Below are 112648 nucleotides of genomic sequence, written 5' to 3' on the forward strand. Positions count from 1 at the left end.
CCTGCCGCTTCGAGCGCCTGACGGGCGACCTTCACCATCTCCCACACCGCCCAGCGGAACACCGTCGGACCCTCCTGGCGGAGCGTCGGCCACGGTGCGGCCCCGTCGCGGAACTCGTTGAGCGTGTGGTTCATGCCCACCGCGTCGGCCTTCGATCCGTCCGAGCCCCACACGGTGGGTCCGATGCCGGGGGTGTCGCTCGGACCGATGACCGCCGCGCCCGCCCCGTCGCCGAGGAGGAACGAGATGCTGCGATCGGTGGGGTCGACGATGTCGCTGAGCTTCTCGGTGCCGATCACGAGGGCGTAGTTCGCAGCGCCGGCCCGGATGAGGGCGTCCGCCTGCGCGACGCCGTAGGCGAAGCCGGCGCACGCGGCGTTGACGTCGTACGCGGCTGCCGGGTTGGACCCCACGCGATCGGCCACGATCGCCGACACCGACGGCGTCTGCTTGGGGTTGCTGATGGTCGCCACGATCACCGCGTCGATCTTGGACGCGTCGACCCCGGACTTCTCGATCGCCTCGCGCGCGGCATCCGTCGCGAGGTCGATGGCATCGGTCTCGGCGACCGCGCGGGTGCGCGTCACGATGCCCGTGCGCTGACGGATCCACTCGTCGCTCGAGTCGATGGGGCCGACGAGGTCGTCGTTGGGCACGGCGATCTCGCCGCGGGCGGCGCCGTACGCGTAGATGCGCGTGTGGGCGGCACCGGTGGGCTGAACGAGTGTGCGGGTCATGCGGGATTCTCCGGTCAGGCGTCGGCGGAGCCGAGGAGGTCGGCGGCCGCCGGGAGGTCGTCGGGCGTCTTGACGGCCACGGCGGGGACGCCGCGCAGAGCCCGCTTCGCGAGTCCCGTGAGCGTACCGGCCGGTGACAGCTCAACGATGCCCGACACACCTGCGGAAGAGAAGGCCCCCATGCACAGGTCCCAGCGCACGGGGGAGGCGACCTGGTCGACGAGCAGCTCGACGAAGTGGTCGCCCGTGTCCACCGCGGAGCCGTCCCGGTTGGTCCACACCGTCACACGGGGGTCCGATGCCGACACCTCCGAGGCGGCGGCGCGCAGCGCGTCGACGGCGGGAGCCATGTAGCTCGTGTGGAAGGCTCCGGCCACCTGCAGCGGGATCACGCGCGTGCCGGCGAGCGGTTCCGCGGCCAGTCGGGCGAGCGCGTCGAGCGCACCCGCGGCGACGAGCTGCCCACCCCCGTTGTAGTTGGCGGGTGTGAGTCCGAGCTCTTCGAGACGCGAGACGACGGATGCCTCGTCCCCGCCGATCACGGCGCTCATCCCGGTCTCCGCCGCCGCGGCGGCCTCGGCCATGGCGCGGCCCCGGATGCCGACGAGGCGCAGTGCGTCCTCTTCGCTCAGGATCCCCGCCGCTGCGGCGGCTGCGAACTCACCCACCGAGTGGCCTGCGACGCCGTCCACAGACTCCCGGCCGGGCAGCGCGTTCCAGGACAGCAGGCTGGCCGCGACGATGAGCGGCTGTGCGACCCGGGTATCGCGGATCTGGTCGGCGTCCCACTCGGTGCCGGCGGTGACGAGATCCACACCCGCCCATTCCGAGTACTGCGAAAGCCGGTCGGCGGCGCCGTCGAGGGCGAGCCAGGGGGAGAGGAATCCGGGGGACTGGGAGCCCTGCCCGGGGAAGACCGCGATTCTCACTCGTCCATCCTGCCAAGGATCATCGGGCACCCTCTGGCGATCCTGACACAAGAATGCCGGGATCGTTTGTGAGAGGTGTACAGATCAAGAGGTCGACCGGCGAGCCTGCGGAGCACGGCGGCGAGTGGCATCGGTCCCGATGGACCCCAGGATCAGTGCGGTCTGCAGGATCAGAGCCTCCCGCGGACCCGTCGCATCCCAGCCGATCACCTCGGAGACCCGCTTGAGGCGGTACCGCACCGTGTTGGGGTGCACGAAGAGCTCACGAGCCGTCGCCTCGAGCGAACGGCCGTTGTCGAGATAGCTCCACAGCGTCGCGACGAGGTCGGTGCTGTGCGCCTGGAGGGGACGGTAGATGCGATCCACGAGGGTCTGCTTCGCCAGCGGGTCTCCGGCGAGGGCGCGCTCGGGAAGGAGGTCGTCGGCCTCCACCGGGCGTGGAGCATGCCGCCACGCACGCGCCACCGCGAAACCGGCCAGGGAAGCGCGCGCGCTCTGGCCGGCGTCGACGAGCGCGGGGACGGTGGGGCCGAGCACGAGGAATCCGGGCCCGAAGCCGGGCTCCAGTCGCGCGGCGATCTCGGTGAAGGGCAGGTCGGTCGGGATGTCGTCGGGGCGCGTCGGCGGGTCGGCGCGACCGAGCACGAGCACGAGGCGCGAGCCCTGCACGCCGATCAGCACATCGACGCCGAGCTTCCGCGCCGTGCGGCGGAGCTGGTCGATGTCGAACTGCGGTGGCGTGGTGCCCACGAGGACGGCGACTTCTCCGTGACCATGCCAGCCGAGGGCGGCGATCCGACTCGGCAGCTCCTCGTCGGCCTCGCCGGTGAGGATCGAGTCGACGACGAGCGCCTCGAGGCGCGCATCCCACAGGCCGCGTGCCTCCGCGGCCCGCGCGTACACGTCGGCCGCGGCGAAGGCGACGTCGCGCGAGTACAGCAGGATTGCCTCGCGCAGGTGCTCCCCCTTGCCGGCGACCCGCTCCTCGGTGATCTCGACCGTCACCCGGATGAGCTGGAGCGTCTGCTGGAGGCTCACGCTGCGCAGCAGCTCCCGCGGCGCGACGGCGAAGATGTCGGCAGCGATCCACGGGGTCGAGGTGGGGTCCTCGTACCACGAGATGAACGACGTGATGCCCGCCTGCGCGACGAGGCCGACGGCCGACCGCCGCGCGGGCGGCATGTCGGCGTACCAGGGGAGAGTGTCCTCCAGCCGCTTGATCGTCGCCGTCGCCAGGTCTCCCGAGATGCGCCGCAGCCACGCGAGCGTCTCGGTCTTGTCCATCGAGGCGGAGGCGGGCATCGTGTCGGTCAGCTCTCGCCGCCCGCGTTCCCGCTCGTTCCGGCCGTCACGTCATGGAGCCGGTACTTCTCGATCGCCTGCGCGGCCAGGCTGCGGTCCACCACGCCGTCGGCCGCGAGGGCCTGGAGCGTGCGGACCACGACCGAGGGGCCGTCGATCTTGAAGTAGCGGCGGGCGGCGGCGCGCGTGTCGGAGAACCCGAAGCCGTCGGCGCCGAGCGTGACGAAGCGGTTCGGAACCCACGGACGGATCTGGTCCTGGACGGCGTGCATGAAGTCGCTGACGGCGACCACGGGCCCCGCGGCATCCTTCAGCTTCTCGGTCACGTAGGCCGTGCGCGGCTGGGCGTCCGGATGCAGGAAGTTGTGCTCGTCGGCCGCGAGACCGTCGCGCCGGAGCTCGTTCCACGACGTCACCGACCACACGTCGGCCTGCACGCCCCAGTCGTCGCGCAGCAGCTGCTGCGCCTCGAGGGCCCACGGCACGCCGACGCCCGACGCGAGGAGCTGCGCGCGAGGTCCGTCGCCCTCGGGCGAGGAGATGCGGTGGATGCCGCGAACGATGCCGTCCACGTCCACGTCCTCCGGCTCGGCCGGCTGGACGAGGGGCTCGTTGTAGACCGTCAGGTAGTACATGACGTTCGGGTCGGGGTGGTTCCCGCCGTACATGCGCTCGATGCCCGAACGCACGATGTGCGCGATCTCGTAGCCGTACGCCGGGTCGTACGAGATGGTCGCGGGGTTGGTGGACGCGAGCAGCTGCGAGTGCCCGTCGGCGTGCTGAAGGCCTTCGCCCGTCAGCGTTGTGCGGCCGGCCGTGGCGCCGATGATGAAGCCGCGCGCCATCTGGTCGCCGGCGGCCCACTGGGCGTCGCCTGTGCGCTGGAACCCGAACATCGAGTAGAAGACGTACACCGGGATGAGCGGCTCGCCGTGGGTCGAGTAGGCGGTTCCCGCCGCAGTGAAGGCGGCGACGGCCCCCGCCTCGTTGATGCCGACGTGCACGATCTGCCCCTGCGGGCTCTCCTTGTAGGCGAGGAGCAGTTCGCGGTCGACCGAGGTGTAGTTCTGGCCGTGCGGGTTGTAGATCTTCGCCGTCGGGAAGTACGCGTCCATGCCGAACGTGCGTGCCTCGTCGGGGATGATCGGGACGATGCGGTGCCCGAAGTCCTTCGCGCGCAGCAGGTCCTTCAGAAGCCGGACGAACGCCATCGTGGTGGCGATCTCCTGGGTTCCCGAGCCCTTCTTGGGAAGGGCGTAGGCGTCGTCCCCGGGGAGCTGGAGGCCGACGTGGTGGGTTCGGCGCTCGGGGAGGAACCCGCCGAGGGTGCGGCGGCGCTCCAGCATGTACTGGATCGTCTCGTCGTTCGGGCCGGGATTGTAGTACGGCGGCAGGTACGGGTTCTCGTCGAGCTGCTCGTCCGAGATCGGGATGCGCATCGAGTCGCGGAAGTACTTGAGGTCCTGCAGCGTCATCTTCTTCATCTGGTGGGTCGCGTTGCGGCCCTCGAAGTGATGACCCAGGCCATAGCCCTTGATCGTCTTGGCCAGGATGACCGTCGGCTGGCCCTTGTGCTCGGTCGCGGCCTTGTAGGCGGCGTAGACCTTGCGGTAGTCGAGACCGCCGCGGCGCAGCTTGCCCCAGATGTCCTCGTCGGACCAGTCCTTCACGAGGGCGGCCGTGCGCTCGTCGCGGCCGAAGAAGTGCTCGCGGATGAACGCGCCGTCCTCCGCGCGATAGGTCTGGAAGTCGCCGTCCGGAGTCGTGTTCATGAGATGGACGAGAGCGCCGTCGGTGTCGTTGGCGAGCAGCTCGTCCCACCCGCTGCCCCACACGACCTTGATGACGTTCCAGCCGGCGCCGCGGAAGAAGCTCTCGAGCTCCTGGATGATCTTGCCGTTCCCGCGGACGGGCCCGTCCAGGCGCTGGAGGTTGCAGTTGACGACGAAGGTCAGGTTGTCCAGGCCCTCGTTCGCGGCGACCTGCAGCTGACCGCGGCTCTCGACCTCGTCCATCTCGCCGTCGCCGAGGAACGCCCACACGCGCGAGTTCGAGAGGTCCTTGATGCCGCGGTTGGTGATGTACTTGTTCGACATCGCCTGGTAGATCGCGTTGATGGGGCCGAGACCCATCGAGACCGTCGGGAACTGCCAGTACTCCGGCATGAGACGCGGATGCGGGTAGGACGGGATGCCGTCGGGCGCCTGGGACTTCTCCTGGCGGAAGCCGTCGAGCTGCGACTCGCTGAGCCGGCCCTCGAGGAACGACCGTGCGTAGATGCCCGGCGACGCGTGACCCTGGATGAAGACCTGGTCGCCACCGCTCGGGTCGTCGAGCCCGCGGAAGAAGTGGTTGAAGCCGACCTCGTACAGCGAGGCGGACGAGGCGTAGGTCGAGATGTGCCCGCCCACGCCGATCCCCGGACGCTGAGCCCGGTGCACGGTGATCGCGGCGTTCCAGCGAAGCCAGCGGCGGTAGCGGCGCTCGAGCTCTTCGTCGCCGGGGAACTCCGGCTCGTTGTCGGGAGCGATGGTGTTGATGTAGTCCGTCGTGGGGACCTGCGGAACGTTCAGCTGCAGTTCGTGCGAGGTCTGCAGCAGGCTGAGCATGATCTCGCGGCCGCGGCCGTGGCCCTTTGCCTGAACGAGCTGCTGCAGGGATTCCTGCCACTCGGAGGTCTCATCGGGATCGCTGTCGAGGGGGTCCTGCGAGTACGGATCCTGATCGTTGACAGTCACAGATGACCTTTCGTCGTCTGGCAGATCATGCCAGGTGATCGCTGCCGGAGCGGCGCAGGCTTTGTCCGCTCTGCACAACGCACCATCTCTCAGCCTACCGAGTCGGAGGACGAGAAGACGCACCTCCTAGACTGTGCTGCGAGGGCCTTTAGCTCAGCTGGTAGAGCGCCACGTTTACACCGTGGATGTCGTCGGTTCGATCCCGGCAGGGCCCACCGACGGCGTCGGCGGCCGCGGTAGGTTTGTCTCGTGAACGCCAGCCCCGCAGACCAGCTCCGCCTCGTGGAGGTCGCCGAGCTCGACGCCCGCATCCGCCAGGCCGATCATGCTCGCAAGAATCCGCCGCAGGCCGCACGTGTGCAGGAGCTGCTGGGCCGGCGTCAAACGCTGTCGCAGGAGCTCACCACTCGACTCGGGGTGCGCGACGACCTTCGTGCCGAACTCGGCCGGATCGAGTCCGACGTCGCCGTGGTCGACGCGCGGAGTGCGCGCGACGCCGAGCGCCTCGCCTCCTCGAGCAACTCGAAGGAGGCCCAGGGGCTCGAGAGCGAGCTGGCCTCCCTCGCGCGCCGCAAATCGGACCTTGAGGATGCCGAGCTCGAGGTGATGGAGCGCTTGGAGCAGGCCGAGGCTGCCGTCGCGGAGCAGGAGCAGCTCATCGCCGACACGAACGCGCAGGGCGCTGAACTCAGCGCGGAGGCCAAGCGCGCCATCGCGGAGGCGACCGCCGCCCACGACGCCGCCACGCGGGATCGAGCAGCGATCGCGGCCACCCTTCCGGCGGATCTCCTCGCGGCGTACGAGAAGCTCGCCACGCGCAGCGCCGGCGCTGCGATTCTGCGGGCGCGGACCTGCGAGGGCTGCCATATGGTGCTCTCGGGCACCGACCTCAACGCCCTCAGGCAAGCCCCCGAGGACGCCGTCGTCCATTGCCCGGAGTGCGGGAGCATCCTCGTGCGCACCTACGACTCGGGACTGTGAGCGCCTGCCCCGCACGTCGGAGGTGACTCCGCCGCCGGAACACCGCCGCGCGCCGGCAGCGGTTGTCCTCGGTCGCACCGCGGACGCGATCGCTGCGGCGACCCTGGACGAGGAGGGTGCCGAGCTCGCGCGCACGGAGGTGGCGGCATCCGAGCTTTCTGCGTGGGTGGCCGGTGTCGAGCAGATGTCGTCGCCGCGCTGGGTCTGGAACGACGCGCCCCGCTGGTACGGCACGCTGCTGGCGGATGGCGTCCGCGTCGCCCGGTGTCACGATCTGCGGCTGTGCCACGCGATCCTGCGCGACTCGGCGCTGGTCGCCGAGTCGGCCGCCGTGCGGAGGGATGCGCGGTGGGATGCCGCACCCCACGCCGCGGAGGAGTCCTCCGCGCCCGCCCTGTTCGAGCTCGACGACACGCAGTCGTCGGTCGGGCCGCCCGGTGACCTGGACGAGGCCCTCGCGGAGCTGACCCGCCAGCGTGAGGCGATCGCGGGGTCCGCCGACCCGGCGCGGCTGCGGCTGCTGCTCGCGGCCGAGTCCGCCGGCGCCCTCCTCGCCGAGGAGCTGCGCGCCGCAGGGGTGCCCTGGGATGCGCGGGAGCACGACCGCATCCTCGCCGAGACGCTGGGGGAGCGTCCGCCTTCGGGCGGCAAGCCCGCGAAGCTGGTCGCGGCGGGCGACCGGGTCCGCGCCGCCCTCGGAGACCCGGGCGCGAGCCTCGATTCGCAGCCGAAGCTCCTGCGGTCTCTGCACCGCGTGGGGGTGATGGTGGAGTCCACCAGCCGGTGGGAGCTCGCCGAGCAGGAGCATCCCGTCGTCGCCCCCCTGCTCGAGTACAAGAGGCTCTCACGCCTGCTGTCGGCGAACGGCTGGACCTGGCTGGACGAGTGGGTCTCGGAGGGTCGCTTCCGGCCGGTGTACGTCCCGGGCGGGGTCGTCACGGGGCGGTGGGCCTCATCCGGTGGCGGCGCGCTCCAGCTGCCTCGGCAGCTGCGGGAGGCGGTGCGCGCCGATCCGGGGTGGAAGCTCGTGGTCGCCGACGTCGCGCAGCTGGAGCCGCGGGTGCTCGCGGCCATGTCGAGCGATGCGGCACTGGCGGCGGCCGCGCGAGGGCGCGATCTCTACGCGGGAATCGTCGACAGCGGTGCGGTCGGCACGCGGCAGGACGCGAAGATCGCGATCCTGGGCGCCATGTACGGGGCCACGACCGGCCAGTCGGGCCGGCTCGTTCCGCGCCTGCGCCGCGCCTATCCGCGGGCGATGGGACTCGTGGATGACGCGGCCCGCACGGGCGAGGACGGCGGTGTCGTGTCGACCTGGCTCGGACGCACCTCGCCGCCGCCTTCCGGCGCCTGGAGCGCGGCCCAGTCCCACGCCACGGAGGCCGAGGCATCCGGAGCGGACGAGACCCGCGCACGGCGCTGGGCGCGCGATCGCGGCAGATTCACCCGCAACTTCGTCGTCCAGGGCACCGCCGCGGAATGGGCGCTCGCCTGGTTGGCCGACCTCCGTGGCAGGCTCTGGGCGCTCCCGACGGTGGATGCGGATCACGCGGCGCCGCGGTCGGGTCCGGTGTTCGGATCTCGAGCGCATCTGGCGTTCTACCTCCACGACGAGGTGATCGTGCATACCCCCGCTGAGCTCGCCGACGCCGCCGCACGGGCGGTGACGGATGCCGCGGCCGCCGCCGGCCGGCTGCTCTTCGGCGACTTCCCGGTCGACTTCCGGCTCGACGTCCGCGTGTCCGACACGGCGCTGAAGGACTAGCCGCAGTCGACCCGCGTCTGCGAGAGCGGGATGTCGTCGATGGTCGGGGTGTGCATAACGACCGGCTCGATCGGATCGGTGTCGCCCGCGATGAAGCGGAACTCCAGGGTCCGGGACTCGCCGGGAGCGAGATCGACCCGCGCGGAGCTGACAGGCAGGCCGTTCTCCTCGACGTTCACCGAGGGGATGGTGCCGCCGGCCAGGCTCACGCCGCCGAAGAACATGCCCTCCGGTGCCGACACGGAGACGTTCGTGGCGATGTCGCCGCTTCGCGCGCCGTACAGACCGCCGCCCGTCATCGCGACGGGGAGGTCGGCGGCACCAGACTCGGCAGTGCTCGTCAGAGCGACGGACACCAGAACCTCCTGACGCCCATCCGCCCGGCACGACGCGCTTCCCACGGCGATGGAGGCGTCGAGCATCGTGTCCATCTTTCCGCCGGTCGCATCGTTGAAGTACACCGCGAACGCGTCCGGTCCGGCCGCGCGCTGGCGGGCCGCGGGACCAGCGAGCAGGGTCTGGGCGAGAACGGCCTGCTCCTGGGCGTGAGCGCTCCAGACGTTGACGCGTCCGTCTGCGATCGGGCCGGCGAGCGCGGAGGCGAACGCGACCGGGTCGAGGTCGAAGTCGGCGACCTCCGCGAAGACGGCGGACGCGGTCGTGCGGAACATCGCGGTCTGCGTCGACGAGTCGAGGGACATGTAGGGGTCGACGAGGAGCTGACGGACGAGATCGTCGGCGGTGAGCGTGCCGTACTCCGTTGCGACGGGACCGGTGACGTCCAGCAGTGCGCGCAGCACGAGGGGGTCGACGGACAGGACGGTATCGGGCGCCGTCCCGGTGCGGCCCTCCCACCAGTGCGAGACGAGTCGGGCGGTCAGATCGAAGTCCGCGGGCATGGTCGCGTTCTGCACGAACCTGCCGACCTGTTCTCCGTAGAGCGCCAGCGTCGACTCGGGGATGGGCAGCACCGGTGAGGGCGCGCGTTCGAACTCGGACGAATCGGCCTGGGAGACGAGGGAGAGCTTGCCGGCATCGGCCCGCAGTTCCACGAAGGAGCCCGTGATGCCGCCGCTCGTGCGAAGTTCGGCGTTGTTCTGGAGCATGATCAGGATCGTGCGGGGGCCGGATCCCCCGAGCGTCGCCGGAAGCACCGCGGCCGTATCGCCGAGCGCGGTGACGACGGGGCGAATCTCGTCGACGGCGTCGACCACCTCTCGCACCGCCGACCTGACGGGCGGGAGCAGCGCGGCACCGTCGATGTCGGCGAGATCGGCCGCGGTATCGGTGAGCGTCGCCTCGGCATCCTCGAGCGCGGGGAGCTGCTCGGCGAGCAGGCTCGTGTCGATGCCGCCCTCGGGCAGTCGAAGGTCGGCGGTGAGCGCCTCCACGCCGTCCATCAGCGGGATCGCGGCGCCCGAGAGCGCCCCTGCCACCTCCGCCGACACGACGCGCACCGCCGCGAGGTTCGGACCGACGAAGGGAATCCCCTCGGCGGCGCGCCAGAGCGGGTCCGAGGTGAGAGCGGACGCCGCTTCGGCATGGGCGAGCATCTGCTCCGCGTCGGCGGAAGCGGCGTCGAGCTGTCCGGCCTGCAGCGCTTCACCGACGTCGGAGACGAGCGCCTTCGCGCTGTCGAGCTCCGTCTTCGCGAGCCATCCGCGCACCCCGACCCACGCCACCCACGCGACGGCCGCCACCAGGGCGACGGCCGTCGCGGCGAGCGCGATTCTCGAAAGGCGCGTTCGCGTCCGCATCTCCTACGAGCGTGCGGAGCGGCGACGGAGGAGGACCGCGGCCACGCCGAGGCCCACGAGGCCGAGACCCGTGCCGGCAACCGCGTACGGCAGCGCGCCGCCGGTGGCGGCCAGAGCCGCACCGTCCACCGATGCCGTCTCGGGCGAGTCGGGCGAAAGCGCGGTCGGCGGCTGCGCGGCGCAGTTCGGCGTCGCCGGCGGGTACGAGAGCGGCACCGCGAGGTCGGGGTTGACCTGGAGCACGGCCGAGATGCTTCCTCGGGTCCAGGCGAAGTTGCCGGTCGTCTCGACCCACTCGCCGTCGACGAAGGCCCAGCCCGGCCAGCCGGTCGGGTTGCCCGCGCCGTCGACCGAGGCGCCGGGCCACAGGACCTTGCCCGCGAGCTGGCCGTTCACGAGGGTCCCGAGCGGGATCGTCACGGAGTTGGCGCCGCTCGAGAGCACGAGCGATGCGTCGTTGCCCGTGGACTGGCCGTCGGGGTCGGTGAGCGTGACGGTGTATGAGATGTAGGGCACGTCGCCCTCGCACTCGCTCGCGGCGACCGATCCGGCAAGCGTCGGTTCGGTCGGGTCGATGGGCGTGTACGGGTCTTCTTCGACGGCGAGCGCCGCGGTCGGCCCCGATACCGCGATGATCGCTGCGACCGCGAGAACGGAAAGAGTCTTGCGCAACATGATTCAGCCTCCCCAGTGGCTGTATGCGACGCGCAGCAGAGCGCGTCGAGAAATGAACGGCTCGTTCCCATACGAGCCACTCGCATCCCCAGATACGAGTGTGGTCAGCTTACATGAGGTTCCACTCCGTGACGAGATACATTCCGGGCGGCGCGCCGCGTCTCGCCCGTGCGAGAATCGGAATCGCGAATGGGTCGGCTGGACGGTCGCGTCGCGGGCTCGCCCGCGCCGAGGAACGTCCGGGCACCGCAGGGCAGGGCGGTGGGCAACACCCACCCGGAGTGATCCGCGAGAAAGTGCCACAGAGAGCAGACCGCCCCGGTTCCGACCGGGGTAAGGGTGAAAGGGTGGTGTAAGAGACCACCGGGGTCGCGGTGACGCGACTCGCACGGTAAACCTCGCCCGGTGCAAGGCCAGACAGGGGATGACGACGCGGCCCGCCGAGTCCCCGGGTAGGCCGCTGGAGCGGCACGGCAACGTGTCGCCGAGAGAGATGACCGTCCACGGGGCTCACGCCCCCGGACAGAACCCGGCGTACAGGCCGGCCCATTCGTCCCCTGAGGGGGTCAGCCGAGCGCCAGCGCGGCGGCCCCGATGATGCCGGCGTTGTTCCGGTGCACGGCGGGCACGATCGGGGTGCGCAGGTCGAGCAGGCCCAGGAACTGGTCGCTGTGCTTGGACACCCCGCCCCCGACGATGAAGAGGTCGGGGCTGAACAGGAACTCGATGTAGCTGTAGTACCACTGCAGCCGCTCGGCCCACTGTTCCCACGACAAGTCGTCGCGCTCCTTGGCCGAATACGCGGCGTAGGCCTCGGCATCCTTCCCGTGCTTCGCTCGCTGCACATGGCCGAGCTCCGAGTTCGGCACCAGGACGCCGTTGTAGAGCAGCGCGGAGCCGATGCCCGTGCCGAGGGTCGTGAGGATCGTGAGGCCCGGGACGCCCTTCGCGGCGCCGTAGCGCACTTCGGCGACGCCGGCGACGTCCGCGTCGTTGGCGAAGTGGATGTCGCGACCGAGGCCCTTCTCGAAGAACTTCTCGGCTTCGAAGCCGATCCAGCGGTCCGACACGTTCGCGGCGGACAGCGTGCGGCCGCTCTTGACGATGGCGGGGAACGCGACGCCCAGCGGAATGGCGTCGTGCGCGACGTCGAGCGTGGCCAGCACCTCGGTGACGGCGTCCAGCACGTCCTCGGGCTCGGCGCCTTCGGGCGTCGAGACCTTGATCCGATCGCTGATCAGCTCGCCCTTCTCGAGGTCGACCAGACCCGCCTTGATGCCGGTGCCGCCGATGTCCACGCCTACGGCGCGCGTCGCCTGAGATGCCATGCCCTCAGCCTATCCAGCCCGCCCGCGCGTGTCGGGACGAGGCGGTCAGTAGGATCGTGCGAGAGGCCGAAGGCGGCTCGATGCGACCGAGGAGAGCACCGTGACGAGCGACAGCGAGAAGTACTGGTACAACCTCAAGACGGGCGAGGTCGAGAAGGGCTACGAGTCGCCCGCGATCGATCGCGCCGGCCCCTTCGACACCCCCGAAGAGGCGGCCAAGGCGCCCGAGATCATGCGCGAGCGATCCCGCGCGTGGGCGGACGAGGAGGCCCGGGACGACGCCTGGGGACCGCGGTCCGAACCGGCCGACGACGAGCAGTAGTCTGGCAACGGCCCGTCGGGGCGCCCGGAGAGGATGCGATGGACAAGCAGCGTGACTTCGTTCTGAGGACGATCGAGGAGCGGGGCGTCAAGTTCGTCCGGCTGTGGTTCACCGATGTGATCGGCACGCTGAAGTCGGTCGCGATCGCCCCCGCCGAGGTCGAGGGAGCCTTCAGCGAGGGGCTCGGATTCGACGGCTCCGCCATCGAGGGCCTCACCCGCTCGTACGAGTCCGATCTGCTGGCCCATCCCGATCCGACGACGTTCCAGATCCTTCCGTGGCGCGGTGAGATCGATCCGACCGCGCGCATGTTCTGCGATATCACGACGCCCGACGGGCAGCCCGCCGTCGCGGACCCGCGTCACGTGCTCAAGCGCACGCTCGCGAAGGCGGCAGACGCCGGCTTCACGTTCTACACGCACCCCGAGATCGAGTTCTACCTGCTCAAGTCCTCGTCGTTCGGCGCCGAAGGCCCGGAGCCGGTGGATTCGGCGGGCTACTTCGACAACGTTCCCGGAGGCACGGCGCACGACTTCCGCCGTCGTTCGGTCCGCATGCTGGAAGATCTCGGGATCTCGGTCGAATTCAGCCACCACGAGGGCGGACCGGGCCAGAACGAGATCGACCTCCGGTACGCCGACGCGCTCGCGACGGCGGACAACATCATGACGTTCCGCACCGTCGTCAAGGAGGTGGCGATCGAGCAGGGCGTCTACGCGACGTTTATGCCCAAGCCGCTCAGCGGCAAGCCGGGAAGCGGCATGCACACGCACATGTCGCTGTTCGAGGGCGATGTCAACGCCTTCTACGAGGAAGGCGCGCAGTATCAGCTGTCGCGCGTCGGCCGTCAGTTCATCGCAGGACTGCTTCGACACGCCAACGAGATCTCGGCCGTGACGAATCAGTTCGTGAACTCGTACAAGCGGCTGTGGGGCGGCGACGAGGCGCCGAGCTTCATCTGCTGGGGCCACAACAACCGCTCGGCGCTCGTGCGCGTGCCGCTCTACAAGCCGAACAAGGGGCAGTCGTCCCGCGTGGAGTACCGCGCGCTCGACTCGGCCGCCAACCCCTATCTCGCATACGCCCTCATGCTCGCCGCGGGACTCAAGGGCATCGAGGAGGAGTACGAGCTGCCCTCGGAGGCCGAGGACAACGTGTGGTCGCTCACCGACGCCGAACGACGGGCTCTCGGCTACGCGCCCCTGCCGGCCAGCCTCGACCATGCCCTCGAGTACATGGAGGAGTCCGAGCTGGTGGCCGAGACGCTCGGCGAGCAGGTCTTCAACTACGTGCTGCTCAACAAGCGCCGCGAGTGGCAGGAGTACCGCTCGCAGGTGACGCCGTTCGAGCTCAAGAGCAACCTCGAGATGCTCTGATCCCGCGGACGACGGATGTCGGCGAGCGAAAGATCCAGCTCTCTCACTCATCTCGCGCGCCTCGGGTTCAGCGGTCTCGCCGAGGCCGACGCCCTGCTCGGCGAGCTCGAGCTCGCCGGCATCCCGCGTGAGTCGGCGATGTCCGCCGCCGCCGTCGCCGCCGACCCCGACGAGGCGATCGGCGCCGTAGCGCGCCTTGCACGACGCGATGAGAAGGCGCTCCGCGCTCTCCGCGAGGACGGACAGGCATGGCGGGCGCTGTGGGCGCTGCTCGGAGCATCCACGGGATTCGCGGACTTCTTCTTGCGCAATCCGGGTGAGCTCGCTCACCTGAAGGATGCCGGCCACAGCCTCCCGTCGGGGGAGGAGATGCGCGGGTCGCTCCTGGAGGCGGTGGGCGCCGAAGGAGGGTTCGCCGCTGACGGCGGCGAGACGGCGTGGGTGGCGTTGCGCGTGCGATATCGGCGCATGCTCGCGCGCATCGCGGCGTTCGACCTGCTGAGCGACGCGCCGGTCGACCACGTCCCTGAAGTGGCCGCACGGCTGGCGGATGCCGCGGGCGCGGCGCTCGAGGCATCCCTCGCGGTCGCGCGCACCCGCGTCTCGGGCGGTGCTGCGGGTGCCGGCCTCTTCCCCCGGGAACAGGTGGCACAGGCCCAGCTCGCCATCATCGGGATGGGCAAGACCGGAGCCCGCGAGCTGAACTACGTCAGCGACGTGGATGTGATCTTCGTCGCCGGTGCCGAGGAGGATGCGCTCGCAGAGCTCGGAGAGAGCCGCATCGTCGACATCGCGACCCGCCTCGCCGTGCAGACCATGCGCGGGATCTCGGGCATCGAGATCGAGCCGCCGCTGTGGGAGGTCGACGCCAACCTGCGCCCCGAGGGCAAACAGGGAGCCCTCGTCCGCACGCTCGACTCGCACCTCGCGTACTACGACCGCTGGGCCAAGAGCTGGGAGTTCCAAGCGCTCCTCAAGGCGCGGCCCATCGCCGGAGATATCGGACTCGGGGATGCCTACGTCGCGGCCGTGCAGCCGAAGGTGTGGACGAGCGCGGCACGCGAGAACTTCGTCGACAGCGTGCAGCGGATGCGCGAGCGGGTCACCGAGCACATCCCGGCGGGGGAGGTCTCCTTCCAGATCAAGCTCGGGCCCGGCGGCATCCGCGACATCGAGTTCACGGTCCAGCTGCTGCAGCTCGTCCACGGGCTCTCGGACGACCGGATCCGCCAGCGCGGCACCCTCGAGGCCCTCGACGCCCTCGTGGCGGAGGGTTACATCGGCCGGTCCGAGGCATCCGCGTTCTCCCGCGACTATCGGGTGCTGCGCCTGCTCGAGCATCGCGTGCAGCTGCGGCATCTGCGTCGCACGCACCTCATGCCCGCCCGCCCCGAGGACCTGCGCGTGCTGGCGCGAGCCACCGGGCTGTCCGATTCGGGGCCCGGCGTGTGGGAGCTGTGGGAGTCCGTGAAGCGGGAGGTGCGCGACATCCACGTGCGCCTCTTCTATCGTCCGCTGCTGTCGGCCGTCGCGGCGCTTCCCGAGGACGAACGCGTTCTGTCGGCCGCGCAGGCGCACGATCGACTCGCGGCGATCGGATTCGCCGATCCCGCCGGGGCCCTGCGGCACATCGCGGCGCTCACGAGTGGACTGAGCCGCAAGGCGACCATCCAGCGCCACCTCATGCCCGTGATGATCCGGTGGTTCGCGGACGGCGTCGATCCCGACTACGGCCTGCTCGCGTTCCGCCGGCTGAGCGAGCGACTGGGAGACACGCCGTGGTTCCTTCGCATGCTGCGCGACTCGTCCGCCGCCGCCGAGAGCCTCACGCGGGTGCTCTCCGGTTCGAGGTATGTCGGCGAGCTGATGGAGTGGATCCCGGAGTCCGCCGCGTGGCTCGATGACGACGAGCTGCTCCGCCCTCGGTCGGGAGTCGCGCTGCAGCAGGAGGCTCGCGCGATTCAGGCCCGCCACGGGTCCGTCGATGAGGCCATGCGCTCGGTGCGCGCACTGCGCCGCCGCGAGCTGCTGCGCACGGCGATGGGCGCCATTCTCGGTTCGGTGACGATCGAGGAGGTCGCCGACGCACTCACCACCGTCACCGAGGTGACGATCCAGGCGACGCTGCGGGCGGTACGGCCGACCGTCGTGCCGCCCGAGCACGACGCGCTCGACTTCTCGGTCATCGCGATGGGCCGCTTCGGCGGGCGGGAGCTCGGTTTCGGGTCGGATGCCGATGTCATGTACGTATATCGGCCGAACGGGGTCGACCCGCAGCGCGCGCACGAATTGTCGCTGAAGCTGGTGGCGGCGCTGCGGCAGCAGTCCGAGGATCACCGCGTTCCGCTCGATCTGGATGCCGGACTCCGGCCCGAGGGTCGCAACGGCCCGTTGGCGCGATCGATCGACGCGTACGAGGAGTACTACCGTCGGTGGTCGCTGTCGTGGGAGGCGCAGGCGCTGCTGCGGGCACGCGGTGTGGCGGGGAGCGTCAAGCTGATCGAAGCGTTCACGCAGCTCGCCGACCGGGTGCGATACCCCGAGCGTGTCGATGAACAGGGCCTCCGCGAGATCAAGCGCATCAAGGCGCGCGTCGAGAGTGAGCGGCTGCCGCAGGGCGTGGACCCGGCGAGGCATCTCAAGCTGGGTCCCGGCTCGCTGAGCGACGTCGAATGGCTCGTGCAGCTGCTCCAGCTTGCTCACGCGCACGACGTGCCCGGGATGCGCACGACGTCGACTCTGGATGCGCTGGCTGCCGCGCGCGAGGCGGGACTCGTTCCGGCGGTCGGCGCTGAGCGTCTCGCCGAGGCATGGCGGCTGGCGAGCCGGCTGCGTTCGGCGAACACGCTGCTGTCCGGGCAGACGAGCGATGTGCTGCCGGTGGATCGCAAGAAGCTCGATGGGATCGGGCGACTGCTCGAGTATCCGCCGCGATCGGCGACGCAGGTGGAGGAGGACTACCTGGGCACGACGCGTCGTGCCCGCCGGGTGTTCGAGAAGCTCTTCTACGGCTGAGGCTCGGACGGATCGCCGGCCCGCACCGGTTGTGGGGTCAGGCTTCGCAGCGCGGGATGCCGTCGAGGCTGTCGCCTTCGACGGGTTGCGCGTTGAGTGCGGCGACGACCCGGACGGCCCGGGGCCAGTAGCGGGCGTAGTGGTTCGGGTCGGCGTTGACCTGGGTGCGGTGCGCGACCATCGTCGGTTCCATGCCTGCCCGCTCGGGGACGCGGACGGTCATCGCACGGTAGAAGATGGTCGCCGCGGTGTAGGGATCGAGCCGCTGTTCGCGGGAGCCCCAGCCGTCCTGCTGCTGGAAGAGTCCGATCGACGTCGTCCGGGATCCGTCGGGGTTGGTGACGCCGCTGGTCTCCCAGTCGCCGTACGTCAGGTTGCGCAGCGACGATTCGCCCATCGCTGTCATGACCGCGATGGTCTGGTCGCGCTCCGTCAGGCCGAGATCGCGGCCCGCGGTCATGATCGTGCAGGCGTGTGCGAGCTGATCGATGCCGTACCCCGCGATGCCCGGGCGGGCGGCCGGACCCACGAGTGCGGGGGAGACGGCGCGGTCGTCGACGGCTCTGCCGAGGGAGTGGGCGGCCATCGCAACGGTTAGCAGGAGCCCCGCGAACAGGACGACCGCCGTCAGGGCGCCGCCGATGGCGAGTCCGCGAACGACGCTGGAGCGCTTCGTCGCTCTTGCGCGTGCAGGTTGTCGCCGGTGCGCGGTCCGTCGCACGGCTGGGCGGCTCCCGGTCCGCGCGCTCTCTCGCCGTGTCGAGGCGGCAGGGCGGGCAGGCATCGATGGATCGCTTCCGGTCGGATGGTGACGTCGGGCTGGTTCAGCGTAGGCCGGATGTCTGTGGATGCGCCCAGCGGACCCGCGGGCTCAGCAACCGGGACCGAGGGGGTCTTCGATGCATGTGCGGTCGACGAGGGCGGTCCGCACTTCGACGACCTGCACGCGGTAGCCGCCGCTCGTGGCCGTGATGTACCCGGGCACGGGTCGCCACGTCCCGGAGCCGAAGTCGACGGCCGCTGTATAGCGCACAGACACGTTCACGGAGTGGATGCCGCGTTCCCGGTAGACGTGACTGGTCCCGGTGGGCGTGAACTGCGCCCGCCCGAGCTGCTGCCACGTCGCGCCGCCCGTGGGGTGGACCGCCGAGGTGCCGTCGCCGTGCGAGAACTCGAAGGCCACCGGCGTGAAGCGCACCACCACGTCCCAGCCGAGCACCGTTCCCGGAATCTCCTCGACGGATGCCGCGGCCACGAGATTCGCGGGCATCCCGGCGATCGCGAACCCGCCGGGCTCGCCCGCGAGGCGGGGTGTGGCGGGGCGGAACGAAGCCAGATCAGCCATGGTCACATCGGGGACCGTGACGACCGTGTAGTTGCCGCGGCACCCGAGCGGCCCGCACTCCTCAGGCTCGGGCGCGGACTCTGGGCTTGCCGGGGGAGCGGCGGTGTCGCGCGGCGGGCTCCAACCCGTGTCAGGGCTGCTCGGGGCGGAGCCGGTCCCGCCTTCGCCAGCGGAGATGTCTACCGACGTGCCGGAGTTAGATATTCCGCAGTTCGATGACCACGTTCCCACATCATCGCAGCGCTGCGAGTGGAACGCAGCAATGGTGGTTATTGCGAGGGCGAGCACCGTAGTCACGACTACCTTCTGCATTCCGGCTTCCCTTCGCGAGGGCCGATACCAGTGAGCAGCAGTCCTGTAGGAGACGTCGAGGAACGTGAGAAAGTCGCCTCTAGCGTTTGGACGTCGCCGCGGTCTGGATCTACCAGCGACTCGCCAGCCGAATTCACGAGTTCGACGTCTGATACGTCGAGGCACACCGCGATTGCAACACCGGCGCTGACATCATCCCTGATGGGCGCCGTCACCAGAACCTCAGAAGCGCCAGACTTGACCACGCCTTCTGCGTGATACTCGCTCAATCCTCGTCGATCAGAGGCGTTCAGTTCCCCTGTGGTCCACGCGTACACACCCTCGAACGTCTCCGGGTCGCTCAGATCAACGGCGTTGAGCGCCTTCACGTACTCCCGGTAGGTGGCCTCGGCGGCGGCGAACGCCTCGGCTTCGTTCGAGAAGCTGGGTGTGGGCGCTGCGGCCGGATCCGCGGGAACGCACCCCGCGAGGGACACCGCAAGGATGAGCAGGACGACCCCCACGGGTGCGCGAACAGCATGGCGGAGAGGGGTCGTGCGCGAGGTCATCGCCCCACGCTAACGAGACTCCCGAGATGGCTGCGGGAGTTATCCACATGCGGGACTCCGTGCGAGCGCTCTGTCGAGCGACCCGCACGGCGTCCCCGAAACTGCTGCGCGGCCCCGCCGCTAGGAGTTGATCTGCTCGATCACGTCGTCCGCGGACTCGTCGATGGCCTTCTGAAGCCGCTCATAGTCGTCGGAGTCGATCGCCTTGCTGATCCGCTTCTCCGCGCGTTCGAGGGCCTTCTCGACTCGATCCGCCCACTTGTCGTCCACCACCGCGACGACGGCAGAAGTGCCCGGCGCGAGGTACTCGTCGACATCCACGCCGAACTGCTTCTCCTCGTGGCTCTTCTTGATCTTCCCGAGGATCGCGCCGACTCCCGCGCCTACCGCCGTCGCTGCGAGCAGCGGCGGTGCGAACAGACCCAGAACCGCACCCGCTCCCGCGCCCCACGCCGCGCCGTGGCCGACGGACTTGTCGCCGTGTTCCTTGACCTGCACCTTGCCGTCCTTGCCGCGGGTCAGGACGACCGCTCCGACGATCTCGTAGCCGCCGGAGTCCTGTCCGCTCCGCAGTGCCTGATAGTCCTCCGATGCTGCGTTCTCGTCGTCGTATGACCCGACCACCAGCGCGAGATTCTTCGTGCCCATCAGCTATCTCCTTCGATAATTGCGGAGGCGAAGTGCCGCCGCGTGAATCCGATAGGTCACCGGCGTCCGGGACCCGGTGATCCCGGACGAGGGTGGCCCGAATCTACCCATCGGTCGAACGGCGGAACAAGAGACCCGAGATGAAGAACACGTGACCGTGGATTTCGCCGGCCGCCGGAGACCGAACGTGCTCGCTCCGTGCTGGCGGTCACAGCCCCAAACACCAGCGCGTGAGCCGCAACTGCGACTGTAGGTGGTGCGTGCGAGGATGCCCGGATGGGTCTTGTCGAGCGCCTGGTCTACCGTCGAAAGAGTGCGATCGCACGCCAGCTCCTGCAGCTCGCGTTCGGTGTCGAGGTTCACCCGCGCACGGAAGTCGGTCCCGACCTCCTCATGCAGCATCGAGGTCAGGGAGTCATCATCACGCCGCGCACGAGGATCGGGTCCGGGGTGACGGTCTTCCAGCAAGTCACGATCGGCCGTCAGGCGGTCGACGGCACAGACGACGAGGTCGGATTCGAGGCGATCGAGATCGGTGACCAAGCCGTGTTGTGCGCGGGGGCGCGGGTGCTCGGAGGACAGGGGATCACTCGTGTCGGTGCCGGCACGATCGTCGCCGCGAACGCAGTCCTCACGCAGTCCACGGGTGACTGGGAGGTGTGGGGAGGCGTTCCCGCACGAAAGATCGGAGAACGCCCGCGCCGCCCGTTCTGAACGCCCCGGCAAGGCACTTGGGTGACGGCCCACAGCGGGCACGCGAAGAGCCCGCCAGCACTGCGCTGACGGGCTCTCCGTGACCTCGAACTCTGGTTACACCCCGAAGTACAGCTCGTACTCGAAGGGGTGCGGACGCGCCGCGAGGGGCTTGATCTCGTTCTCGAGCTTGTACTCGATCCAGGTCTCGATCAGCTCGGGCGTGAACACGCCACCCGCGAGCAGGAACTCGTGGTCGGCCGCGAGGGCGTCGAGCGAGTCCTGCAGCGAATTGGGCACCTGCGGGATGTTCTTGGCCTCCTCGGGCGGGAGCTCGTAGAGGTCCTTGTCGACCGGCTCGTGGGGCTCGATGCGGTTCTTGATGCCGTCGAGGCCAGCCATGAGCTGCGCCGCGAAGGCGAGGTACGGGTTGCCCGAGGCATCCGGAGCACGGAACTCGATGCGCTTGGCCTTGGGGTTCGATCCCGTGATCGGGATGCGGATCGCCGCGGAGCGGTTGCCAGCCGAGTAGACCAGGTTGACCGGAGCCTCGTAGCCCTTCACCAGGCGGTGGTAGCTGTTGAGGGTCGGGTTCGTGAACGCGAGCACCGAGGGAGCATGGGCGAGGATGCCGCCGATGTACCAGCGAGCGATGTCGGACAGGCCGCCGTAGCCCTTCTCGTCGTAGAAGAGCGGCTCGTTGCCATTCCACAGGGACTGGTGCGTGTGCATCCCCGAGCCGTTGTCGCCGAAGAGCGGCTTGGGCATGAAGGTCGCGACCTTGCCCCACTCGAGCGCGGTGTTCTTGACGATGTACTTGAACTTCAGGATGTCGTCGGCCGCGTGGACCATCGTGTCGAAGCGGTAGTTGATCTCCGCCTGGCCGCCCGTGCCCACTTCGTGGTGCGCGCGCTCGAGGACGAGGCCGGCCTCGATGAGCTTGAGACTGATGTCGTCGCGCAGGTCGGCCTGCTTGTCGACGGGGGAGACGGGGAAGTAGCCGCCCTTGTACGGGGTCTTGTTCGCGAGGTTGCCGCCCTCTTCGACGCGGCCTGTGTTCCACGCGCCCTCTTCGGAGTCGACGGAGTAGAAGCTGGAGTTCTGCTTCACCTCGTAGCGGACGTCGTCGAAGATGTAGAACTCGGCCTCCGGGGCGAAGAACGCGGTGTCGGCGATGCCGGTCGACGCGAGGTACTTCTCGGCCTTCTTGGCGACCTGACGCGGGTCCTTGCCGTAGATCTCGCCGTTGCGCGGGTTGTAGATGTCGAAGATCATGATCAGCGTCTTCGCCTCGCGGAACGGGTCGAGGTACGCGGTCGACACATCCGGGATCAGCTGCATGTCGGACTCGTGGATGTTCGCGAAGCCACGGATCGAAGAGCCGTCGAACAGCTGGCCGACCGTGAAGAACTCCTCGTCGACGGTCGAGGCCGGGATGTTGAAGTGCTGCTGCACACCAGGGAGATCCGTGAATCGGATGTCGAGGAACTTGACGTCCTCGTCCTTGATGAACTTGAGCACCTCGGATGAATCTTTGAACATGAAGGCTCCAGAGATAGGGCATCGGGAACTGCCGCACGCGTACGCGCTTGAGTGGCACGGTACCCGGAGGGCGTTGCCCGGCAGTGACACCTTTGTTTCCGGCATGTTACGACGCCGTCGTTACGCTTGAGCAGTGACCGAAAGCGCCCCCAGCTACCCCGGCGAACGCCTCGGACTTCCTCGAGAGGGATCCGGCTCGATCGGTCGGCTGGGGCGACGGGTCGGCGCACTCTTCGTCGACTACGGTGCCGCCTACCTGATCTCCGGCTTCTTCGGCTGGGACGCGCTGGCCATCCTCGCGATCTTCGCGGCGATCCAGCTGGTGTTCATCCCCACCCTGCAGGGGAGTCCAGGACACCGGATCTTCGGGCTCCGTGTCGTCCGGGTGGACGGGGCATGGGTGGGCCTGTGGCGCCCGATGGTGCGTACGCTCCTGCTGATCCTCGTCATTCCGGCCGCGATCTGGGACGCCGATCAGCGCGGCCTTCACGACAAGGCGGCCGGAACCGTCCTGCTGCGCGCCTGACCGGCCCGCGAGCCGTGGGCCGAGCCTGCCGCCGGGAGTGGATGCCGCGGCTCAGCGCGGGCGCGGAGCGCGGACCTTCGTCGGGTCGATGCCCTTCGGGATCGGCATCGAGGCCAGCGACTGCGACACCGACTCGATCCGCTTTATCACCGCCGCCATGGTGGCCCGATCGATCTTCTTCGGAAGGGACTTGATGGTGGGGGCGAGCTTCGAGATCGGGACCTCGCCCTCTCCGTGGCCGATGTAGATGACGGTGACGGGAACACCCGACGCCACGCGCTGGGCTTTCGAACGCTCGTCGTTCACGAGTCGGGTGAGGCGCCCACGCGCTCCCTCGCCCACGATCACGATGCCCCCTCGGCCCACCGCCCGGTAGACCGCCTCCTGCGTCTTGGGGTTGACGCCCACCGGCATGTCGGCGGCCTGCCACTTGCGGCCGAGGGACGTCGACAGGACGTGGCCGGCGGCTCCCGGCATCCCGTCGATCTTCTTGTACATCGCGTTCGTCGACAGGCGGGTCATGAGCATGAGGGCACCGAGGATGCCGAGCATGAGGCCCGTGACGCCCCACAGGATGACGCTCCAGATCGCCACCGGCGGAATGAGGAATCCGATGCCGACGCCCACGCCGATGCCGAGCAGCACGACGCCGACGAGCATCAACGGGAGCCAGCGGAAGGACTGCTGCGTGAACGTGTAGAGGGAGCGGATCTGCGAGAAGAACCCAGGGCGCTTCTCGGGTGCGGAACTGCGGGCGGCCATGAGGTCCAGCCTACCTTTCCGCGCGTGCGTCTTCGGCTCCTCCCCATCCCGTTCCCAGCGGCCGATCTCCCCGGATCCGGTCGATCCGCTCCGAGCACCCGTGAGAAACCTCGAAGGTGGGGGGATGCCTCGTCCCGACGAAAGCCTGACCTCGCCCTACCGCGCCGTGCGGCCCATCACGGCCCCGACCGACGGACCGTGGCCGGGGATGCTCGTCTGTCTTCCCTCGGGCGATCGCGGAGTGCTCGTGGACGCCGAGCTTCTCGGTGCCGAATGGGGCGGGTGGGATGTCGCGCCCGACGGACACATCCTCGGCGCCATCGACGTCGTGCGCCGCGCAGGCGGTCACGATGCTCTCCTTCCGGTCTGCCCCGAGCACCTCGAGTCCTACCTCGCGCGGCGCGGTGCGCACGCGCCCCTCTCCCCGGGGGAGGCGGTCACGATCGGAGTGAGCCTGCTCCGCGGGTGCACCGAGGCCCGCGAAGGACACCACGATCGCGGGTCGTGGTGGCTCACCGAGGCAGGTCGGCCCGTGTTCGCCCCCGATCGCGCCGGCGCGGGGTTCCGCGAGACCACGCTCGCGGTGATGGACCTGCTCACTCAGGCGGCGGCATCCCATCCTGCCGCGTGGGATGCCGCAGCCGCCGCGGTCTCGGCGGCACGGCGCTCGGCCGCCGAGCTCGACCGCGCCGAGCTGGGTCTGTTCCAGATCGCGACGCCCGTGCCGCTCGATCTCCGGCCCCTCGCGAGCCGCGCGCACGACCTCGCCCCGCGCATCTCCCGCGATCTGCCCGAGGACGATGAGCTGCCGCGGGGGCTCTGGGGCTCGCTCGCACGGCACGCCGATGCCGACGTCGCCGACCTGGTCTCGCGTGCGACCACATCGGTCTGGCGGAGGCTGCGGATCGAGCCCACCCGCGCCGGCCGTCGGGCCCCACTCGTGGTCGGTGCGGCGGTCGCAGCCGTCATCATCGGAGGAGGGCTGCTCTGGCCCGCGGGTGACGACGCGACCGCGGAAGGGTCGGCGACGAATACTTCTCCGACGCCGACAGCGGTCGGGGAAACGAGGGAAGCCAGGGAGTCGGCGGGAGCGGAAGCGCCCGAACCTGAAGAGTCGACGGGGCCGATGCCGACACCTCAGCCCGAAGACGCTGCCGCCGCGCACGCGGAAAGCGACCTCGGTGTCGTCGCCGGCGACCTGCTCGCGCGGCTCGATGCGTGCGGCGAGGACGCCGCATGTCGGGCGGCGTTGACTCTGGAGGGAGCCGCGGCGGAGGTCGTACCCTCGTCGATTCCTCCCGCGCGGCGAAGCGCCGTACTCCTCGACGACTACGGCGGAGTCGCGGCATTGCGTCTCGACGACACGTCGGGCGAGATGCCGTCGCAGTTCATCGTCATCGCACGGCAGAACGGTGAATGGCTGCTGCGCGACGTCCGCGACGCCACGCAGCAGCCATGAAGACCGCGGAGGTCAGATGCCGAGCTGCCCCTCGAAGTCCGCCGCCTCGAGACGCGACTTGACCGCTCCGAGGAACCGGGCTGCGTCGGCGCCGTCGATGATGCGGTGGTCGTACGACAGCGCGAGGTAGACGTAGGAACGGATCGAGATCGCGTCCTTGCCGTCCACCGCCACGATCCCCGGTCGCTTGACGACGACACCCGTGCCGAGGATCGCCGACTGCGGCAGGAACACCACCGGGGTGTCGAAGAGCGCACCGCGCGAGCCGGTGTTCGTCAGGGTGAACGTGCCGCCGGCGAGCTCGTCGGGCTTGAGCTTGTTGTCGCGCGTCCGAGCGGCGAGGTCGGCGATCTCGTGGGCGATCTGTGCGAGGTTCTTCGACGCGGCATCGCGGAGAACGGGTGTGAGGAGCCCGCGCTCGGTGTCGACGGCGATCGAGAGGTTCTCGGTCGGGGGATAGACGATGTCGGTGCCGTCGACCGTCGAGTTGATGACGGGGTAGGCCTGCAGCGCCTCGGCTGCGGCGAGCGCGAAGAACGGCAGGAAGGACAGCTTGTCGCCCGTCTTCGACTGGAAGTCCGCCTTCACCTGGTCGCGGAACGCCGCCAGCTTCGTGACGTCGACCTCGACGACCGAGGTCAGCTGCGCTGTGGCCTGCATCGACGCGACAGCGCGCTCCGCGAGAACCTTCCGCAGGCGCGACATCGGCTGGGTCGTGCCGCGCAGCGGCGAGACCTCGAGCTTCGGCTTGGCTGCGGAAGCCGCCGCCGGGGCCTCCTGGGCGGGAGTGGATGCCGCCTCCGCCGCCTTGAGCACGTCTTCCTTGCGGATGCGACCACCGACGCCGGTGCCCTTGACCTTCGTCAGGTCGACACCCTGCTGCTGGGCCAGGCGGCGGACGAGCGGCGTGACGTAGGTCACACCGTCCGAGTCGTCGGCGGCTGCGGGACCTGTGGCGGGCGCGGGCGACGGCGAAGACTGCGCGGGCTCGGCGGGCGCGGACGCCTGGGCCGGTGCGGGCGCAGGGCTCTCAGCAGGCGCGGGAGCCTCGGCAGGAGCGGGAGCCTCGGCAGGTGCCGGGGCCTCGGCCTCCGGAGCGGGAGCCTCGGCCTCCGGTGCGGGGGCTTCGGCCTGCGGCGCCGGCGCCTCATCGGCGGGCGCCGCACCGGCCTCGCCGATACGCGCCAGGGGGGACCCGACCGCGACGGTCTCGTCCTCCTGGACGAGGATCTCCTGGAGCTTACCGGCGAACGGCGAGGGAATCTCGGTGTCGACCTTGTCGGTCGAGATCTCGAGGAGCGGCTCGTCGACGGCCACGTCATCGCCGACCTGCTTCAGCCAGCGGGTGACGGTGCCTTCGGTGACGCTCTCGCCGAGTTCCGGCAGGACGACCTCCTTGCCGCCGCCGGCGGCGGGCGCCGCGGCCTCGGGCGCGGGCTCGGGGGTCGCGGACTCAGCCTGGGCGGGCGCGGGTTCTTCGGCCGGCGCGGGGGCCGGTGCTTCGGCCGGTGCTGCCTCAGCGGGAGCGGCCTCCGATGCCTCAGGTGCGGGCGCCTCGGCGGGGGCGCTGGATCCGTCTCCGATCTTGGCGAGCACGGCGCCCACCTCGACCGTCTCGTCCTCCTGCACCAGGATCTCTTCGATGACACCGCTCACGGGCGACGGGATCTCGGTGTCGACCTTGTCCGTGGAGATCTCGAGCAGGCCCTCGTCCGCCTCGACCGTGTCGCCGACCTGCTTGAGCCAGCGGGTGACCGTACCCTCTGTGACGCTCTCGCCGAGAGCGGGGAGGACCACGGAAGTGCTCATGTCGATGTCTCCTTAGGAATGGAATCGGATCTAGCTTAGTGATGCCGTGGCGCCGGAGCGTCAGAGCGCGTGGAGCGGTTTGCCCGCCAGCGCCAGGAACGCCTCACCCAGCGCCTCGCTCTGTGTCGGGTGAGCGTGGACGAAAGGGGCGATGTCTTCCGGATGGGCCTCCCAGCCGACCGCGAGCTGACCTTCGGTGATGAGCTCGCCGACGCGATCTCCGACGAGGTGCACGCCGACGACCGGACCGTCCTTGACGCGGACGACCTTCACGATCCCGGCTGTGCCGAGGATCTCGCTCTTGCCGTTGCCCGCCAGGTTGTACTCGTACGAGGCGACGCCGTCGGCGCCGTGCGCGTCGACCGCCTGGGCTTCGGTGAGCCCGACCGATGCGACCTCGGGGTGGCTGTAGGTGACCTTGGGGATGTGGGAGTCGGGAACGACCACGGGCGAGAGGCCCGCGATCTCCTCCGCGACGAAGATCCCCTGCTGGAACCCGCGGTGGGCGAGCTGCAGGCCGGGAACGATGTCGCCCACCGCCCACACGTGGGGGACGCCCGTACGGAGGCGGTCGTCCGTCACGACGAACCCGCGGTCGAGCGTGACGCCAGCCTCTTCGAATCCGAGGTCGGCCGTGGCCGGGCCGCGGCCCACCGCCACCAGGAGGTAGTCCGCCTCGAACGTCTTGCCGTCCTCGAGGGTGACGGTCACCGACTCCGACGTCTGCGTGACGCCCTGGAACCGCACACCGAGCGAGGACGCGATACCGCGGCGCCGGAACGCGCGCTCGAGCGCCTTGCTGAGCGCGACGTCCTCGTTGGGCACCAGATGGTCCAGCGCCTCGACGACGGTCACGTCCACGCCGAACGATCGCCACACGCTCGCGAACTCCACGCCGATGACGCCGCCTCCGAGGATCACCACACGTGCAGGAATCTCGTCGAGCTCGAGGGCGTGCTCGCTCGTCAGCACGCGTCCGCCGATCTCGAGCCCCGGAAGGGTGCGGCTGTACGAGCCCGTCGCGAGCACGACGTCGGTACCGCGGTAGAGGTCATCGCCGACTCGGACGGCCGGCCCCGCCTCCAGGCGACCCTCGCCGGCGACCACGGTGATGCCGCGCGCCTTCACGAGCCCCTCGAGGCCCTTGAACTTCTTCGCGACGATGCCCTCGCGGTACGCCCGGACACCGGCGGGGTCGACGCCGTCGAACGAAGCGCGGATGCCGATGGCCGAGGCATCCCGTGCCGTGTCGGCGACTTCCGCCGCATGCAGGAGCGCCTTGGTGGGGATGCAGCCGCGGTGCAGGCACGTGCCGCCCACCTTGTCCTTCTCGACCAGGGCGACGGACTTGCCCAGCTCGGCGGCGCGGAGCGCCGCGGCATAGCCGCCGCTGCCGCCGCCGAGCACGACGAGATCGAAGGTGTGGTCGGTCATCAGGACTCCTCTGTCGTGACGAAGCGGATCAGGCTGCGCACCGTCGCGGCGGTGGGCCCCTTGTCGGTGAATCCGTACCCGCCGCCCTTGTTCATGCCGACTCCGGCGATGTCGAGGTGCACCCACGGGATGCGTGGAGCATCAGCGTCGTCGGACGTGCGCCCGACGAAGTGGCGGAGGAAGAGCCCGGCGAACAGCGATCCGCCTGCGGGGTCTCCGACCTTGGCGTTCTGGAGGTCGGCGATGGGCGAGTCGAGTTCGTCGACCATGTGCGCGGGGAGAGGCAGCTGCCATGCGGGCTCCGCCTCGGCGGCTGCGGCCGCCAGGTACGCCGCCACCGCGGCGTCGTCGCCCATGACCCCGGCGTGCCGGGTGCCCAGCGCGATCGTGATCGCGCCGGTCAGGGTGGCGACGTCGACGATGACATCGGGATGCTCGCGGCTGGCCGCCACCAGTCCGTCGGCGAGGACGAGTCGGCCCTCGGCATCGGTGTTGAGCACTTCGACCGTGGTCCCGTCGAGCATGCGCAGCACGTCGCCGGGGCGCGTGGCACGACCGGACGGCATGTTGTCCGCGACGCAGAGCCACGCCGTGACGGCGACGGGCGCGCCCATTGCAGCCACGGCGCGCAGAACGGCGAGAACCGTCGCGGCCCCGCACATGTCGTACTTCATGCCGACCATCGAGGCCGGCGGCTTGAGCGAGAGGCCACCGGTGTCGAAGGTGATGCCCTTGCCCACGAGCGCGACGTGGCGCGATGCGCCTTCCGGCGCGTAGGACAGGCGAACGAGTCGGGGCGGCCGGTCCGAACCCTGACCGACTCCGAGGATCCCGCCGTAGCCGCCTTCCCGCAGGGCGACCTCATCGAGCACATCGACGGTCACGTCGAGACCTTCGACGGAGGCACGGGCGCGGTCGGCGAAATCGGCAGGTCCGAGCCATTCGGCCGGGATCGAGACGAGGTCCTTCACCAGCGCCACGGCGTCGGCTGCGGCGATCACCGCGGCGAGCGCACCCGGATCCTCCGCACCCTCGCCGTGGACGACCACGCGGGACGCGCGGGGTTTCGGCGCCTCCGACTTGTAGCCGTCGAAGCGGTATCCGCCGAGCGCCGCGCCCTCGGCGATCGCGGTCCACAGCTGCGGGTCGGCGAACGGGGCGCCGACCGCGATGGTCTCGAAACCGGTCAGGGTTCGGATCGCTGCACCCACCGCCTCGCGGAGCGCCGCGGCATCCGGTGCGGCTCCGGTGCCGACGACGGCGAGCGGCTTCGAGACCGCGTCGGGGGCGTAGACCCGGTGCAGTGACCCCGCCCCGCCCGTGAAGCCGATGGCGACGAGGGCATCGCGCAGCCCGGGCCAATCGCTCAGGTCGGGGACAGCGTCGCCGTCGACAGGGGGCAGAGCGAGAAGGATCGCGTCGGCGTCGGACTCTCGGATCGGTGCATCGCTGTACGCGAGGTCGGGAAACGACATGGCCTCCATCCTATGTAGGTGGCTGTTCGCTCTGAGCGGGACGCCGCCGACCCGGCGCGTCCGCCGTGCCTCGTACCATGGGGTCATGCCCGTCTCCGGCCCGCTGTTCGAGAGATCCGCGTCGGCACCCCCGGTGCCCCGCGGGCTCCCGCTGGTGATCGCCCTGACGGGATTCACCGACGCGGGGAGCGCCGTGAGCCGGGTCGTGGATTTCATGCGCGACGAGCTCGCGCCCACTCCGCTCGTGGTGTTCACGAACGACGTCCTGCTCGATTACCGCGCCCGCCGCCCGCTCATCTCATTCGATCAGGACCACCTCACCGACTACCGGCCGCCCCGGCTCGAGCTTTCCTTCGCCCACGACGCGCTCGGCCAGCCGTTCCTCGTGCTGTCCGGCTACGAGCCGGACTTCGGGTGGGACGCCTTCGCGGCGGCGGTGCTCGCCTTCGTCGATGAGTACGGCGTCTCCACGGTCACCTGGGTCCATGCGATCCCGATGCCGGTGCCGCATACCAGGCCCCTGGGAACGACCGTCAGCGGGACGCGGACCGAGCTGACCGCTGCCCATTCGGTGTGGCAGCCTCGCACGCAGGTGCCGGCCACGGCCGGTCACCTCCTGGAGTACCGTCTCGCCGATGCGGGCATCCGCGTGGCGGGTTTCGTGATCCTCGTTCCCCACTATCTCGCCGACACCGAATACCCCGCGGCCGCGCTGGCCGCGCTCGACAGCGTCACCGTGGCAACCTCGCTCGTGTTCACCGGTGAGGAACTCCGCGAGGAGAATCGCGAGTACCTCGCGAAGGTCGAGGACCAGGTGAGCGGCAGCGACGAGCTCTCGCGCATGGTGCAGGGACTCGAAGAGCGGTACGACGCATACATGGCCGGTTCGACGCTCGCGACGCCGATGATCCACACCGGAGACCTCCCGAGCGCCGAAGAGCTGGCGGCGGAGCTGGAGCGATTCCTCGCGTCGCGGCCGAGCGGCGACGACGACAAGCGCGGCGCCTGACGAGGAATTCCCGCGGCTGCCATCGCGTTGAAGCTTGGAGGGCGAGGGACGCGACGGAAGGCCGTGCTGGCGGCCCATCGCAAGTATGAGATACTGGATGCTCTGACCCGTTGTCAACTGGTTCCGTGAGGTCACTCGACGGAGCAAGGACTTGACAAGGGTCTTACTAGTGTCCGAAATCGACCGGGGACGTTCGGCACATGCCCCCGGTGAAAGGCGAAACGTGACCTCAGGCACGAACACCAAGGCCCGCTCGGCCGCGAAGGACACCGAGACGGACGAGACCACCGCCGAGAAGACTGCTGCGAAGGCGGCACCCAAGGCTTCCGCGAAGAGCACCAAGACCACCGCGACCACCGCCGCGAAGAAGACGCGCGCGAAGGCGGCGCCGAAGACGTCGTCGAAGAAGGCCTCGAAGGACGAGGACGAGCTCGAGGAGGACGTCGAGCTCGATGACGTCGAACTCGACGCTGAGGCCCTGGTCGAGGACGGCGACGACGCCGACGCCTCGGAGCCCGCGGGTGACGAGTCAGCCGCAACGCGCCGCGCGCGGCGCGGTGCGAAGACGCCCGAGGAGGGCGAGGCGCCGGCGTCCGAGGAGACCGAGGACGAGGACGAGGAGAGCACCAAGCCGGCGTTCACGGAGCCTCTGCCGACCGGCGCGATCGTCATCTCGTCGAGCGACGAGGACGACGTCCCGGTGTACTCCACGCAGATCACCGGCGCCACCGCCGATCCGGTCAAGGACTATCTGAAGCAGATCGGAAAGGTCCCGCTCCTCAATGCGGCCGAAGAGGTCGAACTGGCGATGCGCATCGAGGCGGGTCTGTTCGCCGAGGAGAAGCTGTCGCACATGTCGGCGGCGGAGAAATCTTCGCAGCTCGGTCTCGACCTGCAGTGGGTCGCACGCGACGGCCAGCGCGCCAAGTCGCACCTGTTGGGTGCGAACCTGCGCCTCGTCGTGTCGCTCGCCAAGCGCTACACGGGTCGGGGCATGCAGTTCCTCGACCTGATCCAGGAGGGCAACCTCGGCCTCATCCGCGCGGTCGAGAAGTTCGACTACACCAAGGGCTTCAAGTTCTCGACCTACGCGACGTGGTGGATCCGCCAGGCGATCACCCGCGCGATGGCCGACCAGGCACGCACGATCCGCATCCCCGTGCACATGGTCGAGGTCATCAACAAGCTCGCGCGTGTGCAGCGCCAGATGCTGCAGGACCTGGGCCGCGAGCCCACGCCGGAAGAGCTCTCGCGCGAACTCGACATGACCCCCGAGAAGGTCATCGAGGTGCAGAAGTACGGGCGTGAGCCCATCTCGCTGCACACTCCGCTCGGTGAAGACGGCGACAGCGAGTTCGGTGACCTGATCGAGGACACCGAAGCCGTCGTCCCCGCCGACGCCGTGGGCTTCACGATGCTGCAGCGTCAGCTCGAGTCGCTCCTCGACTCGCTCTCGGAGCGCGAGGCGGGCGTCATCCGCATGCGCTTCGGCCTCGGCGACGGTCAGCCGAAGACCCTCGACCAGATCGGCGACACGTTCGGGGTGACCCGCGAGCGGATCCGCCAGATCGAGTCCAAGACGATGGCCAAGCTGCGGCATCCGTCGCGTTCGCAGTCCCTCCGGGACTACCTCGAGTGAGCGAGGCGAACGCCGGCAAGGCGCTCACCGTCAAGGTCGAAGGATCGTCGTACGCCCGCATCCCGATCCGCACGCGGGTCGTGATGCCGGGTGACGATCTCGACGCGTTCATCCGCGAGTACGCCCTCGACGTCGTGCGCGACGGTGACCTGCTGTTCGTGACGGAGAAGATCGTCGCAATCACGCAGGGGCGCTCGTACCAGCTCGAGGAGATCCATCCCCGCCGGTTGGCGCGGTTCCTCTCGAAGTACGTCACGCGCACGAGCTACGGCATCGGCCTGGGCATGCCCGAGACGATGGAGATGGCGCTCCGCGAGTGCGGGACGCCCCGGATCCTGCTGGCGGCCGCCGTATCTGCGGTGACCAAGCTGTTCGGGCGTAGCGGTGACTTCTACCGCGTCGCGGGGTACAAGGCGCGTTCCATCGACGGGCCGACCGCCCACACGATCCCCCCGTACAACACCGCCGTCGTCCTCGGGCCGGCCAAGCCGACGCAGGTCGCCCGCCACGTGCAGTCGCTGCTCGGCGTGCGCGCCGAGGTGGCGGTCGTCGACATCAACGACGTCGGCGGCAACATCCTGGGGTCGACGCTCGACAGCGCCGGCGAGAAGCGGCTCGTGGCGATCCTGAAGGACAATCCCCTCGGCCAGGGCCATGAGTCCACGCCGCTCGGCATCGTTCGCGCGGTCTGAACCCCCGACGAACGCCGGAAGGGCGGGCTCACAGATGTGAGCCCGCCCTTCCTCTTCGTTCAGGGGCGAGGGTGCCGGTGTCAGACCGAATCGGCCAGACGCGCGGTCTCGTCGTGCCACGAGGTGGCGACGGCGCGCAGCTTCTCTTCGTACTTGCGTCCGTGGTGGGCGCAGAACAGCAGCTCGCTGCCGTTTACCTCGGCGGCGATGTACGCCTGTGCGCCGCACGAATCGCAGCGGTCGGCCGCCGTGAGGCGGTGGTCGAGGACGACGCCGGGCTCGGTAGGTGTCGAAAGCGTGGTCATGTCGGTGCCTCCTCGTTCAGATAGAACTCCGTTGCGGGTCATGAAATACAACCACGCCATTGTTTCGAGAATGCCTCGAAGCGATGACATTTCGCTGTGCGCGTACCGCCGACCTCCCGGGAGCGTGTCGGGAGGGGCCGTGAGCGCGCCGCGGATACGCTTGGAGATTGTGACAGCCGAGTACTCCGCCCATCACCTTCAGGTGCTCGAAGGGCTCGAGGCCGTCCGCAAGCGACCGGGCATGTACATCGGCTCGACGGACTCGCGCGGACTCATGCACTGCCTGTGGGAGATCATCGACAACTCGGTCGACGAGGCGCTGGGCGGTCACGGCAGCCGCATCGACATCGTCCTCCATGCCGACGGCAGCGTCGAGGTGCGCGACCGCGCCCGCGGCATCCCGGTCGACATCGAGCCTCGTACCGGACTCTCGGGTGTGGAGGTCGTCTTCACCAAGCTGCACGCGGGCGGCAAGTTCGGCGGCGGGTCGTACGCCGCCTCCGGTGGACTGCACGGTGTCGGGGCATCCGTCGTGAACGCGCTGTCCGAGCGGCTCGACGTCGAAGTCGACCGCGGCGGCAAGACGTGGGCGATGTCGTTCCATCGAGGCGAGCCGGGAGTGTTCTCGAACGGATCGCCCGACTCCGCGTTCCGCCCGTTCGAGGAGCGCAGCGAACTCCGCGTCGTCGGCAAGGCGCCGCGTGGTGCCACCGGCACGCGCATCCGCTACTGGGCCGACCGACAGATCTTCACGAAGGATGCCGCGTTCAACCTCGAGGAGCTCGAGCAGCGGGCGCGGCAGACCGCCTTCCTCGTGCCCGGACTCGAGATCGTCATCCGCGACGAGCGCGGCGACGAGCCTGTCGAGACCGGGTACCGCTTCGACGGCGGCATCTCCGAGTTCGCCGACTACCTGGCTCCCGACGCTCCGCTGACCGACACGTGGCGGCTCACCGGTGAGGGGACCTTCACCGAGACGGTGCCCGTGCTGCAGTCGTCCGGGGCGATGGTGCCGACCGAGGTCGAGCGCACGTGCGAGGTCGACATCGCGGTCCGCTGGGGCACCGGTTACGAGACGACGACGCGTTCGTTCGTCAACATCATCGCCACGCCGAAGGGCGGAACGCACCAGACAGGGTTCGAGCTGGGCCTCATGAAGGTGCTGCGCACTCAGGTCGAGCAGAACGCGCGCAAGCTCAAGTTCGGCGCGTCCGACAAGCTCGAGAAGGACGACATCCTCGCAGGCCTCTCGGCCGTGCTCACGGTGCGCCTGCCCGAGCCGCAGTTCGAGGGGCAGACCAAGGAGGTGCTCGGCACGCCCGCGGTCCGTCAGATCGTCGCGAACGTCGTCACGCGCGAACTCACCGCCCGCTTCACCTCGTCCAAGCGCGACGACAAGGCGCAGACCGCACTCCTTCTCGAGAAGGTCGTCTCCGAGATGAAGGCGCGCATCTCGGCGCGCGCGCACAAGGAGACCCAGCGTCGCAAGAATGCGCTGGAATCGTCGTCTCTCCCCGCCAAGCTCGCCGACTGCCGCAGCAACGACGTGGCCGCATCGGAGCTGTTCATCGTCGAGGGAGACTCGGCGCTCGGGACGGCGAAGCTCGCGCGCAACAGCGAGTACCAGGCACTGCTCCCGATTCGCGGCAAGATCCTCAACGTGCAGAAGGCGTCGATCAGCGACATGCTGTCCAACGCCGAATGCGCCGCCATCATCCAGGTCATCGGCGCCGGCTCGGGACGCTCGTTCGACCTCGAGGCGGCGCGCTACGGCAAGATCATCCTGATGAGCGACGCCGACGTCGACGGCGCGCACATCCGCACGCTGCTGCTCACCCTCTTCTTCCGCTACATGCGTCCGCTCATCGACGACGGTCGCGTCTATGCGGCCGTCCCGCCGCTCCACCGCGTCATCGTGATCAACCCGGGCAGCAAGCCGAACGAGACGATCTACACGTACTCGGAGCAGGAGCTGCACGGCCTTCTCGCGAAACTCAGCAAGGCGGGCAAGCGCTGGCAGGAGCCCATTCAGCGGTACAAGGGCCTGGGCGAGATGGACGCCGATCAGCTGGCGACGACCACGATGGACCGGTCCGGTCGGACCCTCCGACGCGTGCGCATGCAGGATGCCGAAGCCGCGGCATCCGTCTTCGAACTCCTCATGGGAAACGACGTCGCACCGCGCAAGGAGTTCATCATCGACTCGAGCGACCGGCTCGCCCGGGAGCGCATCGACGCGTGAGTCGACCTATCAGCGGACCCCGGTGCCGATCGCGCCGATGACGCTGTCCAGCGGCGTCCCTGACGCGTCGCGCTTGGCTCCGGGCTCGGGCAGAGCCCGGACGGAGCCGTCCGCTCCCACTGCCCGCGGGTCAGACCCCACCCACGCGTGCGTGAGCACGTCCTCGCCCTTCAGGAAGCGCTGAGCGCGCACGCCGCCGGTGGCCCGGCCCTTCGCCGGGAACTCGCTGAAGGCGGAGACCTTGGCGGTTCCGGCATCCGTTCCGGCCAATGCGCCCGCCGATCCCGCGACGGTGACGACCACCGCGTCGAAGGCGGAGGCGCCGACGACGGTGAACGCGATGACCTCGGCGCCGTCGCTGAGGCGGATGCCGGCCATGCCGCCCGCCGCACGCCCCTGCGGACGCACCGACGACGCGTCGAAGCGCAGCAGCTGCGCGTCGCTGGCGACGAACACGAGCTCGGCGCCGTCGGACGCGGGAGCCGCGCCGACGACGCGGTCGCCGTCGCGCAGGGCGATGATCTCGATGTCGTGCTTGGCGCCGAGCTCGGACGCGGCGACCCGCTTCACCGTGCCGTGCAGGGTTCCCAGCGCGATGGGCGGACCGTCCTCGAGCGGCACGATCGCCACGACGTGCTCGCCGCTTCCGAGTCCGAGGTACTGGTCGGCGCGCGTGCCGGCAGCCAGCTGCACGGAGTTGCCCGGCACGGACGGCAGGTCGACGGGGGAGAAGCGGACCAGACGGCCGTGGCTGGTGACGGCCGCGGCGTCGCCGCGTGCGGTGGTGTCCACCCAGGAGCGGATCGCATCGTGCTTCGAGCGGCGCGAAGGCGGGACGATGCCGCCGCCGGGGGCTTCCGCGGTGAGCTCGGCGCGGACCATGCGCCCCGTGGCCGAGAGGAACACCCGGCACGGGGTGTCCGCGATCTGGAGGTCCGCCGCCGCGGCGGCCGCCCGTGAGCGCGGTGCGACGGGCCCGCCGTTGAGAAGGAGGGTCCGGCGCGGCGTGCCGAACTGCTCCGCGGCGGCGTCGAGTTCGCGGGCCACCTGTGCGCGCAGGAGCACCTCGCTGCCGAGGAGCTCCTCGAGTTCGGCGATCTCGGACTTCAGCTTGTCGCGCTCGGCCTCGAGCTCGATGCGGGAGAACTTCGTCAGTCGACGCAGCCGGAGCTCGAGGATGTACTCCGCCTGAGGCTCGGACAGGTCGAACACGTCCATCAGACGTGTCCGCGCCGCTTCGCCGTCGTCGGATGTGCGGATGACCTGGATGACCTCGTCGATGTCGAGGATCGCGATGAGCAGTCCTTCGACGAGGTGCAGGCGCTCCTTGCGACGGGCGAGCCGGAACGCGCTGCGACGCGTGACGACGCTGAGCCGGTGGTCGAGGTAGACCCGCAGCAGGTCGCGGAGTCCGAGCGTCTGCGGCTGGCCTTCCACGAGCGCGACGTTGTTGATGCTGAAGGAATCCTCCAGCGGCGTCAGACGGTAGAGCTGCTCGAGGACGGCCTGGGGGTCGAATCCGGTCTTGACTCCGATGACCAGGCGCAGTCCGTTGTGCCGGTCGGTCAAGTCGTTGAAGTCGGCGATTCCCTGGAGCTTCTTGGCGTTGACGGCATCCTTGATCTTCTCGACGACGCGTTCGGGGCCGACGAGATAGGGCAGCTCGGTCACGACGATGCCGGTGCGTCGCGGGCCGAGGGGCTCGATCGACACCTTCGCCCGGGTGCGGAACGAGCCGCGCCCCTTCTCGTAGGCGTCCTTGATGCCGTCGAGGCCCACGATGATGCCGCCCGACGGGAGATCCGGGCCCGGGACGAACTCCATGAGCTCTTCGACGGTGGCGTCCGGATTGTCCAGCAGATGGATGGCGGCGCCGACCACCTCGATGAGGTTGTGGGGCGCCATGTTCGTCGCCATGCCGACGGCGATCCCGGTCGCCCCGTTGACGAGGAGGTTGGGATAGGCCGCCGGAAGGACCTCGGGCTGCTGGAACTGCCCGTCGTAGTTGGGGATGAAATCGACGACGTCCTCGTCGAGGTTCTCGGTGAGGGCGAGGGCCGGCGCGGCGAGGCGGGCCTCGGTGTAGCGCGCCGCAGCAGGTCCGTCATCGAGCGATCCGAAGTTCCCGTGACCGTCGACGAGCGGCACGCGCAGCGAGAAGGGCTGCGCGAGCCGGACGAGCGCATCGTAGATCGGGGCGTCGCCGTGCGGGTGGAGCTTGCCCATCACCTCGCCGACCACGCGCGCGCTCTTCACGTGACCGCGATCGGGGCGAAGCCCCATGTCCGCCATCTGGAAGAGGATGCGCCGCTGCACCGGCTTGAGTCCGTCGCGGGCGTCCGGAAGCGCGCGCGAGTAGATCACCGAGTACGCGTACTCGAGGAAGGACCCCTGCATCTCGGCGGACACATCGACGTCTTCGATGCGACCGTGGTCGATGGGGGCGGATTCGGTGCGGGATGCGGGCATGACGGAGCCTCGGGTGACGGCGGAGCGGCGGGGGCTGCTCGCCGGTGTGCGAGACTGGCCCCGATGTCCCTCAGCCTACCCGCGGACCCGGCTCGAGCCCGGAGCCTCACCGGTGTCGTGGCGCAGATGTCGGCGGCGCTGGATGGTCGATCCGAGTGGTTCGCTCCCGCCACGAGTGCCGTGGTGATGCTCGTGGACGGCCTGGGTGCCCACAACCTCTCCGCGCGCGCCGGCCATGCCCGTTTCCTCAGTCAGGCGGGCAGCCGGAAGGATGTCGCACGCACCGTCTTCCCGTCGACGACGGCGGCCGCACTGACGAGCCTGCTCACCGGCACACCGCCGGGTCGGCACGGGATCGTGGGATATCGCGCGCGGGTTCCGGGAACCGACGACGTCATCAATCAGCTCCGAGGCTGGGACACCGATGGGCTGCCGCTGTCGTGGCAGCGTTCCACACCGATCGCGACGTCGTCGGGTCGTCCCTTCTTCACCGTGACCAAACGTGAGTACGCCGGAACCGGGTTCACGGCGGCAACGCAGGCCGGTGCCGAGTTCCACGGAGTCGACGATCTCGTGGAGCGCGTTTCCACAGCAGCCGACCTGGCGACCCGCGTGCCCGGATCCCTGGTCTACCTCTACGCACCCGAGCTCGACGGGATCGGCCACCGCCACGGCTGGGAGTCCGACGAGTGGCTTGTCGGCCTCGAGCGGATGGATGCCGCGGCCCGCGCGCTTGCCGACGGTCTCGGACCGAGGGTCGGCGCGGTCGTCACCGCCGATCACGGGATGGTGGACATCCCGCGCCACCGCCACGTGCTGCTGGAGGACGGCGATCCGCTCCTGGACGGCGTGCGTGTCATCGGCGGCGAACCGCGGATGCTGCACCTCTACGCGGAGCCAGGCGCCGCCGACGCAGTGCTGGAGCGGTGGCGGGAGGCCGAGGCATCCCGATCCTGGGTTCTTTCGCGCGACGAGCTGATCCGGTCCGGCCTCCTCGGCGAGACCGACCCCGAGGTCGCCCCGCGAATCGGTGACGTCGTGGTCGCCGCGCGCGCCGGGATCGTCTACTACGACGATCGAGTCCACGACAAGGGGCCGCAGAAGATGGTCGGCCAGCACGGCTCGCTCACTCCCGAGGAACGAGTCGTCCCGCTGCTGCGGCTGGGGGCGTTCGCCTGAGATCGGTGTTCAACCCGCCTGCGGACGGTACTCAGTCCTCGGTGCGTGCGCCGAAGACGATCTCGTCCCACGAGGGCATGGAGGTGCGCCCCTTGCGTCGGCCCGCCTCGGCGACCGCGGACGGAGCCGGGTCGAACTCGGGCTGATCCGCCGGATCCGCGGGCGTCTCGTCGTACCCGGGTTCGAGGGCGTCGAAGAGCGCGACGGGGGAGTGCGATCGGCTGGGCGCCGATTCCTCCGCCCCCGGCAGCGGCTCACGCTGTCCGCGACGACGGCGGAGCGCTTCGAGGAGGTCGGCCGTCTCGGCCGACGTCGTGATGGTCTCGTCGGCACGCTTTATCGCCGCCTGCTGCACAGCGGGCGCCGCGGGGGAGGGAAGGTCGGGGGACTCGAAGTCGGCCTCGGGGAGCTTTCGCGGGCCGAATGCCCCGCTGTCGAAACGGGTGTCGTCCTTCGGCGGAACCGACTCGAGGGCACGGAGGCGGGGAATGAGTCCGTCGGGCAGCGACCCCTGGCGCGACAGCTGCACCGCGTCGGAGTTCTGGGGAGAAAGGGTGCTGCGACGCGGGTCGAACCCCCAGCGGGCGTCGTGATCGACGTCATTGGCGGTGAACTCGAGCTTCACGATCCAGCCGGACTGCTCTTTCCAGCTGGTCCAGCGCTCACCGATCGCGCCGGCCTCGGCGAGCTTGCCGCGCACCGCGGCACCGAACGTCGCGTTGCCGTCCGACTCGAGGTCGCCGCCCAGCAGGACGGGCACCGAGAGCGCTTGGCCGACGATGTGCTCGCGTTCGGCGAGCACCGGACCTTCGAAACGCGCAATGTCTTCGATCCGCGCGCCGAGCAGGCTCGCCACTTCCTCGGCGGACAGCCCGGCCCGGATGTGCGCCTGGATCTCGCGGGGGCTGGGGCGCGCCGACTGCGACTCGTCGTCGCGGTCGCGACGCAGCCTGCGCAGCTCCGAGCGCAGCACCTCGTCGACCACGAGCGAGAACCTCTCGCCGGACTCGGTCGCCAGAACGAGACGGTCGTCTTCGGTTCCGATCACCTTCAACTGGTCCATGCGAACGCCTCACCTTCCTGTCAGGCTCTCGCGCCGTCCGACTCGTCGGTCATCGGGCCGTCGATCCGCCTGTCCCGCCCATGCTGACACAGGGGATACGGAGCTTCGGGAATATCCGGCGCGTGGCGCGAGTTTCAGGCGGACGCAGGGCGAGGCATCCCACTCCCAGCATTTGCGAAAACGGGGTCCGTCATGCAAACTATCGCCGCCCGAACGGGCGCGCACCCGAGCTACTCCGGAAGTTGAGACGTTCACGCATGGCCACCGATTACGACGCCCCCCGCAAGACCGAGGACGACAGCGAGTCGATCGAGGCGCTCAAGGAGCGCGTCCCCGACAAGCTCTCGGGTGCGGTCGATGTGGAGGACGCCGACAACCCCTCCGGCTTCGAGCTTCCCGGCGCGGACCTGTCGGATCTGGAGCTCGACGTGGTCGTCCTGCCCGCGCAGGAGGACGAGTTCACGTGCTCCAACTGCTTCCTCGTCAAGCACCGGTCACAGCTCGACCACGATTCCGCTACCGGGCCGATCTGTCGCGAGTGCGCCGCCTGATCTGGGCGTGACGCAGCGCCGCGACCAGCCGGTCGGGCGTACGGGTGGACACCACCCACACGGGAGCGGGGTCGTCGGGGTCGATGACAGGGACGACGACGACGCCGTCGATCCCGCCGCGGATGAGGTGCCAGGATCTCGGATCGAGCCCCGGGCCCCGGGCGTGCCTGGCTTCGTCGCCTGCGAGCGCGTCCGGCTTGCCGAGCAGTGCGACGTCGATGTGCGCGCGACCGGCTCGCAGCTCGCCGTTGCGAACCTCGACGACCGGCGCAGCGGCCACGAGGAGGATCACCACCGCGACGGCTACGGCCGCGCCGATGAGGAGGGCGAAGGTGGTGTCGATCGGTGCGAGGACGAGGGCGGCCATCGGTCCTGCAAGCGCCGCGCTCACCAGGAACCACAGCGACGGGCCGAGCCTCTCGCGATACTCCCCGGCACCCAGGTCGCGCGCTGTCATCTGCATTACCCTCATTGGGTGACTGAAACGGTGGACGTCCCAATTATCGCCCCCGACGCTCCGGTGTACGCGCACCCGGGCGACGCCGGAGCGGATCTCGTCGCCGCCGAGGCGGTGCGCCTCGAGCCCGGGCAGCGCGCGATGGTGGGGACCGGGGTGCGCATCGCACTTCCGGACGGGCACGTCGGATTCGTCGTTCCGCGCAGCGGTCTGGCGGCCAAGCACGGCATCACCGTCGTGAACGCCCCCGGAACCGTCGACGCAGGGTATCGGGGCGAGATCAAGGTGATTCTGCTGAACACCGATGCCGAGCACGCGCACGACATCTCCGTGGGAGACCGGATCGCCCAGCTGATCGTCATGCCCGTGCCGCGGGCGCGCTTCATCCCCGTCGACGCGCTGCCCGACAGCGTCCGCGGGGAGGGCGGATTCGGATCCACCGGCTTCGGGGGCAGGGCCTAGCGGACGCTCACGCCCGCCAGCACGTGCGGTGCCTCGGCATCGCGACCATGACACAGAGAAGGACGGAGTCCTCATGACCGACGCGACACCCGCGGACGTTCCGCAGAAGGACGCCCCCGAAGATCGCGCGACCGCCGGTCCGTTCGACGAATCGGAGGCGAATCCGGTCCGGCCGTACATCGACCTGGGCGGTATCAAAATCCTCCCGCGCGAGGGTCTCAACCTGCGACTCGAGGTCGAGGAGCAGACCAAGCGCATCGTGGCGGTGGGGCTGGACTACGCCGGATCGACGCTGCAGGTCCAGCCGTTCGCCGCACCGCGCACGGCGGGATTGTGGGCCGAGACGCGCGAGCAGATCCGGGCTCAGGTCCGCCAGCAGGGAGGACGCGTCGAGGAGCGCGAGGGGCCCCTGGGCCCCGAGCTGCTGGCGGAGGTCCCGGTGATCGCCGGACCCGAGAGCACCGCGGGCAAGCGCCTGGCGCGCTTCGTCGGCGTCGACGGACCGCGGTGGTTCCTGCGCGGAGTGATCGGGGGCGCGGCGACGTCCGACGTCGAAGCCGCCGCGGCGGTCGAGGATCTGTTCCGGTCCATCGTCGTGGTGCGCGGTGGCACGCCCATGCCGCCGCGCGACCTCATCCCTCTGCGCATGCCCGCGACCCCCGGCGTAGCGTGAGCACGCAGTCCGATCCGGCGCCCGACGAAGAGGAGCGCAGCCCCGAGCTGACTCCGCCGCCGGCCGAGGCATCCGCATCCGCGATGATCGGCGCCGCCCTCGGAAGCGCCGCCAAGCGCGCGGGCATGGATCCCGCAGGGGGCAAGTCGACCGGCCACGTCGTGTGGGCGGCCATGGGCGGCTGGCGCGGCGTCTTCGAGTCGGTGCTGCCGGGTCTGATCTTCATCGTCGTCTACACGATCACGATCGACCCGGCGACGGGTGACGGCGACCTCTGGCTCTCACTCGGCCTCTCGGTGGGGATCGCGGCGATCTTCACCCTCGCGCGTCTGATCGCGAAGCAGCCGGTCACGGCAGCGGTCGGGGGGCTCGTGGCGGCGGGCGTCGCTGCGGCGTTCGCGGCCTTCACCGGCGAGGCGTCCAACAACTTCATCCCCGGGTTCGTCACCAACGCGCTCTACGGGACCGCGTTCCTCGTGTCCGCCCTGGTCGGCTGGTCGCTGATCGGTCTCGCGGCGGGCTTTCTCATGGGGGAGGGGGTCGCGTGGCGTTCCGACAAGCGCAAGCGCCGCGTGTTCTTCTGGCTCGCGATCGCGTGGGCTTCGCTGTTCGCGGCCCGGCTCCTCGTGCAGCTTCCTCTGTACTTCGCCGACAACGTCACGGCTCTCGGAACGCTCAAGCTCGTCATGGGCCTGCCGCTGTTCGCGCCGCTCGTCGCGGTGACGTGGCTCGCCGTGCGGGCGCTGTACCCCCACCGCGCGCCGGAGGCGGAGACGCCGGCAGAGTGATACATTTATCTTGATATCAAGATAAATTGATCCCGCCGCGGATTAGGTCATCCTCACTAGCCGACCGGTCCCGTGCGAGAGAAGATGGGGAATGCCGGGCCCCGGCCCGCTCCCGCCGCCGACGAAGGAGACAAACGTGTCCACGGTTGACAGCTTCGGTGCCAAGAGCACCCTGACGGTCGGCAGCACCGACTACGAGATCTTCCGCATCGACACGGTCGCGGGCTACGACAAGCTCCCGTTCAGCCTGAAGGTGCTCCTGGAGAACCTCCTGCGCACTGAAGACGGGGCGAACGTCACGAAGGCGCAGATCGAGGCGCTCGGGTCGTGGGATGCCGCGGCCGAGCCGGACACGGAGATCCAGTTCACCCCCGCCCGCGTGGTCATGCAGGACTTCACGGGTGTGCCCTGCATCGTCGACCTCGCGACGATGCGCGAGGCCGTCACCGCGCTCGGTGGGGACCCGAAGCGGATCAACCCGCTGTCGCCCGCCGAGATGGTCATCGACCACTCCGTGATCGCCGACCTGTTCGGCACCGAGAACGCCCTCGAGCGGAACGTCGAGATCGAGTACGAGCGCAACGGCGAGCGCTACCAGTTCCTCCGCTGGGGCCAGACGGCCTTCGACGACTTCAAGGTCGTGCCGCCCGGTACCGGCATCGTGCACCAGGTCAACATCGAGCACCTCGCGAAGGTCATCTACGACCGCGAGGTCGGCGGTGTGCTGCGGGCGTACCCCGACACGTGCGTCGGCACCGACTCCCACACGACGATGGTCAACGGCCTCGGCGTGCTGGGCTGGGGCGTGGGCGGCATCGAGGCCGAGGCGGCGATGCTCGGCCAGCCCGTCTCGATGCTGATCCCGAAGGTGGTCGGCTTCAAGCTCTCCGGCGACATCCCGATGGGCGTCACCGCCACCGACGTCGTGCTGACGATCACCGAGATGCTCCGCAAGCACGGCGTGGTCGGCAAGTTCGTCGAGTTCTACGGGTCGGGCGTCGCGGCGGTGCCGCTGGCCAACCGCGCCACCATCGGCAACATGAGCCCCGAGTTCGGCTCCACCGCGGCCATGTTCCCGATCGACGACGTGACCCTGGACTACCTGCGCCTCACCGGCCGCAGCGAGGAGCAGATCGCGCTGGTCGAGCAGTACTCCAAGCTGCAGACCCTCTGGCACGACCCCGCGACCGAGCCGGTCTACAGCGAGTACCTCGAGCTCGACCTCGGCACCGTGGTGCCCTCGATCGCCGGACCCAAGCGCCCGCAGGACCGGATCGTGCTGGCGCACGCCAAGACCCAGTTCGCGAGCGATCTCACCAACTACGCGGACGTCGAGCACGATCTGGTCGACCTCGAGGGCTCGGAGTCGTTCCCGGCTTCCGACCCCCCGGGCAACTCGCCCGACGACGAGTACAGCGCGCACACGCACCACCACCGCAGCCACGCGCCCGTCAAGGGCTCCAAGCCGACCCCGGTGGTGCTCGGCGACGGAGAGCGGTTCACGCTCGATCACGGCGCCGTGACCATCGCCGCCATCACGTCCTGCACGAACACGTCCAACCCGTCGGTCATGCTCGCCGCGGGCCTGCTGGCACGCAACGCGGTCAAGAAGGGCCTGAAGGCCAAGCCGTGGGTCAAGACCACCCTGGCGCCCGGCTCGAAGGTCGTCACGGACTATTACGAGAAGGCAGGCCTGACTCAGGATCTCGAAGAGCTCGGGTTCTACACGGTCGGCTACGGCTGCACCACGTGCATCGGCAACTCGGGACCCCTGATCGAGGAGGTCTCGGCCGCCGTCCAGGAGAACGACCTGGCCGTCACCGCCGTGCTGTCGGGCAACCGCAACTTCGAGGGGCGCATCAACCCCGACGTGAAGATGAACTACCTCGCGAGCCCTCCGCTGGTCATCGCCTACTCGCTGGCCGGGTCGATGAACTTCGACTTCGAGACCGACCCGCTCGGAAAGGACCGGGACGGCAACGATGTGTTCCTGAAGGACATCTGGCCCGACGCCGCCGAGGTGCAGGCCACGATCGACTCGTCCATCAACAAGGACATGTTCACGCATCAGTACGCGAGCGTCTTCGAGGGCGACGAGCGATGGAAGACGCTTCCGACCCCCACCGGTGACGTGTTCGAGTGGGATGCCGATTCGACGTACGTCCGCAAGCCCCCGTACTTCGAGGGCATGACGATGGAGCTCACGCCGGTCACCGACATCGTGGGCGCGCGCGTGCTCGCCACCCTCGGCGATTCGGTCACGACCGACCACATCAGTCCTGCCGGCAACATCAAGGCCGAGAGCCCGGCCGGGAAGTACCTCGACGAGCACGGCGTCGCGCGGAAGGACTACAACTCCTACGGGTCGCGGCGCGGCAACCACGAGGTCATGATCCGGGGCACGTTCGCCAACATCCGGCTGCGCAACCAGCTGCTGGACGGCGTGGAGGGCGGCTACACGCGCGATTTCACACAGGAGGGCGGCCCGCAGTCGTTCATCTACGACGCGAGCCAGAACTACCAGGCCGCGGGGACGCCGCTGGTGATCTTCGGCGGCAAGGAGTACGGCTCGGGCTCGTCCCGCGACTGGGCGGCCAAGGGAACGAGCCTGCTGGGCGTGAAGGCCGTCATCACCGAGAGCTTCGAGCGCATCCACCGGTCGAACCTCATCGGGATGGGTGTTGTTCCCCTGCAGTTCCCCGCCGGGGAGTCGTGGGCCTCCCTCGGACTCGATGGCACCGAGATCGTCTCGATCGCCGGTCTGGAGCAGCTGAACGAGGGGGTCACCCCGAAGACGGTCCGCGTCACCGCCGCCCCGAGCGGGTTCTCGCCCGAAGGCAAGCAGACCGTGGAGTTCGACGCCGTGGTCCGCATCGACACGCCCGGTGAAGCCGACTACTACCGCAACGGCGGCATCCTGCAGTACGTGCTGCGTTCGCTCGTCTGACCGCTCGGGAGGGCCGGGGCGCCTTCGGCGCGCCCCGGCCCTCCCCATGCGTCGCAGGTAGAATGACAGGGCCCGACCGGGCAGGGAACGGAGCGAGGATGCCGCTGCTGTCGTCGATCAACGGACCGCGCGATCTCGATGCCCTGAGCACGGATCAGCTCGAGGAGCTCGCCGCCGAGATCCGCGGATTCCTCGTCGAGAACGTGTCTCGCACGGGCGGCCACCTCGGACCCAATCTGGGGGTCGTCGAGCTGACGATCGCCCTCCACCGCGTGTTCGACTCGCCCGCCGACCCGTTCATCTTCGACACGGGTCACCAGTCCTACGTGCACAAGCTCCTCACCGGGCGTCAGGACTTCTCGGGGCTGCGCTCGCGCGGCGGCCTGGCCGGGTACCCTCAGCGGGCCGAGAGCCCGCATGACGTCGTCGAGTCCTCGCACGCGTCGAGCTCGCTCAGCTGGGCCGACGGGGTCTCCCGCGCTCTCACGCGCACGGGCCGCAAAGATCGTCACGTGGTCGCCGTCGTCGGCGACGGCTCGCTGACGGGCGGCATGACGTGGGAGGCGCTGAACAACATCTCCGACGACAACGACCGCAATCTGGTCATCGTCGTGAACGACAACGGGCGCTCCTACGCCCCCACGATCGGCGGTATGGCGCGCTATCTCAACCGGGTGCGGACGGCCGAGGCCTATCGCAATCTCCGCCACGGCTCGGACACCTTCTTCCGTAAGCTCGGTCCGGCCGGGCGGGCGGTCTACCGGGGCGTTCGCGGCGGAGCGCACGGCTTCCTCTCCCGCTTCACCAACAACGCGGCGCTCTACTCGAATCTCGACATCAAGTACCTCGGTCCGGTGGACGGCCACGATCTGCCGTCGCTGATCGAGACGCTCGAGCTGGCGAAGACCTACGGTGCACCGGTCATCGTGCACGCCATCACCGAGAAGGGCCGCGGGTACCAGCCCGCACTCGACGACGAGGCCGATGCCTTCCACGCCGTCGGCAAGATCGACCCGGCGACCGGCAAGACGGTCGGGAGCTCCGGCGGTGCTCCCGCGTGGACCGACGTCTTCGCCTCCGAACTGGTGACGGTGGGGGAGCACCGCGACGACATCATCGCGATGACGGCTGCAATGCTGCGCCCGACCGGCCTGCTGCCGTTCGCGCAGCGATTCCCCGATCGCGTCTACGACGTGGGAATCGCCGAGCAGCATGCGGTCGCCTCGGCGGCCGGGCTCGCCTTCGGCGGGCTCCATCCCGTGGTGGCGATCTATGCCACGTTCATGAACCGCGCGTTCGATCAGGTGCTGATGGATGTCGCGCTCCACCGCGCCGGCGTCACCTTCGTGCTCGACCGCGCCGGCGTCACCGGTCCCGACGGCCCGAGTCACCACGGCATCTGGGACCTCGCGATGCTGCAGCTGGTCCCGCACATCCGCATCGCCGCGCCCCGCGATGAGGCCCGCCTGCGCGAGGCGCTGCACGAGGCCGTCCTCGTCGACGACGCCCCGACGGTCATCCGCTTCCCGAAGGGGCCGGTGAGCCCGGAGCTCCCCGCCGTCGAGCGGCTCGACGACGGCGTCGACGTGCTCGTCCGCTCCGACGCGCAGGATGTGCTCGTCGTCGGCATCGGGCCCATGGCTCACACCGCGGTCGAGGTCGCGCGGCGCCTCCGCGCTCAGGGCATCGGCGCGACCGTGGTGGACCCGCGCTGGGTGATCCCCGTGCAGCCGTCGATCGTCGAGCTCGCGGCATCCCATCGCCTGGTCATCACGATCGAGGACGGCATCCGCGTCGGGGGCATCGGGACGCGCGTGCGCCAGGTGCTGCGTGAGGCGGGCGTCGACACGGCCGTAGACGAGCTCGGCGTGCCCGACGAGTTCATCGACCACGCGAGCCGCGAGGAGATCCTCGAGGATGCCGGGCTTATGCCAGCCAAGATCGCGCAGGACGTGGTCTCTCAGGTGCTGGGCACTCGCATCCCGGTCGCCCGCGGAGCGACCAGCGAGATCCCCGCACTGTCCGACTTCGCGCGCAGCCGGGACGATCTGCGCTAAACCGCGCTGAGCCGTGCGGCGAGAGCGGATGCCGACACCGCCCAGTCCGTCTCGTCGACGCGGGACGCCTGCGGAGTGATCGCCTGCGACAGCAGGTATCCGTCGCTGAGTGCATCACCCGTGACGATCACTCGCAGCAGTTCGATCCCGCAGTCCGTGCGAACGACCTCTGCGCAGGCGTCCACGACGAGAGGCGACAGCAGATCGTTCGGTGGCAGCACCGCGCCGTCACGCTCGTGCACGATGTCGCGCAGCGCGGCGCCCACGATGTTGCCGGCCCGCTCCTTCACATTGACGACGTCGAGCTCGAGCACACGCAGATCATGGCCGGATACGATCGGGCGCCAGTCGAACGAGGCGTGAACGAGATGCTGGTGCCCCGTGGCCGCCGTGAGGGTGCGTGCCGGAAGGTCCGTCGAGCGTGCGCGGACGTCGACCATCCGGTACCAGCAGAAGATGGGGAACGCGCCGTGCGTGCCCGGACGGAGGACGACCACTTCGCCACGTCCATCGGCTGAGCCGCGTACTCGGCGGATGATCGGCTTTCCGTTGCGCGTGCGGATCGCCGCCGATCCTTCGTCCACGGTGACGAGGAACAGCTTCATGAGGGCCGGGACGACCAGGAGGAGAGTCAGCGCCGCCCCGCTGGTCTTGACGAGCACGCTGAGCGCGTTCCCGCCGAACAACCCTGAGATCGCATCCAGCACCCGGACCCCTCTCGATCGCACCGTCAGTGACAGGATGCCCTGGGCCGAGCCGACGATCGTGCTGTCGACGCCCTGCCCCGCCGAATGTTCATCCTCCTGACCCGACACGTTGGGACAGCAGGGTGCAGGAGTTCGAGGTGCGCGTTCGCCCGGCGTGGCAGGCATGTGAAGGGCGCACCCTCCGACGAGGATGCGCCCTTCGCAGTCGAGCCGGCGTCAGTCTCCGATGCCTCTGATCACCGGGTGGTGGAACGTGTCGCCGAAGACGCGCTCGGAGGCTCCCTCGCGGTCGAGGTACGGCGAGGCGCCGCCGTCGATGAACGGCCAGCCCGCTCCGAGGATGAGACACAGATCGATGTCTTCGACCTCGGGCACCACACCCTCGTCGAGCATGATCCGGATCTCCTGCGCGAGTCCGTCCTGGACCCGGGCGAGGATCACCTCGGCCGACGCCGGCGACGAGCTGACAGCCGGCTTGAGCACCTTCTCCGCGGCCTTCGTCCAGCCCGTCACGCGACCACCCTTGTCCTTCTCGACCACCTCGGGCAGCTCCGCGAGGGCGTGGAAGTTCTCGTTCGCGTAGAACCGGTCGGGGAAGGCGCGCACCATGGTGTCCTGGACGTGGGCCGCGACCTTCCAGCCGACCAGATCGATGAGCTGGAACGGACCCATGGGCAGACCGAGCGGGGCGAACGCCTTCTCGACCTCCGCGACGGGGGTTCCCTCGTACACCGCGCGTGCCGCTTCGCCCATGACCTTCGCCAGCAGCCGGTTCACGACGAAGCCGGGCGCGTCGGCCGTGAGCACCGCGTTCTTGCCGAGGCTCTTGGCGACGACGAACGCGGTCGACAGGGCGGCATCCGACGTCTGCGGCGTCTTCACGATCTCGATGAGCGGCATGACGGCGACGGGGTTGAAGAAGTGGAAACCCACCAGTCGCTCGGGGTGTGCCAGCTTCGCACCGATCTCCTCGACCGACAGCGACGAGGTGTTCGTGGCGAGGATCGTGTCTTCGGCGACGATCTCCTCGATCTCGCCGAACACCTGCTGCTTGACACCGACCTCTTCGAACACGGCCTCGATCACGAAGTCGCAGTCCGCGTAGAGGCTCTTGTCGGTGGTGCCGGTCACGAGGGCGCGCAGCCGGTTCGCCGTGTCGGCGTCGAGGCGGCCCTTGCTCTCGAGCTTGCCGATCTCGTCGTGGATGTACGCCACGCCCTTGTCGACGCGGGTCTGATCCAGGTCGGTGATGAGCACCGGCACCTGCAGCTTGCGCACGAACAGGAGGGCGAACTGACTGGCCATGAGGCCCGCGCCGATGATGCCGACCTTCGTCACCTTCTTGGCGAGTGACTTGTCGGGTGCGCCCACTGGACGCTTGGCGCGCTTCTGCACCAGGTCGAACGCGTACATCGAGGCGGCGAACTGGTCACCGGCCACGAGCTCCGCGAGCGCTTCGTCCTCGCGTGCGAAGCCCTCGGCCTTCGTCCCGCCCTTGGCCTTGTCGAGCAGCTCGAGCGCGGCGTAGGGGGACTTCGGAACCGTGCCGATCTTCGACTCGAGCATCCCGCGCGCGACCTTGATCGCGATCGGCCACTTCGTGAGGCGCTCCAGCTTGCCGGGCTCGTTCTTGCGCTCGACCTTGACTGTCCCGCCGAGCACTCCGTCAGCCCACCGCAGCGAGTCCTCCAGGAAGTTCGCGGCGGGGAACATCGCGTCGACGATCCCGTAGTCCAACGCCTGCTGGGGCTTGAGCATGCGGTTCTGCTTGAGCGGGTTGGAGATGACGACCTCGAGCGCGTTCTCGATGCCGATGAGATTCGGCAGGAGGTAGGCGCCGCCCCACCCGGGGATGATGCCGAGGAACACCTCGGGCAGCGCGATCGCGGCGGCCGAGGCATCCACCGTCCGGTACGTGGAGTTGAGCGCGATCTCGAGGCCGCCGCCGAGCGCGAGGCCGTTCACGAACGCGAACGAGGGCACGCCCAGCTCGGACAGCTTCGAGAAGACGTGGTGCCCGAGCTGCGCGATGAGACGGGCGTTTTCCTTCGAGCCCACCTTCGAGATGTCGGAGAGGTCGGCGCCCGCCGCGAGGATGTACTGCTTGCCGGTGACCGCGACGCCGTCGATCTCGCCGGCCTTCGCCCGGACGGCCAGGGTGTCGAGGGTGGTGCCGAGCTCCTTGAGCGTCGTCGGACCCAGCGTGTTGGGGCGGGTGTGATCGCGACCGTTGTCGAGCGTCACGAGCGCGAGCACCCTGCCCGAGGGGAGGCGGATGTCGCGCACCCGCGAGTGCGTGACCACCTCACCCTCGGCGAGGGCGTCCAGCGGGGAGAAGTCGATGTTCTCGTAGTTCGTCATGCGAGTCGGGTCCTACTTCTTCTTCTTGCCGTCGTAGTGCGGGTTCTCCCAGATGACCGAGCCGCCCTGCCCGAGACCCACGCACATCGCGGTGAGCCCGTAACGGACGTCGGGGCGCTCGGCGAACTGGGCGGCCAGCTGGATCATCAGGCGCACGCCCGAGGCGGCGAGCGGGTGACCGAGGGCGATCGCGCCGCCCCACTGGTTCACGCGGGGGTCGTCGTCGGCGATGCCGAAGTGATCCAGGAGCGAGATCACCTGGATCGCGAACGCCTCATTGAGCTCGAACAGGCCGATGTCGTCGATCGTGAGCCCCGCTCGCTTGAGCGCCTTCTCGGTCGAGGGAATCGGTCCGATCCCCATGATCTCGGGCTGCACGCCCGCGAATGCGAACGAGACGAGCTTCATCTTCGGCGCGAGGCCCAGCTCCTTCACCGCTCCGCCACCGGCGAGGAGCGACATCGTCGCCCCGTCGGTCAGCGGAGAGGAGGTGCCGGCCGTGACGCGCCCGTGCGGGCGGAACGGGGTCTTGAGGCTCGCCAGATCCTCCATCGTGGTCTGAGGCCGACGGCCCTCGTCCTCGGTCGCCAGACCCCATGAGCCCTCGGCGTCTTTGATGGCCACGGGCACGAGGTCAGGCTGGATCTTGCCGGCGTCGTAGGCTGCCTGCGCCTTGTGCTGGCTGAGCATGCCGTAGCGGTCCGAGCGCTCCTTGGTCAGGTGGGGGAACCGATCGAAGATGCGCTCCGCGGTAACGCCCATGTTCAAGGCGCCCGGGTCGACCATGCGCTCCGCGACGAATCGCGGGTTGGGATCGGCGTTGCCGCCGATCGGGTGGTGGCCCATGTGCTCGACGCCGCCGGCGAGGGCGAGGTCGTACATGCCCACGCCGATCGAGCCGGCCATGGTCGTCACACTCGTCATGGCGCCTGCGCACATGCGGTCGATCGCGAAGCCCGGCACCGTCTGGGGGAGTCCGGCGAGGATCGCGACGCTGCGGCCGAGGGTCAGGCCCTGGTCGCCGGTCTGGGATGTCGCGGCGATGGCCACATCGTCGATCCGGTCCTTCGGAACGTTCGCGTTGCGCTCCATGAGCCCGATCGTCGCTTTGACGGCGAGATCATCCGATCGCGTGTTCCAGTACATGCCTTTCTCGCCGGCGCGCCCGAACGGCGTGCGCACTCCATCGACGTAGAAGACGTCCGAGATCTCGGCCACTCTGCCTCCAAAAATAGGGATGCCGCCAGCCTAGGAGGGCGTCACGAAGCGCTGGAATCGGGTGGGGGAATCCTACGAAGCGTCGTCGGAGGCCGTCGCGGGGTCTTGCACGGAACCGACAAACGCATCGGCGATCACCTGTGCAGTCTGCGCAATCTGCCACGGGCGCGCACCGAGGGTCCCCAGCGCCGCGCCGACGGATGCTGCGGTGACGGTCTCCGGAGGCGCCCACGCCAGCCGACGGAGCAGCTCGGGGGTGAGGAGGTTCTCGGTCGGCATCCCGAGCTCTTCGGCGCGCTGCTCGACGAGGGGACGAGCGGCCTTCAGCCGGGCGTCGGCCTCGGGGTTGCGGTCGGGCCACGCGCGAGGCGGCGGCAGTGTATCGCCTCCGGACACGCGCTCGAGCGGGAGGTCGGTCGTGGAGCGACCCTCCTCGAACGCGGCCCACCAGCGATCCAGCTGGGTGCGGCTGGCGCGCCCGGTGAACTCCTTGACCGAGGCCAGCTCGGACTTCGACGAGGGGTTGGCGAGGACGGCGGCGACGAGCGCACGGTCGGGCACGAGGCGGCCGGGTGCGACGTCCTGCTCCCGGGCGTAGTCCTCCCGGGCCGTCCACAGCGCGCGGGCGATCGCGAGGGGACGGCGTCCGCGCACCTGGTGCAGTCCGCTGAGACGGCGCCACGGATCGTCGCGTGGCGGCTTGGGCTCGCGCTCGAGCACCGCCCGGAACTCCTCGGCCGCGAACTCCGTCTTCTCCTGTGCCTCGAGCTCCGCCACGAGAGCATCGCGTACGTCGACCAGGTGCTCGACGTCGAGCGCCGCGTACTCGAGCCAGGACTGCGGCAGCGGGCGCGTGGACCAGTCCGACGCCGAGTGGGCCTTGGCGAGGGTGATGCCGAGCGTGTCCTCGACGACGGCCCCGAGCCCGACGCGGGCGTGGCCGAGCAGCCGCGCGGCGAGCTCCGTGTCGAACATCGTCGCCGGCTCGAGCGAGAGCTCTCGCAGCGAAGGCAGATCCTGACTCGCGGCGTGGAGGATCCATTCCTCGCCGCCGATCGCCTCCTGGAGGGCGGTGAAGTCGCCGATCGGCGGTGGGTCGAAGAGGAACACCCCCGCACCGCGGCGGAAGACCTGGATGAGGTACGCCCGCTGGGAGTACCGGAACCCGGAGGCGCGCTCGACGTCGACGGCCACCGGACCGTGTCCTGCGGCCAGCGCACGCGCGGCCTCCCGAAGGGCGCCCTGCTCGTCGATGACGTCGTACTCAGTCACGCGGCGCCCTGCGCGAAGCCAGCATCGCTATCCCTTCCGAACCCGGCGGGAGGCCCGCCAGCATGCACACCAGTTCCGCCCATGCTTCCACGTGGGGGGCGATCTCGCCCTCCGGCGACCACGAGGCGCGCAGCTCGATCTGCGCGCCGTCGCCTTCGGCGGCGAGCGAGCCGAAACCCTTCGACAGAGTCTTGGTGGCGGTACCCGACGCGGAATGGAACCCCGCACCGCGCGACTCGAGCGCATCGGTCAGCCACGCCCATGCGACGTCCGCGAGCATCGGATCCACGCCGATGTCGGGCTCGAGCGGCGCCTGGGCGAAGCACACGATGCGCCACGGCCCGTTCCACTGCGCCGGCTCACCCGGGTCGTGGAGCAGCACCAGGCGTCCTGTCCCATACTCCGACTCCTCGCCTTCGGCCTCCGGCCGCACGTCGCCGCGCAAAGCCAGCGACTCGGGGGCCAGGCCCGCGGGCGCGGCGATCTCGCTCACCGAGAGGTCGCCTCGGAACAGGATCGCCCGCACGGACTCGGCGGCAAGCGCGAACGGCGTCGTAGCCGCCGGGGGACGATGCTCAGCCACGCGGACAGACTAGAGTGAGGCCTCGATGGTCGACTCCAGGCGCGCCGCGATGCGCGGCGCCTCACCCGCTCTCCTCGCCGGGGTGCGAGCCGCGCTCACGGTCGTGAGTCTCGCTCTCGCCGGTGTGCTCTCGGCGATGGCCGTCGCCTCCGCGCATATGGCGCGGCGTATCGTCACGCCCGCGCTCCGTCGCCCGGACACGCGCATCCTGTCGCTCGACACGGCGGCGCAGACGATCACGCTGGCGCGCACCCCCGACACCGGACTGCCGGGGCGATACGGCCTGTTCACCAGCGGCACCACCGACTACCTCAAGCTGGGCTCCGTCCTCTCCGAGGACGAAGAGAGCGTCACGCGCAAGCTGCTCACGCACGTCGGTCCCGACGCGGGCCTGGCGCCCGACGCGGCATTCAGCGGGTGGTACTACGACCGCCCCGAGCAGCTGCACCTGCCGTACACGCCCGAGCTCATCGGGTCGACCGTCGGACCGTGCCCCGCCTGGCTGTTCCCCGCCGGCGAGGGCGAGGTGTGGGTCATCCAGGTGCACGGGCGCGGCGCCACGCGCGCCGAATGCCTGCGCGCCGTCCCCCTGTTCCATTCGCTGGGCATCACCTCCCTCGTCGTCTCGTACCGCAACGACGGGGAAGCCCCCCGAAGTCGCACCGGCACCTACTCGCTCGGGGCGACCGAGTGGCGCGACGTCGATGCCGCCGTCGGCTTCGCCCGCCGCCGCGGCGCCCGCCGGATCATCCTGATGGGCTGGTCGATGGGCGGCGCGATCGCCCTGCAGGTCTCGCTGAACTCCGCGCATCGCAGCGCCGTGGCCGGCCTGATCCTCGAGTCGCCCGTCGTCGACTGGCGCGTGGTGCTGCGATTCCAGGCCCGCGTCATGAACGTGCCCCCCACCGTGAGCGGGATGGCGATCGAGGCGCTCAAGCACGAGTGGGCGACGCCCATCACTCGGGCGGGTCATGCGATCCCGTTCGATCGCCTGGACGTCGTCGCGCGCGCCGGCGAGCTGCGGCATCCGATCCTCATCCTGCACAGCGATGACGACGGGTTCGTGCCGTCGGACGCGTCTCACGACCTCGTGGTTGCGCGCCCCGACCTCGTCCAGCTCGATGTGTTCTCCGTGGCGCGCCACACCAAGCTGTGGAACTACGACCAGGAGCGCTGGACGGCGCGGATCACGTCGTGGCTCGCGCAGCAGGGACTCGCCGAGGCATCCATCCCCGCCGACGCATGAGCGAAGGCCTCAGCGGCGTCGCTTCGCCTCGGTCTGGCGCTTCGCCCGCAGGAGCATGCCCGTCATGCCCGACAGGCGCAGCGGCGAGACGACCTTCGTGAGGCCGAGGGTCTGCGGGAAGTCGGACGGGACCGCGAGCACCTCGTCGGCCGACAGCCCGCTGATGCCCTGAACGAGGATGCTCGCGAACCCTCGAGTGGTCGGCGCTTCGGCGGGGGCGGTCGCATGCATCGTCACGGTCCCATCGTCCGCGACCTCCACCACGATGAACACGGGGGACTGGCACTCGGCCACCCGCTCGTACAGCTCGGGATGGTCGGCGTACTCCGCCGGTGCCGCCGGAAGCTCCTGCGAGAACTCCAGAAGGAGCTGGAGGCGGTCGGCCTCGGGCAGCTCCAGGAACTCGTCGCGGATCTCGGCGAGACTGTCGGGAAGGGTCGCTTCGGTCATCCCCGTCATCCTTTCACGAGGACGGATGCCGCGGCTCAGCGCCCCGGAACCTCGCCGGGCTCGCTTCCGGTCACGATCGGCACGCGCACCGCGCTGCCCCATTCCGTCCATGAGCCGTCGTAGTTGCGGACGTCCTCGAAGCCCAGGAGGTGCTTGAGCACGAACCACGTGTGGCTGGACCGCTCCCCGATGCGGCAGTAGGCCACCACGGAGTCGCCATCCTGCAGGCCGGCCCCATCGAGGTAGACCGCCTCGAGTTCGGAGCGGGGCTTGAACCCGCCGTCCTCGGCGACCGCGCGTGCCCACGGGACGCTCTTCGCGGTAGGGATGTGTCCGGCGCGCAGCGCTCCCTCCTCGGGGTAGGCGGGCGCCGAGGTGCGCGAGCCGTCGTACTCCTCGGGGGAGCGGACGTCGATCAGAGGGTTGCCGAGGTGGCCCAGCACGTCCTCCTTGTAGGCCCGCAGCGTCGAGTCGTCTCGCTCGACGACGGGGTACGAGGTCGGTGCGATCGCGGGCCGCTCCGTCGTGAGCGGGCGCCCCTCCGCGATCCACTTGTCGCGGCCGCCGTCGAGGAGCCGCACGTCCGCGTGGCCGAAGAGCGAGAACACCCACAGCGCGTACGCGGCCCACCAGTTGTTCTTGTCCCCGTAGACGACGATCGTGTCGTCGCGCGAAATCCCCTTCGCCGACATGAGACGCGCGAACCCTTCGCCGTCGACGTAGTCGCGGACCACCGGGTCGTTGAGCTCCGTATGCCAGTCGACCTTGACCGCGCCCGGGATGTGTCCCGTCTCGTAGAGGAGGACATCCTCGTCGGACTCGACGACCACGAGGCCGGGAGTGCCGAGGCGCTCCTGGAGCCAGTCGCCGGTCACGAGCCGGTCGGGATCGGCGTACTCGGCGAACTTCGGCGACGACGTGTCTGTCTCGACGGTCATGGGCTGCTCCTCGGGTCGGGGCGGAATGATGTGACGACTAGGGTTGAACCGTCGACTTCGACCCTAGATTCCCCAGGCGGGCCGCATCAGGTCCCCGTAAGACTCCGACACAGGATCCGCCATGACCGCGCCCGCCTCGACAGGCATCGTCCATCTCGCGGACCGCACGCCGCAGCTCGCCGGCCCCGAGATGGTCGCCGCTCTTGTTCCGCCGCCGCAGTTCGCCGATGCGACGTTCGAGACGTACCGTGCCGATCCCGCGTATCCGTCGCAGCAGGAGACGAAGGACCTGCTTCAGGTTTTCGCCGGGGCCGCCCAGCCGGCGAAGGGCGGGTTCTTCCGGAAGGCGAAGCGGGCCGAGACCAAGCCCGGTGTCTACCTCGACGGCGGCTTCGGGGTCGGCAAGACCCACCTCCTCGCCGCGGTCTACCACGCGATGCCGGTGCGCCGGAAGTACTTCGGCTCCTTCATCGAGTACACCGCCCTCGTGGGAGCGCTCGGGTACCAGAAGACGGTCGAGCTTTTCCGCGGCTCGGAGCTGCTGTGCATCGACGAGTTCGAACTGGACGACCCCGGCGACACGATGGTAATGACGCGACTCCTCGGTGAGCTCGTGTCGTCGGGAACGCGCCTGGCCGCGACATCCAACACTCCGCCCAACGCCCTCGGGGAGGGGCGCTTCGCCGCCCAGGACTTCCTGCGGGAGATCCACGCGATGGCCTCGAGCTTCCAGACGATCCGCATCGACGGGACCGACTACCGCCACCGTGCCGTCGACGGCCACGCGGCGGTGCTCACCGATGCGCAGTACGAGGCGGCGCTCGCGGATGCCGCGGTCGGGGGTCTCGCGTCGGACGACGACTTCTCGGCCCTCCTCTCGCATCTCGCGCGCGTGCATCCCTCGCGGTACATCAGGCTCATCGACGGACTTTCCGTCATCGGCCTCCGCGACGTCGAGCCCTTCGCCGACCAGTCCGCGGCGCTGCGCTTCGTCGCGTTCATCGACCGCGTCTACGACGCGGAGCTGCCGATCCGTGCGACCGGGACTTCGCTCGACCTCGTCTTCCCCGACGAGATGCTCGCGGGCGGTTATCGCAAGAAGTACCTGCGCGCGATCTCGCGGCTCGTGGCATCCACTCTGGCCTGATTCCCGGCGACGCCGGGGCGCACACGAAGCCCGCCGAAACACGATGTTTACGCAAGGGAGCATCGCGTAACCGACGGGAAACACAGGGTGAACCGCGACGGAAACCGGCCGTCGGAACACTGGGGGGACCCGACGCTATACCTGCGTCCCTGCAGAGAGGTTCTCCCTGAGATGGATCAAGGCAACACCGCATTCATCCTGATATGCGCCGCACTCGTGCTTCTGATGACGCCCGGACTCGCGTTCTTCTACGGCGGTCTGGTCAAGGCCAAGAGCGTCATCAGCATGATGATGCTCAGCTTCGGTGCGCTCGGCCTGATCGGCGTCCTGTGGGTCGTCTACGGCTACGCGATCGCGTTCCCCGGCTCGGAGGGCCTCGTGGCCCCGTGGGCGATCGACTGGAACAACATCGGACTCTCGGCGCTCATCGAGGTTCCTGAGGGCGCCGCGTACCCGCCGCTGGCCTTCGTCGCCTTCCAGGCCACGTTCGCCATCCTCACCGTCGCGCTCGTCTCGGGCGCGATCGCCGACCGTGCCAAGTTCGGCTCGTGGCTGATCTTCGCCGCGATCTGGGCCACGATCGTCTACTTCCCGGTCGCCAGCTGGGTGTTCAACTTCGGCCTCGCCGAGGACGGCAGCTTCGCCTACGGCGGCTGGATCACCTACGGCATGCAGGAGTGGTTCGGTCTCGGCGCGATCGACTTCGCGGGTGGAACCGCGGTCCACATCAACGCCGGTGCCGCGGCGCTCGCCCTCGCCCTCGTGCTCGGCAAGCGCGTCGGCTTCCAGAAGGGCGTCCACGTCCCGCACAACCCGCCGTTCGTCCTTCTGGGCGCCGGTCTGCTGTGGTTCGGCTGGTTCGGCTTCAACGCCGGCTCCGAGCTCGCCGCCGACGGTGTCGCGGCCCTCGCGTTCGTCAACACGATCGCGGCCCCGGCTGCCGCCCTGCTCGCCTGGCTGGTCGTCGAGAAGATCAAGGACGGCAAGCCCACGTCGGTCGGCGCCGCATCGGGTGCCGTGGCCGGTCTGGTCGCGATCACGCCCGCGTGTGCGTCCCTGACGCCCGGCTGGGCCATCCTCCTCGGCTTCATCGCGGGTGCTGTCTGCGCCCTGGCGATCGAGCTGAAGTTCAAGTGGGGCTTCGACGACTCGCTCGATGTGGTGGGCATCCACCTGGTCGGCGGCCTCATCGGAACGCTCTACATCGGTTTCTTCGCCACGGGCACCGGCCTGTTCACCGGTGGGGACGGGACCCAGCTGCTCGTGCAGACGATCGCGGCCTTCGCGGTGCTCGCCTACTCCTTCGTGCTCGCCTGGATCATCGGCTTCGCGATCGAGAAGACGATCGGCTTCCGCGTCAAGAACGAGGACGAGGTCGCCGGCATCGACACCATCATCCACGGCGAAGAGGGCTACGTCCTGGAGAACACCAAGGCCTGATCTTCGGTCTACGGCAGATGAGGGGCGTCGCGGCGAGAGCCGCGGCGCCCTTTCCGTGCGCCCGGTTAGTCTGACTTCGTGACCACCCGTCCGCGGCTGCTGAGCCGCCTCGCGCAGCTGTTCCGACCCTCCTCGAGTCCGTCTTCGTCCTCGTCCGGGCGACCTTCCGAGCCCGGCAGTCACGGGCCAACCGCGACGGTGGAGATCGAGCCACCGCACCCGGGCGACCTCACCATCACCTACACGCCGGAGGTCGACGGCGACCCCGACACGGGCGAGATCGTCTGGACCTGGGTGCCCTACGACGAGCGGGACGGACGCGGAAAAGATCGGCCCGTGCTGGTGATCGCGCGCCAGGACGCCGACTGCGTGCTTGCGGTGCGTCTCACGAGCAAGTCGCACGACGGTGATCGCGACTACCTGGCGATCGGTGCCGGTCCCTGGGACTCGAAGGGCCGGCCGTCCTGGGTCGACGTCGAGCAGATCTACCGCGTGCATCGCGACGGTATGCGGCGCGAGGCATCCGTCCTGGATCTGGACCGGTTCACGCGCGTCGCGGCGGCGCTGCAGAGCCGCTACGGGTGGCGGGTGGGTGAGTGACCCGCGCGCGGGGAGACGCGCTGGGGGGTCGTGTGGTGGGCGATACCAGACTCGAACTGATGACCTCTTCCGTGTGAATGACGATGCCCGCGTGATTGCGCGTGATGTCGAGTGCTGGGACGTAGTGGCCCGTTGGCGTCCCAGCACTCGCATATCCCGCCCTGCGACGTCCCGTGATGGTCGTTGCCGTGCAGTGTGCACAACGATCTGCACAACAGAGCGGACAGGGCAACACGAAACCCGCTCACGTTGCATGACCTATCGTTGCCGTCCGAAAGGGGATCGTGATGCTGTCGTTCGATGAGGCGCGAGAGATCGCAGCGGACCACTACGGCGAGCCGTTCGCTGTCAACGGTGCGGAGGACGACGGGTTCTGTCTCGTGACTCCGCAGCGTGTGCGCGACGACGAGGCGCGCGGGCTGATCGTGGTCGGCGGCGCGTGGATCGTCGTTGACCGTGAGAAGGGCGAGATCGACCTGTGGCCGCATCTCGACTATCTCGATCGAGTGAGACGTATGAGGCCCGTGGCATTCTGATCGCATGTACTCAGACGTGCTCGCGACGATCGCTCTCGTCGTCTCTCTCGCGACGGCTGCATGGACGGCGTACCGGGCGATCCGCTGGTCGCGCCCGGTGATCTCGGTCGGCGGCGATCAGTCGATCAACCGGCATTCACAGTCGCCTGACCAGAAGTTCGTCGGCTTCACCATCGAGATCGCGAACACGGGCGATCACGCGACGCAGATCATCAAGGCGTACTGGCAGATCGACGTCGGCGACGGTGTCGAGCACCGGCTGGTTGCGAGCGATGCTGTGCAGCACGTCGAGGGCAGCAAATGGGCGCTCGTGCTTCAGTCGGCCACGCCTGCGCCGTCGTTTCCGTTCGCGATCGAGCGATATCAAGCCGCGAGTGGGAGTGGGAGATTCCGTGGGAGAACCTGCGCCGCTTCGACAACGCGCGGCGAGCACGGCCAGTCGTCGAGTACATGACGCGCAAGAAGCGCACGCGGGCATATGGGCCGTGGGTGCCGTCGCAGCAGCGGCTCGAAGTCGACCGACTACGTCGCGAGGGCGTGACGTCCGCCGTCACGGATGACGACACCGCGCCGCGCGTCGACGCGTAGCGATCGCTCGACGGTCCCGTCACACCGTCGCGCTCTCTCACGTCCTGGGCGGCGAACTTCGTTCGCATGACACGAACAAGCACCGCTCAGGTGCGAGATCGCTGACGCAGTCGCCGCTTCCCCTAGAGTTGCGTCGTGTCGGTCATTTCCAGGACGAGCGAGCCCAGTACCGGCGCTCCTGTCATTCGTGGGCTGCCTACCCGAGACACCGACCTCAAAGAGTTCTTCCACACATCAGTCATCTTGGCGATCGCTGCCGCCGCGGGATGCAACGCCAGCAAGACGGTGATCGACAACGGCGTCGACTATGACCTGTGGCACGAGATACCTGGCGAGGAAGAGGTCTTGCTGCGAGTGCAGTTGAAAGCCGTGACGAACGGCTGGAACGCTGCTCGAACCAAGATCAGCGCTCAACTGCGCGATACGCGCTATGAGCGCATGCGTCGCAGCAAGACGAGCGTCCCGCACATTCTCGTCATCATGGATATGCCCACTGACACGGCCAGTTGGGTCTGGTCGAAGCACCCCTATACCGCGATGCGCCATTGCTCGTACTGGGTGTCGTTGGAGGGCGAACCCGCACGCAGCGGCGACCGGGTGACGGTGTCCGCCCCCGTGACTAACGTCTTCGACGACGTAGCGCTCTGCGAGATCATGGCGCGGCTCAGGGCAGGGGGTAGACCATGAGCGATGGGCCCATGAACCCTGCCGTGCTGACGCGCGCTCTCGAACGGCTCGGGTGGCACACGGTCGGCGGCTTCCGCGACACGCTCGCGTACTGGGAGCCCGTGGGCAGAGAGCACACCCGCTCTGAGCGCATCGCGTTCCCTCTCGCACCCGACGCACCTGACTACGCCGATCTGCTTGGCGACGTCGCTGTCCGAATGCACACGCTGTACGGCAGCGAGTTCGCCGAAGTGCTATCCCTCGCGTCGATGCTGGTCGAGCGCCAGTTCGACGAGGTCGACGTCAAGCGTCACATAGACAACCGTGCGGGCCTGATCAAGTGGCTCTCGGGAAACGAGATGGTGGACAGCACGCAGGGCATCCTCGCCGCTGCGGCGAAGTCGTCGAACTTGACACGCAAACGCTTCGCGCAGGCGCAATCGGTCATCGCCGAAGACTTCCTCAGCCAGTGCTACATGGGGCAGACGAAGATCAGTAGCTACGTCATCACCGCCCTCACACCGAGCGCGCAGACCTTCGCGACGTCGAAGGCCGTCGACGCCGGGTCGAAGAAGCACCCGCGCATCTCCGGGCGTGAGATCACCGCACGGCTCGTCACATCGCTTCAAGCGGTGCGTGACGCGCTCGACGAGACGCCGGCATCGGCAGACACGTTCGAGGCGTTCGACGAGCGCGTGATCGCGGGTGTGTCGTTTGAACTGCTCGCGTCACTTCAGCCGCTCACTTCAGGCGACGAGTCAGCGATCTCGGTCGAGTTCAACAGCAACGACCAGCACACGCTCATGCCCGGTGAACCGCGCAACATCGAGTTCGCATTCACGCCCGAGGACGGCGCGAAGATTGGTCGAGCGCGCGCGTACTTCGAGCAGACGCCCGAGCCGACGCTGATGTCGATCGTCGGCGAGATCACCGGGCTGAAGAACTCCGAGTCCGATCCTGAGCACCGAATCACCCTGTCTACGCGGGTGAACGGCAAGCCGCGCACGGTGACGGTCCACCTGTCTGATGAGCAGTACGACGAGGCTCTCCGTGCGCACGGCGCGAAGCGCATGTTCAGCGTCGTCGGCGAACTCGAAGAGCGCACGCGGGGGAGCGTCATCGCGCAGGCTGAGCGAGTGCACACCGAAGAGACGTCAGTCTCGACACCGCTGACCGACTACCCGACCACTCCGCTCTTCTGACGAGCGGTCGACCCTAGCGAGGGAGCACGCGATGTACACGTGGAAGACGCTGAAGCACGATGTCCAGCGCTCGGGGGATCTCGCGCTCTACTGGGAGGCGTACGGCGACCCGGTGAGCGACGACTACGACATCGAAGACGCCTCAGCGCGCGAACTGTGGCGCATCTGGCGGAAGCGTTACCCGGTCGACGAGAGTGCCGAAGAGCGCTGGGGCGCGGGTGCCGTGCGCATCTCGTGGTACGTCAGCGGCGAAGTCTTCGAGTCGGCACCGCACGCAATCTACCTCCCCGACTACGATCCCGAGACGTTCCTCGACTCGTTCTCAACGCCGATCGACATCACGACCGGCGAACCTATCCAGTGGACGCGGTTGCCCGTCCAAGACAAGTTGTGGCGGGAGGGTCGCCCCAACAAGGGCGGGTTCATCCAGGAAGCGACCGGCTGGAAGCCCTCGCCGTTGCAGCCCGTGTTCTGGCCCGATCAGTTGGCTGAGGCCTGCGGGCTTTTCATCCCAGAGCGTTGAGAGCGCCCGTCGCGCTTCATCCCGAGTGAAGCGGGCACCTGCTCCGATCAGCGGTTCCCGCATATGCCGGCACAGTCGGGGTGCATACGGGATCGTGTAGCGAGGGCCGGCAGCCTGAACTCTCGGTGTCGGGAGGTGCGAGGCCGGTGGAACTGCCGCGTCGTCACGCGCATGGGCCTCGGGCGGGCTGTGGCATGCTGACTTTCACATGACCACGGGGGCGGAATGATCGAAGTCGAGAACGCGGCGAGTTTCTTGCAAGCCGCGAGAACCGGGATCAACATCTTTACCGGTGCTGGCTGGAGTGCGATGGCGAAATCCGCCATCGGGCCATTGCCCGTCGGCGATGTCCTGTCTAACGAACTGCGAGCAAAGTTCGGCGTGGATCCGAACGGCAGCCTGGATCTTCCGCAGTTGAGCACAGTCATCGCCGCTCGTGACGCTCCTGGCCTTGAGGACTTCCTTCGCAAGCGCTTCACCGTCAGTGAGTTCGACCCGAGTTATCGCGTGCTGGAGAAGATTGCGATCAGATCGATCTTCACCACGAACATCGATGACCTGTTCGAGTCGGTGCTCGGTGAGTCGGATGTGCACTTCCTGAACGATGTGTACAGCCGAGGAGCAGCGGCGTCCGCAGCAGCGATCGATATCGTCAAGTTGCACGGATCGGTCCGCGACCCCAATCGTCCGTACATCTTCGGGCCTCTCGACCTGGCTGCTGCTGCCACAGCCGACCCAGATCGCTGGATGCTGCTGCGCCAGCGCCTTCGGGATTCTCCAACACTGTTCGCTGGCTACTCGTTGAGAGACGCAGGCACGCTTCAGGTGCTTCGCAGCGGGACGGCTGGCAACGAGTTGCCCGGGAGCGCCTGGATCCAGGTCCGCCCCGGCAGTGACGACCCGGCCATGATTGAGTACTTCCGGGCGCTTGGTTTTCAGATCATCGTCGCGGACACTGAAAGTCTTCTCCGGTACATCGACGAGAACATCGGTGTGGCCGCAACCGCCGATGCTGCTGATCAGCACCTCGGAAACGTGCCGAACTCGACTCAGTCGGCATCCCGACCCCTCGAAGACTTCTATCTCGGCGCGGCGCCATCCTGGAGCGATATCTACTCGACACAGGTCGTGCGAACTTCGCACTTCGCGACAGTTCTGAATAACGTGGCCGCGGGTGCGAACACACTGCTGTCTGGCATCCCCGGCAGCGGCAAGACGACGCTGCTGATGCAGGTGGCCGCGCACGCGCCCTTCGATGGCCCGCGGATCCTGCTCGACAGTCCCTCTCTCCCCGAAGCGGAACTGATCAGTCGACAGGTTGGCGAGGGGCGCGCGCTCATTCTCATAGACAACGTCGCGGGGGATATCGAGTCCCTCGTGCGATTGACGCTTCTGCGCCACGCCGTCGTGGTGGCTGCGGATCGCGACTACAACCTCAGTTCGGTGTCGCACCGCATCGCGGATGCACGGATCGGGGCGCGTGTCGCCGTGAGTTCCGTGTCGAAGGAAGACCTCCAGCGCGTTTGGTACTCAATCCCGGTTCGCATCAAGCGTCGCCTCATGGAGTGGCCCGAGACCGCGTACTCGCTGACGCCAACGGTGAGCGAAATGGTTCGAGCAAATCTCTCGGAGAAGACGATCGATGAGCGTCTGGTGGAATACATCGGCTCCATCTACAGGTCGGAACCAGAAGATGCGCTGATGCTCATATTGGCCTGCTATCTGCATTACGGTCGTGTGCCATTGTCGATGGACGTCGCTGTCGCGTTCTTCCGCGAATCCATCGACGACTTCCGCACTCTCTATCAGATGGTCGAGGCGGTCGGAGAACTGCTGAGCGAATACGAAGGCGTGCACGCAGCGGAGAACCAGGACTACTTTGCCGCGAGATCGATGCAGGTCGCCGAAAACGTGCTGACTGGAGTGCCGGGATCGGCGCTGCGCACGATGCTTCAGCGCTTTCAGGCGAACGTCTCTCCGCTTCGGATCCCCTCCTACGACGTGTTCCGTCGCCGCGGCTATGACCATCGCTTGTATTCTCGTGCATTCACCTCCTGGCAGGATGGCGCCGACGAGTACGACAAGATCAAGATCAAACTCGAGGTCCAGAACGTTGGCCCGCAGTACTACGTCGAGCAGCAAAAGGCGCTGTTCTTGGCGGAGCACCGTCAGTTCGACGAAGCGTTTCGAGAGATCGATCACGCAAGGGGTGCCCGGAAGCGCGTCAACTGGACAATCGAGAACACCTACAACCGCATTCTCTTCCGCGCGAATGTGGAGAAAGCCGGCACCATCCCCGAGGCGCAGGCGCTGTGCTTTCGTGCGCTTGACGGACTTGAGAACGCATTCGACTCCGACCAGAGAAAGGGACTTCACGCGCTTGTCTTCGCTGACTGCAGCCTGCGTCTGAGCCGCGCGCTCGAAGCGGATCTGGTGCGCGGCTATCTCGAACGAGCAGAAGAGATGCTTCGTGACGTTATGGCTGGTGACGAATCCTGGCTCGAGCGTCCGCGATTCGTGATTCGTGAGGTGCGAAACCGTCTGCGCGATCTCTCCTGACACGCCAATGCGACCGGATCGCCGGCTCCAGCGAGGAGGCGCCGTGATTCAAGTGTCACGAGTCCGGCTCAGTCGGCGTTCTCCGCGAGCCACTGCTCGATGGCCTCTCGTGTCCATCGCGAGACTGGCACGGGAGGCTTACCAGGAAACGAGCGCGTCGGTGCAACCTGCCGCGCCTGCATCGCCTGCCTATACCTGGCGTGGTCGTTGAAGTAGAACCGCGTCGTCCCGTCCGAGAAGGTCACGACGGTCGGACTGATTCCCTTCGACGAAGCGGGAATGACGACGTTGCGGGCGCGCGCGACTTCGAGAACTTGCTCCCGAAGCACCGTCAGTTCCTGACTGGCACCCTTCCGCTGGGTCGTGGTGGCGATCTCGCGCTGCTCCTGAACCCACTCACGAGGGGCACGGCGGCGCTTCCAGAGACCCGCGATGATGAGCACGACTACTCCGCTGATCACGCCACCGACGATGATCTCGACCACAGTGCCTCCGTTCGTGACCCCTGACGCTAGCGGACACCGTCAGGATCGCCGAGCATCGCACGAAGGCGTTGGGCGTGTGCCATTGCACTGCCGCTGTGCCAGCACGTCTAGAAACCGCAGATCAGAGCGGGTGCTCTCTTCTCCTGCTGTGACGCGTTCCGTCGCACGGCGCGATTGCGGCCCCGTGCACTTCGTGCCGGCGTTCCTGCTCCGCCCCTATACCTAGTTCGTGTGATGAGAGCGAGGGGCGGGCGAGATTCGACCGCCCGCCCCTCTTGGCGACGCCGCGGATGAGCAACGCGACGTCGCCCGTCCGGTCACGCGTTCGCGAGATCGAACCGGCGCACCCACTCGTCGACGTTGCCGTCGAGCCCAGCGCGTGCCGCCTCATAGCCCTTAGCGTCCGCGCGGTACACGTCCTGCCACGCTCCGACGCTCGCGTCGCTGCCCTCAGCGGCCTCGGTCATCGCGCGGTGCCACGCGAGGGCGGGCGCGTTGCTCTGCTCGAACTCGCGCGCCTGTACAGCGCTCTCGACACCCAGATCGGCCAGACGCTCGAACACGAGCCCGTGCGTCTCGGCAATGATCTCGTCGCCGTGCTGCGATTCGAGCGTCTGCGGCAACGTCTCGACGAGATCGGCGATCGCCAGTGCGCGCACGTCGTCAGCGTTCGCGATGATCTGCCCGAGCGCGCGACCCGCTTCGAGCATCCGCAGGACGTGAGCCTGCTCGTGCTGCATGCGACTGATCTGGTCGGCGGTTGTCGGGCGCAGCGACCCCAGCACGTCGGCGCGGCTCGTCCCTACGCTCGGGAGCGCCGGACGTGCCGCGAGCAGCCGCTCACGCGCGCTCTCGCGACGGGCGCGCTGCCGAACGGACAGGCCCGCAGCGCTCAGATCGGGGTCTGACATCTGCATCGCAGCGCCCAACTCGTCTCGGTAGGCCCGGTAAGCGGTGCGGTAGGTGTTCGTGGTGGTCACGATCGGGTTTCCTCTCTCTCGGTGATCTGCTCGCTGTCGGCGGGCAGAGACTCTTCGGCGTCGACGGCCTTCGCGATCGACGACGCCCAGACGCGCAGTACGGCCTTGAACTCTTCGACGCCGCTGTCGCCGTTGATCTCATAGAGCCCGGCGATTCGAGCGCGAGCGTCCATGATCTTCAGCAGTCGATCGACTGCCCCCAGATGCCCGGCGAGCACGCTTGGCATGAGCGTGCGCTGCGCGAGATCGAGCGCTTCGAGTTCCTGAGTGCGCAGCGCCGTTGCGTTCTCGCGTGGCAGGTTCTTCAGCGCGCGCTCGACGGCGCGGAACGCGCTGGCAGGGCTGGCGTAGCCGACGCTTCGCGCGATCTGCCGGTACGGCACCCTCATCAGTCGGAGACGTAGCGCTTCGTTCGCGCGTTCTGCGGCGGTGAGTTGCGCCGCCGTGCTGTGGCGGTCGCCGCCGTGCTCGGGGTGGGTCATCGGGGTTCTCCGTTCGTTCGGCGGGCTGCTGCAAGTTCGCGTCGCCGTGCGTTCGCACGGGCGCGGTACTCGGGATCGGCGTACCGGGCACGCAGACTGTCCCGAGTGCAGCCCTTGCACCGTCCGTTGCGGTGCGTGCCAAACGTCGCTCGGTAGTGACCGTTCGGGCAGTAGAGCCAGTCGCCGCCGCGATCGAGCAGGTTGTTATGGCTGTCGCAGAGCGGCGCGTAGTCGTTGAGATCGTTCGACCACCGCACTGCGCGGCCCATGCTGTCCTCGCCGTAGTGCGACGCTTCGCCGACGAGCCCCCAGCCGTCAGCCAGACGACGGCAATCGGGGGCGGCGCAGGGGAGTCCGATCGCGCTCCCGCGACGGTCCTTCAGTTCGTCGTGGATGAGGCGGTATCCGTTCGTCATGCTGCACCGCCGATCTTCACGCCGAGGATCGCCGCGAGCACTTCGCGGAGTTCCTGGGCTTCGGCTCGCTGGGCGGCTGCTTCGGCGCTAAGCGCTGCGGCGTACGCCGTCACGACGCCGTAGTGACGCGGCTGCATCTCGTCGAGAGCCCGCTCATAGTCGGCCAGCCCGTGACGACGCTTCGCTTTCGCGACGCGCAGGCTCTCGCGCTCGGGCGCTGTCACGAGCCAGTGAGCGCGAGCGACCACGGCATCAAGTTCGCGGGTCATCGTGTCTTCCTTTCGTCGGGCTCTTCAGGGCTCATGAAGCGCTCACCGTCTCTGATCTGCTGTTCCTCTGGCTGCTGGCGCACTCGGGCTGCACGCCGAGGGCGCGTGATGTCCATGAGCAGCAATGTGGCGGCGGCGTTCATGCGCTCGTCCTCTCGTCGGGGATGCGGTCGGGGGTGGCGTCGTTCACGGGGTGACCTTCCTCTCTGCACGGGACGACGGGTGGGCTAGTGATCGCGAGCATCGCGTTCGCTGCTGCGGCGATCTCATCTCTGAGGCTCATGGGCTCGCCCTTGGGGACACGCGGTTCTCGTCGTGTCCCCGTGTCCCTTCTGTCCCCTCTGTCCCCTTCCCGCTCTCAGTTGGGGACACTGGGGACACAAGAGACACTTCGGTGAAACGAGACACTGTGTCCCCTTCGCTGTCCCCAGCGACCGGCGCGTACAGGCCACGACCGCGCCGCGCGATCCGCTGCGAGTTCACGAGCCGACCCAGATAGCGCTTCACCGTGTCGTAGTTCTCGCCGAGGGCTTCAGCGACATCGCTGGGGGACATGGGCTCAGCGCTACCGTTCACGAGCGCGACGATCCGCGACGAGAGATCACCGAGGGCTCGGTCGTTCTCGCGGCTCACGATCTGATGCACTGTCGTCGACGTCTCGCCGATGAGGCGCGCACGGCCAACACGAGCAGCATCCCCGTCTCTCGCCGCGACGAGGGCGTCGTTGATCTCGAACGCGAGCGACATCGACCGGGGCGTCGTGTTGCCCTTGTCCATCGTGAGAACGCGCTGATCTGTCTCGTCATCGACAGCGAGAAGCAGCACCGCCCGCGCGGCGTCACGGAACGCGTGCGAGCCCGAGACTCTATCGGATGCGCTGCCGCCGCCCTTGTTGAAGTGCATGACGAGCACGATCGCGACATCGAGTCGCTGGGCGAGAGCGTTCAACGGGTCGAGGTTGCGGCGCACGTCTCTCGCTTTGATCTGATCGCCGTCCATCATCGAGATCACCGGGTCGACGATGAGTAGGCGCGCGCCCGACTCCGCGAGTGCGCGCTCGATCGCGGGCAGATCGTCCGCGATCGTCGGCAACGTCTCCCAGCCCGTCGCGCCGTCTGGGATGACGCCGTACTTCGCCAGCATCTCAGCGGTGCTGTCGGCGGCGCTCTTGAACTTGCTGTCGGGAGCGCGATCGCCGATGACCTGCACGCGACTGAGATCGTGCGTGCGAGCGAGGTCGGCGTCCGCTGCCTTCAGCCGTGGCACAAGCACCGTCGCAGGGTGATCTTCGGCTGAGATGAACGCGACGTCGACAGGCTCGCCGTGCAGGTCACCGGGGAGAGTGCCGCGCGTCGCGGATGCTGCGAGCCAGGCGAGGATCGTCGACTTCCCGATGCCGCCGCGCCCTGCGAGGACGGTCGACGCGCCCAGCGGGATGAGGTCTTCGTAAAGCCAGCGCTGGCGCTCGACCTCTACGTCGGCGAGTGAATGTGTCGCGAGTCGTCGAATCTGCATGTGTGGGTTCTCGCCCTCCGTCGAGTCGATCGCTCAGTCGTTGGCGGGCTCAACGACGACGGGCGCGGGCTCGATGCCGAACTTCCGCAGGAACGGGATCGTCGGAATCAGGACACGACCTCGAAGTTTCACGGACTCGACTTCGCCAGAGTTGACGGCGAGCCACATGGTGGTCACGCCGATGCGGGCGATCTTCGCTGCCTCGGGGACATCGAGGCCGACAGGCAGCGGGAGGGGTAGATCGAAGTCGGAGGCTGTCAGCGCGACGGCTGTCTTGTTGGCGGGCATGGCGATCCTTCTGGATGACGTAGATGTCTGGATCGTCAGACCGGGCCCGCCGTGCCTTGACGTGTGGTGTTGCTAGACACGAGCGTACACTAGATTCGGGTATATGCCGAAGTTCGGCGCCATGTGTGATTCGTGTATTCAGTTGCCCAACTGAATAGGAATGGAGTGCCGATGAGCACGATGAGAGAGATCATCGGGCAGAACGTGAAGCGCGAGCGACGAGGCATCGGGATGCAGCAGGACGCGTTCGCCGAACGACTCGCAGCCCTGTCGGGTCGCGCGTGGACGATCAGCGCTGTCTCGGAAGCCGAGCGCGGCAAACGCACCTGGACTGCCGACGACGTCGTGCTCTTTGCGCGAGCCCTCGCCCTGCGGCCGGCCGATCTGTTCTCGATCCCGAGCGATGTCGATCAGGTCGAGATCGACGGCCAGCCCGTGAGTCGCGAGGTCATCGAGCCCGACGCTCGTGCGCTCAGCGATAGGGCGTCAGCACCGCTTCAGGTGATCGCACGCCTCACCCGCGCGCTCGATTCACACCTGGACGAGATCACCGCGCTGCACGGCGCTGTGGAGCAGACGTACGCCGACGCGATCGGCGCGCGCAAGACGTGGCTGCGGCAGACAGCCGAGCCTCAACCCAGGAAGGAAGACGAATGATCTATCGCAGATGCTCGTGCCGCGACGCGGCACGCAAGCCCTACGGCAACCTGCCCGAGAACGCGACGCCCGAGCAGATCGCCCGCGCATGCCCCGTGCTGCTCGCCGATCCGAAGCACGGCAAATGGGGCTACTACCTCAGCCGAGGGTTCGCGTTCGACCCGAAGACGAAGAAGATGCGACGGCTACAGACGCGGGTCGCGAACTTCCCGAGCAAGCGGGCGGCGCAGTCGGCGTTCGCGAAGGCGAAGACCGAGCACGACACCGGGCAGTTCCGGGAGACCAACCGCACGCAGTTCGCGCAGTGGTGCGACGAGTGGCTGGCGACCAGCGGTCTCTCAGCGGGACTCGTCGCAGCGTATGGGCGCTACTTCGAGAACGACGTCGCACCCAGCGCACTCGGACGCATGCGACTCAGCGACATCCGACGTGCGGACGTGCAGCGCTTCGTCGACAGCATGCTCGCAGCCGGCAGGGGAGTGCCCACCGTCAAGAAAGCGCACCGAGGCATCTCTAGCGCACTCACCGCAGCCGTGCGGGGCGATCTCATTCCAGCGAACCCGGCGAACGGTGTCGTGTTCCCGAAGGAGCGGCGCGCGAAGTTCGAGCCGTGGTCACCCGCGCAAGCAGGGCTGTTCCTCGACCACGCTCAGCAGCATCGACTCGGCGTCGTGCTCGAAGTCGCGATGTTCACCGGCCTTCGCCCTGCCGAGTTGGCGGGGCTCAGATGGATCGACGTCGATCTCGCGTCGCGCACGCTCACTGTGCGGTGGACGCGCACGATCGTCGACGGCAAGGTCGAAGAGAAGGAGCCGAAGACCGAAGAGAGCCAGGCGAGCATCGACCTCGAAGACCAGACGGTCGGCGCTCTCGTCGCGTGGCAGATCACCCAGCAGGCCGACCATGAACGGCTCGGCAGCCTCTGGCAGAACAGCGGCTACGTCTTCACCCACGACGACGGGCGACCGCTGCGACGCGACTACGTGCTGAAGAACGTGTTCAAGCCCGTCTGGGCTGCGACGAACGCGACGATCACCGTCGAGAACGCGCAGCGCATCGCACGTGGAGAGCAGCCTCAGCCGCTGCTCTCGTGGATCAAGATGCACGGACTCAGGCACATGCATGCATCCCTGATGCTCGCGAGCGGTGCGGACATCGCACTGACGTCGAAGCGGCTGCGGCACTCGTCGGTCGTCATCACTTCGGACGTCTACACGCACCTGATCGGCGACCGCGCTCGGCATGCTGCTGAGGCTGTCGCGGCGCTCGTTCCGCGCGCTGGTGCACACCAAGTGCACAACAACAGCGCCGATCTCGCGCCTGTCGACGCGGGCTGAGTGAGTAGAAATGCGTGACTACGCGGGTTTCCGTGGTGGGCGATACCAGACTCGAACTGATGACCTCTTCCGTGTGAAGGAAGCGCGCTACCAACTGCGCCAATCGCCCGTGTCCCCGTGGGGACGAGACTCGATACTACCCGATGGAGGAGGGTCTCCCGGACCGCCGTCGTGTGACACGCGCGGGTCCCGTCCGGTTTTGCAGTCCGGGTTTCGTGGGCTAAAGTCTTTCACGTGCCCGGGGTGCGAATCCCGGGAACGAAATGCGGATGTAGCGCAGTTGGTAGCGCATCACCTTGCCAAGGTGAGGGTCGCGAGTTCGAGTCTCGTCATCCGCTCGAGTGCAGGGGTTTCTTCTCTCGAAGGAATCACGGCACGTGGGGTCAAACCACACGCGGTGGCGTGGCCGAGCGGCTAGGCACCGGCCTGCAAAGCCGTTTACACGGGTTCGAATCCCGTCGCCACCTCCACTCATCAAGTGAACAGCCCATACGGGCGCGATTGGCGCAGCGGTAGCGCGCTTCCCTGACACGGAAGAGGTCACTGGTTCGATCCCAGTATCGCGCACCACAGAAAACCCCCGGATGACGGGGGTTTTCGCGTTTCCGGCGTCAGCGTCGGTGCTCGGACGGGTAGACGTCGCGGATGTGCTCGCGGAAGTATCGTCCCGCGCTGCCGGCGGACACGAGCGCCCGATGCACGGAGGGTGGCACGGCGTAGTAGCGGTACACCTCGCCCGTCGTGAACTCCAGCTCGAGCACCGAGAGCGCGGGGTCGTAGCCTGCGGACGCGATCGCGCCGGACTGCAGGGGATGGCGTCTCATCGCCCGAGCGTAACCCGGCATGCCCAGGGCACAGCGACTCGGGGACGCGCGCTACCGTGTTGCGGTGACCGATGACCTCTCCGCGCGGATCCGGGAGGGGCTGCGCCAAGTCGCCGATCCGCAGCGCGGGCCGGCCCAGCAGGCGTACATGAAATCGGTCATGCCGTTCCTCGGCGTGCGGGTCCCCGACGCGCGGGGGGTCGCGAAGCGCGAGGCGGCGGGGATGGATGCCGCGACCCTCCGGTCGGCGAGTCTCGAGCTGTGGAACGAAGCCGCTTTCCGCGAAGAGCGGTACGCGGCGATGGCGCTGCTCGGGATGCGCGCGCTGCGCGGCGACGAATCGCTGATTCCGATCGTCGAGCACATGGTGCGCACCGGTCGCTGGTGGGACATCACCGACGAGCTCGCGCACCGGCTCGCAGACCTTCACGATGCCCGCCCGACGGAGACGGCCGCGCTCGTTCGTCGCTGGGCGTGCGACGACGACCTCTGGATCCGCCGCGTCGCGATCCTGTCCCAGCTGGGACGGCGAGGGCACGTCGATCCTGTGGTTCTCGCCGAGACGATCGGCCCGAACCTCGGCGACTCCGAGTTCTTCATCCGCAAGGCCATCGGATGGGCACTGCGCGAGTACGCGCGCGTCGCGCCGGACTGGGTTCGGATGTATGCCGACGAGCACGCCCTGAGCCCGCTCTCACGACGAGAAGCCCTCAAACACCTCTGATGACGCCTGCTCGGGACGGCGCTGCCGTCGCGATCGCATCGCGGACGCGTGACTACACTCGAAGCATGGAATTCGTCGGAGGCACGCGAACGCTCGGCGCCTGAGCGGGCAGGACGCGTGCGGCGTCCGAAGCTGAGTAGCCTTGATCGAAGCCATCCTCAGGAGTTTCCGTGACCGACGTCGTCCTCCCGCCCGCCGTGCCGTTCCCCGCCGACGGGTTCGCCCTCTTCCCCGATCGTTCGGTGGTCGCCCTGCGCGTCAACGGCGAACTCAAGGACCTCGCGACGGTGGTGCAGGAGACGGATGCCGTCGAGCCGGTCACCATCGACAGTCCGGACGGACTCTCCATCCTCCGCCACTCCACCGCGCACGTGCTCGCGCAGGCGGTGCAGCGGATCAACCCGCAGGCGAATCTCGGCATCGGTCCGCCCATCACCGACGGCTTCTACTACGACTTCGGCGTGGAGCATCCCTTCACTCCGGAGGACGTCAAGGCGATCGAGAAGGAGATGCAGCGCATCGTCCGCGAGGGCCAGCGATTCGTCCGTCGCCCCGTCACCGACGAAGAGGCACGGGTCGAGCTCGTCGACGAGCCGTTCAAGCTCGAACTCATCGGACTCAAGGGCGGATCGAAGGAGGCGGCCGAGGGCGCTTCGGTCGAGGTCGGCGCGGGTGAGCTGACGATCTACGACAACGTCGACCGCGACGGTCAGACCGTCTGGAAGGACCTCTGCCGCGGTCCCCACCTTCCGAACACCCGCATGATCGGCAACGGCTGGGCACTCCAGCGCATCGCGGGCGCGTACTGGCGGGGGAGTGAGAAGAACCCGCAGCTGCAGCGCATCTACGGCACCGCGTGGCCCACGAAGGACGAGCTGCGCGCCTACCAGCAGCGCCTCGAGGAGGCGGCCAAGCGCGATCACCGCAAGCTCGGCAAGGAGCTCGACCTCTTCTCGTTCCCCGATGAGATCGGTTCGGGGCTTTCGGTCTGGCACCCGCGCGGCGGGATCGTCCGCGGTGAGATGGAGCAGCACGCGCGACGCCGTCACATCGCGGGCGGCTACACCTACGTCTACACGCCGCACATCTCGAAGGAGGACCTCTTCCTCCAGTCGAACCACCTCGTCACCTACAAGGAGGGGATGTTCCCGCCCATCGTGATGGACGAGGAGCGCGACGAGCGCGGCGAGATCACCAAGCAGGGCCAGGACTACTACCTGAAGCCCATGAACTGCCCGATGCACATCCTGATCTTCAAGGAGCGCGCGCGCAGCTACCGCGATCTGCCGATGCGCCTCGCCGAGAACGGAACGGTCTACCGCAACGAGCTCTCCGGCGCGCTTCACGGCCTCACCCGCGTGCGGGGCTTCACGCAGGACGACTCGCACCTGTTCGTGACCCCCGAGCAGCTCGAGGAGGAGACGACCCGGGTCCTCGAGTTCGTCATCTCGATGCTGCGCGACTTCGGTCTTGAGGACTTCGAGCTCGAGCTGTCGATGCGCGACGACGAGAAGGAGAAGTGGATCGGCTCCGACGAGTTCTGGGAGTACTCCACCGAAGCCCTCCGCAACGTCGCTCACGCGAGCGGGCTGAAGGTCACCGAGGTGCCCGGCGAAGCCGCTTTCTACGGCCCGAAGATCGACCTCAAGACCAAGGACGCCATCGGGCGCACATGGCAGCTGTCGACCGTTCAGGTCGACGTCAACCTGCCGGAGCGATTCGAGCTGGAGTTCACCGACCGCGACGGTCAGAAGAAGCGGCCGATCATGATCCACCGTGCGCTGTTCGGCTCGATCGAGCGGTTCTTCGCGATCCTCCTCGAGCACTACGCGGGTGCGTTCCCGGTCTGGCTTTCGCCGGTCCAGGTCGTCGGCATCCCCGTGGCCGAGGAATACGAGGGGTACCTCGCCGAGGTGATCGCGCAGCTTCAGGCGGCGGGCGTGCGGGCAGAGCTCGACCGGAGTGACGATCGCATGCAGAAGAAGATCCGCACGCACACCACCCAGAAGGTGCCGCTCATGCTGATCGCCGGCGAGCAGGACCGCGCGGCCGGGACGGTCTCGTTCCGCTTCCGCGACGGTACGCAGGAGAACGGCGTGCCGATCGCGGACGCGGTGCGCCGCATCCACGAGTCCATCGCGTCGCACGCCCTGGTGAACGGCGTCGAGGACTTCGCGTGAGCGACGCCCCGGAGCCGGATGCCGCGGCCCGCGAGGCCGACGAGATCGCCGGGCTCGTCGACGCGGCGACCCTCCCCGGAGTGCCCGACGGATTCCAGCGATTGTGGACGCCGCACCGCATGGCGTACATCAAGGCCGGCCCGGACCCCCTCCGCAAGGAGTGCCCCTTCTGCGCCGCGCCGCACAAGAGCGACGAGGACGCCCTCATCGTCGCGCGCGGCCGCACGGCGTACGCACTGCTCAACCTGTTCCCGTACAACTCCGGGCACCTGCTCATCTGCCCCTACCGACACATCGCGACGTACGACCAGGCGACCCCCGAGGAGGTCGAGGAGATCGGCGAACTCACCCAGGTCGGGATGCGGGTGCTCCGCACGGTCTCGCGGTGCGACGGATTCAACATCGGGATGAATCAGGGGAGCGTCGCGGGTGCGGGCGTCGACGAGCATCTGCACCAGCATGTGGTCCCGCGCTGGGCTTCGGACGCCAACTTCTTCCCGATCATCGCCCGGACCAAGGCGCTGCCTCAGCTTCTCGGCGACGTCCGTTCCGCCGTCGCGGAGGCGTGGCCCGTCTGAGGGGCCCGGCCGGTCAGCGGACCTGACGCGCCTCGAACTGCATGCGCGGGTGCGCGTAGAACTCCTGCGACTCGACGAGCTGAAGCTCGCGCTCTCCCGAATCGTGGGTGCGCTGGAGCAGGTCGAAGACGCTCGAGGTCGTCCGCGCGAGCGCATCCCCGAGGTTGCGGGTGCGTCGGTAGTGCGCGGTGAAGAGCGCCGCGGTGACGTCCCCCGATCCATTGGCCTTCATCGGGATGTGCGGAGTCTGCACGATCCAGGCGCCGGCGTCGTCGACCGCGAGCATCTCGATCGTGCCTTCGGGTCGGTCGGGCCGCTCGACGCTCGTGACGAGCACCGTGCGCGGGCCGGTCTCGCGGATGCGGTCGACGGATGCGAGCGTCGACTCGAGCGTGTCGGGCTCGGTGTCGGTCAGGAACCCGAGCTCGAACTGGTTCGGGGTGATGATGTCGGCGGCGGGAACCACACGATCGCGCAGCAGAACGGGAATGGCGGGGGCGACGAAGCACCCGGATCGGGCGTTGCCCATGACGGGGTCGCACGAATAGATCGCTGACGGATTCGCGGCCTTCACGCGCTCGACGGCGTCGAGGATCACGTCGGCGATGCCTTCACCGCCCTGATACCCCGAGAGGACCACGTCGATCTGGGGAAGCACGCCGCGCTCCTCGATGCCGGTGATCACGTCGCGCACGTCGTCCGGGCTGATGAGGGGTCCTCGCCACGACCCGTAGCCGGTGTGGTTGGAGAAGTTCACCGTGTACACCGGGAGCACCTCGACGCCGATGCGCTGGAGGGGGAAGACGGCGGCCGAGTTGCCGACGTGACCGTACGCGACGGCCGACTGGATGGAGAGGATCTTCACCGGTCGATCATCCCATTCCGCCGCGGGCGCTCTGGTGGTGGACGGCATCCACGGCGGCCGCGATGTCGTCGGCGAGCTGATCGGCGTCCGCGTCGGAGAGGTCGTGGGTCGTCAGTCGCAGGCGGTATGCGGCGTCCGGGTCGCCGAGCGAGAAGTCCTCCCCGCTGCGGACGAGCCACCCCCGCCGCATGAGCCGGTCGGCCACCGCGTGCGCGGGCACGGGCAGCGGCACCCACAGGTTGAGGCCGTCGCCGGCCCGCGCGGGGATGCCGCGCCCGGCGAGGCGCTCCGCGAACGCGATGTTGCGCTCGGCGTAATGGGCGCCGGCCCGTTCGATGTCGGCCGTGACCTCCGGGTCGGTGGCGAGGGCGAGGGTGAGTCGCTGCAGCAGGTGACTCACCCACGTCGTGCCCGGCGTCAGTCGTACGGCGAGCCGGTCGGCCGTCTCGAGATCGGACGCGGTGACGGCGAGACACATGTCGGGGCCGAGGAATTTCGACACCGACCGGACCAGCGCCCAGCGTCGGTTCTCGGGACCGGTGATCGAGTGGAACGGCTCACGGGACAGCATCGAGAAGTGGTCGTCCTGGATCACCAGGACGTACGGATGCTCCGCCAGCACGGCGCGCAGCTTCCCGGCGCGCTCCGCCGTGACGCTCGCGCCCGTCGGGTTCTGCGCGCGCGGCGTGCACACCACCGCCCGGACGCCGTCGGCCAGTGCCGCACGGAGTCCTTCGACGGTCATGCCCTCGTCATCGACGGGCACGGGGACGGCGCGGTAGCCGCCCACGCGGACGGTGTGGATGCTGGTCAGGAAGCAGGGGTCCTCGAGCGCCACGGCGTCGTCGCGGGTGAGGGCGCTGGCCAGCAGCCGTTCGACGGCATCGGCGGCTCCGCTCGTGATGGTGAGGCTGAACGGGTCGGCCGGAGCATCCCTCATCCACTCGCGCGCCCACCGCTCGACGGCCGGGTCGATCACCGGTTCGCCGTACAGGACCGGGCGCCCCGCGACGCGGGCGAGCGCCCGGGAGATGTCGGGGATGCGCGACGGGTCGGGGTTGCCGGTGCCGACGTCGCGGAGCACGGTGTCGGCCGCGAAGCCCTCCTGGGCGACGGCCGCCCTGTCGGCGACGCGCGTCCCGCCACGTCCGCGCGTGACGAGGACACCCGTCTGCGTGAGCTGCCGGTACGCCGCGACGACGGTGTTGCGATTGACCCCGAGCCGGTCGGCGAGCGACCGCACGGGCGGCAGCGCGTCACCGGGGCGAAGCATCCGTCGCTCTACCAGTCCACGCAGACTGTCGGAGATCTCGGCGGCGGACCTGCCGCTGATCTCGAGGTCCATGACGCCGCCTTTCGTCGTGCCGCTGGTGTGACTTCGCCCATGCTATCTTTTGGCCTAGGCCAATCGGCCGCATTGACTTCTTTCGGTCGCAGATAGCGACCCAGCCGAAGGGATCCCTCGTGAGCGCAGTCGACACCGGAACCGGGCGCGTCAAGCGCGGCCTCGCCGAGATGCTCAAGGGCGGCGTGATCATGGACGTCGTCACGCCCGACCAGGCGAAGATCGCCGAAGACGCCGGCGCCGTCGCCGTCATGGCGCTCGAGCGCGTCCCCGCCGACATCCGCGCCCAGGGCGGGGTCTCGCGCATGAGTGACCCCGACATGATCGACGGGATCATCGAGGCGGTCTCCATCCCCGTGATGGCGAAGGCGCGCATCGGGCACTTCGTCGAGGCGCAGGTGCTGCAGGAGCTCGGCGTCGACTACATCGACGAGTCCGAGGTGCTCTCGCCCGCGGACTACGTCAACCACATCGACAAGTGGAACTTCACCGTCCCGTTCGTCTGCGGCGCCACCAACCTCGGCGAAGCCCTGCGACGCATCAACGAGGGCGCGGCGATGATCCGGTCGAAGGGCGAGGCGGGAACCGGCGACGTGTCCGAGGCGACGAAGCACATCCGCACCATCTCCAGCGAGATCAACCGGCTCACCTCGATGGCGAAGGACGAGCTGTACGTCGCGGCCAAGGAGCTGCAGGCTCCCTACGAGCTCGTCGCCGAGGTCGCCGAGACGGGCAAGCTTCCGGTCGTGGTCTTCGTGGCAGGCGGCGTCGCCACCCCGGCGGACGCCGCGATGATGATGCAGATGGGCGCGGACGGCGTCTTCGTCGGCTCGGGCATCTTCAAGTCGGGCAACCCGGCCGAGCGCGCAGCGGCGATCGTGAAGGCGACGACGTTCTACGACGACGCGAAGGTCATCGCCGACGTCTCGCGCGGACTCGGCGAGGCGATGGTCGGGATCAACGTCGCCGACCTGCCCGCCCCCCACCGCCTCGCCGAGCGCGGGTGGTGACGAGCCGGCCCGTGCCGTCCGCACGTCCGCACGTCGGGGTCCTCGCCCTCCAGGGCGACGTGCGAGAGCACGCGCGCGTGCTCTCCGAGCTCGGGGCGGAGGTCTCGCTCGTCCGCCGGCCGGTGGAGCTCGCCGCGGTCGACGGACTCGTCATCCCCGGCGGCGAGTCGAGCGTGATCGACAAGCTGTCCCGCGCGTTCGGCATGCGCGAGCCGATCCAGGACGCGATCGCCGCAGGGATGCCGATGTACGGCACCTGCGCCGGCATGATCCTGCTCGCCGACCGCATCATCGACGGCATCGAGGGGCAGCAGACGTTCGGCGGCCTCGACGTGACGGTCCGCCGCAACGCCTTCGGCAGCCAAGTGGACTCCTTCGAGACCGATCTCGACGTGCCCGTCCTCGGAACGTCGCCCGTGCACGCGGTGTTCATCCGCGCACCCCTCGTCGAGGACGCCGGTGCGGACGTCGAGCCGATCGCCCGGCTCGACGACGGTCGCGTCGTGGCGGTGAGGCAGGGACCGCTCCTCGCGACGGCCTTCCACCCGGAGGTCACGGGGGAGCACCGCTTCCATCGCCTGTTCCTCGAGTCGCTGCCCCGCGCATGACGGAGTGGGTCGCGCTGCTGCGCGGAGTGAACGTGGGCGGGATCACCGTTCGCAGCGCGGAACTGTCGGATGTCTTCACCGACCTCGGCTTCGCGGCGGTGAGGACGGTGCTCGCCAGCGGCAATGTCGTGTTCGAGACGGATGCCGCGGCATCCCGCCGCGCCGAGCTCAAGGCGACGATCGAATCCGCCCTGAGGCAGCGCTTCGGCTACGACGCCTGGATCGTGATCGTGACCCTTGCGGAACTCCGCACCGCCGCCGACGGCTTCCCTTTCGACGCCGAGGACGCCTCGCGGCAGCCGTGGGTGATCTTCTGCGTGGACGCCGCCACGCGCGACGAGCTGCTGTCCGCGGCCCGTGATCTCGATGCGGGCACCGACCCCGTCGCACCGGGAGAAGGGGTCGTGTACTGGAACCCCGTGAAAGGCACGACGACCGACAGCCCGTTCGCGAAGATCATCGCGCGAGCGACCTACAAGGCTCGCACGACCAACCGTAATCTGCGCACCCTCCGGAGGATCCTCGGCTGAGGGCTCCGGGCAGGGCGGAAGAGGTCGGGATTAGAATGGTCCGTCGGCGGCGACGCCGACGAGCTGATCAGGAGAGTTATGTCCGGGCATTCCAAGTGGGCGACGACCAAGCACAAGAAGGCCGTGATCGATGCACGCCGTGCCAAGTCGTGGGCCAAGCTCATCAAGAACATCGAGGTCGCCGCGAAGCTCGGCGGACCCGACCTGCAGGGGAACCCGACCCTGTTCGACGCGGTCCTGAAGGCCAAGAAGACCTCCGTTCCGAAGGACAACATCGACCGCGCCATCAAGCGGGGCGCGGGCATCGGCGGCGAGTCGGTCGAGTACGCCTCGATCATGTACGAGGGGTACGGACCCGGCGGGGTCGCCCTCATGATCGAGTGCCTCACCGACAACAAGAACCGAGCCGCCGCAGAGGTGCGCACGGCACTTTCGCGCAACGGCGGCACGCTCGCCGACCCGGGAAGCGTCGCCTACAACTTCACCCGCAAGGGGGTCATCGTCGTCTCGGGCGAGGGCACGACCGAGGACGACGTCATGATGGCGGTCCTGGAGGCCGGAGCCGAGGAGGTCGAGCCGCACGCGCAGGGCTTCGAGGTGATCACGGAAGCGACCGATCTCGTTCCCGTGCGCTCCGCGCTACAGGACGCCGGAATCGAGTACGAGTCGGCCGACGTCGAGTTCGTCCCGAACCTCAAGGTCGAGATCGACTCCGAGACGGCCCGCAGGATCTTCCGTCTCATCGACGCTCTCGAGGACAGCGACGACGTCCAGAACGTCTTCAGCAATTTCGACCTGTCGGCCGAGGTCCAGGCCGAGCTCGAAGAGGACGAGTAGTCCGGAGCGCCTCGCGGCCCGAGCCCGGCCCCTCGCCTAGCGTGGGGGAGTGACCTCCCCTCGCGCGCGCGGCTCCCTCCGGGTGCTCGGCATCGATCCGGGCCTCACCCGGTGCGGTATCGGCGTGGTCGACGTGGCCGCCGACCGATCCGCGCGCCTCGTGCACGTCGGCGTCGTGCGATCCGATGCCGGTGCACCCATCGAGGAGCGGCTCGCGGTGATCGCCGGCGGCATCAGGCACATCGTCGACACGCATGCCCCGCAGGTCGTCGCCGTCGAGCGCGTCTTCGCACAGCACAACCGGCAGACCGTGATGGGGACGGCGCAGGCGAGCGGCATCGCACTCCTCATCGCCGGGGAGCGGGGACTTCCGGCTGCCACCCACACGCCGTCCGAGGTCAAGGCGGCCATCACGGGGTACGGCTCGGCCGACAAGCGGCAGGTGCAGACGATGGTCGCCCGCGTCCTTCGCCTCGACGCACTGCCGCAACCCGCCGATGCCGCCGACGCCCTGGCGATCGCGCTGTGTCATGCCTGGCGGTCGGGCGGGCCGGTCGCGGCATCCGCCGCCCTCACGCCGGCGCAGCGCGCGTGGCAGGACGCGGAGCGCCTCGCGCGCCGGTGAGCGTGTCGCTCGAACAAACATCCGAACCGGAACGTAGGCTCGACCCATGATCTCGTCAGTCCGCGGCACCGTCGTGCACATCGAGCCGGATTCGGTTGTCGTCGAGGTCGGAGGGGTCGGCCTCTCGGTCGCCGTCACGCCACAGGTGGCCCACGCAGCTCACCTCGGTGAGCAGATCCTCCTGCACACCAGCCTCATCGTGCGCGAGGACGCGCTCTCGCTGTTCGGCTTCGAGGACCGCGAGGAGCTCATCGTCTTCAGCCAGCTGCTCGGAGTGACCGGCGTCGGGCCGAAGTCGGCCCTGGGCGTGCTGGCCACGCTCACCGTCCCGCAGATCGCCGATGCCGTCGCCGCCGACGACGATGCGCCGTTCCGCCGCGTGTCGGGAATCGGGCCCAAGACGGCGAAGCTCATCGTCGTGCAGCTCACGGGCAAGATCGCCGTCTCGCGTTCGGCAGGTTCCCCGCGCGTCGACGGCGCGGCGGCCGTCCCGGCCCAGGTGGTGCAGGCGCTCATCGGCCTCGGCTGGTCGGAGCGCGTCGCCGCCGAGGCGGTCGATTCCGTGGTGGGTGAGGCTCCCGCGGCAGAGCAGGCGTCGGTGCCGGCACTTCTGCGACGCACGCTCGCCGTTCTCGGGCCCGCGCGGAAGGAGTCCGTCGGTGGATGACCTTCGTGACGCGGGCGAGCCCGTCGACGAGTCCGAACTGGCGATCGAGGGCGCGCTGCGCCCCACGTCGCTGGCCGAGTTCGTGGGGCAGCACAAGGTCCGTGGCCAGCTTCAGCTCCTGCTCGACGCCGCGCGCATCCAGCAGCGTCCCCCGGACCACATCCTGCTGTCCGGTCCGCCCGGGCTCGGCAAGACGACGCTCGCGATGATCGTCGCGCACGAGAGCGAGCGTCCGCTGCGGCTGTCCAGCGGACCCGCCATCCAGCACGCGGGAGACCTCGCTGCGCTCCTGTCGAGCCTGACCCCGGGTGAGGTGCTGTTCATCGACGAGATCCATCGCATGGCGCGCTCCGCAGAAGAGATGCTCTACCTCGCCATGGAAGATTTCCGGATCGACATCATGGTCGGCAAGGGCGCCGGAGCGACGAGCATCCCGCTCGATCTCGCGCCCTTCACGCTCGTCGGGGCCACGACCCGCTCAGGACTCCTCCCCAACCCGCTCCGCGACCGCTTCGGCTTCACCGCGCACCTGGAGTACTACGAGCCCGAGGAGCTCGAGCAGGTCATCGAACGGTCCGCGGCGATGCTGGGCGTCACTCTTCCGCCGTCGGCACGCGCGGAGATCGCGCGCCGCTCGCGCGGCACGCCCCGCATCGCGAACCGCCTGCTGCGGCGCGTCCGCGACTACCTCGTGGTGTACGGCGACGGGATGGAAGCCGATACGGCCCTCGTCGATGCGGCTCTCGACCTGTACGACGTCGACGCGATCGGCCTCGACCGGCTCGATCGCGCGGTCCTGGATGCTCTCGTGCGTCGCTTCCGCGGCGGTCCGGTCGGTCTCGGCACTCTGGCGGTGGCCGTGGGCGAGGAGGCCGAGACGATCGAGTCGGTCGTCGAGCCGTACCTCGTCCGCATCGGATTCATGGGACGAACACCGCGTGGGCGCGTCGCGACGCCCGAGGCGTACGCGCATCTCGGCGCGCGTCCGGCCGAATCGGTGCTCGACTTCGATGACCTATAATCGCTGGAGGCTTTCGCCCGCCCCTCCTCTTACAGGCAGTGCCGCCCCGGTGCGCGTCTGACCCCCGAAAGGTCACCCCTGCTTCATGAACGAGTTCTTCACCAACTACGGCCTCATCATCCTGCTGGTCGTACTCCTGATCTTCATGTTCTGGAGTTCCCGCCGCCGGATGGCGAAGCAGAAGCTCGAGCAGGAGCAGCGCGCGCGTCAGACCGTTCCGGGCGCTGAGGTCCTGCTGCAGGGCGGCCTCTACGGCACGATCGTGTCTTACGACCCGGAGAACCTCGACCAGCCGGCCGTCGTCGAGATCGCGCCCGGCGTCGACATCAAGGTGCACAGCCAGGCGATCCTGCGCGTGGTCGAGCCGAGCGATGCGCCGCTGACCGAGGACGACTTCGAGCCCGAGGCATCCGCTCCCGTGGTCGCCCCCGTCGACGACTTCCCGACCGACGACGGCGCGCGCGTCACCGACGACAAGAGCGACGCCGCCGATCCGGACGCCGAGCCCGGCACCAAGCCCCAGGCCTGATCCCACCGGCCCGTTCGGGCTTCCCTCCCAGAAAGCGGAATCCGTGGCGACTTCCACTCCCGTCCGTCATGCGTGGCGCGCGCTGACCGGTCTGCTCGTGATCACGGCGATCCTTGCCGGCATCAACGCCCTCGGCGTCTACGTGTTCAAGGAGAGCTCGTGGACGCCCGAGCTGGCGCTCGATCTGCAGGGCGGCACGCAGATCGTCCTCGAGGCGCAGACCGAGGACGGCGCAGCACCGTCCGAGGAGCAGATGAACCAGGCGGTGACGATCATCCGTCAGCGCGTGGATGCCTCGGGCGTCGGTGAGGCCGACGTCACGACGCAGGGCGGCAACCAGATCGTCGTCCAGATCCCCGGTCAGGCAGACGAGGAGACCCGCAACCGCATCGAGGCCTCTGCCCAGCTGCAGCTGCGGGCGGTTCTGTTCGCGGGTGCACCCGCGACGACCTTCGTCGGCGAGGATGGCAACGAGACACCGTTCCCCACCCCCGACCCCACGCTTCAGGCCACTCCGACCGTGGCGCCGACGAACGGCAGCGACCCGAACTGGATCACGCCGGCCCTGCGGGCCGAGTTCGACGCCTACGACTGCTCGGACCCCGCGAACGACCCGGCGAACGCTCCGGCTGACCAGCCGCTGATCACGTGCGAGGCCGACGGCAGCGTCAAGTACATCCTCGGACCGGTCGAACTCGACGGCTCGTCGATCGACGACGCGACCTTCGGCCTGCAGCAGCAGAACGGTCAGTGGGCCGTCAACCTGCGCTTCGACCAGGAGGGCACGCAGATCTTCGGCGAGATCAGCCAGCGCCTGTACGGCGCGACTCCTCCGCTGAACCAGTTCGCCTTCGTGCTCGACGGCTATGTCCTGTCGGCACCGTCGATGAACGCCGTGATCCTGGGCGGCGACCCCAGTATCACCGGCAGCTTCACCCAGGAGACGGCGAAGATCCTCGCCGATCAGCTGAAGTACGGTGCCCTGCCGCTGTCGTTCACGGTCGAGAGCTCCAACTCGATCTCCGCGACGCTGGGCTCCCAGCAGCTTCAGATCGGCCTCATCGCGGGTCTCATCGGACTCGCGCTCGTGGCGATCTACTCCCTGATCGTCTATCGCGCACTCGGCTTCGTCATCATCGCGTCGCTCGCCGTGATGGCCGTTCTGACCTACCTCACGCTGTGCATCCTGGCGTGGCGGATGGGCTTCCGGCTCTCGCTCGCCGGCGTGGCCGGCCTCATCGTGACGATCGGGTTCACCGCCGACTCGTTCATCGTGTACTTCGAGCGCATCCGAGACGAGCTGCGCGACGGCAAGTCGATCACGAGTGCCGTCGAGGACGGATGGGGGCGCGCGAAGCGCACGATCTACATCTCGAAGTCGATCAACATCCTCGCGGCGGTGGTGCTCTACATCCTCGCCGACGCGACGGTCAAGGGCTTCGCGTTCACCCTGGGCCTCACGACCGCGATCGACGTGCTCATCTTCATCCTGTTCACGCACCCCGTCATGCAGCTTCTGGCGCGCACCCGGTTCTTCGGCGGCGGACACCCGCTGTCCGGGCTCGACCCGACCGCGCTGGGCGCGGTCTACCGCGGCCGCGCGCAGTTCCGTGAGCCGGTGGCCGCGACGGCGACCTCCGCTGCCGGACGCCGGGCGGTCAAATCGCGGGGTGAGGCTGTTCGTCGCCAGACGATCGCCGAGCGCAAGCAGGCCGAACTGGCCGCCGCTGCGGCGGGAGAAAAGGCGAAACCCGCCACGACCGCCAAGGAGGGAGACGACTGATGCGCTCCATGGGCCAGCTCGGCAACGACCTCTACACCGGCAAGACCTCCTTCCCCTTTGTCGGACGCCGTCGACTGTGGTTCCTCATCGCGGCGATCCTCGTCATCGGGTCGGCACTCGTTCCGCTGTTCCGTCCCATCCAGTTCTCGATCGAGTTCACGGGCGGATCCCAGTTCACGGTCAGCGGGGTCGCGACCACCGACCAGGCGCTGGCGACCGAGGCCGTCCAGTCGGTCGTCCCCGATGCCACGACGAAAGTCGTGACGATCGGCGAAGACGCCGTGCGCGTGCAGACCGATCAGATGACGGATGCCGAGAGTCGCGAGGTGTCCGCGGCGCTGGCGGAGGCCTACAGCGTGCCCGCGAGCGAAGTGAGCTATTCGTTCATCGGGCCGTCCTGGGGTGCGGACGTGACGCGACAGTCCCTGTGGGGCCTGGCCATCTTCCTCGCGCTGACCTTCCTCATCCTCGCGCTCTACTTCCGCACCTGGAAGATGTCGGTCTCGGCGATCATCGGCCTGGTCGACGTTCTCATCATCACGATCGGCGTCTACGCGCTGTTCGGATTCGAGATCTCGCCCGCCGCAGTGATCGGATTCCTGACGATCCTCTCTTATGCCCTCTACGACACGACTGTCGTGTTCGACAAGATCCGGGAGAATACGAGCGAGGACGGCGAGGTCTCCGGCCGCACGTTCGGGGAGTCGGTCAACCTGGCCGTCAACCAGACGCTCGTGCGGTCGATCAACACCACAGTGGTGGCGGTCCTGCCGACGGGAGCGATCCTGTTCATCGGACTCATCTGGGTGGGTGCACAGACCCTGACCGATCTGTCGCTCTCGATCTTCGTGGGAACCATCGTCGCTGCGTACTCGACGATCTTCGTGGCCGCGCCGCTGTACTCTCTCCTCCGCGAGAACGAGTCCGCGATCAAGACGCGCGACGCTCGTGTCGAGGCGGCACGCGAGCTGGCCGGCTCCCCGGTCTGAGCACCTGCGGCGCAGGTAGGATTGTGAGGTCCAGCGGAGGGGAGGGCATCGGATGACCGAGACCGTCCCTCCCGCACAGACCTCGTCCCTGCGACGCCTGGTTCCGCGGATCTTCTCGCGCTCCGCGCGCCGGGACGACGTCGAGCAGCTGCTGCGGACGGTGCGCACGCACCATCCGAAGGGCGACCTGTCGATCATCGAGCGGGCGTACGCCGTCGCCGACAACGCCCACACGGGCCAGACCCGTCAGAGCGGCGAGCCGTACATCACGCATCCTCTCGCCGTCGCGCAGATCCTCGCCGACCTCGGTCTCGGGCCCAAGGCGATCGCCGCCGCTCTGCTGCATGACACGGTCGAGGACACCGGCTACGCGCTCGACGACCTGACGGCCGAGTTCGGCGACGAGGTCGCGATGCTCGTGGACGGGGTCACCAAGCTCGACAAAGTCAAGTACGGCGAGAGCGCGCAGGCCGAGACGGTCCGCAAGATGATCGTCGCGATGTCGCGCGACATCCGTGTCCTGCTCATCAAGCTCGCCGACCGCCTGCACAACGCGCGCACGTGGGGGTTCGTGCCTCCCGAGAAGGCGCGGAAGAAGGCGACCGAGACGCTCGAGATCTACGCGCCCCTCGCTCACCGGCTCGGCATCCAGGCGATCAAGTCCGAGCTCGAGGATCTCTCGTTCGCCGTGCTCCACCCGAAGCTGTACGCCGAGATCGAGAGTCTCGTCAAACAGCGCACACCTCAGCGCGAGCAGTACGTGCAGAGCGTCATCGAGGCCGTCGACGGCGACCTCCGCGAGCTGCGTATCCGGGGGCGGGTCATGGGCCGCCCGAAGCAGCTGTACTCGGTCTACCAGAAGATGGTCGTGCGCGGACGCGAGTTCGACGACATCTACGACCTCATCGGCATCCGCATCCTCGTCGGCAGCGTGCGCGACTGCTACGCCGTGCTCGGTGCGATCCACGCGCGGTGGACGCCGCTTCCCGGGCGATTCAAGGACTACATCGCGACACCGAAGTTCAACCTCTACCAGTCGCTGCACACGACGGTGATCGGCCCGGGCGGGCGCACCGTCGAGATCCAGATCCGGACGAACGAGATGCACCAGCAAGCCGAGTACGGCGTGGCGGCGCACTGGAAGTACAAGGAGCGGATGAGCGGCGGCAAAGCCGACGCCAAGGCGGTCGACACCGACATGGCATGGCTGGCGCACATCTCGGACTGGCAGGCCGAGACGGCCGATCCCGGTGAGTTCCTCGACTCGCTGCGGTTCGAGATCGGCGCCAAGGAGGTCTACGTCTTCACACCCAAGGGGCGTGTGATCGGCCTTCCGTCGGGCGCGACTCCGGTCGACTTCGCTTATGCGGTCCACACCGAGATCGGGCATCGGACGATGGGCGCGAAGGTCAACGGGCGCCTCGTACCGCTCGAGACCGAGCTCACCAGCGGCGACGTGGTCGAGGTCTTCACCTCCAAGAACCCGGATGCCGGGCCCAGCCAGGACTGGCTCGGATTCGTCCGCAGCACGCGCGCCCGAAACAAGATCCGCGGATGGTTCACCAAAGAGCGGCGCGAAGAGGCGATCGAGCAGGGCAAGGAGGCGATCGCCCGCGCGATGCGCCGGCAGAACCTTCCCCTGCAGCGTCTCATGAGCCAGGATTCGTTCACCGAGGTCGCACATCAGCTGCGCTACGAGGACGTCTCCGCGCTGTACGCAGCCGTCGGCGAAGGGCATGTCTCCACGCAGTCGGTCATCGAGAAGGTCACCGCGCTCGTCAGCGCCAACGACACGAGCACGGGCCCGATCGAGCTGCCCGGTGTGGGTCGGTCGCGCCAGCCGCGCAACGGGGACTCCGGGGTGCTGGTGCGGGGTGCCCCCGACATCCTCGTGAAGCTCGCCAAGTGCTGCACCCCCGTGCCCGGCGACCAGATCATGGGCTTCGTGACGCGGGGGAGCGGCGTCTCGGTCCATCGAGCCGACTGCACCAACGTGAAGTCCCTGATGGCCGACTCCGAGCGCCTCATCGACGTCGAGTGGGCGCCGACCACGAAGAGCGTCTTCCTCGTGCAGATCCAGGTCGAGGCCCTCGACCGCTCCGGGCTGCTCAGCGACGTCACGCGTGTCCTCAGCGAGCACCACGTGAACATCCTGTCGGCGTCGGTCTCGACATCTCGGGACCGTCTGGCGATCAGCCGGTTCGTGTTCGAGATGGGCGATATCGTGCACCTCGACCGCGTCCTGAACGCGGTCCGTCGCATCGACGCCGTCTACGACGTCTATCGGGTCACGTCGTCCTGATCGCGGCCTGTGCCGCGGCGATCCCGCGCAGGAGCGCGATCGCCGCTCGCTTGTGCGGCAGCACGCCGCTGTCGAGGCGCGCGATCGCGGCGTCGACGAGGTCGGCGTCGTCGTCGGCGAGCATCCTGGCCGCGCGCGTGTGCTCGTCGTCGGCTACGCGCGCGAGGTCGACGAGCGTGCGCAGGCGCGTCGTGACGCGCACGCCACCGGCGCGTTCGAGGTCGGCGGGCGGCACGGCGAGGTCGCGGTAGATGAGGTTGCGCGAAGGGATGTGTTTGCCGCGCTGCGGCACGGCCCGCTGAACGGTGTGGCGCGCAGGCATGGGGATCGGCGCCCCGTGCACCCACGCGGCACTCAAGTGGGTCGCGGCGAGGGTGTCGCCGAGGACGCTCGCGAGTGATCCCGCGCGCAGGCCCAGCGTCTCGACGGCGTCGGCCGGGATGTAGGCCTCGCCGAGTTCGACGACGTGGCCGTCGAGTCGGGCCGCCGTCAGCTCGGCGAGGGACAGTCGATCATCGATCTGGTAGAGGAACGGAGACGCCATGACGGCAGTCTCGCCGACTCCGGTGTCTCGCCCACCGGACGTCCTGGCATCTGTGGACAACCGCGAGAAGCGACCCGGTGTGGCGGAGTCGTCAGCCGCCGAGTGCCTTGAGCCAGGATTTGCGCGCCTCGAGGGCTTCCTTCGCGTTCGCGATCGCCTTCTTGTCGCCGGACCTCTCGGCAGCGGCGAGCTCGTCCTCGAGCTTCTCGATAGCGTCGGTGAGCTGACGCGTCATGTCGTTCGCGCGCGCCTTCGTCTCGGGGTTGTTCCGCTTCCAGTCGGTGTCCTCGCGCGTGCGCAGCGCCTGCTCGATCTTGCGCAGATCGTCGTCGAGTGCACGCTCCGTGTCGCGCGGGAAGATGCGGCCGATCTCGTCCCACCGGCGCTGGATGCTCGTCAGCAGGGAGCGCGCCTTGCTCAGCTCGCGCTCGTCGGCCACGGCCTTGGCCTCGTCGAGGAGAGCTCTCTTCGCGTCGATCTTCTCGCGGGAGGCCTCGACGTCTGCGGCTTCGCGCTCCACACGTGCCGAGTACAGGGCGTCACCGGCGGCCTTGAACCGCGCCCAGAGCGCATCGTCGACCTTCTTGCCGGCGCGTCCGGCGCCCTTCCACTGGTCGAGAAGCTCCCGGTAGGCCGGGATGCCGTCCTCACCCTTCGGCGCGAGGGCCTCGGCCTTCTCGACGAGCTTCGTCTTGCGCTCGCGCACGCCCTTGTGGGCCTCGTCGAGCTCTGCGTAGAACTCGCGGCGATGCTTGTCGACGGTCGATCGGGCGTCTCGGAAGCGCTTCCAGAGCGCCTGCGCCGTCGACTTCGGCAGACGCGGACCGTTCTGCTGCTGGGACTGCCACTCGTCGAAGAGAGCGCTCAGCTCCGCGGTCGCCTGCTTCCACTGAACCGTCCGCGGATCGCGCGCGGCCAGGGCCTCGGCCTTCTCGACGAGCACGGTGCGCGCCTGGACGGCTTCATCGACGGCTTCGCGGGCGGCCGCCGCCTCGGTCTCGGATGCCGCAGCGAGGGTCTCAGTGAGGGCGGCGACGCGTGCCTCCAGGGCCGCGAGGTCTCCCACGGCCGCCGCGCCGTCGAGTTTCGCGGAGACGGCGCGGGCGGCGCCGCGGAGATCGGATGCGGAAGCGCCGCCGCGACGGTGACGCACCTCGAGGAGGGTCACCTCGCTGGCGAGATCCGTGTATTTCCGCTCGAAGTAGGCGATCGCCTCCTCGGGGGATCCGTCAGGGAACTGCCCGACGACGCGCCAGCCGTCCGCTTCGCGCACCGACACCGTGCCGTCGTCGTCGACGCGGCCCCAGGGCTCGGCGGAATCGGTCTGCGGACCGGTGGACTCGGGAGTGGACTCTGCTGCGGCAGTCACGGGATGCACCTCATCGCGGCACATGCCGCCTGTGGGGGATGGACGGCCCCAGCCTAGTACGCCGCGACCCTCGCCCCGGTGCCCCGCGGGGTCTGAACGACTACGGCGTGGGGGTGGGGTTCGGCGTCCCGCTCGGCGTCGGGGCGGGCGTCGGAGAGGGCGTACTGCCCGTCTGCGTCGGAGCCGGCGCCGGTGCGCCCGGGCCCGCGACGAAATAGGCCGTCTGGGCCGCGACGACGCCGAGGATCAGCAGGCCGCCGGCGATGCCCGCGACGAGGTTGTCTCGCGTGCGGCGTCGCTTCACGCCGCTGTGGAACTCCTGGCGCGCCTGATAAAGGCGTGCGCGTTCGCGGGACTCTCGCGAGCTGCGGTCCTTGCCACCGTTCGCCACGGGACCTCCTCCGATCCGGGTCGACGCCCGGGCGGGGTTGATCCTACGGGGCGCGTCCGCGCGCGGCAAAAGCCGGCCGCGTCCGACGTCGCGGGCTCGCATTAGCCTGGAGCGGTGACCACGCCGACCGCTCTCTTCCAGGGGCAGACCCCTCTGGCGGTCCGCATGCGGCCGGCGTCGCTGGACGAGGTCGCCGGTCAGGGCCATCTGCTCCGACCCGGTTCGCCGCTGGTGACCCTGGCGAATCCGGATGCCTCGGCACGCACCGCGTCGTCCGTCATCCTGTGGGGTCCCCCGGGTACGGGCAAGACGACACTCGCCCAGGCGATCGCCCGTTCGTCCGGCCGCCGCTTCGTCGAGCTCTCGGCGGTGACCGCCGGGGTCCGCGATGTGCGCGAGGTCATGCAGGAGGCGCTCACGCAGCGCGATCTCTACGACCAGTCGACCATCCTCTTCCTCGATGAGATCCACCGCTTCACCAAGGCGCAGCAGGACGCACTGCTGCCCGGAGTCGAGAACGGCTGGGTCGTGCTCATCGCGGCGACGACGGAGAATCCGTCGTTCTCGGTGATCTCTCCGCTGCTGTCCCGCTCCCTCCTGCTCACCCTCAAGCCGCTGACCGACGACGACCTGCGCATGCTGGTCGACCGCGCCGTCGCGGATGCCCGCGGGCTCGCGGCATCCGTCGTCCTCGATGACGGCGCGCGAGACGCGCTGGTGCGGCTGGCTTCGGGCGATGCCCGGCGCGCGCTCACGGCCCTCGAGGCGGCGGCATCCCTTGCCGAGCCTCGGAAGGGCGACGAGAGCCCGGTGGTCACCGCCGAGCACGTGGCTCAGGCGGTCGACCGCGCTCTGCTCCGCTACGACCGCCAGGGCGACGAGCACTACGACGTCATCAGTGCCTTCATCAAGTCCATCCGGGGGTCCGACGTCGATGCGGCGATGCACTACCTCGCGCGCATGATCGAGGCCGGAGAGGACCCTCGGTTCATTGCTCGGCGGCTGATCATCTCCGCCGCCGAGGACATCGGGCTCGCCGACCCCCATGCTCTTCCCCTCGCGGTCGCCGCGGCCGACGCCGTGCAGTTCATCGGGATGCCCGAGGGCCGTCTTCCCCTCGCCGAGGCGACGGCGTATCTCGCGACGACGGCGAAATCCAACGCCGCGTATCTGGCGATCGACGCCGCCATCGCCGATGTCCGCTCGGGCGGCTTCGGGCGCGTGCCGGTCCACCTGCGCGACGCGCACTACCCCGGGGCCAAGCGGCTCGGTCACGGCAAGGGATACGTCTACCCTCACGACTCCGAGGTGGGGGTCTCCCCGCAGCAGTACCTTCCGGACGAGCTCCGAGGCAGGCGCTACTACGAGCCCAAAGCGCTGGGCGCCGAGCGCGACGTCCAGGCCCGGCTCGAGCGCATCCGCCGCATCCTCGACGGCCGATGACCGCGCGCTCCGTGCTGAATCGGGCGCGGGGGCGGCTCTGGTAGACTTGACGGGCTCGAAACCGAGTTTTCGGGCATCCCCACCTCCTTTCACAACCTCCGGGTCGCCCCGACGTGCGTCCCGGAAGGCGGGATCCGGGGATACGTCCGCGAGCCGTGATCGACACGGCCGCGTCATCGAAAGGAACACTTCGTGGCTACGAAGTCCCAGGACCGCCGCAAGGTCCGCCTGTCCCGCGCGCTCGGCGTCGCCCTCACCCCGAAGGCCGCCCGCTACCTCGAGAAGCGTCCCTACGCTCCGGGTGAGCACGGCCGCACCAAGCGCAAGGCCGACAGCGACTACGCCGTCCGCCTCCGCGAGAAGCAGCGTCTGCGCGAGCAGTACGGCATCCGTGAGAAGCAGCTGCGCATCCAGTTCAACGAGGCCCGCCGCACGCAGGGCCTGACCGGTGAGAACCTCGTCGAGCAGCTCGAGATGCGTCTGGACGCCCTCGTCCTCCGCGCCGGCTTCGCCCGCACCACCGCGCAGGCGCGCCAGATGGTCGTGCACCGTCACATCCTCGTCGACGGCCAGCTCGTCGACCGCCCGTCGTTCCGTGTGAAGCCGGGTCAGCTCATCCACGTCAAGGCCAAGTCCGAGGGCACCGAGCCCTTCCAGGTCGCGGCCGCCGGCGGTCACGCCGACGTCCTGCCCCCGGTTCCGGGCTACCTCGAGGTCGAGCTCGACAAGCTGCAGGCGCGCCTTGTGCGTCGCCCCAAGCGCGCCGAGGTCCCGGTCGTCTGCGACGTTCAGCTCGTCGTCGAGTACTACGCCGCGCGCTGACGCCCTGTCAGCACGCGACGTAGTCGGTTATCGAGTGCCGCCGTCAGGCGGTGTACCGAGACACGCCGCCCGATAACAGGGTGTACGTGCGAAGGGCGTCGGGTTCTCCCGACGCCCTTCGTCGTTTCCGCCTACGATGGAGGGATCGCCGCGCCCGGCGGCCCGCGTGTCTCGATACGACCGCTTCGCGGCCACTCGACAACCAAGGAAATGACATGAAGAACCTCCTGTGGTTCCTGGTCGGCATCGCCGGCGGGTTCGTGCTCGCGCACCTGGTCAACAAGGACCCCCGCGGCCACGAGATCCTCGCCGAGGTCGACGCCCGCATCACGGAGTTCACCGATCGCATCGGCGACGCCTATCGCGAGCAGGACGCCCGCATCTCGGGTCTGGTCGAAGACGTGAAGGATGCCGCCGCCGATGCCGTCGAGACCGCGCGGGCCGCAGCATCCGACGCCGTCGACACCGCCGCCGCCGCGGCCAAGAAGCTCACCGACTGACCCAGCGACCCCTCGACCCCGGATCCGGGGGAGTGGACCGCGCCATTTGCGAGGACCCCGAATGAAGACCGCCGAGATCGCGCAGCGCTTCCTCGACTACTTCGAGAAGAACGGCCACACGATCGTCCCCTCCGCCTCCCTGGTGACGGACGATCCCGCTCTGCTGTTCACCGTCGCCGGAATGGTGCCGTTCATCCCGTACCTGTCGGGCGACGTCCCGGCGCCGTACTCGCGCGCGGCCGACAATCAGAAGTGCATCCGCACGAACGACATCGAAGAGGTCGGCAAGACCCCGCGCCACGGCACGTTCTTCCAGATGCTCGGCAACTGGTCGTTCGGCGACTACTTCAAGGAGGGGGCGATCCGCTTCGCGTGGGAGCTCCTGACGTCCCCCGAGGCGGACGGCGGACTCGGCTTCGACCCGAAGGACCTGTGGGTCACCGTGTACGAGGAGGACGACGAGGCGCACGACCTGTGGCGGCGCTTGACCGATCTTCCCGACGAGCGGATCCAGCGGCTCGGCAAGGACACCAACTACTGGAGCACCGGACTTCCGGGACCCGCTGGGCCCTGCTCCGAGATCTTCTTCGACCGGGGACCCGCCTACGGCATCGACGGGGGTCCGGCGACCGACGACGACCGGTACGTCGAGATCTGGAACCTCGTGTTCATGCAGTACGAGATCACGAACGTCCAGTCCAAGTACGACTTCGACATCGTCGGCGAACTGCCGGCGAAGAACATCGACACCGGGATGGGCCTGGAGCGCATCGCCTTCATCAAGCAGGGCGTCGACAACATGTACGAGACCGACCAGGTGCGCCCGGTTCTCGACAAGGCCGTCGAGCTCTCAGGACGCACGTACGGCGCGAACCACGAGGACGACGTGCGTTTCCGCGTGGTCGCCGATCACGTGCGGTCCTCGCTCATGCTCATGTCCGACGGCGTCACTCCTTCGAACGACGGCCGCGGCTATATCCTGCGCCGGCTCATGAGACGCGCCATCCGGTCGATGCGCCTGCTCGGCGTCGACGGGCCGACCTTCGCCCACCTCTTCGCCGCGTCGCGCGACGCGATGAAGGACGTCTATCCCGAGGTCGAGGCGGACTACCCGCGCATCTCGCAGTACGCGTTGGCCGAGGAGGCGACATTCCTGCGCACCCTCGCGGCGGGCGAGTCCATCCTCGACGACTCGTTGGTGCAGACGAAGGCGGCCGGGGGAACGACGATTCCGGGCTCCGAGGCGTTCCTGCTGCACGACACCTACGGATTCCCGATCGATCTGACCCTCGAGATCGCCGAGGAAGCAGGGCTTACGGTCGATCGCGCGGCGTTCGACACGCTGATGCAGGAGCAGCGGGCACGCGCGAAGGCCGACGCACGCTCGCGCAAGCGTCAGCTCGCGGACACCAGTGTGTACCGGGGCTTCCGGGCCGCCGGAGAGACCGTGTTCACGGGTTACACCGACCTCGAGACGGAGTCGTCCGTGCTCGGCATCCTCGTCGACGGCGTCTCGGCCGACCGCGCCTCGACGGGTCAGATCGCCGAGGTGATCCTCGCCGAGACCGCGCTGTACGCGGAGTCCGGCGGCCAGGTCGCCGACCGGGGCGTGATCGTGGGTCCGGGGTACGAGCTCGAGGTGCTCGACGTCCAGAAGCCCGTGCCCGGACTGATCAGCCACACCGTCGAAGTCACGACCGGCGAGGTCGGGGTCGGCCAGCCGGCGACGACGATCGTCGACGCGGCGAACCGGCGCGCCGCGCGCCAAGCGCACTCCGCGACGCACCTGGTCCACGCCGCGCTGCGCGACACGCTCGGGCGGAGCGCGACGCAGGCGGGCTCGCTCAACCGTGCGGGCTACATGCGCTTCGACTTCACGTGGGGTCAGGCGCTGTCGGAGGCCACCAAGAGCGAGATCGAGGAGATCGCCAACAACGCCGTCCGCGACAACCTCGAGGTCACGACGCGTGTGCTGGCGCTCGACGAGGCCAAGGCGCTCGGGGCCATGGCCCTGTTCGGTGAGAAGTACGGCGACACGGTGCGCATGGTCGACATCGGCGGGCCGTGGTCGCGTGAGCTGTGCGCGGGCACGCACGTGGCGACGAGCGCGGAGGTCGGCCTCATCAGCCTGGTGGGCGAGGCCTCGGTGGGCGCGTCCAATCGCCGGGTCGAGGCGCTCGTCGGACTCGACGCCTTCCGCTCTCTCGCGGCCGAGCGCGCCATCGTCTCGCAGCTCACCTCGAGCCTGAAGACGCCGCGTGAGCAGCTGCCCGCGCGCATCGCCGAACTCACGGCGAGCCTGAAGGCGGCCGAGAAGAAGATCGCGGCTTTCGAGGCGAAGGCCCTCGGCGATCGCCTGCCCGCGCTCGTGGCGGCGGCGGAGCGCGTCGGCGACCTCGCCGTCGTGGCGCAGAGTCTCGGCGCGGCGGGGTCGGCCGACGATGTGCGCACGCTGGCGCTCCAGGTCCGTGAGCGGCTCGGCAGCTCGGCGGCAGTCGTCGCCCTGGGGGCCGAGGTGGGCGGACGCCCCGTGGTGATCGTGGCCACGAACGAGGCCGCGCGTGCGGTCGGTGCACGCGCCGGTGCGCTCGCGAAGGCCGCGGCGGCCGCGCTCGGCGGTGGCGGCGGCGGGCGCGACGACGTCGCGCAGGGCGGCGGCGCGGATGCCTCGGCGCTCCCGTCCGCATTCGCGGCGATCAAGGACGCTCTCGGCGCGTGAGCGGATTTCGTCGCGGGGTCCGGCTGGGCGTCGACGTGGGGAAAGCCCGCGTCGGGGTCGCGCGCAGCGATCCCGACGGCCTCCTCGCCACCCCGGTGGAGACAGTGAGGCGCGAAGACCGCGCGATCCCGCGAGTCATCGAGCTGTCGGCTGAGCACTCCGCGGTCGAGATCCTCGTCGGACTTCCGCTCAGCCTCCGCGGCGAGGACACCCCCTCGACCACCGACGCGCGCGAGTTCGCGACCGCTCTGGCCGCGGCATCCGCGGTTCCCGTCCGCCTCGTCGACGAGCGGCTGTCCACCGTCTCGGCGCACGCGGCTTTGCGGGAATCGGGCAGATCACAGCGATCTTCTCGTAGCATTGTTGACCAGGTCGCCGCGGTGGTGCTGCTCCAGCAAGCGCTCGACGTCGAGAAGAGCACCGGCCGACCACCCGGAACCCCCGTCTCCCAGGAGCCCGCCTGACATGCCCGAGTCACCCATGGACGATCCGTTCGCGGATCTGTTCGGCAAGCTCCCCGACGCCCGGGACCGTCGACTCCGGTCGGCGGGAGACGAGTCCGAACGCGGCGCCGCTCCGGTCGGAGGGGCTGCGGCGAGCGGAGATGTCCCGCGAACTTCTGCGGACGCCGGATCCGTCGCTCCGCTGTCGCGGCGCGAGGCCCGCGAGGCTGCTGCTCGCGAAGCGCGTGAGCGCGGCGAGGGCTCTCCGCCGACTGCACGCCCGGAGACCGCGGTCACCCAGCCGGATCCGCCGCGCCCCGCGGCGGGCTCTCCGAGCAACCCCGCCGACACCGGCCTCGACGCGTCCATCTCCCGTCCAGGGGTGCCGGCCACCCGCGCCGTGGGAGCCGACGTCGGTGACGACGCGTGGCTCTTCGCCGCCGGTCCCGCCCCGGCCGTGCCCTACAGTCGGACGGGCGCCGCGCCGCAGGTGGAAGCCTCCGCGACGTCGCCCGAAAGGGGCTCGCGCACGGCGACGATCGAGGATCTGTTCACCGGCACCAGCTCGACCGACGACCTCGGCGCCGTGCCTCCGCCCCCCGACAAGCGACGACGCCGCGTCGGCGGATGGATCGCGCTGGGAATCGTCCTGCTCGTCCTGGGTGGGATCGCCGCGGGCGTGACGTATGTGTGGGTCACGTACGAGGACCAGATCCGCGAGCTGATGGGCTGGGAGGAGCCGAAGGACTTCGAGGAGGGGATGGCGAACGGCGAGGTCTACGTGACCATCGTGTCGGGTGACACGGGGGCGCCGATCTCGCAGAGCCTCTACGAGGCGGGAGTCACCAAGACCCCGGACGCGTTCTACGACTACCTCATCGAGAACGGTGAGAATCCGCCATTCGTGCCGGGGGTCTTCAAGTTGCAGAAGCAGATGACGTCGGCCGCGGCCCTCGAAGCGCTGCTCGATCCGGCGAACAAGATGGAGAACACCGCGCAGCTGCGCGAGGGGCTGACCGTCGAGCAGTCGCTGCCACTCCTCGCCGAGGGCACGGGGCTTCCGGTCGAGGACTTCCAGGCGGCCGTGGCCGACCCGTCGGCGTACGGGGTCTCGGCCGATTCGCTCGAGGGCTGGCTCTTTCCCGCGACATACACCTTCGACCCCGACGTGACCGCGGAGGGCGTCATCCAGACCCTCGTCGACAGAACTGTGCAGTCCCTCGACGCCGCCGAGGTGCCCGAGGACAGGCGTCAGGAGATCCTGACGATCGCCTCGATCATCCAGCGCGAGGCCCGGTTCGAGGCCGACATGCAGAAGGTCTCCCGCGTCATCCAGAACCGTCTGGATCCGCAGAATCAGGAGACGTTCGGACTGCTGCAGATGGACTCCACGGCGCAGTACGGCTACGGCGAGATGCACGACGGGACGGCCAGTTCGTCCCAGGAGGCGCTCGAGGACGACAACCCGTGGAACACGTACGTCAACACGGGCCTGCCCGTGGGACCCATCTCCAATCCCGGTGATGTGGCGATCGACGCGGCGATGCATCCCGCCGAGGGCCCGTGGCTGTACTTCGTGACGGTGAACCTCAACACGGGGGAGACGGTCTTCACCACGAATCTCGCGGACCATAACCGGGCGGTCGCGCAGTGGCAGGAGTGGTGCTCGGCCAATCCGGACGCCGGGTGCTGACGCCGGAGGCCACGCGCCTCGCCGTGTGGGGCGACCCGATCGCCCACAGCCGGTCGCCGCTGCTGCACGCGGCCGCGTACGAGATGCTCGGCCTCGACTGGAGCTACGACCGGCGCCGCGTCGACGCCGACGGCTTCGCTGCTGCCCTCGCGGACCTCGGCGCCGAATGGCGCGGCCTGTCCCTCACGATGCCGCTCAAGGTCGTCGCGCACGATGCCGCGCGCACGCTCGACCGACGCGCCCGGCTGACCGGTGCCGTCAACACGCTCCTCCTCGCCGCTGGCGGCCCTCGGGGCTTCAACACCGACGTCGGAGGGATCGTTCGCGCTCTCGCCGAGCAGGGTGTGACCTCGGCCGCTCGCGCGCGGATCGTCGGCGCCGGCGCCACGGCGACATCGGCCCTGGTCGCGCTCTCCGAGATCGGCACCACCGAGGTCGACGTGGTCGCGCGCCGACCGCACGCGGTCGATGCCCTCGACGCGCTCGGCCGGGCGCTCGGCGTCGCGGTGACGGCGACGCCGCTCACGGCATCCGGCGTAGAGCCCGTGTCCGTGACGATCGCGACGCTTCCCGGCGACGCGCCGGTGGCGGATGCCGCAGCCGACGCCCTCGCCGCCGCAGGCGGCCCGCTCCTCGACGTCGTGTACGGGCACTGGCCGACAGCGCTGTCCCGGGCGTGGGAGCGCGCGTCGCAGCCGGCCGCCTCGGGTCTCGGGATGCTGCTGCATCAGGCCGTGCTCCAGGTGCGCGTCTTCGTGTCGGGCGACCCCGACGCTGCCCTCCCGGACGAGGAGGCCGTCGTGGCGGCCATGCGCGGAGCACTGGATCCGGAACACTGACGTCACCCGCTTCCGGTGCGTGGGAGACTAGACCAATGCTCCGCGTGCTCACGGCCGGCGAATCGCACGGCCCCGAACTCGTCGCCGTCATGGAGGGACTGCCCTCGGGCGTCCCGGTCTCGCGCGCCGCGATCCAAGCCGATCTCGCCCGCCGCAAGCTCGGCTACGGCCGCGGCTCGCGCATGAAGTTCGAGGAGGACGAGCTCACGATCTCGACCGGGGTCGTCCACGGGCTGACCCTCGGCAGTCCCATCGCGCTGCGCATCGGCAACACCGAGTGGCCGAAGTGGACCGAGGTGATGAGCCCCGAGCCGGTGGACCTGACCGAGAAGTCCCGCGGCCGCGGCGCTGCGCTCACCCGTCCTCGTCCCGGCCACGCCGATCTCGTCGGCATGCAGAAGTACGACTTCGACGAGGCCCGGCCCGTGCTCGAGAGGGCCAGCGCCCGAGAGACCGCCGCACGCGTCGCCCTCGGAGCGATCGCCCGGTCGTTCCTGGCGGAGCTCGGCATCCGTCTCGTGAGCCACACGCTGTCGATCGGTCCCGTGCGCGTGCCCGAGGACGCAGCGCTTCCGACGCCCGACGATGTCGATGCCCTCGACGCCGACCCGCTGCGGTGCTTCGACGCCGCGACCAGCGCCCGCATGGTCGCCGAGGTGGACGACGCCCGCAAAGACGGCGACACGCTGGGCGGGATCGTCGAGGTGCTCGCCTACGGTCTGCCGCCCGGGCTCGGCTCGCACGTGCACTGGGACCGCCGGCTGGACGGCAAGCTGGCGCAGGCGCTCATGAGCATCCAGGCCATCAAGGGCGTCGAGGTCGGAGACGGCTTCCTCACGACGACCCGCCGCGGGTCCGCAGCGCACGACGAACTCCACGTCACCGAGGAGGGCATCGCCCGCTCCAGTGACAAGGCCGGCGGAACCGAGGGCGGGATGTCGACCGGCACGGTCCTGCGCGTGCGCGCGGGCATGAAGCCGATCGCGACCGTGCCGAGGGCGCTGCGCACGGTGGATGTCGCGACCGGCGACACCGCGTCCGCCCATCACCAGCGCTCCGACGTGTGCGCCGTCCCGGCGGCGGGCGTCGTGGCCGAGGCCATGGTGGCCCTCGTCCTCGCCGACGCCGTCCTGGAGAAGTTCGGGGGCGACAGCGTCGGCGAGACCCGCCGCAACCTCGACGGCTACCTCGCGGCGATCCCCGACGCGCTGCGCACGACCGCGGCGAGCGACGCGGCGCTGGCCGGGCATGACGTCGCCCACTAGCGCGATCGTGCTGATCGGTCCGATGGGGGCCGGCAAGACGAGCGTCGGCAAGAGAGTCGCGCGCGCCCTCGAGGTGCCCTTCTTCGACACGGACGCGGCGATCGCGCGCGAGCACGGCCCGATCGAGCGCATCTTCGCGGATTCGGGGGAGGAGCAGTTCCGCGCCCTCGAGCGCGAGGCGGTCATCGAGGGTCTCGCCACCGGCGGGGTGGTCTCGCTGGGCGGAGGCGCGGTCCTGCACCCCGCGACCCAGGCGGACCTCGCCGACGCCCGGGTCGTGCTGCTCACCGTCGCGCCTCGGGTGGTCGCGCACCGCGTGCGCGGAAGCAACCGCCCGCTGCTTCAGGGCGACGACGCCGCGTCGCGCTGGAGCGCGATCTACGAGCAGCGCCGGCCGCTGTACGAGCGGCTCGCCGACGTCTCGTTCGACACGTCCAGCGGTCCGCTGCAGCACGTCGTCGACCGGGTCGTGGACTGGGCCCGAGGCGATCATCGACAGGGAGAGTCATGAGCGACACGACGACGATCACGGTCAGCGGCGACGCGACGTATCCGATCAGGGTGGGCCGCGGCATCCTGTCGCGCCTCGGCGAAGCGCTGCCCGCCGGTGCCCGCAAGGTGCTCGTGGTCCACCCGCCGACGCTCGCGGAACAGGCCGAGCGGCTGCGCGAGTCCCTCACGCCCGATCGAGAGGTTCTGCTGGCGGAGATCCCCGACGCCGAGGCCGGCAAGCGCATCGAGGTCGCCGCCTTCTGCTGGCAGGTCATGGGCAAGGCCGACTTCACGCGCACGGACGCCGTCGTGGGCTTCGGCGGCGGCGCGGTCACGGACCTCGCGGGATTCGTGGCGGCCACGTGGCTGCGCGGAGTGGCCGTGGTGCACGTTCCGACCACCGTTCTCGGCATGGTCGACGCGGCCGTCGGAGGCAAGACCGGTGTGAACACGGCCGAGGGGAAGAACCTCGTCGGGGCGTTCTGGCCTCCCACGGCGGTGCTCTGCGACCTCGACCTGCTCGACACGCTGTCACGCAACGAGCGGGTCGCCGGATTCGCCGAGGTGGTGAAGGCCGGCTTCATCTGGGCGCCGGAGATCCTCGACCTCGTCGAGGCGGACCCGGAGCTCGCGACCGACCCCCGGAGCGAGCCGTTCCGCCGATCCCTCGAGCTCGCCATCGGCATGAAGGCTCGCGTCGTGGGCGAGGACCTTCGCGAGGCCGGCCTCCGCGAGATCCTCAACTACGGGCACACGCTCGGTCACGCGATCGAGCACGCCGAGCGCTACCGGTGGCGTCACGGCGCCGCGATCTCCGTGGGCATGGTGTTCGCGGCCGAGCTGTCCCGACTCGCGGGAAGACTCCCGGATGCCGCGGCCGCGCGCCATCGCGACATCCTGAACCTCCTCGGCCTGCCGACGACCTACCGGCCGGGGGCGTGGCCGCAGCTGCTGGCGACGATGCAGCGTGACAAGAAGAGCCGAGGCGGGCTGCTCCGCTTCATCGTGCTCGACGACATCGCCAAGCCGACCGTGCTGCAGGCGCCCGACGAGTCGCTGCTGTTCGCCGCGTATCAGGAGGTCGCGGGTTAGGCGAAAGATCACCCCCGCAGAGCGACCCGTCGTCGGGCAGGATGATCAACGTCCGGGGCGCGCCACGTCCCGGCTCGATTCCTGAGAGGCGGTCGCGGTGACCATCGCATCGACAAGCCCGTCGCGTTCGGGTGCCGTGCTCGGAACGCTCATCATCGTCGCGGCCGTCGCGAACCTGCCGTTGGCGGTCGCGAACGTCGCCCTTCCCGACATCGGCATCGCCTTCGACGCCTCGCAGACGCAGCTCAACCTCGTCGCGATCGGCTACTCGCTCGGACTCGCGGCCTCCGTCCTGTGGCTCGGGGCGGTCGGCGATCGATACGGGCGGCGGCGGATGCTGCTCATCGGCGTGCTGCTGTCCCTTCCGGCAGGACTCGTCGCCGCGTTCGCACCCTCGATCGAGGTGCTCATCGCGGCACGCGTGATCGGCGGAATCGCCGCGGGCATGGCCTACCCGACCACTCTCGCGCTCATCACGGCGCTGTGGTCGGGACCGGCGCGCACGCGCTCGATCGCGCTGTGGTCGGCGACGGGAGGCGCGATCTCCGCACTCGGGCCGCTCATCTCCGGTCTGCTGCTGGAGAGCTTCTGGTGGGGATCGGTCTTCCTCGTCACGATCCCGCTCATCGTCGTCGCGGTGCCGCTCACGCTCAAGTTCATCCCCGCGCACGTCAACGAGGCCACCGAGCCCGTCGACAATCTGGGCGGAATCCTGTCGGTCGTGCTCGTCGGGGCCATGATCGTCGCCATCAACTTCGCGACCGTCCCGGATTCGACGGTGCTCGTCCTGAGCCTGACGATCGTCGCCGTGCTCGCACTCGTGGCCTTCCTGTGGCGTCAGCGGCGCGCGCACAATCCGCTCTACGATCTGGATGTCGCGCGGCGTCCGATCTTCTGGGTGGCCGCGGTCGCCGGGATCATCGTGTTCGGCTCACTGATGGGGGCGATGTTCATCGGTCAGCAGTTCCTGCAGAACGTGCTGGGCTACTCGACCATCGAGTCGGGCGCCGCGATCCTCCCGGCAGCGGTCTTCATGGTGCTTCTCGCGCCGCGGTCGGCGAAGCTCGTCGAGGCGCGCGGTGCGCGTTTCACGATGCTCCTCGGGTACGTCCCCGTCCTCCTCGGCTTCCTCACGATGCTGCTGCTGTGGCGCGAGGGCGTCGGCTACTGGGCGGTCGCGCTCGGGTACGCGTTCGTCGGCGCGGGCGTCGGCATCGCCGGGACGCCCGCGTCGCGGTCCCTGACGGGAGCCGTGCCCGTGCGTCGCGCCGGCATGGCATCGGGAACGGCCGACCTGCAGCGCGACCTGGGCGGCGCGATCATGCAGTCGATCCTGGGCGCGCTCCTCACCGCCGGCTACGCCGCGGCGATGCTGTCGCAGATCGGGTCGTCGAAGGACGCCGCTCAGGTGACTTCGAGCGTGCAGAGCCAATTGACGAAGTCGTTCGCGAGCGCCGAGACGATCGCGAAGCAGTACCCGCAGTACGCTGACGCGATCACGCAGGCCGCCAAGGAGTCGTTCCTCCAGGGACAGGACTGGGCGTACCTGGCCGGCATCCTCGCCGTGCTCGTCGGCGCGGTGGTCGTGTGGTGGAAGTTCCCCCGGGCGCAGCGCGAGCGCGAACTGCTCGCGCAGTACCGGGCCGAGGACCCGGCTCCGGCGGAAGGCGGTAGCGTGGCGTCGTGATCCGACGCCTGCTCCTGGTCAACGGCCCGAACCTGAACCTCCTGGGCACACGGGAGCCCGACATCTACGGGACGGCCACCCTCGCCGACGTCGAGGAGATCGCACGCCGTGCGGCCGCGGCTCACGGCTTCGACGTGCGCGCGGTGCAGAGCAACCACGAAGGCGCGCTCCTCGATGCCATCCACGAGGCGAGGGAGGACTGCGCCGGGATCGTCATCAACCCCGGCGGTCTCTCGCACACCTCGGTCGTGCTCAGGGATGCGCTGTCCGGGGTCGCGCTCCCCGTCGCCGAGGTCCACATCTCCGACGTGCGCGCCCGCGAAGCGTTCCGTCATCACTCCTACGTGACCGACGTCGCGCTCGTCCACGTCGTCGGCGAGGGAGTGCAGGGCTACGCCACGGCGGTCGACCGCCTCATCGCCGTCATCACCGGTCAGGCCGACGGCTGACGCGTCCTCCGGGGGGTCGGGTGCGGCATCCCGTAGAATGCACTGTCGGGCCGCTATCGGCCCGTCTCCCTCACGAAACGGACTCTCCTTCCCCATGGCATCGACCGCAGACATCAAGAACGGCGTCGTCCTCAACATCGACGGGCAGCTCTGGAGCGTCGTGGAGTTCCAGCACGTCAAGCCCGGCAAAGGCGGTGCGTTCGTGCGCACGAAGCTCAAGAACGTGATGTCGGGCAAAGTCGTCGACAAGACCTTCAACGCCGGCGCCAAGGTCGAGCTCGAGAACGTCGACCGCCGCGACTTCACCTACCTCTACAACGACGGTGAGGGCTTCGTCTTCATGGATGTCGCCGACTACGACCAGATCACCGTCGGGGCGGCGACCGTCGGTGACGCGGCCAACTTCCTGCTCGAGAACCAGCAGGTCCAGATCGCGCTCAACAACGGCAACCCGCTGTACATCGAGCTTCCGGCCTCGGTCGTGCTCGAGATCACCTACACCGAGCCGGGCCTGCAGGGCGATCGGTCGTCGGCGGGCACGAAGCCGGCCACCGTCGAGACCGGCTACGAGATCCAGGTGCCGCTGTTCCTCGAGACGGGCACGAAGGTCAAGGTGGACACCCGCACGGGCGACTACCTCGGCCGCGTCAACTGACCTTGAGCGCCCGGAGCAAAGCGCGCAAGCGCGCCCTCGACATCCTCTTCCAGGCCGATGTCCGCGGAGAGGACCTCGCCGCCATGCTCGCCGCCGAGTCCCGGCGCGCGGCGAACGAACCCGCCCGCGAAGCGTCCTGGCTGTACGCCCGCGAGATCGTGGACGGCGTGATCGACAACCGCGAGGCGATCGACGAGCAGATCACGACGTTCGCCAAGGACTGGTCGCTCGCGCGCATGCCCGCGGTCGACCGTGCGGTGCTGCGCATCGGTGTGTGGGAGATCCTGTACAACGACGAGGTGCCCACGGCGGTCGCCATCGACGAAGCGGTCGAGCTCGCGAAGGAGTTCTCGACCGACGACTCGGGGTCCTTCGTCCACGGCGTGCTCGCGCGGATCGCGCGCTCGTCATGACCCTTTCGAGACAGTAGGAGCGAGCATGCGCATCACGGGCCTCGGTCACGCCGGGATGTTCATCGAGACCGCAGGCGGATCCATCCTCTGCGACCCCGTCATCGGGCCGACCTTCTTCGGCTCGTGGTTCCCGTTCCCGGACAACCGGGGGCTGGACTGGGAGAAGTACGGGAAGGCCGACTTCCTGTACGTGTCGCACCGCCACCGCGACCACTTCGACCCGGTTCTCATGCAGCGCTACATCCCGAAGGACATCCGCGTCCTGCTGCCGGAGTATCCGACCGACGAGCTCGAGCAGGACCTGCGCGGGCTCGGCTACGACAACATCGTGTACACGCAGGCCGGTGTTCCCCTCGAGTTCGGCGCCCTCAAGATCATGGTGACGCCGCTGCGGGCGCCGAGCGACGGCCCGATCGGCGACTCGTCGCTGAGCGTCGACGACGGCACCGCGAGCATCCTGAACCAGAACGACTCCCATCCGCTCGACCTCGAGAAGCTCCTGTCGTTCTCCAAGCCCGAGGCGTACTTCACGCAGGTGTCGGGGGCCATCTGGTGGCCCATGGTGTACGACCTCCCCCAGGATTCGAAGCGCAACTTCGCCCAGCTCAAGCGCGACGCGCAGAACAAGCGCGCGATGTACTACATCGAGAAGGTCGACGCCGAGCACGTGTTCCCGATGGCCGGACCCCCGATGTTCCTGCGCGAGGAGCTCTTCAAGTACAACGGGCAGGGCATCGACGGCGACGCGATCTTCACCGATCAGCGCGAGTTCCTCGCGCACATGCGCGAGCTCCGCCCTCAGCAGAAGGGCTACGAGTTCCTTCCCGGCACCGTCGTCGAGCTCGATCACGGCGCTCTCACGGTCACACAGACCCTGTACACGGATGCCGAGATCGACCGGATCTTCGACGACAAGTGGGGCTACCTCGCCGAGCAGCGCGACAGCAGGCAGGACGAGATCCGGGCGGAGGAGGCATCCCGCGCCCCCGTCCTGCCACCGGACGAGATGCTCGCCGCGATCAAGGAGTGGTGGGAGCCGCTGCTGCGCCGTGCGCGCACCATTCGCAACGGCGTCGGCGGAGCGGTGCGCTTCCGCATCGGCGAGCTCGACATGGTCGTGGACTTCCCGAAGGCCAAGGTGCGCGAGTACGCGGGGGAGGAGTGCATCTACTGGTACACGATCCCCGCCGACCTCGTCTCGACGAACATCGCCGACCACGAGATCGACTGGTCGAACTCGATCTTCCTTTCGATGCAGTTCGAGGTGGGGCGCAGCGGAAAGTTCAACGAGTTCCTGACGACCTTCCTCAAGTGCCTGTCGCGTGACCGCATCGAGTACGTCGAGAACTGGTACGCCGAGCAGACCGACCAGACCGAGGACGCCCAGCTCGAGGAATGGATCGTACAGCGGCGCTGCCCGCATCTGCGTGCGGACCTCACCAAGACCGGGAAGATCGAGGACGGCGTCCTCACGTGCTCGCTGCACGACTGGAAGTGGGATCTCGCGTCCGGCCGGTGCCTCACGAGCCAGGGGCACCCGATCCGCGCATCGCTCGCCGACGACGCCCCGCGCACCACCGCGGCGCCCGCCGCCTGACAGGGCCGGGCGTCCGTGCGCCGGAGACCGATCGATCCGCTGTCGCCACCGCCCCCCGCAGCGATCGGGTAGGATCGACCAGAATCACAGCAACCTTTAACCCCGTCCCGTGAGGCGGAGAAGGGAGCGGCGGATGAGCACGCGCACCGTGCTTCACGAGGCCGACATCGCCCGGGCACTGACTCGGATCTCCCACGAGATCCTCGAGTCCAACAAGGGCCCCGAGAACCTCGTCCTCCTGGGCATCCCCACGCGAGGCGTCACTCTCGCGAACCGCATCGCGGCGCTCGTCGAGGAGTTCGCAGGAGCTCCCGTCCCCGTCGGGGCGCTCGACGTCACGATGTACCGCGACGACCTCCACCGCAACCCGACCCGCGCCCCTCAGCCGACCGCGATCCCCCCCGGCGGCATCGACGGGAGAGTGGTCGTGCTGGTGGACGACGTGCTCTACTCAGGCCGAAGCATCCGCGCCGCCCTCGACGCCCTCCAGGACATCGGCCGGCCCACGGCAGTCCGGCTCGCGACCCTCGTCGACCGGGGCCACCGCGAGCTGCCGATCCGCCCCGACTTCGTCGGCAAGAACCTGCCGAGCTCGGCGGACGAGCGTGTCAACGTGCGCCTCACCGAGACCGACGGCCGCGAAGAGGTGACGATCGAGTCATGAGGCATCTGCTCGACACCAAGCACCTGTCGCGGGAGGACGCGCTGCGCATCCTCGACGTCGCCGAGGACATGGCCGACACGCAGCGACGCGAGGTCAAGAAGCTGCCCACGCTGCGCGGCAGGACCGTCGTGAACCTGTTCTTCGAAGACTCCACCCGCACGCGCATCTCGTTCGAGGCCGCCGCCAAGCGTCTCTCGGCGGACGTGATCAACTTCTCCGCCAAGGGGTCGAGCGTCTCCAAGGGGGAGTCGCTCCAGGACACCGCGCAGACCCTGCAGGCGATGGGAGCCGACGCCGTCGTCATCCGCCACGGCGCCTCGGGCGCACCCCGCACGCTCGCGACCAGCGGCTGGATCACGGCCGGCGTCGTCAATGCCGGCGACGGGACGCACGAACACCCGACCCAGGCGCTGCTCGACGCGTTCACGATCCGCAAGCGGCGCCACGGCGATGACAGCCGGGGCCGCGATCTCGCCGGAGTCTCGGTCACCATCGTCGGAGACATCCTGCACTCGCGGGTCGCACGATCGAACGTGTGGCTCCTCGACACCCTGGGCGCGCACGTGACGCTCGTCGCACCGCCGACACTCGTTCCGCAGGATGTCTCCGCCTGGCCTGCGCGCGTCGTGTACGACCTCGACGAGGCCCTCGCCGCAGGACCGGACGCGCTCATGATGCTGCGGATTCAACTCGAGCGCATGAATGCCGCATATTTCCCGACTGAACGGGAGTATTCGCGCAGGTGGGGACTCGACGCCCGACGGCTGGGCGCGCTCGGAGCGGATAGCATCGTGATGCACCCCGGACCGATGAACCGGGGTCTGGAGATCTCCGCAGAGGCCGCGGATTCGCCGCGCTCGACGGTACTCGAGCAGGTGGCGAACGGCGTCTCGGTGCGCATGGCCGCGCTCTACCTGCTTCTGGCGGGAGCGGAGCCCGGCGAAGACACCCGAGAGAAGGAGACCACCCGATGAGCGAGACCCTTCTCTTCCGCGGAGCCGCGATCGAGGGCTCCGGGACGGCGGACATCCTCGTCTCGGACGGTGTCATCTCCGCCGTCGGATCCGGGCTGAGCCGCAGCGGCGCGACGGTCGTCGACGTCGACGGCCTCGTCGCCCTCCCGGGGCTCGTCGACCTCCACACCCACCTCCGCGAGCCCGGGTACGAGGCATCCGAGACCATCCTCACCGGATCGCGCGCTGCTGCCGCCGGCGGGTACACCGCGGTGTTCGCGATGCCGAACACCTCTCCCGTCGCCGACACGGCCGGGGTCGTCGAGCAGGAGCTCGCCCTCGGCGAGGCGGCGGGGTACGTCACCGTGCAGCCCATCGGCGCCGTCACCGTCGGGCAGAAGGGCGAGAGGCTCGCCGAGCTCGGCGCGATGGCCGACTCGCGAGCGCGCGTCCGCGTGTTCAGCGACGACGGCTTCTGCGTGTGGGACCCGCTGATCATGCGCCGCGCGCTCGAGTACGTGAAGGCCTTCGACGGCGTGATCGCCCAGCACGCCCAGGATCCCCGCCTCACCGAGGGTGCGCAGATGAACGAGGGCGCGGTCTCGGCCGAACTCGGGCTCGCCGGCTGGCCGGCCGTGGCCGAGGAGTCGATCATCGCCCGCGACGTGCTGCTCGCCGAGCACGTCGGATCGCGCCTGCACGTATGCCACCTCTCGACGGCCGGTTCCGTCGACATCATCCGGTGGGCCAAGCGCCGCGGCGTCGACGTGACCGCCGAGGTCACCCCGCATCACCTGCTCCTCACCGACGAACTCGTCCGCGACTACGACGCGCGGTTCAAGGTCAACCCTCCGCTGCGCCGCGAGGAGGACGTGCTCGCCGTCCGAGAGGGGCTCGCCGACGGCACGATCGACATCGTCGCCACCGACCACGCCCCGCACCCGGCCGAGGCGAAGGCCTGCGAGTGGCACGCCGCGGCCAACGGCATGGTGGGACTCGAGAGCGCTCTGCGCGTGGTGCAGCAGGCCATGGTCGACACCGGCATGCTGACCTGGGCCGACGTGGCGCGGGTGATGTCGCGCGAGCCGGCGCGCATCGGACGACTCGAGGGGCATGGCACCCCGCTCACCGAGGGCAGGCCCGCGTCGATGACGTTCTACGACCCGTCGCCGGTCCGGCCCTTCGGCGAGGGCGACCTGCGCGGACGCAGCGTGAACTCGCCGTACCTCGGCCGGCCGCTCCCCGGAGACGTGCGCTGGACTCTGTACCGCGGCGCGGTGACCGTGGCCGACGGTGGAGTCCTCGAGGTGCCGGGAGCCCGCGCATGACCCGCGAAGGCGCCCTCCTCGTCACCGTCGCGATCGCGCTGCTGCTCGTAGGCCTCGGCGTCTGGGCGTGGCGCCGGCGCACGCGCCGCGACAGCGGCATCGTCGCCCCGGTCGGCGAGGCACCCGCCGGCGCCCGCGTGGAGGCGACCTTCCCCGCGCTGTACGTGGCCACCACACGGCACGAGGAGCCGCTCGAGCGCCTCGCCGTGAGGGGTATGGGATTCCGCTCGCGCGCCGACGTCACGGTCACCGATGCCGGCGTCGCGATCGACCTCACCGGTCAGCCGCGCCTCTTCCTCGCCACCGCGCGGATCGCCGAGGTCGCGCAGTCGACCGTGGCGATCGACAGGGTCGTCGAACGCGACGGCCTGACGCGCCTCTCGTGGCGCACCGACGACGGAACGGTCGTCGACTCGTACTTCCGCCCCCAGGATGCCTCGGCGCGCGCTCTCGCGGACGCCGTGAGCGGCATCCTCCCCTCCACCCAGACGGGAACCGACGCATGACCTCGCTCTTCCGAACCGAACCCGCCGTGCTCGTGCTCGAGGACGGAACACGTCACGCGGGCCGTGCCTACGGGGCGCGCGGCACGACGCTCGGCGAGGTCGTGTTCGCCACCGGGATGACCGGCTACCAGGAGACCCTGACGGACCCGTCGTACGCCGGTCAGATCGTCCTCCAGACGGCACCGCACATCGGCAACACCGGGATGAACGACGAGGATCCGGAGTCCCGCCGCATCTGGGTGTCGGGGTACATCGTCCGCGATCCCTCGCGCGTCGTGTCGAACTGGCGCGCCGACGAGTCGCTCGACGAGGCGCTGGTCTCGGACGGCGTGGTCGGCATCAGCGGCATCGACACGCGTGCCGTCACGAGGCACATCCGATCGGCGGGCAGCATGCGCGGCGGGATCTTCTCCGGCGATGCGGCTGCGATCGACGCGGACGAGCAGCTCCGCCTCGTGCGCGAAGCGCCGCAGATGGCGGGGCAGAACCTCTCCGCGACGGTGTCGGTCGCGGCCGTCGAGGTGACGACGGCGACAGCGGAGCGCATCGGGAACCTGGCGGTACTCGATCTCGGCGTCAAGCAGTCGACGGTCGACAACCTCGCCGCGCGCGGGTTCGACGTGCACGTGCTGCCGCAGGACGTGACGATCGACGAGCTGCGTGCGATCGATCCCGTCGCGGTGTTCTACTCGAACGGCCCGGGCGACCCCGCAGCCTCCGGAGACCATGTCGACCTGCTGCGCGGCGTTCTCGATGACGGGCTGCCGTTCTTCGGCATCTGCTTCGGCAACCAGCTGCTCGGACGAGCGCTCGGGCTGGGCACCTACAAGCTGCCGTTCGGGCACCGCGGCATCAACCAGCCCGTCCTCGACAAGACGACCGGCCGCGTCG

107 protein-coding genes, 5 tRNA genes and 1 other RNA gene (2 of these 113 only partly in view) are annotated in these 112648 nt (G+C 69.0%); 71 read left to right on the forward strand and 42 right to left on the reverse strand.

The window, feature by feature from the left end; translation table 11 throughout:
- The 4 genes from ACFQ0P_RS13630 to aceE form a co-directional block, all read right to left on the reverse strand.
- Positions 1-737: the 5' portion of a beta-ketoacyl-ACP synthase III gene (locus tag ACFQ0P_RS13630; RefSeq protein WP_204979201.1), read on the reverse strand. The gene continues 265 nt to the left of window position 1, outside the view; 737 of the gene's 1002 nt are visible here — the first part of the coding sequence; the start codon lies at positions 735-737; the stop codon falls past the left edge of the window.
- Between the two features lie 14 nt (positions 738-751).
- Complete coding sequence (locus ACFQ0P_RS13635; RefSeq protein WP_204979202.1) at positions 752-1666, reverse strand: ACP S-malonyltransferase; 915 nt, start codon at positions 1664-1666, stop codon at positions 752-754.
- 84 nt (positions 1667-1750) lie between these two features.
- Complete coding sequence (locus ACFQ0P_RS13640; protein ID WP_204979203.1) at positions 1751-2968, reverse strand: PucR family transcriptional regulator; 1218 nt, start codon at positions 2966-2968, stop codon at positions 1751-1753.
- An 8-nt stretch (positions 2969-2976) separates the two neighbouring features.
- Positions 2977-5706 (reverse strand): pyruvate dehydrogenase (acetyl-transferring), homodimeric type, encoded by a 2730-nt coding sequence (gene aceE, locus ACFQ0P_RS13645; RefSeq protein WP_204979204.1) that lies wholly within the window; start codon positions 5704-5706, stop codon positions 2977-2979.
- 142 nt (positions 5707-5848) lie between these two features.
- Here aceE and ACFQ0P_RS13650 point away from each other — a divergent pair.
- The 3 genes from ACFQ0P_RS13650 to ACFQ0P_RS13660 all read left to right on the forward strand — a co-directional run bounded on the left by ACFQ0P_RS13650 (position 5849) and on the right by ACFQ0P_RS13660 (position 8452).
- Positions 5849-5921: transfer RNA gene (locus tag ACFQ0P_RS13650), tRNA-Val, on the forward strand.
- 34 nt (positions 5922-5955) lie between these two features.
- Complete coding sequence (locus ACFQ0P_RS13655; RefSeq protein ID WP_204979205.1) at positions 5956-6687, forward strand: zinc ribbon domain-containing protein; 732 nt, start codon at positions 5956-5958, stop codon at positions 6685-6687.
- A gap of 22 nt (positions 6688-6709) precedes the next feature.
- The gene (locus tag ACFQ0P_RS13660) at positions 6710-8452 is read left to right on the forward strand and encodes a bifunctional 3'-5' exonuclease/DNA polymerase (protein WP_204979206.1); all 1743 of its coding nucleotides are present in this window, start codon (positions 6710-6712) and stop codon (positions 8450-8452) included.
- On the opposite strand, the gene ACFQ0P_RS13665 is transcribed toward ACFQ0P_RS13660, so the two are convergent.
- Both ACFQ0P_RS13665 and ACFQ0P_RS13670 read right to left on the reverse strand, forming a co-directional pair.
- Positions 8449-10209 carry a DUF4012 domain-containing protein gene (locus ACFQ0P_RS13665; protein WP_204979207.1) on the reverse strand — a complete coding sequence of 587 codons (1761 nt, stop codon included), beginning with the start codon at positions 10207-10209 and terminating at the stop codon, positions 8449-8451. The two genes, ACFQ0P_RS13660 and ACFQ0P_RS13665, sit on opposite strands and share 4 nt — an antisense overlap.
- Positions 10210-10212: 3 nt before the next feature.
- Positions 10213-10884 (reverse strand): cell wall protein, encoded by a 672-nt coding sequence (locus ACFQ0P_RS13670; protein ID WP_378772573.1) that lies wholly within the window; start codon positions 10882-10884, stop codon positions 10213-10215.
- A gap of 190 nt (positions 10885-11074) precedes the next feature.
- On the opposite strand from ACFQ0P_RS13670, the gene rnpB reads away from it, so the two are divergent.
- An RNA gene (gene rnpB / locus ACFQ0P_RS13675) (RNase P RNA component class A) lies at positions 11075-11437 on the forward strand.
- Positions 11438-11450: 13 nt separating this feature from the next.
- Here the strand turns inward: rnpB and ppgK are convergent.
- Complete coding sequence (ppgK, locus tag ACFQ0P_RS13680; RefSeq protein ID WP_204979208.1) at positions 11451-12212, reverse strand: polyphosphate--glucose phosphotransferase; 762 nt, start codon at positions 12210-12212, stop codon at positions 11451-11453.
- 100 nt (positions 12213-12312) lie between these two features.
- On the opposite strand from ppgK, the gene ACFQ0P_RS13685 reads away from it, so the two are divergent.
- The 3 genes from ACFQ0P_RS13685 to ACFQ0P_RS13695 are packed head-to-tail and all read left to right on the forward strand — an operon-like array spanning position 12313 to position 16925.
- Positions 12313-12534, forward strand: coding sequence for an SPOR domain-containing protein (locus ACFQ0P_RS13685; RefSeq protein WP_204979209.1), 222 nt, complete (start codon positions 12313-12315; stop codon positions 12532-12534).
- 38 nt (positions 12535-12572) lie between these two features.
- The gene (gene glnA, locus ACFQ0P_RS13690) at positions 12573-13910 is read left to right on the forward strand and encodes a type I glutamate--ammonia ligase (RefSeq protein ID WP_204979210.1); all 1338 of its coding nucleotides are present in this window, start codon (positions 12573-12575) and stop codon (positions 13908-13910) included.
- Positions 13911-13925: 15 nt separating this feature from the next.
- Positions 13926-16925 carry a bifunctional [glutamine synthetase] adenylyltransferase/[glutamine synthetase]-adenylyl-L-tyrosine phosphorylase gene (locus tag ACFQ0P_RS13695; RefSeq protein WP_204979211.1) on the forward strand — a complete coding sequence of 1000 codons (3000 nt, stop codon included), beginning with the start codon at positions 13926-13928 and terminating at the stop codon, positions 16923-16925.
- A 37-nt stretch (positions 16926-16962) separates the two neighbouring features.
- On the opposite strand, the gene ACFQ0P_RS13700 is transcribed toward ACFQ0P_RS13695, so the two are convergent.
- The 4 genes from ACFQ0P_RS13700 to ACFQ0P_RS13715 form a co-directional block, all read right to left on the reverse strand.
- The gene (locus ACFQ0P_RS13700) at positions 16963-17511 is read right to left on the reverse strand and encodes a peptidase M23 (RefSeq protein WP_378772579.1); all 549 of its coding nucleotides are present in this window, start codon (positions 17509-17511) and stop codon (positions 16963-16965) included.
- Between the two features lie 285 nt (positions 17512-17796).
- The gene (locus ACFQ0P_RS13705; RefSeq protein WP_204979213.1) at positions 17797-18270 is read right to left on the reverse strand and encodes a hypothetical protein; all 474 of its coding nucleotides are present in this window, start codon (positions 18268-18270) and stop codon (positions 17797-17799) included.
- Positions 18271-18569: 299 nt separating this feature from the next.
- Entirely contained in the window at positions 18570-19130 is a 561-nt protein-coding gene (locus ACFQ0P_RS13710) for a hypothetical protein (RefSeq protein WP_204979214.1), read from the reverse strand.
- 120 nt (positions 19131-19250) lie between these two features.
- Positions 19251-19778, reverse strand: a complete 528-nt coding sequence (locus tag ACFQ0P_RS13715; RefSeq protein WP_204979215.1) for a DUF1269 domain-containing protein — start codon at positions 19776-19778, stop codon at positions 19251-19253.
- 276 nt (positions 19779-20054) lie between these two features.
- Between ACFQ0P_RS13715 and ACFQ0P_RS13720 the strand changes: the two genes are divergently transcribed.
- Complete coding sequence (locus tag ACFQ0P_RS13720) at positions 20055-20492, forward strand: hypothetical protein (RefSeq protein ID WP_204979216.1); 438 nt, start codon at positions 20055-20057, stop codon at positions 20490-20492.
- A 96-nt stretch (positions 20493-20588) separates the two neighbouring features.
- On the opposite strand, the gene glnA (ACFQ0P_RS13725) is transcribed toward ACFQ0P_RS13720, so the two are convergent.
- The gene (gene glnA, locus ACFQ0P_RS13725) at positions 20589-22013 is read right to left on the reverse strand and encodes a type I glutamate--ammonia ligase (RefSeq protein WP_204979217.1); all 1425 of its coding nucleotides are present in this window, start codon (positions 22011-22013) and stop codon (positions 20589-20591) included.
- A 133-nt stretch (positions 22014-22146) separates the two neighbouring features.
- Here glnA (ACFQ0P_RS13725) and ACFQ0P_RS13730 point away from each other — a divergent pair, with 133 nt between their 5' ends.
- Positions 22147-22539, forward strand: a complete 393-nt coding sequence (locus tag ACFQ0P_RS13730) for an RDD family protein (protein ID WP_204979218.1) — start codon at positions 22147-22149, stop codon at positions 22537-22539.
- A gap of 51 nt (positions 22540-22590) precedes the next feature.
- Here ACFQ0P_RS13730 and ACFQ0P_RS13735 read toward each other — a convergent pair whose 3' ends face one another.
- Positions 22591-23301, reverse strand: a complete 711-nt coding sequence (locus tag ACFQ0P_RS13735) for a DUF4191 domain-containing protein (RefSeq protein WP_204979219.1) — start codon at positions 23299-23301, stop codon at positions 22591-22593.
- Positions 23302-23425: 124 nt separating this feature from the next.
- On the opposite strand from ACFQ0P_RS13735, the gene ACFQ0P_RS13740 reads away from it, so the two are divergent.
- On the forward strand, positions 23426-24760 hold the full coding sequence (locus tag ACFQ0P_RS13740; protein WP_204979220.1) for a hypothetical protein: 1335 nt from the start codon (positions 23426-23428) through the stop codon (positions 24758-24760).
- 12 nt (positions 24761-24772) lie between these two features.
- Here ACFQ0P_RS13740 and sucB read toward each other — a convergent pair whose 3' ends face one another.
- Genes sucB through ACFQ0P_RS13755 form a run of 3 tightly spaced genes read right to left on the reverse strand, consistent with a single transcriptional unit; the run spans position 24773 to position 29478 of the window.
- Positions 24773-26569 (reverse strand): 2-oxoglutarate dehydrogenase, E2 component, dihydrolipoamide succinyltransferase, encoded by a 1797-nt coding sequence (sucB, locus tag ACFQ0P_RS13745; protein WP_204979221.1) that lies wholly within the window; start codon positions 26567-26569, stop codon positions 24773-24775.
- 60 nt (positions 26570-26629) lie between these two features.
- A complete protein-coding gene (gene lpdA / locus ACFQ0P_RS13750; protein WP_204979222.1) occupies positions 26630-28003 on the reverse strand; it encodes a dihydrolipoyl dehydrogenase in 1374 nt (457 codons plus the stop codon).
- A complete protein-coding gene (locus ACFQ0P_RS13755; RefSeq protein ID WP_204979223.1) occupies positions 28003-29478 on the reverse strand; it encodes a leucyl aminopeptidase in 1476 nt (491 codons plus the stop codon). The genes lpdA and ACFQ0P_RS13755 overlap by 1 nt, the downstream gene beginning before the upstream one ends.
- A gap of 85 nt (positions 29479-29563) precedes the next feature.
- Here ACFQ0P_RS13755 and ACFQ0P_RS13760 point away from each other — a divergent pair, with 85 nt between their 5' ends.
- The 3 genes from ACFQ0P_RS13760 (at position 29564) to ACFQ0P_RS13770 (ending at position 32818) form a co-directional block, all read left to right on the forward strand.
- On the forward strand, positions 29564-30487 hold the full coding sequence (locus ACFQ0P_RS13760) for a proteasome assembly chaperone family protein (protein ID WP_204979224.1): 924 nt from the start codon (positions 29564-29566) through the stop codon (positions 30485-30487).
- A 223-nt stretch (positions 30488-30710) separates the two neighbouring features.
- The gene (locus tag ACFQ0P_RS13765; RefSeq protein ID WP_204979225.1) at positions 30711-32126 is read left to right on the forward strand and encodes an RNA polymerase sigma factor; all 1416 of its coding nucleotides are present in this window, start codon (positions 30711-30713) and stop codon (positions 32124-32126) included.
- The gene (locus tag ACFQ0P_RS13770) at positions 32123-32818 is read left to right on the forward strand and encodes a coenzyme F420-0:L-glutamate ligase (protein WP_204979226.1); all 696 of its coding nucleotides are present in this window, start codon (positions 32123-32125) and stop codon (positions 32816-32818) included. Before ACFQ0P_RS13765 ends, ACFQ0P_RS13770 begins: the two co-directional genes overlap by 4 nt.
- A gap of 80 nt (positions 32819-32898) precedes the next feature.
- Here the strand turns inward: ACFQ0P_RS13770 and ACFQ0P_RS13775 are convergent, their stop codons facing one another.
- Entirely contained in the window at positions 32899-33123 is a 225-nt protein-coding gene (locus ACFQ0P_RS13775; RefSeq protein WP_204979227.1) for a DUF7455 domain-containing protein, read from the reverse strand.
- 169 nt (positions 33124-33292) lie between these two features.
- Here ACFQ0P_RS13775 and ACFQ0P_RS13780 point away from each other — a divergent pair, with 169 nt between their 5' ends.
- Positions 33293-35365, forward strand: a complete 2073-nt coding sequence (locus ACFQ0P_RS13780; RefSeq protein WP_378772902.1) for a DNA gyrase/topoisomerase IV subunit B — start codon at positions 33293-33295, stop codon at positions 35363-35365.
- A gap of 9 nt (positions 35366-35374) precedes the next feature.
- Here ACFQ0P_RS13780 and ACFQ0P_RS13785 read toward each other — a convergent pair whose 3' ends face one another.
- Complete coding sequence (locus ACFQ0P_RS13785; RefSeq protein WP_204979228.1) at positions 35375-37834, reverse strand: DNA gyrase/topoisomerase IV subunit A; 2460 nt, start codon at positions 37832-37834, stop codon at positions 35375-35377.
- A gap of 63 nt (positions 37835-37897) precedes the next feature.
- Between ACFQ0P_RS13785 and ACFQ0P_RS13790 the strand changes: the two genes are divergently transcribed.
- Complete coding sequence (locus ACFQ0P_RS13790; RefSeq protein WP_204979229.1) at positions 37898-39013, forward strand: alkaline phosphatase family protein; 1116 nt, start codon at positions 37898-37900, stop codon at positions 39011-39013.
- 31 nt (positions 39014-39044) lie between these two features.
- On the opposite strand, the gene sepH is transcribed toward ACFQ0P_RS13790, so the two are convergent.
- Positions 39045-40076 (reverse strand): septation protein SepH, encoded by a 1032-nt coding sequence (sepH, locus tag ACFQ0P_RS13795; RefSeq protein ID WP_204979230.1) that lies wholly within the window; start codon positions 40074-40076, stop codon positions 39045-39047.
- 257 nt (positions 40077-40333) lie between these two features.
- Here sepH and ACFQ0P_RS13800 point away from each other — a divergent pair, with 257 nt between their 5' ends.
- A complete protein-coding gene (locus tag ACFQ0P_RS13800) occupies positions 40334-40627 on the forward strand; it encodes a DUF4193 domain-containing protein (protein ID WP_204979231.1) in 294 nt (97 codons plus the stop codon).
- On the opposite strand, the gene ACFQ0P_RS13805 is transcribed toward ACFQ0P_RS13800, so the two are convergent.
- Positions 40593-41090, reverse strand: coding sequence for a DUF3093 family protein (locus ACFQ0P_RS13805; protein WP_204979232.1), 498 nt, complete (start codon positions 41088-41090; stop codon positions 40593-40595). The genes ACFQ0P_RS13800 and ACFQ0P_RS13805 overlap by 35 nt on opposite strands.
- Positions 41091-41102: 12 nt before the next feature.
- On the opposite strand from ACFQ0P_RS13805, the gene dut reads away from it, so the two are divergent.
- The 5 genes from dut (at position 41103) to dxs (ending at position 48011) form a co-directional block, all read left to right on the forward strand.
- On the forward strand, positions 41103-41546 hold the full coding sequence (gene dut, locus ACFQ0P_RS13810) for a dUTP diphosphatase (protein WP_204979233.1): 444 nt from the start codon (positions 41103-41105) through the stop codon (positions 41544-41546).
- Positions 41547-41619: 73 nt separating this feature from the next.
- Positions 41620-42219 carry a DUF3710 domain-containing protein gene (locus tag ACFQ0P_RS13815; protein WP_204979234.1) on the forward strand — a complete coding sequence of 200 codons (600 nt, stop codon included), beginning with the start codon at positions 41620-41622 and terminating at the stop codon, positions 42217-42219.
- Positions 42216-43007, forward strand: coding sequence for a DUF3159 domain-containing protein (locus tag ACFQ0P_RS13820; RefSeq protein WP_378772596.1), 792 nt, complete (start codon positions 42216-42218; stop codon positions 43005-43007). Before ACFQ0P_RS13815 ends, ACFQ0P_RS13820 begins: the two co-directional genes overlap by 4 nt.
- Positions 43008-43143: 136 nt before the next feature.
- Positions 43144-45954: an aconitate hydratase AcnA gene (gene acnA, locus ACFQ0P_RS13825; protein WP_378772599.1), complete on the forward strand. Its 2811-nt coding sequence runs from the start codon at positions 43144-43146 to the stop codon at positions 45952-45954.
- Between the two features lie 98 nt (positions 45955-46052).
- Positions 46053-48011, forward strand: a complete 1959-nt coding sequence (gene dxs / locus ACFQ0P_RS13830) for a 1-deoxy-D-xylulose-5-phosphate synthase (RefSeq protein ID WP_204979236.1) — start codon at positions 46053-46055, stop codon at positions 48009-48011.
- On the opposite strand, the gene ACFQ0P_RS13835 is transcribed toward dxs, so the two are convergent.
- The 5 genes from ACFQ0P_RS13835 to ACFQ0P_RS13855 all read right to left on the reverse strand — a co-directional run bounded on the left by ACFQ0P_RS13835 (position 48008) and on the right by ACFQ0P_RS13855 (position 54152).
- Positions 48008-48826 carry a hypothetical protein gene (locus ACFQ0P_RS13835; protein ID WP_204979237.1) on the reverse strand — a complete coding sequence of 273 codons (819 nt, stop codon included), beginning with the start codon at positions 48824-48826 and terminating at the stop codon, positions 48008-48010. The two genes, dxs and ACFQ0P_RS13835, sit on opposite strands and share 4 nt — an antisense overlap.
- Before the next feature lie 108 nt (positions 48827-48934).
- Positions 48935-51079: a 3-hydroxyacyl-CoA dehydrogenase NAD-binding domain-containing protein gene (locus tag ACFQ0P_RS13840; RefSeq protein ID WP_204979238.1), complete on the reverse strand. Its 2145-nt coding sequence runs from the start codon at positions 51077-51079 to the stop codon at positions 48935-48937.
- A gap of 12 nt (positions 51080-51091) precedes the next feature.
- Positions 51092-52297, reverse strand: a complete 1206-nt coding sequence (locus ACFQ0P_RS13845) for a thiolase family protein (RefSeq protein WP_204979239.1) — start codon at positions 52295-52297, stop codon at positions 51092-51094.
- Between the two features lie 72 nt (positions 52298-52369).
- Positions 52370-53569, reverse strand: coding sequence for a ribonuclease D (locus tag ACFQ0P_RS13850; RefSeq protein WP_204979240.1), 1200 nt, complete (start codon positions 53567-53569; stop codon positions 52370-52372).
- On the reverse strand, positions 53562-54152 hold the full coding sequence (locus tag ACFQ0P_RS13855) for a DUF3000 domain-containing protein (protein ID WP_204979241.1): 591 nt from the start codon (positions 54150-54152) through the stop codon (positions 53562-53564). Before ACFQ0P_RS13855 ends, ACFQ0P_RS13850 begins: the two co-directional genes overlap by 8 nt.
- A 25-nt stretch (positions 54153-54177) precedes the next feature.
- On the opposite strand from ACFQ0P_RS13855, the gene ACFQ0P_RS13860 reads away from it, so the two are divergent.
- On the forward strand, positions 54178-55398 hold the full coding sequence (locus ACFQ0P_RS13860) for an alpha/beta hydrolase family protein (protein ID WP_204979242.1): 1221 nt from the start codon (positions 54178-54180) through the stop codon (positions 55396-55398).
- 9 nt (positions 55399-55407) lie between these two features.
- Here the strand turns inward: ACFQ0P_RS13860 and ACFQ0P_RS13865 are convergent, their stop codons facing one another.
- Both ACFQ0P_RS13865 and ACFQ0P_RS13870 read right to left on the reverse strand, forming a co-directional pair.
- A complete protein-coding gene (locus ACFQ0P_RS13865) occupies positions 55408-55848 on the reverse strand; it encodes a SufE family protein (protein WP_204979243.1) in 441 nt (146 codons plus the stop codon).
- Positions 55849-55883: 35 nt separating this feature from the next.
- Positions 55884-56786 carry a sulfurtransferase gene (locus ACFQ0P_RS13870; RefSeq protein WP_204979244.1) on the reverse strand — a complete coding sequence of 301 codons (903 nt, stop codon included), beginning with the start codon at positions 56784-56786 and terminating at the stop codon, positions 55884-55886.
- A 121-nt stretch (positions 56787-56907) separates the two neighbouring features.
- On the opposite strand from ACFQ0P_RS13870, the gene zapE reads away from it, so the two are divergent.
- From zapE to ACFQ0P_RS13920, 10 genes are all read left to right on the forward strand, one after another.
- Entirely contained in the window at positions 56908-57933 is a 1026-nt protein-coding gene (gene zapE, locus ACFQ0P_RS13875) for a cell division protein ZapE (protein WP_204979245.1), read from the forward strand.
- A gap of 171 nt (positions 57934-58104) precedes the next feature.
- Entirely contained in the window at positions 58105-59373 is a 1269-nt protein-coding gene (locus ACFQ0P_RS13880; RefSeq protein ID WP_204979246.1) for an ammonium transporter, read from the forward strand.
- A 78-nt stretch (positions 59374-59451) separates the two neighbouring features.
- Positions 59452-59973 carry a type II toxin-antitoxin system PemK/MazF family toxin gene (locus ACFQ0P_RS13885; protein ID WP_204979247.1) on the forward strand — a complete coding sequence of 174 codons (522 nt, stop codon included), beginning with the start codon at positions 59452-59454 and terminating at the stop codon, positions 59971-59973.
- Positions 59974-60260: 287 nt separating this feature from the next.
- The gene (locus tag ACFQ0P_RS13890; protein ID WP_204979248.1) at positions 60261-60509 is read left to right on the forward strand and encodes a hypothetical protein; all 249 of its coding nucleotides are present in this window, start codon (positions 60261-60263) and stop codon (positions 60507-60509) included.
- 4 nt (positions 60510-60513) lie between these two features.
- Positions 60514-60963, forward strand: a complete 450-nt coding sequence (locus ACFQ0P_RS13895; protein WP_204979249.1) for a hypothetical protein — start codon at positions 60514-60516, stop codon at positions 60961-60963.
- The gene (locus ACFQ0P_RS13900; RefSeq protein WP_204979250.1) at positions 60960-61097 is read left to right on the forward strand and encodes a hypothetical protein; all 138 of its coding nucleotides are present in this window, start codon (positions 60960-60962) and stop codon (positions 61095-61097) included. Before ACFQ0P_RS13895 ends, ACFQ0P_RS13900 begins: the two co-directional genes overlap by 4 nt.
- A gap of 135 nt (positions 61098-61232) precedes the next feature.
- Positions 61233-61784, forward strand: a complete 552-nt coding sequence (locus tag ACFQ0P_RS13905) for a DUF4365 domain-containing protein (protein WP_204979251.1) — start codon at positions 61233-61235, stop codon at positions 61782-61784.
- The gene (locus ACFQ0P_RS13910) at positions 61781-62965 is read left to right on the forward strand and encodes a hypothetical protein (protein WP_204979252.1); all 1185 of its coding nucleotides are present in this window, start codon (positions 61781-61783) and stop codon (positions 62963-62965) included. The genes ACFQ0P_RS13905 and ACFQ0P_RS13910 overlap by 4 nt, the downstream gene beginning before the upstream one ends.
- Before the next feature lie 31 nt (positions 62966-62996).
- Positions 62997-63488 carry a hypothetical protein gene (locus ACFQ0P_RS13915; RefSeq protein ID WP_204979253.1) on the forward strand — a complete coding sequence of 164 codons (492 nt, stop codon included), beginning with the start codon at positions 62997-62999 and terminating at the stop codon, positions 63486-63488.
- Positions 63489-63713: 225 nt separating this feature from the next.
- Positions 63714-66047, forward strand: a complete 2334-nt coding sequence (locus ACFQ0P_RS13920) for an SIR2 family protein (RefSeq protein ID WP_204979254.1) — start codon at positions 63714-63716, stop codon at positions 66045-66047.
- A gap of 68 nt (positions 66048-66115) precedes the next feature.
- Here ACFQ0P_RS13920 and ACFQ0P_RS13925 read toward each other — a convergent pair whose 3' ends face one another.
- From ACFQ0P_RS13925 to ACFQ0P_RS13960, 8 genes are all read right to left on the reverse strand, one after another.
- Positions 66116-66532, reverse strand: coding sequence for a hypothetical protein (locus ACFQ0P_RS13925; protein ID WP_204979255.1), 417 nt, complete (start codon positions 66530-66532; stop codon positions 66116-66118).
- Positions 66533-66849: 317 nt separating this feature from the next.
- Positions 66850-67512 carry a hypothetical protein gene (locus tag ACFQ0P_RS13930; RefSeq protein ID WP_204979256.1) on the reverse strand — a complete coding sequence of 221 codons (663 nt, stop codon included), beginning with the start codon at positions 67510-67512 and terminating at the stop codon, positions 66850-66852.
- Positions 67509-67994, reverse strand: a complete 486-nt coding sequence (locus ACFQ0P_RS13935; protein WP_204979257.1) for a hypothetical protein — start codon at positions 67992-67994, stop codon at positions 67509-67511. The genes ACFQ0P_RS13930 and ACFQ0P_RS13935 overlap by 4 nt, the downstream gene beginning before the upstream one ends.
- Positions 67991-68410, reverse strand: coding sequence for a hypothetical protein (locus tag ACFQ0P_RS13940; protein WP_204979258.1), 420 nt, complete (start codon positions 68408-68410; stop codon positions 67991-67993). The genes ACFQ0P_RS13935 and ACFQ0P_RS13940 overlap by 4 nt, the downstream gene beginning before the upstream one ends.
- On the reverse strand, positions 68407-68679 hold the full coding sequence (locus ACFQ0P_RS13945) for a hypothetical protein (RefSeq protein ID WP_204979259.1): 273 nt from the start codon (positions 68677-68679) through the stop codon (positions 68407-68409). The genes ACFQ0P_RS13940 and ACFQ0P_RS13945 overlap by 4 nt, the downstream gene beginning before the upstream one ends.
- A 139-nt stretch (positions 68680-68818) precedes the next feature.
- Positions 68819-68962: a hypothetical protein gene (locus ACFQ0P_RS13950; protein ID WP_204979260.1), complete on the reverse strand. Its 144-nt coding sequence runs from the start codon at positions 68960-68962 to the stop codon at positions 68819-68821.
- Entirely contained in the window at positions 68959-70194 is a 1236-nt protein-coding gene (locus ACFQ0P_RS13955; RefSeq protein WP_204979261.1) for an AAA family ATPase, read from the reverse strand. The genes ACFQ0P_RS13950 and ACFQ0P_RS13955 overlap by 4 nt, the downstream gene beginning before the upstream one ends.
- A gap of 33 nt (positions 70195-70227) precedes the next feature.
- Positions 70228-70482: a helix-turn-helix domain-containing protein gene (locus ACFQ0P_RS13960; protein ID WP_204979262.1), complete on the reverse strand. Its 255-nt coding sequence runs from the start codon at positions 70480-70482 to the stop codon at positions 70228-70230.
- A gap of 171 nt (positions 70483-70653) precedes the next feature.
- Here ACFQ0P_RS13960 and ACFQ0P_RS13965 point away from each other — a divergent pair, with 171 nt between their 5' ends.
- Positions 70654-71139 carry a helix-turn-helix domain-containing protein gene (locus ACFQ0P_RS13965; RefSeq protein WP_204979263.1) on the forward strand — a complete coding sequence of 162 codons (486 nt, stop codon included), beginning with the start codon at positions 70654-70656 and terminating at the stop codon, positions 71137-71139.
- Complete coding sequence (locus tag ACFQ0P_RS13970) at positions 71136-72476, forward strand: site-specific integrase (protein WP_204979264.1); 1341 nt, start codon at positions 71136-71138, stop codon at positions 72474-72476. The genes ACFQ0P_RS13965 and ACFQ0P_RS13970 overlap by 4 nt, the downstream gene beginning before the upstream one ends.
- 33 nt (positions 72477-72509) lie before the next feature.
- Here ACFQ0P_RS13970 and ACFQ0P_RS13975 read toward each other — a convergent pair.
- Positions 72510-72585, reverse strand: a tRNA-Val gene (locus ACFQ0P_RS13975).
- Positions 72586-72741: 156 nt separating this feature from the next.
- Here ACFQ0P_RS13975 and ACFQ0P_RS13980 point away from each other — a divergent pair.
- From ACFQ0P_RS13980 to ACFQ0P_RS13990, 3 genes are all read left to right on the forward strand, one after another.
- A tRNA-Gly gene (locus tag ACFQ0P_RS13980) sits at positions 72742-72814 on the forward strand.
- Between the two features lie 58 nt (positions 72815-72872).
- Positions 72873-72946: transfer RNA gene (locus ACFQ0P_RS13985), tRNA-Cys, on the forward strand.
- A 25-nt stretch (positions 72947-72971) separates the two neighbouring features.
- Positions 72972-73046, forward strand: a tRNA-Val gene (locus tag ACFQ0P_RS13990).
- A gap of 41 nt (positions 73047-73087) precedes the next feature.
- On the opposite strand, the gene ACFQ0P_RS13995 is transcribed toward ACFQ0P_RS13990, so the two are convergent.
- The gene (locus ACFQ0P_RS13995) at positions 73088-73300 is read right to left on the reverse strand and encodes a KTSC domain-containing protein (RefSeq protein WP_204979265.1); all 213 of its coding nucleotides are present in this window, start codon (positions 73298-73300) and stop codon (positions 73088-73090) included.
- Between the two features lie 64 nt (positions 73301-73364).
- On the opposite strand from ACFQ0P_RS13995, the gene ACFQ0P_RS14000 reads away from it, so the two are divergent.
- The 3 genes from ACFQ0P_RS14000 (at position 73365) to ACFQ0P_RS14010 (ending at position 76782) form a co-directional block, all read left to right on the forward strand.
- A complete protein-coding gene (locus ACFQ0P_RS14000) occupies positions 73365-74024 on the forward strand; it encodes a DNA alkylation repair protein (RefSeq protein WP_378772610.1) in 660 nt (219 codons plus the stop codon).
- Between the two features lie 170 nt (positions 74025-74194).
- Positions 74195-76204 carry a threonine--tRNA ligase gene (gene thrS, locus ACFQ0P_RS14005; protein ID WP_204979267.1) on the forward strand — a complete coding sequence of 670 codons (2010 nt, stop codon included), beginning with the start codon at positions 74195-74197 and terminating at the stop codon, positions 76202-76204.
- A gap of 44 nt (positions 76205-76248) precedes the next feature.
- Positions 76249-76782 carry an HIT family protein gene (locus ACFQ0P_RS14010; RefSeq protein ID WP_204981424.1) on the forward strand — a complete coding sequence of 178 codons (534 nt, stop codon included), beginning with the start codon at positions 76249-76251 and terminating at the stop codon, positions 76780-76782.
- 13 nt (positions 76783-76795) lie between these two features.
- Here the strand turns inward: ACFQ0P_RS14010 and pdxY are convergent, their stop codons facing one another.
- Both pdxY and ACFQ0P_RS14020 read right to left on the reverse strand, forming a co-directional pair.
- Positions 76796-77647, reverse strand: a complete 852-nt coding sequence (gene pdxY / locus ACFQ0P_RS14015; protein ID WP_204979268.1) for a pyridoxal kinase PdxY — start codon at positions 77645-77647, stop codon at positions 76796-76798.
- A 7-nt stretch (positions 77648-77654) separates the two neighbouring features.
- Positions 77655-78992: an aminotransferase class I/II-fold pyridoxal phosphate-dependent enzyme gene (locus tag ACFQ0P_RS14020; protein WP_204979269.1), complete on the reverse strand. Its 1338-nt coding sequence runs from the start codon at positions 78990-78992 to the stop codon at positions 77655-77657.
- A 119-nt stretch (positions 78993-79111) separates the two neighbouring features.
- Here ACFQ0P_RS14020 and pdxS point away from each other — a divergent pair, with 119 nt between their 5' ends.
- From pdxS to ACFQ0P_RS14075, 11 genes are all read left to right on the forward strand, one after another.
- Complete coding sequence (gene pdxS, locus ACFQ0P_RS14025) at positions 79112-80002, forward strand: pyridoxal 5'-phosphate synthase lyase subunit PdxS (RefSeq protein ID WP_204979270.1); 891 nt, start codon at positions 79112-79114, stop codon at positions 80000-80002.
- An 11-nt stretch (positions 80003-80013) separates the two neighbouring features.
- Complete coding sequence (gene pdxT / locus ACFQ0P_RS14030) at positions 80014-80610, forward strand: pyridoxal 5'-phosphate synthase glutaminase subunit PdxT (protein WP_204979271.1); 597 nt, start codon at positions 80014-80016, stop codon at positions 80608-80610.
- Positions 80607-81140, forward strand: coding sequence for a DUF1697 domain-containing protein (locus tag ACFQ0P_RS14035; protein WP_204979272.1), 534 nt, complete (start codon positions 80607-80609; stop codon positions 81138-81140). Before pdxT ends, ACFQ0P_RS14035 begins: the two co-directional genes overlap by 4 nt.
- A gap of 78 nt (positions 81141-81218) precedes the next feature.
- Positions 81219-81977, forward strand: a complete 759-nt coding sequence (locus ACFQ0P_RS14040) for a YebC/PmpR family DNA-binding transcriptional regulator (RefSeq protein WP_204979273.1) — start codon at positions 81219-81221, stop codon at positions 81975-81977.
- A gap of 49 nt (positions 81978-82026) precedes the next feature.
- Entirely contained in the window at positions 82027-82602 is a 576-nt protein-coding gene (ruvC, locus tag ACFQ0P_RS14045) for a crossover junction endodeoxyribonuclease RuvC (RefSeq protein WP_378772613.1), read from the forward strand.
- Positions 82603-82648: 46 nt separating this feature from the next.
- Positions 82649-83269 carry a Holliday junction branch migration protein RuvA gene (ruvA, locus tag ACFQ0P_RS14050; RefSeq protein WP_204979274.1) on the forward strand — a complete coding sequence of 207 codons (621 nt, stop codon included), beginning with the start codon at positions 82649-82651 and terminating at the stop codon, positions 83267-83269.
- Positions 83262-84290, forward strand: a complete 1029-nt coding sequence (gene ruvB / locus ACFQ0P_RS14055; RefSeq protein ID WP_204979275.1) for a Holliday junction branch migration DNA helicase RuvB — start codon at positions 83262-83264, stop codon at positions 84288-84290. Before ruvA ends, ruvB begins: the two co-directional genes overlap by 8 nt.
- A gap of 85 nt (positions 84291-84375) precedes the next feature.
- The gene (locus ACFQ0P_RS14060) at positions 84376-84819 is read left to right on the forward strand and encodes a preprotein translocase subunit YajC (protein ID WP_204979276.1); all 444 of its coding nucleotides are present in this window, start codon (positions 84376-84378) and stop codon (positions 84817-84819) included.
- A gap of 43 nt (positions 84820-84862) precedes the next feature.
- Positions 84863-86602: a protein translocase subunit SecD gene (gene secD, locus ACFQ0P_RS14065; protein ID WP_204979277.1), complete on the forward strand. Its 1740-nt coding sequence runs from the start codon at positions 84863-84865 to the stop codon at positions 86600-86602.
- Complete coding sequence (gene secF / locus ACFQ0P_RS14070) at positions 86602-87591, forward strand: protein translocase subunit SecF (RefSeq protein WP_204979278.1); 990 nt, start codon at positions 86602-86604, stop codon at positions 87589-87591. The genes secD and secF overlap by 1 nt, the downstream gene beginning before the upstream one ends.
- A gap of 52 nt (positions 87592-87643) precedes the next feature.
- Positions 87644-89893, forward strand: a complete 2250-nt coding sequence (locus ACFQ0P_RS14075; protein WP_204979279.1) for a RelA/SpoT family protein — start codon at positions 87644-87646, stop codon at positions 89891-89893.
- Here the strand turns inward: ACFQ0P_RS14075 and ACFQ0P_RS14080 are convergent.
- The 3 genes from ACFQ0P_RS14080 to ACFQ0P_RS14090 form a co-directional block, all read right to left on the reverse strand.
- Positions 89880-90437, reverse strand: coding sequence for a hypothetical protein (locus tag ACFQ0P_RS14080; RefSeq protein WP_204979280.1), 558 nt, complete (start codon positions 90435-90437; stop codon positions 89880-89882). The two genes, ACFQ0P_RS14075 and ACFQ0P_RS14080, sit on opposite strands and share 14 nt — an antisense overlap.
- Positions 90438-90528: 91 nt before the next feature.
- On the reverse strand, positions 90529-91806 hold the full coding sequence (locus ACFQ0P_RS14085; protein WP_378772615.1) for a DUF349 domain-containing protein: 1278 nt from the start codon (positions 91804-91806) through the stop codon (positions 90529-90531).
- Between the two features lie 100 nt (positions 91807-91906).
- On the reverse strand, positions 91907-92197 hold the full coding sequence (locus ACFQ0P_RS14090) for a dioxygenase (RefSeq protein WP_204979282.1): 291 nt from the start codon (positions 92195-92197) through the stop codon (positions 91907-91909).
- A 165-nt stretch (positions 92198-92362) separates the two neighbouring features.
- Between ACFQ0P_RS14090 and ACFQ0P_RS14095 the strand changes: the two genes are divergently transcribed.
- From ACFQ0P_RS14095 to carA, 20 genes are all read left to right on the forward strand, one after another.
- Positions 92363-93640 carry a replication-associated recombination protein A gene (locus ACFQ0P_RS14095; RefSeq protein WP_378772906.1) on the forward strand — a complete coding sequence of 426 codons (1278 nt, stop codon included), beginning with the start codon at positions 92363-92365 and terminating at the stop codon, positions 93638-93640.
- 192 nt (positions 93641-93832) lie between these two features.
- Complete coding sequence (gene rpsD, locus ACFQ0P_RS14100; RefSeq protein WP_204979284.1) at positions 93833-94462, forward strand: 30S ribosomal protein S4; 630 nt, start codon at positions 93833-93835, stop codon at positions 94460-94462.
- A 215-nt stretch (positions 94463-94677) separates the two neighbouring features.
- A complete protein-coding gene (locus tag ACFQ0P_RS14105; protein ID WP_204979285.1) occupies positions 94678-94962 on the forward strand; it encodes an ATPase in 285 nt (94 codons plus the stop codon).
- A 61-nt stretch (positions 94963-95023) separates the two neighbouring features.
- Positions 95024-97681, forward strand: coding sequence for an alanine--tRNA ligase (gene alaS, locus ACFQ0P_RS14110; protein WP_204979286.1), 2658 nt, complete (start codon positions 95024-95026; stop codon positions 97679-97681).
- The gene (ruvX, locus tag ACFQ0P_RS14115; protein ID WP_204979287.1) at positions 97678-98145 is read left to right on the forward strand and encodes a Holliday junction resolvase RuvX; all 468 of its coding nucleotides are present in this window, start codon (positions 97678-97680) and stop codon (positions 98143-98145) included. Before alaS ends, ruvX begins: the two co-directional genes overlap by 4 nt.
- A gap of 1 nt (position 98146) precedes the next feature.
- Positions 98147-99817 (forward strand): endolytic transglycosylase MltG, encoded by a 1671-nt coding sequence (gene mltG / locus ACFQ0P_RS14120; RefSeq protein WP_204979288.1) that lies wholly within the window; start codon positions 98147-98149, stop codon positions 99815-99817.
- On the forward strand, positions 99784-100656 hold the full coding sequence (locus tag ACFQ0P_RS14125; RefSeq protein WP_378772908.1) for a shikimate dehydrogenase: 873 nt from the start codon (positions 99784-99786) through the stop codon (positions 100654-100656). Before mltG ends, ACFQ0P_RS14125 begins: the two co-directional genes overlap by 34 nt.
- A 35-nt stretch (positions 100657-100691) precedes the next feature.
- Positions 100692-101921, forward strand: a complete 1230-nt coding sequence (gene aroC, locus ACFQ0P_RS14130; RefSeq protein ID WP_204979289.1) for a chorismate synthase — start codon at positions 100692-100694, stop codon at positions 101919-101921.
- The gene (locus ACFQ0P_RS14135) at positions 101905-102432 is read left to right on the forward strand and encodes a shikimate kinase (protein WP_204979290.1); all 528 of its coding nucleotides are present in this window, start codon (positions 101905-101907) and stop codon (positions 102430-102432) included. The genes aroC and ACFQ0P_RS14135 overlap by 17 nt, the downstream gene beginning before the upstream one ends.
- Positions 102429-103505 (forward strand): 3-dehydroquinate synthase, encoded by a 1077-nt coding sequence (gene aroB, locus ACFQ0P_RS14140; RefSeq protein WP_204979291.1) that lies wholly within the window; start codon positions 102429-102431, stop codon positions 103503-103505. The genes ACFQ0P_RS14135 and aroB overlap by 4 nt, the downstream gene beginning before the upstream one ends.
- A gap of 97 nt (positions 103506-103602) precedes the next feature.
- Complete coding sequence (locus tag ACFQ0P_RS14145; RefSeq protein WP_204979292.1) at positions 103603-105192, forward strand: MFS transporter; 1590 nt, start codon at positions 103603-103605, stop codon at positions 105190-105192.
- Positions 105189-105641 carry a type II 3-dehydroquinate dehydratase gene (gene aroQ, locus ACFQ0P_RS14150; RefSeq protein WP_204979293.1) on the forward strand — a complete coding sequence of 151 codons (453 nt, stop codon included), beginning with the start codon at positions 105189-105191 and terminating at the stop codon, positions 105639-105641. The genes ACFQ0P_RS14145 and aroQ overlap by 4 nt, the downstream gene beginning before the upstream one ends.
- A 94-nt stretch (positions 105642-105735) precedes the next feature.
- Positions 105736-106296, forward strand: coding sequence for an elongation factor P (efp, locus tag ACFQ0P_RS14155; protein WP_204979294.1), 561 nt, complete (start codon positions 105736-105738; stop codon positions 106294-106296).
- A gap of 2 nt (positions 106297-106298) precedes the next feature.
- Positions 106299-106709, forward strand: a complete 411-nt coding sequence (nusB, locus tag ACFQ0P_RS14160; RefSeq protein WP_204979295.1) for a transcription antitermination factor NusB — start codon at positions 106299-106301, stop codon at positions 106707-106709.
- Positions 106710-106734: 25 nt separating this feature from the next.
- Positions 106735-108306 (forward strand): Rieske 2Fe-2S domain-containing protein, encoded by a 1572-nt coding sequence (locus tag ACFQ0P_RS14165; RefSeq protein ID WP_204979296.1) that lies wholly within the window; start codon positions 106735-106737, stop codon positions 108304-108306.
- 133 nt (positions 108307-108439) lie between these two features.
- Positions 108440-108970, forward strand: coding sequence for a bifunctional pyr operon transcriptional regulator/uracil phosphoribosyltransferase PyrR (pyrR, locus tag ACFQ0P_RS14170; protein WP_204979297.1), 531 nt, complete (start codon positions 108440-108442; stop codon positions 108968-108970).
- The gene (locus ACFQ0P_RS14175; RefSeq protein ID WP_204979298.1) at positions 108967-109944 is read left to right on the forward strand and encodes an aspartate carbamoyltransferase catalytic subunit; all 978 of its coding nucleotides are present in this window, start codon (positions 108967-108969) and stop codon (positions 109942-109944) included. Before pyrR ends, ACFQ0P_RS14175 begins: the two co-directional genes overlap by 4 nt.
- Positions 109941-111251, forward strand: coding sequence for a dihydroorotase (locus ACFQ0P_RS14180; protein WP_204979299.1), 1311 nt, complete (start codon positions 109941-109943; stop codon positions 111249-111251). The genes ACFQ0P_RS14175 and ACFQ0P_RS14180 overlap by 4 nt, the downstream gene beginning before the upstream one ends.
- Positions 111248-111757 carry a PH-like domain-containing protein gene (locus ACFQ0P_RS14185; RefSeq protein ID WP_204979300.1) on the forward strand — a complete coding sequence of 170 codons (510 nt, stop codon included), beginning with the start codon at positions 111248-111250 and terminating at the stop codon, positions 111755-111757. Before ACFQ0P_RS14180 ends, ACFQ0P_RS14185 begins: the two co-directional genes overlap by 4 nt.
- Positions 111754-112648, forward strand: the 5' portion of a protein-coding gene (carA, locus tag ACFQ0P_RS14190) for a glutamine-hydrolyzing carbamoyl-phosphate synthase small subunit (protein WP_204979301.1). It continues 263 nt past the right edge of the window; the window shows 895 of its 1158 coding nt (coding positions 1-895); it begins with the start codon at positions 111754-111756; its stop codon lies off the right edge, out of view. Before ACFQ0P_RS14185 ends, carA begins: the two co-directional genes overlap by 4 nt.

The sequence above is a fragment of the Microbacterium insulae genome, from assembly GCF_042677065.1.
Taxonomy (GTDB): domain Bacteria; phylum Actinomycetota; class Actinomycetes; order Actinomycetales; family Microbacteriaceae; genus Microbacterium; species Microbacterium insulae.

Coding starts and splice junctions, on each gene's coding strand:
- ACFQ0P_RS13640 (WP_204979203.1), bottom strand. CDS start 2,968: ATGCCCGCCTCCGCCTCGATGGACAAGACCGAGACGCTCGCGTGGCTG.
- ACFQ0P_RS13665 (WP_204979207.1), bottom strand. CDS start 10,209: ATGCGGACGCGAACGCGCCTTTCGAGAATCGCGCTCGCCGCGACGGCC.
- ACFQ0P_RS13670 (WP_378772573.1), bottom strand. CDS start 10,884: ATGTTGCGCAAGACTCTTTCCGTTCTCGCGGTCGCAGCGATCATCGCG.
- ppgK (WP_204979208.1), bottom strand. CDS start 12,212: ATGGCATCTCAGGCGACGCGCGCCGTAGGCGTGGACATCGGCGGCACC.
- glnA (WP_204979210.1), top strand. CDS start 12,573: ATGGACAAGCAGCGTGACTTCGTTCTGAGGACGATCGAGGAGCGGGGC.
- ACFQ0P_RS13695 (WP_204979211.1), top strand. CDS start 13,926: ATGTCGGCGAGCGAAAGATCCAGCTCTCTCACTCATCTCGCGCGCCTC.
- ACFQ0P_RS13700 (WP_378772579.1), bottom strand. CDS start 17,511: ATGGCCGCCCACTCCCTCGGCAGAGCCGTCGACGACCGCGCCGTCTCC.
- ACFQ0P_RS13705 (WP_204979213.1), bottom strand. CDS start 18,270: ATGGCTGATCTGGCTTCGTTCCGCCCCGCCACACCCCGCCTCGCGGGC.
- ACFQ0P_RS13710 (WP_204979214.1), bottom strand. CDS start 19,130: ATGACCTCGCGCACGACCCCTCTCCGCCATGCTGTTCGCGCACCCGTG.
- ACFQ0P_RS13715 (WP_204979215.1), bottom strand. CDS start 19,778: ATGGGCACGAAGAATCTCGCGCTGGTGGTCGGGTCATACGACGACGAG.
- ACFQ0P_RS13720 (WP_204979216.1), top strand. CDS start 20,055: ATGGGTCTTGTCGAGCGCCTGGTCTACCGTCGAAAGAGTGCGATCGCA.
- glnA (WP_204979217.1), bottom strand. CDS start 22,013: ATGTTCAAAGATTCATCCGAGGTGCTCAAGTTCATCAAGGACGAGGAC.
- ACFQ0P_RS13735 (WP_204979219.1), bottom strand. CDS start 23,301: ATGGCCGCCCGCAGTTCCGCACCCGAGAAGCGCCCTGGGTTCTTCTCG.
- ACFQ0P_RS13740 (WP_204979220.1), top strand. CDS start 23,426: ATGCCTCGTCCCGACGAAAGCCTGACCTCGCCCTACCGCGCCGTGCGG.
- sucB (WP_204979221.1), bottom strand. CDS start 26,569: ATGAGCACTTCCGTGGTCCTCCCCGCTCTCGGCGAGAGCGTCACAGAG.
- lpdA (WP_204979222.1), bottom strand. CDS start 28,003: ATGACCGACCACACCTTCGATCTCGTCGTGCTCGGCGGCGGCAGCGGC.
- ACFQ0P_RS13755 (WP_204979223.1), bottom strand. CDS start 29,478: ATGTCGTTTCCCGACCTCGCGTACAGCGATGCACCGATCCGAGAGTCC.
- ACFQ0P_RS13760 (WP_204979224.1), top strand. CDS start 29,564: ATGCCCGTCTCCGGCCCGCTGTTCGAGAGATCCGCGTCGGCACCCCCG.
- ACFQ0P_RS13775 (WP_204979227.1), bottom strand. CDS start 33,123: ATGACCACGCTTTCGACACCTACCGAGCCCGGCGTCGTCCTCGACCAC.
- ACFQ0P_RS13785 (WP_204979228.1), bottom strand. CDS start 37,834: ATGCCCGCATCCCGCACCGAATCCGCCCCCATCGACCACGGTCGCATC.
- ACFQ0P_RS13790 (WP_204979229.1), top strand. CDS start 37,898: ATGTCCCTCAGCCTACCCGCGGACCCGGCTCGAGCCCGGAGCCTCACC.
- sepH (WP_204979230.1), bottom strand. CDS start 40,076: ATGGACCAGTTGAAGGTGATCGGAACCGAAGACGACCGTCTCGTTCTG.
- ACFQ0P_RS13800 (WP_204979231.1), top strand. CDS start 40,334: ATGGCCACCGATTACGACGCCCCCCGCAAGACCGAGGACGACAGCGAG.
- ACFQ0P_RS13805 (WP_204979232.1), bottom strand. CDS start 41,090: ATGCAGATGACAGCGCGCGACCTGGGTGCCGGGGAGTATCGCGAGAGG.
- ACFQ0P_RS13815 (WP_204979234.1), top strand. CDS start 41,620: ATGACCGACGCGACACCCGCGGACGTTCCGCAGAAGGACGCCCCCGAA.
- dxs (WP_204979236.1), top strand. CDS start 46,053: ATGCCGCTGCTGTCGTCGATCAACGGACCGCGCGATCTCGATGCCCTG.
- ACFQ0P_RS13840 (WP_204979238.1), bottom strand. CDS start 51,079: ATGACGAACTACGAGAACATCGACTTCTCCCCGCTGGACGCCCTCGCC.
- ACFQ0P_RS13860 (WP_204979242.1), top strand. CDS start 54,178: ATGGTCGACTCCAGGCGCGCCGCGATGCGCGGCGCCTCACCCGCTCTC.
- ACFQ0P_RS13865 (WP_204979243.1), bottom strand. CDS start 55,848: ATGACCGAAGCGACCCTTCCCGACAGTCTCGCCGAGATCCGCGACGAG.
- ACFQ0P_RS13870 (WP_204979244.1), bottom strand. CDS start 56,786: ATGACCGTCGAGACAGACACGTCGTCGCCGAAGTTCGCCGAGTACGCC.
- zapE (WP_204979245.1), top strand. CDS start 56,908: ATGACCGCGCCCGCCTCGACAGGCATCGTCCATCTCGCGGACCGCACG.
- ACFQ0P_RS13880 (WP_204979246.1), top strand. CDS start 58,105: ATGGATCAAGGCAACACCGCATTCATCCTGATATGCGCCGCACTCGTG.
- ACFQ0P_RS13890 (WP_204979248.1), top strand. CDS start 60,261: ATGCTGTCGTTCGATGAGGCGCGAGAGATCGCAGCGGACCACTACGGC.
- ACFQ0P_RS13895 (WP_204979249.1), top strand. CDS start 60,514: ATGTACTCAGACGTGCTCGCGACGATCGCTCTCGTCGTCTCTCTCGCG.
- ACFQ0P_RS13900 (WP_204979250.1), top strand. CDS start 60,960: ATGACGCGCAAGAAGCGCACGCGGGCATATGGGCCGTGGGTGCCGTCG.
- ACFQ0P_RS13910 (WP_204979252.1), top strand. CDS start 61,781: ATGAGCGATGGGCCCATGAACCCTGCCGTGCTGACGCGCGCTCTCGAA.
- ACFQ0P_RS13915 (WP_204979253.1), top strand. CDS start 62,997: ATGTACACGTGGAAGACGCTGAAGCACGATGTCCAGCGCTCGGGGGAT.
- ACFQ0P_RS13920 (WP_204979254.1), top strand. CDS start 63,714: ATGATCGAAGTCGAGAACGCGGCGAGTTTCTTGCAAGCCGCGAGAACC.
- ACFQ0P_RS13935 (WP_204979257.1), bottom strand. CDS start 67,994: ATGACCCACCCCGAGCACGGCGGCGACCGCCACAGCACGGCGGCGCAA.
- ACFQ0P_RS13940 (WP_204979258.1), bottom strand. CDS start 68,410: ATGACGAACGGATACCGCCTCATCCACGACGAACTGAAGGACCGTCGC.
- ACFQ0P_RS13945 (WP_204979259.1), bottom strand. CDS start 68,679: ATGACCCGCGAACTTGATGCCGTGGTCGCTCGCGCTCACTGGCTCGTG.
- ACFQ0P_RS13950 (WP_204979260.1), bottom strand. CDS start 68,962: ATGAGCCTCAGAGATGAGATCGCCGCAGCAGCGAACGCGATGCTCGCG.
- ACFQ0P_RS13955 (WP_204979261.1), bottom strand. CDS start 70,194: ATGCAGATTCGACGACTCGCGACACATTCACTCGCCGACGTAGAGGTC.
- ACFQ0P_RS13960 (WP_204979262.1), bottom strand. CDS start 70,482: ATGCCCGCCAACAAGACAGCCGTCGCGCTGACAGCCTCCGACTTCGAT.
- ACFQ0P_RS13965 (WP_204979263.1), top strand. CDS start 70,654: ATGAGCACGATGAGAGAGATCATCGGGCAGAACGTGAAGCGCGAGCGA.
- ACFQ0P_RS13970 (WP_204979264.1), top strand. CDS start 71,136: ATGATCTATCGCAGATGCTCGTGCCGCGACGCGGCACGCAAGCCCTAC.
- ACFQ0P_RS13995 (WP_204979265.1), bottom strand. CDS start 73,300: ATGAGACGCCATCCCCTGCAGTCCGGCGCGATCGCGTCCGCAGGCTAC.
- ACFQ0P_RS14020 (WP_204979269.1), bottom strand. CDS start 78,992: ATGGACCTCGAGATCAGCGGCAGGTCCGCCGCCGAGATCTCCGACAGT.
- ACFQ0P_RS14035 (WP_204979272.1), top strand. CDS start 80,607: ATGACGGAGTGGGTCGCGCTGCTGCGCGGAGTGAACGTGGGCGGGATC.
- ACFQ0P_RS14040 (WP_204979273.1), top strand. CDS start 81,219: ATGTCCGGGCATTCCAAGTGGGCGACGACCAAGCACAAGAAGGCCGTG.
- ruvA (WP_204979274.1), top strand. CDS start 82,649: ATGATCTCGTCAGTCCGCGGCACCGTCGTGCACATCGAGCCGGATTCG.
- ACFQ0P_RS14060 (WP_204979276.1), top strand. CDS start 84,376: ATGAACGAGTTCTTCACCAACTACGGCCTCATCATCCTGCTGGTCGTA.
- secF (WP_204979278.1), top strand. CDS start 86,602: ATGCGCTCCATGGGCCAGCTCGGCAACGACCTCTACACCGGCAAGACC.
- ACFQ0P_RS14075 (WP_204979279.1), top strand. CDS start 87,644: ATGACCGAGACCGTCCCTCCCGCACAGACCTCGTCCCTGCGACGCCTG.
- ACFQ0P_RS14080 (WP_204979280.1), bottom strand. CDS start 90,437: ATGGCGTCTCCGTTCCTCTACCAGATCGATGATCGACTGTCCCTCGCC.
- ACFQ0P_RS14095 (WP_378772906.1), top strand. CDS start 92,363: ATGCGGCCGGCGTCGCTGGACGAGGTCGCCGGTCAGGGCCATCTGCTC.
- ACFQ0P_RS14105 (WP_204979285.1), top strand. CDS start 94,678: ATGAAGAACCTCCTGTGGTTCCTGGTCGGCATCGCCGGCGGGTTCGTG.
- alaS (WP_204979286.1), top strand. CDS start 95,024: ATGAAGACCGCCGAGATCGCGCAGCGCTTCCTCGACTACTTCGAGAAG.
- mltG (WP_204979288.1), top strand. CDS start 98,147: ATGCCCGAGTCACCCATGGACGATCCGTTCGCGGATCTGTTCGGCAAG.
- aroC (WP_204979289.1), top strand. CDS start 100,692: ATGCTCCGCGTGCTCACGGCCGGCGAATCGCACGGCCCCGAACTCGTC.
- ACFQ0P_RS14135 (WP_204979290.1), top strand. CDS start 101,905: ATGACGTCGCCCACTAGCGCGATCGTGCTGATCGGTCCGATGGGGGCC.
- aroB (WP_204979291.1), top strand. CDS start 102,429: ATGAGCGACACGACGACGATCACGGTCAGCGGCGACGCGACGTATCCG.
- efp (WP_204979294.1), top strand. CDS start 105,736: ATGGCATCGACCGCAGACATCAAGAACGGCGTCGTCCTCAACATCGAC.
- ACFQ0P_RS14165 (WP_204979296.1), top strand. CDS start 106,735: ATGCGCATCACGGGCCTCGGTCACGCCGGGATGTTCATCGAGACCGCA.
- pyrR (WP_204979297.1), top strand. CDS start 108,440: ATGAGCACGCGCACCGTGCTTCACGAGGCCGACATCGCCCGGGCACTG.
- ACFQ0P_RS14175 (WP_204979298.1), top strand. CDS start 108,967: ATGAGGCATCTGCTCGACACCAAGCACCTGTCGCGGGAGGACGCGCTG.
- ACFQ0P_RS14180 (WP_204979299.1), top strand. CDS start 109,941: ATGAGCGAGACCCTTCTCTTCCGCGGAGCCGCGATCGAGGGCTCCGGG.
- ACFQ0P_RS14185 (WP_204979300.1), top strand. CDS start 111,248: ATGACCCGCGAAGGCGCCCTCCTCGTCACCGTCGCGATCGCGCTGCTG.